We start from the raw sequence: 115,343 nt of genomic DNA, 5'->3' as shown, positions 1-115,343 counted from the left end.
CGCTTTGTACAAGATGATATCAGGTATATGGGGATAGAAATGGGTGAATATTCTCACAAACCAAATTCCCCGGATAAAGTGCTCACTCAGCGCTTCGGCGATTGTAAAGACAAAGCCCTGCTGCTTTGCACCATGTTAAGGCACTATGGTATTAACGCGAGAATAGCCTATGTAAACACCGAAGCAAAAGGAAAGGTAAAAGAAATGTTGCCCGGGCCCGGCGCTTTTAACCATGTTATTGTACAGGTGAATTTCCGGAACAAGGTATATTGGCTGGATGGCACTGTCAGTTTGCAGCGCGGGTCCCTGGACGATCTGTGTGAACCAGACTTCCAGGTGGCCCTGGTAGCTTCCGATACCACTACCCGGCTAACTCCTATTGTTATTACCAATCGCGGAAGTGTTAATATTAAAGAGACTTTCACGCTGCCTGATCAACAGTATAAAGAGGGCCACCTCGCTGTAGTTACAGATTTCAACAAACAAAACGCCGACGATCAACGCGCAGAACTGGCCGGCGTCAGTGTAGAAAGTAAAGACGAATCTTTCCTGAACTATTACCAGAAATTATACGGAGATGTGAAGATCAAGGATTCTCTTACTATCCAGGATACCGTAGGACAAAAGAATACGCTGCGCATCACCGAAAGCTATACTATCAACAACCCATGGAAGCGCGACAGTACAACAGGAAAACTACTGTTCACTGTTACCGCTCAATCGTTCTACGATATATTATCGAACATCTCCAGGGCAGACCGCCAGGTGCCGGTAACACTTCGCTTTCCGTACACCCTTAACTACAAGATAGTTGTAAATACGCCCATCGACTGGACGATCGATGAGTCGCCGGTTCATATCCAAACCGATTATTACGTCTTCGATTATACGATAGAAAAGAACAAACAGCAGTTCACGCTTAACTATCATTACGAAACATTAAGCGATCATATTCCCCTTGCATTTATTCCTACTTATTTTGGAGACCTGAAACGAATGAAGGAGCTCAGTTCTATGGATCTTTCCTGGAACCCGCTGCTGTCGGGAAGTACAGGCAACAGTGGAAAGCCGAACTGGTTGGCGATAGTACTTGCTTTGTTCTTCCTTGGCGCATTCACCTGTGGAGCTATGCTATACTACCAGCGTTCGGTTATGCCGGCGCATCAACCTGCAGAGCCGGTGCAGATTGGAGGCGGACTTGCGCTGCTGGCAATAGGGTTAGTATTTTCACCACTGATGGAGATCAGCCAGTTTTTCAAACTTCCGGCATTCAGCTACGACAGATGGGTAAATATCCAGGCTTTGAATACGGGTATCAATATCACGCTTCTGCAATTGTTCCTCATCCTGGAAATGATGGTGCATGCCTTTTTACTGGCAGGAAGCATACTGCTGGCAGTACTGTTCTTCAACCGCCGCGATACATTCCCTTTTACGCTGGCAACCTATTATTTTATCACCGCTATTTTCATTTTCGTGGATAACAAGCTGGCCGCATATCTTTTTAAACCAACGGAGGTCAATGCGCTTAGCACGTATTATATCCTTATCCCGCTGGTTAAAATGGCAATATGGATACCATATATCCGCTTGTCGGAAAGAGGCAGGTCTACCTTTGTTATACCCTACCGGCGACCGGATAACAACGGCTAGTTGTTTACATATTTCTTTACGGTGAGCCAGTTAACCAGGTATACCAGCAGCATGATCAGCACTATTGCCGCAAATACGCCAACTCCCGGCCAGGGGTCTACCAGCATCTGGTGCCTGGATAATGCGATGGAGGCTGCATACTGGCAGGCTGCTACCAACACCAATGATACTATACCTATTATTACATAAAGAGGAACGAATTGCTTCAGCAGGTAGCGTTGCAGTTGTTGGGGCGCCGCTCCCAGCGTTACCAGCAATTGTATCTCTTCTTTTGAACCAGCTATCACCAACTGTATAAACATGCTGAAAACCAGCAGGGCAAAGAAAAGCAGCACAAGTCCGAAAAATCCAACCACGGATACAATGGTTTGAACGATCACCCTGGTTTTGCTGAATTTCAGTTTATCCAGGTTTGTCGTATAGCCATTATCGTTTAAAAACTTAACCAGCTTAGGGTTAGATGGATCGGGGGTTTTCACGATCACCCTTGTGGTGCCGGCCGCCTGTCCTGCGCCATACTTCTGATTAGCCCAGTTCATAAAACTGGCCGGTACCAGGAAGGAAGATATGCGGTCAGAAAACCCGACGATACGGCCAATATAGGAATCGGAACGCCCGTTGCCTGAAATATTTACCTGCAGTGGCAGCGCTTTCACTGTTTCCTGTGAGATCTGCGGGAGGTCCTGGCTCAGGGAAAAGCCGAAGTTGTAGAGGTTAAGGAAGTCGTTAGGCAAGATGATCGGTATAGTATTGTTTCCCGGTTCCCATTTCCAGTCCTCGCTCTTCACATCCAAAAAACTATCCGGCACCGCTTCAAAGAACATATCGGTAGCAAAATGCAGGTCGCCGGGCGCCTGGGCCACTACTTTAAACTGGCTGGGAGTTACTACGCCAAAAGACTGAACAAACGGTTGTTTGCTGATCTGTTCAATCTCTTCTTTGGAAAAAGCGCTCTTATTGGCCTGCCCCATCATTGCGTTGGTGATCTGTTTATTGATCACCAGGAAATCGGCTGTTTCGTTCTGATTCTGTGCACCATACAACAGCTGGTTAAAATCTGTGTACGTCTGTATAGCTACCAGGATCAATACCATCGCGATTCCCAGCCCAATTGCAGCCATAACAAACCGGGACCTGGCAACGCCTGTTTTGATTATCTTTCTGAGTAAACGAAAAAACTCTCGCATGCTACAATTTCATTAAAGTTGAAGTTTTACATCATAGGCAAAATGCTGATCATCGTCCAGGTCGGTCAATATAAAACCGGCTTGCCGGGACTTGCATTCTTCGGCTATCAGTTCGGCAGCCAGGCGGGCGTTTTCTGCATCCAGGTGGCTGAACGGTTCGTCCATTAACAGCCATTTGAAAGGCTGTGACAGTGCGCGGATAATAGCGATCCTTTGTCTTTCCCCATACGAGAGGGTTTTGCCGGATTGCTGCAAAACATGCGTAACATTCAGCCTTGCCGCCATTTCCTTCACTTTATCGGCGGAGCAGTATGGCTGCGGTATCATAACCCTTTTCAGTTCTATATTCTCGCTGGCCGACAGTTGCCCGAATAACCTCAAATCCTGGAATATGATGCTGATGTGCTGCTGGCGGATACCGGCTATTTCATTCTTTGAATGATCCGGCCACGGTTTGTTATCAACACGTATCTGTCCTGTATAATCGAAGCGGATGTTATAGAGATAATGGATCAAAGTAGTTTTCCCGGAGCCGGATGGAGCTTTGATTTTCACAAATGTGCCGGGCCTGAAAGTAACTTCTTCATTCCAGATATCCGATTTCCTTTGCGATAATTTATCCCGCAGTGGAATTGGCATTAACTGACTGAGTTGGATCTCCATATGCACAAAAAAATTACGAATTACAGTGTTGTAAAGTAATCTTTTTCAACAACACTATAATTCGTAATTATTATTGGTAAGAAACTATGATTATTGAGCTGTCTGAACTGAGTCAGTAGGCTCAGCAGCTACGGCAGAATCAACCGCCTGGTTTGCTTTATCTTGTTTTGCTTTTATTACCTTGGCCGCTTCTGTGCTGAAATTAACTATCTGAACAAGGCTATTTTGCTCTTTATTCTTGAAGTTAACGATCAATTCACCATGCTGCCTGTCGTTGCCGCTCATTTTATTGCTGAAATAAGCATCCTGGAACAGTACTTTAATTTTAGCCAGCAGCGGTTTTGTATCGCTGTCCAGTTCCGAATCCGGAATGCTGCCGATGATTTTTTCCAGGTTTACGTACCCGCTCATCATGTTGCCTTTCAGTTTACCTTCTACGCCTTCCGGTAATTTAATGTTTCCGTTGCCGGCCAGGTAAGCTTGCAGCAGGGCGCTGTCTGAACCCAGGGTAATGTATTTGTCGGTGATGGATACCGGCGGAACGGTAGCAGCCATCATTGGATTAGTGATCACGTAGTGATCGCCTTCTTTGGTGAATGTCTGCTTCATCATAGGAGAAGCCATAATCTTCTCGAAGGCTTCTTTTTTACCTACTTTAATAGTGAAGATCCATTTAGCAGATGGCTTTTCGGAGAAGTTGCCCGGCATGTTCTGTGATTCCTGTTTAGTAACAGCGAAATCAGAAGCCACATAAGCCAATTGGCCTTCGAAAGCATCCAGGATATCGTCGAGGGTTACGCCGGATTGTGCAAGACCCATGTTTGCCATACCGTCAAGGCTCATCAGTTTAATGATGTCTCCCAGCATGTGGAAATCGAAAGCATAAGCTATAACGGCGGATACATTATCGCCAGGATATTTTTTCACCAGGCTGTAGTCGATCTCTTTGCTGCCGTATTTTTTGAAGATCTCTTTCAGCTCCTTACCCAGGTAACTGTCTCCTTCCATTACAACCTTACCGTTTTCGAAATTGATGGTAGCTACATAGTAGGTTCCTTCTATCAGTTTCTTTACGTTAACCGGTACCATGGCCATTGTCTGGCTGTTGTAGAACACTTCAGGATTTGCGTAGATGCCTGCATCGGCGTTTTCTTTCAGCAGTTTGTTGAATGGCTCAACAGAGGCGGCTGATTCTTCTTTTTTCAGGTGGAAGAGGCGATCCAGTTCAGCGACCCATGGCCCTTCAGCATCGGTTTGCGTTAAGGCAGCAGGGGTTGCAACAGCAGAATCAACTGCTTCTTCATCTGGCGCCGGAATGCCGGGTTGACCAGGGGCATATTTCTTTAATTTGTCGGTATCTATGCCTTTGATAAGGATCAGGGTGGATTTTGTCCAGCCGACGATGCATTGATCATCAGCTTTCCAGTAATATTTGAAATCATTTTTTGTCTGGATATTGGCAGCATTGTCTTCTTTTTTCACGAAGGCTTCAAATTTAGCTGCATCTTTCAGACTGGCGGTTACGCTTACGTATTGATCAAGACCTTGAGGGGCAACTACTGACAGGAAAAAGTGGCTTTGCATGTCCACACCTGAATTTTCGGCGTCTTTCCAGGCTTTAGCGACGTCGCTGGTATCTTTTGATTGTACAGCTTCAAACAACTTGTCCATGGTTATACCATTGGTAACCAGCTTGGTGGTCAGTTGTTTAGCATTGAGTTCAAGTACTATCCCTGCAGTTTTAGGGATAAATCTACTCTCTTCCGGGGCTTTAGAACAGGCAGATAAAATAACCGCTGCAGACAGAGCGGTTAACAAAACTTTGGAAATTGATTTCATCATACAGAATTAAATTATTGATTAGAATCGGTACTTCTACCCATTCGACACTCCCACTATCGTGGTATTTCAATCGTGCAAAAGTACGTATATTTTTGTAGCTTATATGTCCCGTATTTTTTTCCCGATGCCATAATACAATATTTCGGTACTATTTATGTTTATACCTTAAAGACTATTACTATCGCTATGAAACTAACAACTAAAACCATAGAAAAACCATTATGTTCCTGATCATGCTACAGTATATACGGCCAGTAGCGGCTGTAGAGCACTATATGGAGGCGCATACCGCCTTTTTGCAGAAGCACTTCGAGAGCGGCCGATTTATCTTATCAGGTCGAAGAAAGCCTAAATCCGGTTCTGTCATCCTTTGTAATGCTTCCAGCAGGAAAGAAGTAGAAGAGATTATGAGTGAAGATCCGTTGGAAAAATATCAATTGGCGATGTACGAGATCATTGAGTTTGAACCAACGAGGTACCCGGTCAAATCTGAAAAATAAGCACTCTACTGTATTTCCAGGCCAACTAACTATTTCTACCACTGTTTTTTCCCGCTGCTAATTCATAAAATAGATCACTTTAGTAAGCCATTTGCTGCTATCCTTTTCTTTTTGGGGGTCTGTCACATACATTTCTATTGCAGGAGGCACTATTTTTCTGTTTTTATCTTTGATGAAGTTGCGCACGGCTACATGTGCGTTCGCTATTTTCGTGTATGGACCGTAGTAATCGGCATATGCAGCCCTGGCTGAAGGGAGTGTAATTATTTCGAATCCTCCTGCCGCTTTGCTTCCTTCAGGCACAGGTATGGCCGAAGCCATATCCGTTTTCCTGCCGGCGGTATCCCACGAAAAAAACAGGCTGCAAGGCACGCCCGGTTGCAGTTTTGCCGCCTGAGCCCGCTGGCTTAAAGTTTCCATGCTCTTCCTGTAATAGTCGGTTATCCTACTTAAAGGGACTGTTTTTCTTATGGCAGCATAGGTAGTAGCAGGATAATCCATTTCTTTTACAGATACGTCTACTCCGTCTGGCGTCCCGGGCCCTTTCGCTTCTGCTTCCGCCATGCTTTTGAGGTTATTCAGCCCCTGGTCGAAATCCTTTTCCAGCGCTCCTTTCATAAAAAGGATCAGGATATTGTACGGGCGGTCGTAATGGGTTGTAAAAGCCCAGACAACTTTTGTTTTGCCTGCTGCTTCCGACAAACGAAAAGACACGTCAGATTCCGCAGCAACCGGCTTGATGAAAGTCAGTTTCTGTACAATTGATTGATATGGAATTAGTTCCAGGTGCTGAAGTTTTCCGTCTCCTATTTTTTTACCGTGCCAGTTATCAACTGCGCCTACAGTGCCATCATCCCCGTTAATGGTGAATTCCGCCGAGGGATCCATTTGCTTCCAGGTGTTCCATTTATTGAACTTCTCGAACTTAACGATATCATTCCATACAATGGTTGCGGGGGCATCGATCTCCGTGGTACGCTCCACATGCAGGTTGGTTGGCGCAGCTAAAATCAATACTATAACTATGAAGAGAACTATTCCTATTATCCAGGCAAGCGTTTTTAATACTTTCATGACTGTGGGGCATTATGATAATAAATTTACGCTTTTTATTGGTCAAACCCTCACAGTGTGTTGGCAATCAGTCGGCAAATCAGGTTGGCTATTGCATGTCCTTTTCTTGATTTTCGTTGTTTTTTTGCTGGTATTGCTGATCCTTGTCTTTGGCAGCTTCAAAGTCCATGATTACTGAGTTGATACAATACCGTAATCCTGTTGGCGGCGGTCCGTCATCAAATACGTGGCCCAAATGTGCATTACATCTTCCGCAAAGCACTTCTGTACGGTGCATTCCGTGGCTGTTGTCCGGGGCATAGATCACACTTGATTTGTGTAAAGGCTGAAAGAAGCTTGGCCAGCCGCAACTGCTCTCGAATTTAGTGTCTGACTCAAATAATGGATTCCCGCAAGCAGCGCAATAATAGGTTCCCTTTTCCTTGTTGTTCCAATATTTTCCTGTGAACGCCCATTCTGTACCTTTCTCTCTTGCAATGTGATAAACCTCTTTGGGAAGCAATTTTTTCCACTCCTCGTCCGACAACCTCACTTTGTTGGCATCTGTTCGGGAGTATATATCTCCCTTCTTTTTTTCATCTTCCATTGAATTTTGTTTTCACCGATTTTTCATGGTAATAAAGTTGGTATCTGTTTCTATATCTGTCATGACAGTCAAAATTATCGGATTCGGTTCCTACATATGGATAATTTTGATTCGTTAACTTCTAATTAACACTATCGTTGTATTATTTCGTTGGCCAGGTGTATCTTTTTTCACATATTTAAAATACGTATGAATATGCTTCACGGATTGTTATTTACTGCAAATCAGGGACGTAATTAACAAAACACGTTGATTTTTTGTTTAAAACTCCCTGATAATCATCAGCGAGCAACTGCATATAAATTGTTAACTTTACCGCAAAAGGCTAATAAGTGGCGGATATCATCAATTTATTACCAGATAACATAGCGAACCAGATAGCTGCAGGTGAAGTAATCCAAAGGCCTGCGTCGGCAGTGAAAGAATTACTGGAAAATGCGGTAGATGCCGGTGCAACCGAAATTCAACTGATTATTAAAGATGCCGGTAAAGAACTTGTACAGGTAATCGATAATGGGGGCGGAATGAGCGAAACAGATGCAAGAATGTGTTTTGAACGCCATGCTACCTCCAAAATAAAATCTATAGAAGATCTGTTCCAGATCACCACAATGGGTTTCAGAGGCGAAGCACTCGCCTCTATTGCTGCCGTTTCCCAGGTAGAACTGAAAACCCGCAAAAAAGGAACCGATATCGGCACCTACGTGGAAATCGACAACAGCTTCGTAAAAAAGCAGGAACCCTGCCAAACTGCCGAAGGCACCAGTATCGCCATGAAGAACCTGTTCTTCAACGTACCCGCCAGACGCAACTTCCTCAAAAGCAATACCGCCGAAATGAGGCATATCGTGGATGAATTCATCCGCGTGGCAATGGCATTCCCTCAACTCCAGTTTTCACTGACCAGCAACAACCAACAGATCTTCTACCTCGAAAAAGGTTCCCTCAAACAAAGGATCGTTGCCATCCTGGGCCAGCATTATAACGCCAAACTGGTAAGCGTAAAGGAAACTACCGACTACATGAACGTTTACGGATTCGTTGGTAAACCCGAAACAGCCAAAAAAACCAGGGGCGATCAATTCTTCTTCGTCAATAACCGTTTCATCAAGAGCTCCTATCTGAACCATGCTGTCATGAACGCATTCGCCGACATCATCCCAACAGATAGTTTCCCGCTCTATGTACTGTTTATCGACGTAAACCCGGAACATGTCGACATCAACGTTCATCCTACCAAACAAGAGATCAAGTTCGATGACGAAAAACTGATGTACGCCTTTATCCAATCTGCCGTTAAACACTCACTGGCTCAATTCAGCGTTACCGCAACCCTGGATTTTGACCTGGACCCCAACATCCAGGCCCTCGACGCCGTAAGCAAACCATTTACAGCCGAACAACAAAGAGAATCTACCAACAGCCCGCTATATAAATCGTTCACCCAGGCCAACCAGGCCCACATGATCGATAAAAGCAGCAGCAGCAGTAACCTGAAACACTGGAAAGACCTCTACGAGAGCGCCTCCTCCAACAACGAAAGTTATGTTACCATCTCTCCTGTCATCCCCGACGATGACGACGACGAAGACGATAACACCCAAACAACCCAGCCGCAGGCCACTGCCTCTGTAATTGATGAACGCTGGCAAGATACCGCCAACGATCAGAAAGTACCCGTACAGGTACATCAACAATATATTCTTTCCCAGATCAAATCAGGCTTCATCCTGATAGATCAACAGGCCGCTCACGAAAGGATCCTGTATGAACGCTATCAACGCGCCCTCCAGGAAATGCCTATTTCAACCCAGCAAAGCCTGTTCCCTCAAACCTTGCAGTTACCGCCCGCAGATGCAGCCATCATCAACGAAATGCTGCCAGACCTGCAAACGCTCGGGTACGACCTGGAACCTTTCGGCAACAACACGTTTGTTGTAAGAGGCACCCCGGCCGATATCCGCAACGGCAACGACCAGGCTACCATAGAAAACCTCCTGGAACAGTTCAAGCACTTCAGCGCTGAACTGAAAGTAAACCGCCGCGAACAACTGATAAGGTCAATGGCCCGCAACAACGCTATCCCCGCCGGCAAGATCCTCTCCGCCCGCGAGATGCAAAATATTATAGATGAACTCTTTGCCTGCAGCATGCCTAACGTAGCGCCAGGAGGTAAATTCACTTTTATCTCCTTCAAGCTGACAGACCTGGCAAGGATGTTTGAAAGAGGAAACTAATAACGCAAAGCCCTGGTTAATCAGGGCTTTGTTTTTATTAACTCATACAATTGCTTATATCTCCTGAAATTTTCCCGGTATAACTCCTTATGCTTCAGATCAGGATAATAAACTTTTAACGGTTCCTGTACCTCCCAATGTCCTGTCTCCCATCCTAATACCTTCGCCGCCAGCAATATAGCTCCTTCTGCAGATGCATCGCCCGATTGAAGACAATACATTTCCTGTTCAAATATATTCGCCAGCAGCTGGATCCAACCAGGCGTACTGGTAAATCCTCCGCTCACAGATACTTTATTAACCGGCCCAATGGTCTCTGTCAACGCTTCCCTGATGCTCAACAAAGCAAAGCAAATTCCTTCTATTGCCGCCCTTATAAAATGCCTGTTATCATGGTATTGACGGATGCCTATAAATGAGGCAGATGCACTGCTGTCCCAGATAGGCGCCCTTTCTCCAAATAAATAGGGCAGGCAGATAAGATGGTCCGGCTCCGTTTCCAGGGCCGCCTGCACCAATTCCCCCAGCTGCTGAACAGGCAGGCGGAATAACTGCTCAACCATCCATTGTATCACCACTCCTCCATTGTTTGTGGCTCCCCCACTGATGTACACATCATCTGTCAGCAGGTAAGTGAACAGTCTTTGCCGCTCATCTACCTTCGCCGAACTTCCTGCCATCCGCATAGCCCCGCTGGTGCCTATGGTCAGCGTAGCATGCCCCGGGTCCATCGCCCGGCTTCCCAGTTGAGCCAGGCAACCATCGCTTCCACCGATAATAATTGGAGTAGCAGCCGGGATACCCAGTTCCACGGCTCTTTCAGGCAAAATACCGGGGAACAGGTGATCTGCGCTTACAGGCCTGGGCAACTGCCCGGCCTTTACCCCGGCCATTTTCAAGGCCGTTTCGTTCCATTTAAGGGCATGAATGTCAAACATCCCCGTTGCCGAGGCAATAGAGTGATCAACATAGTATTCGCCTAAAAGATGGTACAGTATATATTCCTTAATCCCCGGGAACATGGCCGACCGGCTAAAAATACCCGGTTGTTCTTCCTTCAGCCAGCAAAGCTTAGGCAGTGGCGACATGGCATGGATCGGCGTACCTGTTTGCCGGTAGATCTGGCTGCCCTCCGGCGACGCTTTGATCCTGTCGGCACAGGACTCGCTCCTGTTGTCGGCCCAGATGATCAGGGGAGTTAAAGGCTTCCCACCGGCGTCTAAAGCCATAATGCTGTGCATTGCGCTGCTGAACGAAATAGCCGCTGGCGGCCCTTCCATCTCTTCAACCGCCCGGCTGATGCCCTGCTTTACCGCCGCCAGGATCAGGTCCGGGTCCTGCTCACTATACCCGGGCAATGGTTGTTCTATGGGATAAGATTGCTGAAATACCATTTTTGTAACACCGTCTGTTCGGCGCACAATCGATTTTGTACTGCTGGTCCCAATATCCAGACCAATAATATAGTCCTTATTTACACTCATATAAAAAACCTTCCCATTTTCACATTTAATTTATAGATTTAAAACTGGTGTTGTTACTAAATGTCAAAAAATTTCCACGCACATGGCTTTCGAAATCAAAAAACAGGGAAAGGCTTATGATGTTTGTATTGTTGGTTCCGGCGCCGGTGGCGGCATGGCCGCGAAAATACTTTCAGAAGCAGGCTTGAAAGTAGCTTTACTGGAGGCAGGACCAAAGTATGATCCGGCAGATCCTGAGCAGGCCACTCAACTGAAGTGGTCTTACGATTCGCCCAGAAGAGGCGCTAGCAGTACCCGTCCATTCGGCGACTTTGACGCCGCCTATGGTGGATGGCAGATAGATGGAGAGCCATATACAAAGAAAAATGGTACGCAATTCGACTGGTTCCGTTCCCGCATGCTGGGCGGCAGAACTAATCACTGGGGACGCATTTCTCTTCGTTTTGGCCCCAGGGACTTTAAACACAAAAGTTACGACGGACTCGGAGACGACTGGCCTATCAGCTATGAAGAAGTAGCGCCGTTCTACGATCGCGTGGACAAAATGATCGGCGTTTTCGGTACTAAAGAGAACCTGCCGAATGAACCGGACGGATTCTTTCTTCCTCCTCCGAAACCGAGAATGCATGAGTTGATGATCAAAAAGGCAGGCGATAAACTGAACATCCCTGTTATTCCTTCCCGTCTTTCTATCCTTACACGGAGTGTGAACAAAGACAGAAGCCCATGCTTTTATTGCAGCCAATGCAACCGCGGTTGTACCGTGTATGGCGACTTCTCTTCTTCCTCCGTACTGGTTAAACCTGCCATGAAAAGCGGGCATGTCGACCTTTACGACAATGCAATGGTAAGAGAAGTATTGACAGACGATACGGGTAAAGCAACAGGCGTCGCATATATAGACAAAACAGACCTTCAGGAATATTCGGTAAATGCCCGGGTAGTTGTGCTGGCAGCCAGCGCGTGTGAATCTGCCAGGTTGCTGCTCAATTCAAAATCAGCCAAACACCCGAATGGATTAGCTAATTCCAGCGGGGTTGTTGGTAAATACCTGCATGATTCTACAGGATCATCGAGAGGCGGGTTTCTGCCTATGCTCATGGACCGCAAACGCTATAATGAAGATGGCGTAGGCGGGATGCACGTTTACATCCCATGGTGGCTCGACAATAAAAAACTGGATTTTGCCCGCGGGTATCATATTGAACTGGGCGGCGGTATGCATATGCCAACCTATGGTTATGGTTTTGGCATTCATACCCTGAATGGCAGAATTCCCGGTAAAGATGGTAAAACCAAACCAGCCGGCGGATATGGCGCTTCCCTGAAAGACGATTACCGTCGTTTCTATGGCGCCTATATCGGGTTTGCAGGAAGAGGCGAATGCATAGCCAGGGAAGATAATTATTGCGAGATAGACCCTAACGTGGTAGACAAGTTCGGTATCCCGGTATTAAGATTCAATTATACCTGGAGCGAGCATGAGATCAAACAGGCAAAACACATGCAGGATACCTTCGAAGAACTGATCCATGCAATGGGCGGTATTCCTTTGGGTACAAAAGCAGGCCCTGAAACCAATTACGGCCTGGAAAACCCGGGACGTATCATCCACGAAGTAGGAACAACAAGAATGGGAGATGATCCTAAAACTTCTGTACTGAATAAATATAACCAGGCGCATGAAGTGAAGAATCTCTTTGTAGTGGATGGAGGAGCATTTGTTTCGCAGGCGGATAAAAATCCTACCTGGACCATTCTTGCCCTTTCAATGAGAGCATCTGAGTATATTATAGATCAGTTGAAAAAACAGAATATCTAAAATTATGGATAGAAGAGAATCCCTCAAAGCCCTGGCGCTGGGAACTTTATCTGTAGGCACTATTATCTCCGCCACAGGATGCGAAGATAAAAAAGGCGAAAGCGGCTCCAAAGACAAAGCCGGCGACATGCCCGGTTACGGGCGGACCGCTGATGAAGTAAAAAGAGACAAGGCGCTTATGGGCGAACCTTTTTTTACAGCTGCCGAAATGAAAACTATCACCGTGCTGGCAGATATGATCATCCCGAAAGATGAGCATTCAGGCAGCGCATCTGATGCCAAAGTGCCGGAGTTTATAGGATTTATTGTGAAAGACATTCCCGATCACCAGCTTCCGATGAGAGGAGGCTTGAAGTGGCTGGATACCCAATGTCTGAAAAGATATAATGCAGCATTCGTTGATTGCAGTGAACAACAACGTAAAGAAATGCTGGATCTTATCGCCTACCCTGAAACTGCCCTGCCTGAAAACAGCCAGGGTGTTGCTTTTTTCAACAGGATGCGCGATCTGACCGCTACCGGTTTCTTTACCAGTAAAATGGGAATTAAAGACCTGGGCTACGTAGGTAATACGCCAAACGAATGGGATGGAGTACCCGCCGATGTATTGCAACAGTATGGCTACTCTTACGACGAAAAAACATTGGCTACCTGCCTGAAAATCGAAGACAGGGGCAAGCTGATGACCTGGGATTAAAAACAACGAGCCAACATTTATTAACTATAATTAAATCCAGAAAACTTAACATCAATGATTCCAGAAAAAAAGAATGAGGGAGAAAACAGCGTTTCCCGCAGATCATTCCTGAGAAACAGTGCACTTGCTGCTGCAGGTTTCATGATAGTTCCACGTCATGTATTGGGAGGTAAAGGATATGTGGCACCTAGCGACCGCTTAAGAGTAGCAGGTATAGGTGTCGGTGGTAAAGGATTTAGCGATATCTCCGAATTTACTAAAGGACCTGCTGATATAGCATTCCTTTGCGACGTTGACAAACGCCGGGCTGCCGAAGCGGTTAAAAAATTCCCTAATGCAAAGTTTTATACAGACTTCAGGGAAATGTTCGACAAAGAACATAAGAACTTCGACGCAGTATCTGTATCTACACCGGATCATACTCACGCTGTAGCTGCAATGGGCGCTATGCAGCTGAACAAACATGTATACGTACAAAAACCCCTGACCCACGATATCTGGGAAGCGCGTATGCTCACCCAGGGCGCTCAAAGGTATAAAGTAGTAAGCCAGATGGGTAACCAGGGAGCATCAGGCGATGGCGTACGCCAGCTGATGGAATGGTACAATGCCGGTACGATCGGCGATGTACATACCGTATACTGCTGGACCGACAGACCGGTATGGCCTCAGGGTATCCAGTGGCCTACAACCCGCGCAGAAGTTCCCCAGGAACTGGATTGGGACCTGTGGTTAGGTACCGCTCCTAAAAAAGATTATGTAGATAACCTGGTTCCATTCAACTGGCGTGGTTGGTGGGATTATGGTACCGGCGCGATCGGCGATATGGGATGCCACATCATTGAACCTCCTTTCCGCGTATTGGGCCTTGGCTATCCGACTTCTGTTGAGTGTAGCGTAGGTAGCGTTTACGTTGGTGAATTCACCCGCGGATACTTCCCTGAAAGCTGCCCTCCTTCTTCTCACGTAATCATGAAATTCCCTGGTAAAAACGGTAAAGAAGTAACCTTGCACTGGATGGATGGCGGTATTCAGCCTGAGCGTCCGGACGAACTGGGACCAAACGAAACATTTGGCGACGGTGGTAACGGCGCCCTCTTTATTGGTACAAAAGGTAAAATGATGTGCGGTACTTACGGTATGAACCCGCAACTGCTGCCTACTTCACGCACCAAGGAAGTTAAAGTGCCAAAAACTATCGCCCGTGTACCGGAAGGACACTACGTTCAGTGGGTTAACGCTGCTATCGCCGGTTACGGAAGTGCAAAACAAAAAGCACTGAGTTCACCATTCGATATCGCTGGTCCGCTGACCGAATCTATCCTCATGGCTAACCTGGCTATCCGCAGCTACGATATCCGTAAGGAAAAAGCAAATGGCAAATTCGACTATCCCGGACGTTACATTAAACTCCTGTGGGATGGTAAAAACATGAAGATCACGAACTTCGATGAAGCCAACCAGTTTGTTAAACGTAAATACCGCGACGGCTGGTCATTGGGCGTTTAATCTCACTGTTTATTTAAATAATTGGGGGCTGGCAGCATGTATACTGTCAGCCCCCAAACTTTTTATTACAGCCTATTTGTAATAAGACTGTTGTGCGAGGTTACCGTTCTTACGGATCTCGTTGGCCGGTATCGGCAGGAAGTATTTGCCTGCAGGGAAGGCGCGGTCCTGGATACTGTACGGACGGTAGGTGAACGGATGGCCAGGAATAAATGATCCCAGTACCTCTATTCCCAAAGCATTCTGGTTGAAAGCCACATCTGCATCTTTCCACCTGCGTGCATCAAAGAAACGGTGTTCTTCAAACGCCAGCTCATAACGTCTTTCATACTTCAGCACATCCATGAGCGCCTGGCCTGTAGCCGTTGTTGCAGGCATACCGGCGCGGGTACGCACCATATTCAGCTTGGCACGGCCATCTGCTTCAAATGCGCCTCCCAGTTTGATGCATGCTTCTGCATAGTTGAGCAGTATTTCGGCATACCGGAAGAATATCCAGTTCTGGTCTCCCCTGAAAAACTGTGCATCCAGGTTCTTATCCATGAACTTACGCAGGTAATAGCCGGAGAATGAACCATTCCAGTTTTCGATAGGCCCGTTACGGGTATCCAGGCCCCAGATACTGTCTTTACCATTGGTTGCTTCATATTTACCTGTCTGAATAACGCCTTTAGGATCGATCAGCGCAGCATCGGAAGGACGTGGTTTCCATTGAGCGCCATCATAAAGTATGGTTGCATAAAACCGCGGATCACGATTGGTATAAGGAGCTTTCGCCTGGTCAGGATTGCTCCAGGAGAATGGGCTACCATCCTTCATCTGGTAACCGGAAACGAAGTTCTCGATAGGTACGTTTCCTCCCCAGTTGTGATAACCGTTAGGGCCATTATACAGGTCGTGCGATGTACCCAGCAGCGCTTTATCGTACTGTTTAACAAAGATCAGCTCCTTGTGGTCTTTATCCAGGAAGATGCGGCTGTAGTTGTCTACCGGCGAAGAAGTAGGCTGGTAAAGCTCATACTGGTTCAGATCTATTATTGCTTTTGCGGCATCTTTGGCTGCCATTAACCTGGCTGTCTGACCAGTTCCACCTGTGTAACCCTGCAGGTCGTTTACCGCGTTGTTATAGGCATCGCTGGCTGCAAATAGCAGGATCCTTGACTTCAGCGCCATGGCCGCTCCGCGGGTTACGCGACCTTTATTGGCAACTGCTTCGTAGCCGGCAGGCAAATGAGCGGCTGCACTGTCGCATTCGTCGGAAATGAATTTGACGCAGTCTGCAAATGACGCTCTTTTTACGTTTAATATTTCCTGCTCATCTCCTTTAATGTTAAAGGTTTTGGTGATCAGAGGCACACCTCCGTAATATCTCACCAACAGGTGATAATACCACGCCCTCATAAAGTGTACTTCTCCGATCAGCCTTTCCCGTTGGCTTTGATCGGTAAACGTCACCCCGCCTATCCGTTCAAAGAACATGTTACAGTTGCGGATCCTTTTGTAGTGATCGTCCCAGCGGGCAAACTCGTCTAACCTGCCGATATCGTCGGGTGTTATATTTCCCTGTACTACCCTGGAAGTATTATAGTCGTGGATAAACCGGCTTTCATCGGTCATTGACGACAGCATTACTTCCCAGTACCCGGGACGCATCTGTACATAGAGGTCATTTACAAATGCCTGTACAAGTCCGACATCTTTCCAGACATCAGATTCTTCATATTCGTTCAATGGCTTTCTTTCCAGGAAGTCCTTATTACATGCAGTAGTAGCTGCACAGAAAAGAAAAGCGCCTGCTATATATTTAAATAAGTTCTTTTTCATGGCTCATTAATTAGAAGGTGACGTTTAATCCTACGTTGTAGATCTTGGTTTGCGGATAATACTGCCCGCTGCCGCTTGGCGCTTCCGGATCAAAGATCTTAACCTTGTCTATTGTCAGCAGGTTTTGTCCGCTTACATATACCCGCAGGTTTTGCAAGCGTACACGTTTACACACCCTTTCAGGAATGTTATACCCGAAGTCCAGCGTCTTTAAACGTACATAGTTGGTATTCCAGAACCAGAAAGTGTTCTGGCGGTTCACCCAGTACTCACGGTCACGGTCATACGCTCTTGGCCAGCTTGCATCGGTATTTTGCTCTGTCCACCTGTCTTGTACAAATGCCATCGGGAAGTTACCTATCAGGCCAGATTCTGTGCGCAGGTACTGGCTGGCGCCAGTTGCGCCCTGCCACAACATGGTGAAATCGAAATTTTTGTACTTAGCCGTAACCGTTAGACCGAATATCCAGGTTGGGTTCTCTGTCCTGTCTATCCTTACACGGTCCAGGTCATTGATGATCTTATCATCGTTAACATCTTCGAAAATAATATCGCCAGGTCTGGCTCCATCCACATGCGGCGTATTTTTAACCTGCTCGGCATCCTTGTAAATACCGATTGCACGGTAATAAAGCGGAGCGCCGATCTGCATGCCGGTAGACTGCTGCCATGCGGGTACTCCCGGCGTTTCATCCCAGAACAGGATCTTGTTCTTCGCATGGGTCATTGTTCCTATCACTTCGTAATGGAACTTCTTGATATCGTTCTTATGACTTAATACCAGTTCAAATCCTTTGTTCTCAACCCGGCCTATATTTTCCTGGGGCAGCGTCATCCCGGTATAACCAGGCATGGACAGGCTGCGGCTAACAAGGATGTTGGAACGTTTTGTATAAAAATAGTCGCCTTCAAAAGCGAGTTTATCGCCCAGCAGTTTAGCTTCGATACCTATATCGTAGTTGTTCGCTACCTCCCAGGTGATAGCCTGGTTTGGAGAACGTAACTGGTAGATGCCTTTATTCAGATCACCGCCAAACATTACCCCGCCACTGCTGAATCCATAGGTGCTCAGGTATTGGAAAGGATCTATCTGGTCGTTACCCATTTGACCGTAAGCTGCCCTGATCTTGAAATAATCGAGCTTGTGGATATTGTTCTTCCAGAAGTTTTCATTAGAGATCACCCAACCTGCAGAGGCGCCTGGGAACAGCCCCATTCTCCTGCCTTTAGGGAAGTTCTGTGAACCATCGTAACGCATGTTGTAATCGAACAGATAAGTTTCCTTGTAGTTATAGGAAATACGTCCGAAATAGTTTCGGCGGGCAAACTCAGTAGCGCTGCCGCTGTTGCTTTTCTCTTTATCGGCGCCCAGGCTTAGCTGGTCTAACTTATCGCTGATAAAATAGCGGCGGTTAGCCCCAAACAGGTCGCCCCGCAGTTCTGATTGCTCAAATGCTGCGAAAGCGTTGATATTATGTTTGCCGAAAGAGCGAACGTAGTTTACTTTGAAGTTGAAAGTAGTCTGGCGATAGGTTTCAAAGTTTTCGTTCATTTCTGGAGCACTCACCCCCCTTGAACCGGCATTCAGTTTATGCGCGCTGGGGTCAGTATTATCAAGGGTATAAAGGGTCCATGGTTTGATAAAGTATTTATTAAAACGGAAACTCTGGTCGTAAGCGAAACTACCGTCTACAAACAAACCCTGTACCCAGGGAATATTCACCACTGCAGACATATTCGTATTGATCACATAGTTCTTATCGTTCTGGTAACCGATAGCGTTTGTTCCTGTTACCACAGGGTTATCGCCATATTCGATATCCGGGCCTGGCAATCCGTTAGGCCAGATAGCATTTTCTGTAGGACGTCCTCTCATGAGCGAGCGGAAGATAGAACCGGCGCTGCGTGGAGGGAAATTCCTGTTTTCCAGGCGGCCCGCCAGGTCGAAGCGCAAACGGATATTTTCGTTCACCGTCGCATCCAGGTTTGCTCTTACGTTCTGCTGTTTGTAGTTAGTGGCGCTGTTCTTATAAATACCATCCTGGAACAGGGAGCCGAGAGAAACGAAGTACGACATTTTATCAGTACCGCCGGTCAGTGAAAGATCGTGCCTGTTCTGTAAAGAGATCTTTTTAATGGCAGCATCATACCAGTTGGTGTTAGGGTACAGCCATGGATCAGATCCGTCGCCGAATTTCTTGATCTCGTCTTCTGTATATTTCGGCTTATCGCCTCCATACTTCAGGATCTCGTTAACTACCCTCGCATAAGTAGGCGCATCGGCCATTTCAGGCAACCTGGTCGGAGTAACGAAAGATTGGTTAAAACCATAGCTAAGTGTTGGCTTACCGCCTTTACCTCTCTTGGTAGTAACAAGTATAACGCCGTTCGCAGCCCTGGAACCATAGATAGCTGCGGCGGCATCTTTCAGGATAGATACGCTCTCTATATCATTCGGGTTCATACGCTCGAAGCCATCGCGGGGGAAACCGTCAATTACCACCAGCGGCGCACTGTTACCCAGGGTACTACGGCCACGGATAAACAGTCTTGATCCGTCGTATCCTGGTTCGCCGCTGTTGTTTACAGCGATAACGCCCGGAATACGGCCCACAAGCGAGTTAGAGATGTTAACGTTTGGAGATTGCTGCAATTCCGCACCTTTTACAGAAGATACTGCACCCGTTTTGGTTACTTTCTTTTGAGTACCATATCCCACTACTACATACTCGTCGAGTGATTTCTGGTTCTCTTTCATTACCACATTTACTGTTCCTTTTCCTTCGGGCTTCACTTCCTGCGGATCGAAACCGATATACTGGAACACCAGCACCACGTCTTTACTGACGTTTGCGATCGTATAGTTACCCTGTACATCGGTGGTTGTTCCTCTTTTGGTGTCTTTTACCAAAACAGTAACGCCAGGAAGCGGGTTGCCATTAATGTCTTTTACCTTTCCCTTAACGGTGAGATTTCCTTGCTGCCATACGCTTGGTAACGGCAGTCGGGCGCTGTACGCGCTCGTGTTGGTTGCAAACAGGCATAGCAATAGCATTGCCTTTGCATAACGTGGATTCATGCTACAAAGGATTTTGGATGATTAATGTTTTGTCTTCAGTTTAACTGTTCATTGTTGCTTGTTCATTGTTTCCGATAGTGAAATAGTAACATCATTGTTCACATCAATACATAACATGGCCATCCGGGCAGAAGCCCTGTTGTGATGATAGAATCAAGATGTTTTTCTTTCAAACTGTTCCCTGACTTTAATTTTGAAACGCAATGCCTACAGCATCAACAAGTGATTGATTCATACTAACAAGTGATTAGAGATCTTGATTTTATATTGTTAATTGATTTATGTTCTTATTCGACGTTTTTGTCAATAGTGGAATAGGTTTAGTTTAAATTGTAAAATAATAGCCCCATACCATTTTCATGGAGTGATATGAGACGGGTTTTCTACGATGTTTTTGTTGTATAACTATGGCGAAGCCGGGGCATTGCCTTTACACAACGTGGACTAATTGAACAAGTGATTTAATTCTTCATTGTTTTTGGTTGTCTATTGCTTACAGCCTGGTTATTTTTTAGTTTTTCAATCTCAATTTAGAACTACTATCGTCAGAAAAAATGGGCGTAACCAATTGAACGTAATTTATCTAGAATAGCTTTAATTATTTTCTAAAAATAATTGTTATTTCTACAATTGTTTTAAAATTTAATGGTCAAAAAACAAAAATTTAATATTTGGTCAACTCATCCGACTTAATTTTAAACGATTTTTACACTTTAAACAACATTATCCCGGTACCGGCGTTATACCCCTATCAACACCAATTTGTACTATGAAAAATTTTTACCTGTACATCGGTGCTTTTATACTGGCAATCATAATTTTTTCCTGCAGCAAGGAAAAAAGCCAGGAGGGTGACAGCATTGCAACACCCGATACCGGCTGCGATTACGCCCCCTATACAGCCGGCTCCACTTTCTCATATATCAACATCAGCAATAACGATACTTTAAACTATACGCTGACCGTAACCGGTGATACTACCATTAACGGCACAACGTATAAAAAGGTAGGCAACGACAGCGTATTCATTTGCTCCGGCTGTGAAGACGGCGTTTATACACAGGTCGCCAACCTTCTGACATTCCAGGGCTATAAGGCAAACGACCTGAAACTTACATATTTGAAAGACAATGTTCCTGCAGGCGCCAGCTGGCAGGATACTATTACCGTCAGCAACGGATCGATAAGCACAACCGGGGTGCTGGAATTTACCGTGACAGAAAAAGATGTCAGCAAAACGGTGAACGGAAAAGAATATGAAAATGTGATCGCAGTACGGATGGATGCTTTTGCCATTGTTTTGAACAATCCCGTTCCTGTAGGCACTATCTCCACCAGTTATTACAGCAAAGGCGTTGGCTTGATCGAAGCCGACCAGGAACAGGACACCACTAAAATTGTTTCCTATACGATCAATCCCTGATCATCAATATTGTTTATAGATCATTGTTAACAACTGTTCCACTGCTCTTCTTACCGCAGTGGCGGAGCCATGGTGATTATTCACCATTACACTGAAGATAAGCGTCTTTTTCTTTTGGGTAACCAGGTAGCCGCTCAAAGCTACGACACCATTCAGGGTGCCTGTTTTTGCATGTACGAACTGTTGCTGGTAATAGTTCTTCAACGTCCCCTTCCCTCCTGTCGGGAATATATTCCAGAGCTTTTCGTGGCCGAACTGAGTACGGAGCAACGACAGGACTTTTATATAGTCTCGCGGCGTGAACAAATTATAGCGTGAGAGGCCCGAACCATCTGTCCACTGCGGTTCATCCGGCAGGTCTTTCAATTTTGTTTCCAGCAACCAGTCGGTTATTTTGCTGGTGCTGATGGTATCCCACAACAGGGCTGAGGCCATTATCAGGGTTTGTTCTGCGAAGAAGTTGTCGCTTTGCTCCATCATTGGAACAAATAAAGTATCTACAGGTACGCTTTTCAATAGTTTCCAGCTGCCTGCGGGGAGTTGGCCTGCAAGGCCTATAGGTTTATGAAGCGTGTCTTCCAGCCGTTGCCTCAATTCCGTAGTTCCTCCGGTAATGAAAGGCACCTCTACATAGGGTTCGTTGCCAAGCGCCGGGTTGTATTGCACTGAAAAAAAGTTGCTGCGCTCATCGCGGGTAATACCATTTTCTTTCAGGCTTCTGTCTAATGTAATATCAAGATCGTACAAGGCCGGAACCATCCGGCTGGCTGCTCCCCTTGGGTATATTCTTACAACGTTGCCATACATGGGCCATTCGTTCAACTCCGGCTGATAGCTGTCGGCATAATCGTTCCAGGCCCAGCCTGAACCGAACCGCTTGTTCAGGTTCACCTGGGGCACCAGGTATATCGGCTTGGTTGTACGCTGTAATAACTCAAAGGCCGGTTGGTATTGAAAGGCAGGATGCAGAAAGGTAGGATCGCCCATGCCTTTTACAAACAACGCCGTATCATTTTCGAAATACCGCAAAGAAGGTAAAGAATCGCCCAGTAACGACAATCCTGCAAACAACGAGAATACCTTTACATTGGAGGCAGGGGTAAAATACTTATCGGCCTGGTATTGATACCAGTATTTGCCGGTGGCAGGTTCGTATATGCACACTCCGACATGCGCCTGGTCTAAGGGCTTTTCTTTCAGGAAATGCTGATTGGCCCATTTATCAATTGTCCCTTGAGCAAACAGGAGTTGGGAAAGTAATAAGCAGCAAATAGTGAACAGGCCTCTTTTCATCCGGATAAAATTATGACATCAGGGGCTAATTCAGAAAAAATCAGGTAGCCTGGAAAGAAGCATGCAGATGTTGAAGATGATCTGCCCTCCGCCAGGTACCCGAAAAAAGGAGGGCTGACCGTTGTTTGGCCAGCCCTTTACAATATTTAAAATACGCATCAGGAGAAGTACTTGGTAACCCCTGGTTTTGCATAAGCATAATTGCCGGAAGCATCAGGAACAACCGGAGGAGGCGCATCGAAAGCATATACCTTCGGTTGCAGGTCCAGGCCGGAGTTCAACGCTACGTCCCAGTTGATAACCTGGCCGGAATAAGTGGCCAGCCGGCCAATGATAGCGGTCAATGTTGCCTGGGCGCCTCTTGCCGCATCGTTGAATTTATATTCGCCTTTTGCGATAGCAGCAAAGAGCTCGTCGTGCTCGGTCTGGTAAGGATTTCTTTCTTTCTTCTTATCAAACTGGTAAAGGACTTTCCCTTTATGATCAACGATCTGGGCTTTATCGCAAAATATACGGCCCTTGGTACCTACGATCTCTTCGTCTACCTTGCTAGGCGCATCTTTCCAGTGACGGCACTGGGCGTTCATTACCACACCGTTATCATAGCGGTATTCTACAGAGTGGTGATCGAAGATCTCTCCGTATTCTTTACCGGTACGAACCGCACGGCCTCCAACACCAACGGCTGTAACAGGGGTTTTACCCATGAACCAGTTGCCTACGTCGATATTATGGATATGCTGCTCTACGATATGATCTCCGCATAACCAGTTAAAGTAATACCAGTTACGCATTTGGTATTCCATTTCGGTATATTCAGGTTTACGCGGTTTTACCCACAGCGCTCCCTGGTTCCACCAAACCTGCATGGAGAGCACGTCGCCAATGATACCATCATGGAATCTTTTCATCAGTTCGCGGTACGAATCCTGGTAATGACGTTGCAAGCCTACCACTACGTTCAGGCGTTTGCTTTTTGCAATTTCAGCAGCATCCAGTACGCGTTTGATACCTGCAGGATCGGTTGCTACAGGTTTTTCCATGAAGATGTGTTTGCCTTGTTTAACAGCTTCTTCGAAGTGGATAGGTCTGAAGCCGGGAGGAGTTGTTAATATTACAACATCAGCCAGAGCAATGGCTTGTTTGTAAGCATCAAATCCTACAAATTTATTTGATTCAGGTACGTTAACACGATTCGCCTTATCTCCTAACGCTTCTTTAATGTTATCGTAGCTATCTTTTAAGCGGTCAGGGAACGCATCTGCCATGGCTACCAGCTGCACATTTTCCTTGGTACTTAAAGCCTGGGTTGCAGCGCCTGTACCACGGCCCCCGCAGCCTATCAGGGCTATTTTGATCACATCTCCTGAAGCTTTGTTAGTTAGAAAACTGGCTTTGGATAAAATCGGCATTGCCAATAACCCGCCTGCCAGCAGAGAGGTTTGTTTAACAAAATCTCGGCGTCCTTCACCGTGGAATTTCTTTTCGTTTTCCATAAAATGAGTAAGATTTTAGTTTTAGGAGATTTACTATCGTGCACCTTTAAATTTAGTGATCATATCTTCGAAGAATTGCTCTGCTTCTGCAGGCGTTGGTTGTTTTACCGGTCTTACTATCCTGAATCCAACAAATGGAGCGTCGGCGTTCCACCATGAACTTTTCGGGATCTGCGGATCTCTGCGGTTCCATACCGGGTCAGATTTCACCCTGGCGGCAGAACGCAATAAAGGCGCATCGTCTTTGTAGCTTCCGCCTTTCAGTACCCTTGGCGTTTTTTCTGTCGGCACTCTCCACGGATCCGTTGCCGTAGCATTGGCTACGCCATTTTCATCGTATTGGTCCATTGTCCACTCCATTACGTTTCCTAACATATCGTATAATCCCCATGCGTTAGGTTTTAACTGGGCAACTTTATGATATTTGTCTTCACTGTTTGCGCTGTACCAGGCATATTCCTTCAACTGGGCCGGGTCGTTTCCAAAAGGATACGCGGTAGAAGAACCTGCGCGGCAGGCATACTCCCACTCAGCTGCCGTAGGAAGGCGGTAAAACACGCCTGTTTTGATATACAGCCATTTGCAATACATCAATGCGCCGTACTGGCTCATACTATTGGCAGGAAATCCGCCTGCTTTTCCCATTCCCAATGTCAGATCGATATATGGGGGGCTGGGACGGGTCATTCCATCTGGTGTGGGTGTTTTATCTTTTTCTGCATCAGCGTATACATCATATTCATCAAATGTCACTTCCGTTGCTCCCATCCAGAAATCGGATATCTGTACATTCTTAGCCGGACCTTCATCTTTATTTCTACCTTTCTCTGAGTTCGGACTTCCTAATTGAAAAGTTCCCCCTTTGATTGGCACCATCTTAAAGCTGATTGTGGTTCCCGGAATCTGTTGTGAATAAGTTTCAAAGCTTGTTGTCTGCGCTATAGCTAATACCTGGCTGAACATTCCGCCCAGCAATAAGGCCACAAATGGTTTTGTCATCTAAGGTGATTATATAATAATATGGAAAGGTGAATCTAAAAAAAACAAACGGGGAATGCAATATTTTTTTATGAATGCAATAAATGCGGGATGAACTGAATATTTTTCTGAAAAATTAGCATTTACTTGCAAAACCTTTTAAATTTATCGCCCTGTCAACTACTCTTTAATCTAAACGTTATGGAAAGACGAAAATTCCTGCAAAACGGCACGCTCGCCGGAATATCTGCACTGGCACTCGGTAGCCTGGGCCAGTCGGCACAAGCTGCAGGCCCGCACAGCGAACTCGATACAAAAGGAAAAACCTTCAACCTCAACTATGCCCCACACGATGGCATGTTTAGGAACAGTGGAGGCAGCACCTTCCTGGATCAGATCAAATACATGTATGATCAGGGGTTCCGTGCGATCGAAGATAACGGGATGCTGGGCCGTAGCCCGGAAGAACAATCCAAGATCGGCGACCTGCTCAGCAAGCTCGGCATGCAAATGGGCGTTTTTGTGGTAGATACCGGTAATAACTGGAAAACCTCTCTGACTACCGGCAAACAGGAGTTTGTTGATGCATTTCTTAATACCTGCAGAAAAAGCGTTGAGGTAGCGAAACGCGTCAACGCCAAATGGGCAACAGTAGTACCCGGCTATTTCGAACGCAACCTCCCGATAGGCATTCAAACCGCTAACGTGGTAGAAGCGCTGAGAAGAGGCGCCGAAATATTCGAGCCTCATGGCCTGGTAATGGTACTGGAACCATTGAGCGACAACCCGGACCTGTTCCTCAGAACAGCAGAACAAAGCTATGAAGTCTGCAAAGCGGTGAAAAGTCCATCCTGCAAAATCCTCTACGATATCTATCATATGCAGCGCAATACCGGCAACCTGATCCCTGTAATGGACTGGTGCTGGGACGAAATTGCGTATATCCAGATAGGTGATAACCCCGGAAGAAAAGAACCTGGTACAGGGGAGATCAACTATAAGAACATATTCAAACACCTGCATAGCAAAGGCTATAAAGGCGTAATGGGTATGGAACATGGCATTGCCGGAAAAGGCAAGGAAGGAGAAGATGCGCTGATCAAAGCCTACAGGGAAGCAGATAGTTTCCTTTAATAAATATTTCTAATCATAAGGGGCTGGTTTAAAAGTAGAACTTTTAAATCAGCCCCTTTATTGTGTGCTTTTTTCCTTAACTTAACTAACAAAACAATCTGCTATGGGTTTCCTCGTACGTATACTCATCAGCGCGCTTGCAGCAATGTTTACCGCCTACCTGCTTAAACCTGCAGTGAAAGTCGACAGCTTTGTTACCGCGTTAATCCTCGCTTTGGTATTGGCAGTACTGAATGCATTAGTAAAACCATTATTAGTAGTGCTTACATTGCCGATAACCTTTCTTACCCTCGGCCTTTTTCTCCTGGTTATCAACGCCCTTATCATCCTGCTGGCAGAAAAACTTGTTCCGGGTTTCAAGGTAGAAGGCTTCTGGTGGGCAATGTTATTCAGCATTATTATGGCCGTTGTCAACTATATACTTTCCGGTATCGCAGGCAGCAACTAAACTGTTTTTCCTATGCAGTTTGACAGAACAGGACTTAGCAACGAGCAATTGCTATCCTTCTATAACGCATTGATTTATCCCCGGCTGATAGAAGAAAAAATGTTACTGTTACTCCGGCAGGGAAAGATCAGTAAATGGTTTTCGGGCATCGGCCAGGAAGCGATCGCCGTAGGCGCAACGCTGGCACTGGAAGACGACGAATGGATATTGCCCTTACACAGGAACCTCGGCGTATTCACTACCCGGCGCATGCCGCTGCATAAGTTGCTGAAACAATGGCAGGGAAGCGATGAAGGGTACAGTAAAGGAAGGGAAAGATCATTCCATTTCGGGAACCGCGATCACCATATCTGTGGCATGATCAGCCACCTGGGCCCGCAGCTCTCGATTGCCGACGGCATTGCGCTCGCCCATCAATATAAACACGAACCTAAAGTTACACTGGCATTTACCGGCGAAGGCGGCACCAGCGAAGGCGAATTTCATGAAGCCCTGAACCTGGCCGCCGTCTGGGATCTGCCTGTTATATTCCTTATAGAGAACAACGGGTATGCTCTCAGTACCCCTACTCACGAACAGTACAGGTGTCATGACCTGGTTGACAAAGCTGCCGGGTATGGAATGGAAGGGGTACGCGTGGATGGCAACAACCTCCTTGAAGTATACCAGACCGTTAAAACAGCCAGGAATTATGCGGTGCAAACGCAAAAACCCGTACTGATAGAAGCAGTTACTTTCAGGATGCGGGGCCATGAAGAAGCCAGCGGGGTTAAATATGTACCGGCAGCCCTGTTCGAAATGTGGGAGAAAAAAGATCCCATTACTCAATACGCCAACTACCTGAAAGAAATCAACCTCCTGTCGGACGAGGAAATAACCCGGATCCAACAGCAACTCAAAACACAAATAGAAAACGAAGTAGCGCTGGGATTGCAAACCCCTCCTATCCGGGTAAATACAGCGCTTGAACTTTCAGATGTTTATGCTCCTGCTATTCCTGCAGTAAACCCTGGTCCTGCAGCCAAAGAACAACGGTTCATAGATGCGATTGCAGAAGGATTAAAGGAAGCAATGCATCAATTCCCTGAACTGATCCTCATGGGCCAGGACATCGCAGAGTATGGCGGCGCTTTTAAGATCACGGAAGGGTTGCTTAAGGAATTCGGCAACCGTGTGAGGAATACGCCTCTTTGTGAAAGCGCTGTTATAGGGGCTGCGCTGGGCCTTTCGATAGGTGGTTTCAAGAGTATGGTAGAGATGCAGTTTGGCGATTTTGTTACCTGTGGATTTAACCAGATCGTGAATAACCTGGCAAAGATCCATTACAGATGGGGCCAGGCGGCAGACGTTGTGATCAGGATGCCGGCTGGCGGCGGTGTAGGAGCCGGGCCATTTCACTCCCAGACCAATGAAGCCTGGTTTACACATGTTCCCGGCCTGAAAGTGGTGTATCCGTCTGCGCCGGCAGATGCAAAGGGGCTGTTGCTGGCTGCCCTGGCCGATCCAAACCCGGTGATGTTTTTTGAACATAAGGCGTTGTACCGGAGTATAACCGGGATGGTGCCTGAAGGATATTATACTATCGAATTCGGGAAAGCCCGGCTGGTACAGGCGGGAACAGATATCAGTATAATAACCTATGGCAGCGGCGTGCATTGGGCAGTAAATTATGCCATGCAACACCCCGGAATTTCCATTGGCATCCTAGACCTAAGGTCTTTACACCCATTGGATTATGATGCGATCAGGGAGATCACAGCCGCCACCGGGAAGGTACTGGTATTGCATGAAGACACCCTTACAGGAGGTTTCGGTGCGGAAATAAGCGCCTGGATCGCCGAACATTGTTTTGAATTGCTGGATGCCCCGGTCATGAGGTGCGCCAGCCTCGATACCCCGGTTCCGTTTGCCCAGGAGCTGGAAAAAAATTTTCTCGCCAAAGCAAGACTGGACGGGTATATACAACGGTTATTCCAATGGTAACAATAGGTTTGATTGGGAATCTGCCATGAAAGTTATAATTTGCAACCGGAATTAAACAAAATCATTATACTATGTTGATGAATCTCTTAACAGTAGTACATACTACCAACTTCTATAAAGTTGGCGATAGTATTGGTAGTGTTCTGGCTCCGGCAGCCATTTTGCTTTTTGCGGCTATGTTTGTTTATGCCTGGGTGAAATACGCAAAAAACTAATTAATCCGCTTTTTCACATCGCACTATAGAAAAAGAAAAAGGCTTCCATTTGAGGAAGCCTTTTTTGTTATGTAGAGTTTTAATCTTTAAAAACAAGAAGCAATATTTACCTCATTACCTTTTCACAACTCATCTCAATACAACAAATATTGCTCAACAACACAACAAACGGCGTCTAATCTAAACAAATAATGAAAATTATTTTTGAACCATTGGCAACACGTAGGCTGTTCATAAACTGCGTTTCTAAACGGATTGGCTGTAATAATCATTAGTAAGCCGGTAATTCTCTTCATCAAAACATACCAGCTTTACTTCCATAGCAGGATGGCTGGCGAGGAAATCCACGACGGTTTTAACGGCGATGCCGGCCGCAAGATCTTTAGGGAAATGATAGATCCCTGTACTGATATTAGGGAAAGAAACAGATACCAGGTTATTGGAGGCGGCGAGGAGCAAAGAATTGCGGTAGCAATTGGCGAGCAATGCAGGTTCGTTCCTGGTACCGCTGTTCCAAACCGGGCCAACAGTGTGTATAACATGTTTAGCCGGCAGGTTCCCTGCACGGGTAATTACTGCCTCCCCGGTTTTACAACCTCCCTGCCGCGCAACGATCGCCCGGCAGTCTTCCAGTATCTGCGGCCCTCCGGCCCGGTGAATTGCCCCATCTACTCCTCCCCCGCCCATTAAAGACGAGTTGGCAGCGTTTACAATTGCATCCACTGCAATTTTTGTTATGTCTCCCCGGATGATTTCAATATTTACTGATGGCATAGTTATACAGTTCTTACATATACGAGTTTGCCGGCTTTTCTGCCGCCGCTTTCGCGGATATCCACCTCAAAGTTCGGAAAGCTTTTGAGCAACTGCAGCAGCTTGGTATATCCATAGTTCCGGGCGTCGAAATCCGGCTTCTTCTTTAAAAGCAGGTTGCCTAACTCGCCCAGGTACGCCCATCCGTCTTCATCTGCAATGTCGTTGATGCTGGTAGACAAAAGTGTGAGCAACCGTTTATCCGCTTTGCTGATGCTTTTCTGTTTAACCTTCGAAGACCTGGGTTTATCCTCATCTGATCTTTTCTCTATTCCTTCCAGGATTTCCAGGTAGATGAATTTATCGCAGGCTGCCCGGAAGGCGCTGGGCGTTTTCTGTTCGCCCATGCCGTAAACGGTCATCCCGGCTTCCCGCAGACGTGTAGCCAGCCTGGTAAAATCGCTGTCGCTGGATACAAGGCAGAAACCATCTACCCTGCCGGTATATAGTATATCCATCGCGTCGATGATCATGGCCGAATCGGTAGCGTTCTTGCCACTGGTATAACTGTATTGCTGGATGGGGGTTATTGCATAATCCAGCAATACGCCTTTCCAGCCAACAACGGTTGGTTTCGTCCAATCGCCGTAAATTCTTTTAAAGGTTGGGTTGCCATACTTGGCTACTTCTTCCAGCAATCCGCCGATCTTATGATAAGGAATATTGTCGGCATCTATCAGTACTGCCAAACGCAGGTCTCTTGTATTATCCATTTGTAAGGGTTATTAAAACAAAACGTGTTGACCACAGGAAAACCGCTGCAATCAACACGTCAGTTTATATTGTTAAGATACTATTTCAGGTAAGAACGTATCATCCAGGCTTTCTTGAGGTGCTTTTGCAACATTTGGGTAGCAAAGTCCGCAGCTCCTTTATCGTTATACTTGGTATCGAATTCGTCTATCAGGCGGCGAAGGTTGCGGATAATCGTTTCATGGTCGTCCAGCAGGCCTTTCAGCTGCACTTTCTGATCGTTGGAATATTCTGATTCAAGCAGGTTGGTGAGGCTTAATACATCTGCATAACGGCCTTGCGCATAATGTCCGATTGAACGGATGTATTCAGCTACTTCATCAGCATATTCTTCCAGCTCTTCGTATTGCTCTTCATAAAATGCGTGTAATTCCATGAAGTTAGGGCCTTCGATGTTCCAGTGGCAGTTGCGGGTTTTAGCATACAGCACCAGTTCATCTGCCAATACTTTGTTCAACTCTAAGGCTATTTGTTTTAAGTGTTCGTCCAAAACACCGATGTTTGCTTTCATATCTTTGACTTTTTTAGTTAATATAAATTTACTGATAAAAAGAAAAGCAATAAATGACCAATGTCAGCATTTCATAATCAGATAATATAAAACAGGCTAGTTCCTTTTTTGTTCGGGCTCAGGCCGGCGACGGGATAACTTTGCGAAAATTGTACCATAGTTCCTAATTTTGCAGCCATGCATCAGTCGACGGACCGGATTTATAACCTTCACTTTATCCTGCTTTGCTTAAGCAACGCGCTTTTTTCTGCCAGCTTTAACATGATGATCCCTGAACTCCCGGCCTACCTGACACGAATGGGAGGAGAAGATTACAAGGGATATATTATTGGCTTATTTACTTTAATGGCGGGGCTGTCCCGTCCTTTTAGCGGAAAGCTAACCGATACGGTTGGCAGGGTACCTGTAATGATATTCGGTTCCCTGGTTTGTGTTGTGTGCAGCCTGATCTACCCGCTCATCAGTTCTGTGGGCGCTTTCCTGTTATTACGCTTCTTCCACGGGTTTTCTACAGGTTTTAAGCCAACGGGTACTTCCGCCTATGTGTCGGACATTGTTCCTGTAACCCGCCGTGGAGAAGCAATGGGCATGGTTGGTTTGTTCAGTACTATTGGCATGGCTATGGGACCGGCGCTTGGAGGTTATGTGGCAGTAAGATGGAATATTGATGTCATGTTCCAGCTTTCGGCGGCCTTTGCACTGCTTTCAGTAGTGATCCTGGTAGGCATGAAAGAGACTTTGCACAACAGACAGCGGTTCCGGGTTTCGTTACTGAAGATCTCCGGCAGCGAGATATTTGAACCTAAAGTATGGCCGCCCGTGCTGATCTGTTTCCTCACCTACTTCAGCTATGGCGCGGTATTGACGATCATCCCTGATTTCAGTACTTACCTGGGTATTGCCAATAAAGGATTATTCTTCACTTTCTTTACCGTCAGTTCTGTAGGTATCCGGTTTATAGCGGGTAAAGTATCTGATAAATACGGAAGAACGCCTATCCTGAAGATATCCGCTACTACTATGGCTATATCTATGGTGTTGATGGCAGTGGCTTCCAACAGCTTAATATTGCTGGCCGGCGCAGTGGTTTATGGTATTTCTGTGGGACTGAACTCTCCGGCGGTTACTGCATGGACTATAGACTTAAGCGATCCTCAACACAGGGGACGCGCCCTGGCAAGCATGTACATTGCCCTGGAAGCGGGGATTGGCCTGGGCGCCTATTTCTCGGCGCTTATCTACCATAACAAAGCGGAACGCTTCCCGCTCACTTTTTACTTATTTGCTGCGCTTACCTTCCTGGCAACCATTTACCTGAGCTTCATCTATAAACCTAAAAAAATAGCTCCCGGGTTGGAAACTGTTAATATCAGGAATTAGGCGGTAAAGGAGATCCGTAATATTGTCCCAAGCGTAATTTGGCCCGTAACCACAGGGAGTTAAGCGATACACAAGATCTTTTATACTACACAAACAATAATGGCTGGGTTGAGACCTATCAATCCAGGAACGACTGTAAAACAACCTGTGTCAAAAACCAAAAAGCCATCTTAACGGTCTTCTTTTCCAGGTTTTGACACGGTTTATTTTACGGCGCCCATCAGGAATCAGGCGTTGACGGCCTGCTGGCAAAAACGCCGGGAATATTTTCTTCTGCCGGTGGTTCTATTTCCAATGCCGGCTCGTCCTCTTCAGGCAACAAGGTTTGCTGCACCTGTTTAGGCAACTCCTTCTTATTGTTAAGTCCAAGTTTCCTCATCTTTTCGGCTCTTCCAACGAGGTTGCCGTGTCCTGCTGTCAGTTTATTCATGGCTTGTTCGTAGGCGCTGCTGCTGCGCTTAAGCTGCTCTCCTACGGTTGCCAGATCTTCTACAAACCCTACAAACTTGTCGTAAAGCGCGCTTCCTTGTTTCACAATTTCCTCTGCGTTTTTATTCTGCTTGTCGAGCCTCCACATATTCTCTATGATCCGAAGGGTGGCCAATAAAGACGGTACGCTTACCAGTATTATTTTACGCCTGAAAGCATAATCATAAAGATCTTCTTCCTGCATAACAGCGAGGGCGTAGGCCGGTTCAATAGGAATAAAGAGAAGTACAAAATCTGTAGTGTTCTGGTACAGCCGGTGATAGGCTTTCTGGCTTAATTCATTTACATGGTTCTTAACCGACTGGATGTGCATTTTAAGCGCATACTTCCTGTCATCTTCATTTTCGGCGCTGCAATACTCTTCATAGGCCTTCAATGAAACCTTGGAGTCGATGATGATCTGCCTTTCTTCAGGTAGTTGCAGGAGGAGATCCGGTTTCCTTAACTGCCCCGCATCATCTCTTTGTGCATCCTGGGTCTTGTAATGCACTCCTTTTTCCAGGCCCGATGCTTCCAGTACCCGTTCCAGTATCATTTCGCCCCAGTTGCCCTGTTTCTTGGTATCAGCTTTCAGGGCTTTTGTCAGGTTATTCGCTTCCTTGGAAAGTGTCTGGTTCAGCTCTAAAAGCCGCTCCAGTTCTGTTTTCAGCGCAGCTCTCTGGGAGGTTTCCGCAACCATCGACTGTTGTATACTGCTTCTGAAACTATCTATCTTTTCAGATAATGGCTTCAGCACATCGTCGATCTTGGTTTTATTCTGCTCCATGAAATTCCCCGAGATCCGGTGCAGCAGCTGCTGTGCAGTATTCTCGAACTGGATACTGAACTCTTTATGAACTTGTTGCAATCTCTCTTTCTCGCCATTCAACTGGATCTGCAGGTACTTATTCTGTTCCATCAGCCGGCCCTGCTCCGACATGATAGAGGCAAATTCTTCGTTTAACCTTTCCAGTTGATCCTGCTTTTCTTTCAGCAAGGCATTTTTATCATCCAGCATTTGCTGCTGGTATTCCTGCCTGGCTTCCATCCCCCGGTATTTTTCCTGCAGAGAGGTAAAATTCGCCTGCAAAAGCTCTATCTGCTGCTTGTCTGCAGCGCGCAGGGCTGTAAGCTGTTGCCGGGTTCTCAGCAACAAAACCAGCAGTATAACTGCCACTATTCCCGAAATGATTGTAAATATCAACATGCTAATCTGGCTCTGAAACAATAATAAATGTGCGCTACGCATCCTATCTGCGTGTTGCGGTGTACCGAAAACAAAAGCAGTAAACAAATCACTTAAACGTATTTGTTTACTGCTTTTTATATGGTCTAAACCCAAAAATTATAAACGCTCGTATAATTTACGCAAACGTTCGCGGGTCATGATCTCTTTCCAGTCTTTACCCAGCGCGTTTTCCCACAATGGCGCCATGCCCAGGGAAACATTGATCATAGTCTCGAACTGCTCATCTGTAAGGCCTTTGGTGATACCCTGCGGGATGTCGATATTATGCTTCTTCACCATTTCCTTGAATTTCTTTACGCCGTCAGGGTAGAACTCTTCCAGTTTATCGAACACGATACAGTTGCCGATACCATGTTTGGTTCCCAGCAGGTATGCCAGTCCGTAGCTTACAGCGTGTGCAACCCCTACCTGGGAGTAAGCGATACTCATACCGCCCGCATAAGAAGCCATCATCAGTTTCTCATCTGCATCATCGTCCCAGGTCTCTTTCTCCAGGAAGATCTCTTCACATAATTCCTGCGCCTTTTCACCGTACGATTTGCTGAATGCGTTCAGGTAAGTACCCTGCAGCGATTCAACACAGTGGATAAAGCAGTCCATAGCCGTGTAAAAACGTTGGTTAGGCTCAACTGTTCTCGTTAATGCCGGGTCCAGAACGATCTGGTCGAATGGCGTGAAATCTGAGTTCATTCCCAGTTTGCGGGTAGGGCCTGTTAATACGCAGGTGCGGCTTACTTCAGCCCCGGTACCGGAAATAGTAGGAATACCTACTTTGTAAACACCCGGCACTTTTACCAGGTCCCATCCCTGGTAATCGGCAGATGAGCCAGGGTTGGTCATCATCAGGGAAACAGCTTTCGCCATATCCATTACTGATCCGCCCCCGATGCCAATAATACCGGAAACTTTCCCGAATTCTGCGGTCAACTCATCGCGCAGTTTATCTACATAAGTGGTCTTAGGTTCATGGGTTACATCGATCACCACAATCTTGTCTTTCCCCTGCAACGGGATCCTCGACAAAAACTCTTTCTTATCCTGGAAATACTCATCCACTAAAAAGATCATGGGAGCATCCCCTATACGTTTTGGGGCCAGTATTTCGCCGAGCTGATCAAAACATCCGCTGCCGTAAATAACATAGTCCACCATTTTGAAATTCCTGAATTTCATATATCCGTCTTAGTTATTTTATAATAATTTCGCCGCTTTTTCCAGATCTTCCGGCGTGTCTATCTCCACTCCCATATACGAAGTAACAACCATCTTCATGGGTATTCCGTTTTCGAGATACCGGAGGCATTCAATTTTTTCTGCCGCTTCCAGCGGGGTAACTTCCAGCCGGGTAAACTCCAGCAGCGTTTCTTTGCGGAATGCGTAAATACCGATATGCTCGTAATATACCGACTTAATATCTTTGTTACGGGGATACGGGATTACAGACCTTGAAAAGAATAATGCGTTGAAGTTCTTGTCTACAGCTACTTTTACATAGTTAGGATCTTCTATTGACTGCTGATCCTTTAGCTCCTGCATCAAAGAGGCGACCCTTACTTTTTTTCCTTCTTCTCCTTCAAAAACCTTTAAAAGCTTCTCCAGGGGTTCTTTTTGTGTAAAAGGTTCATCTCCCTGTACATTCACTACTATATCAACATCCATATCCACAACCGCTTCCGCAATCCTGTCTGTTCCGCATTCATGCTCCTTCTTGCTCATCACCGCCTTACCGCCGTTGCTAACGATCTCGTTGTAAATAATATCGCTGTCCGTAACCACCATTACATCGTCAAACACTCCTGTTCTTACTGTTGATTCGTAAGTCCGTAAGATCACTGATTTGTCGCCAAGCTTTGCCATCATTTTACCCGGGAAACGGGTAGCTCCGTAGCGGGCTGGTATTAACGCAATTTTTTTCATGTGGATATTTTTACAAATAAAGTGAAGCGGGCGGCTTCACTTTATCGGATTATAATACGCTCTTTACAGCATTCACCAGTTTCTCTGCCCTTTCCTGGATTTCGGCGGCTGACCATCCCAGGTTTATAGGCGTAGAAATATTGCGGCCTATGATAGCGTCTGAAGCAGGGAATTCTTTGGTCTTATAGATTTCCATTGCCTGTTTCAAACCGGGAGCGAATGGCGTCAGTACTGCCCCCTGTTTAAAATGATCCCACTGGCGGATATAGTGCCAGTTGTTATTATAGTAATGGAAAGCTACCAGGCCCGCCGCTTTCATTGCTGCTGCTGCTTTCTCCGTTTGTTCCAGTGTTGGGAGGAAGAAAGAGAGGAAAGTAGCGCTATCGCCGGCTTCATCCGGCAACCTGCGGAAAGTCACTCCCGGCAACGTAGCCAGGGCGTCTTTAAAGATCTTCTTGGTACTGCGCTGGATTTCCAGGAACTTATCCAGTTTCCTGACCTGCGCCAGCCCTACAGCTGCATGCAGTTCAGAGATCCGGTAGTTGTAGCCGATGAACGGATGCAGATCTGCGCCCCTGTCTGCTCCCAGGTGATCGTGGCCATGATCTGTATAACCATCACATTTGATGTAAATGTCTTTATTGTTTGTAACGATAGCTCCGCCTTCTGCGCAGGTGATCGTTTTTACAAAGTCGAACGAAAAGGTTCCGGCATCGCCGATGGTACCCAGGGCTTTTCCTTTGTAAGTAGCGCCGAATGACTGGCAGGCGTCTTCCAGCAGGAAAAGGTTATGTTTTTTACAGATAGCCTGTAAAGCGTCCAGGTCGGCCATTGCGCCGCACATGTGTACAGGCATTACAGCTTTGGTTTTTGGAGTGATCGCCGCTTCCACTGCTTTAGGGTCTAAAGTCAGGGTATCGTCCACATCTACCAGCACCGGGGTTGCACCTACGGAGAACACCGACTCAAAACTTGCTACGAAAGTAAAAGTAGGCATGATGATCTCGTCGCCGGCTCCTATTCCCAGCGCCGCCATCGCGGTAGTCAGCGCCGCAGTTCCGCTGGATGCCAGCTGGGTGTATTGTACATTCAACTTGTCGCAAATCGCTTGCTCCAGTTCCTTGGCTTTCCAGATACCTTTACGCGGACCATCAAATCCATAACGCATAAAAATACCGGTTTCCAGTACGTCGTTTACCTCTTTTCTTTCCTCGGCTCCAAATAGTTCATATCCGGGCATAAGCTGTTGATTTAAAATATAAGTAAGTGATGTTTTTCAAATGGTGCTGCAAAGTTACTATAATCAGTGTTGCGTTACATCGGAAAAACTGTTTATCTTTTGCTAAAAATTTATCATGCGTTTTCTATTGCTCCTTATCGGGTTGGGTTTTTCAACTGCTGTGTTTGCCCAAAAGTCCTCCGCTCCTTCAACCGAAAAAGAACAAATAGAGGCCTTGCTGACCGTACAAAGCAATGCCTGGAATAAAGGCGATATTAACACCTTTATGGACACCTACTGGCAATCCGACTCCCTTCTTTTCATTGGAAAAAACGGAATTACATATGGATGGCAGGCCACGCTCGACCGCTATAAGAAAACCTATCCTGATGCGGCAGCCATGGGAAAGTTAGATTTTAAATTGCTAGAATTCAAACAATTGTCGAAGGATGTTTATTTCCTGGTAGGGCGCTGGCACCTTGCCCGCCAAATAGGCGACCTGCAGGGGCATTTCAGCCTGGTAGTGAAACGGTTCGGGAAAACCTGGAAGATCATAGCGGATCATAGCAGCTAAAAGAAAAAACCATCCCAAGACTAGGATGGCCGCTATACACCACAACATTAAAGAAGTCTGGTTCTTCTTTCTTGTTAAAGAAGTAAAAAGGGTTCTCAATAGATATGGATATTATCTACCTAATTCCTTAGTTTATTTTTTATTCTTTTCTTTATTCTTTTCTGTATGCCTGACTGCCCTGTTCTCCTCTTCGGGAGACTCAGACAATGAGCCATGTAAAGGGTTCGCATTTGTAGTACCCTTATCTGTATCCAGGATCTGTACTGGTCTTTGCTTTCTTGGATGATCTACACCCTCGTTCTTATCTTTCTTCTTCATAACCAATAATTTTAAATACCAATAAAAATATTCCCGGGGAGAAATCGACAAACATTATTCCAGCTCCAAAACCCTGTAAATAGTGCAATATTTTATCATCCAACGGGGCATCGCCTCCCCAAACCAGTAAGCTATGGGCAAATAACACCCCTGCTGCTATATGGCAGGGTTCATTAACATCCGGTTCACAAAAACGCCTATACGTTTTTGCTGACAACGTCTTATCTTAGTGCCCCAATAGGTTTTAACCTCATAACCCTTGAACAACCAAAGAGTAATTTTTTCCGTTTCCTGCCTAAAGCCTTCTTTATAGTTTTAACTGTTCCTGTTTAGAACCCGGTATCTATTCACTATATAACATATAACTGGTTATGTCCGGGAAGACGTTTTTTATTGCTATTCCGTTGTTTATGGCTGTTATCAGCAGCTGCTCCAAAAGATCAGACCTGGCTCCCGAGCTGCCAGATCCCATCGCCCCTGCTGTTTTAACTGATACGGTAAAAGAAAACCACATCGACCGCGCTATCCTTATTCAACTGGTTAATGGAGTGAGGAGTAAAGGTTGTACCTGCGGCGACCAGAAGATGCCTCCTGTTGGCCCCCTGACCTGGAATGGCCTTCTCGAAAAGGCGGCTTACAATCATAGCAAAGACATGACCGACAATAAATACTTCGATCATAACGGCTTAAATGGCTCAACACCCGGCTCCCGGCTGGATGCGGTTGGCTATAACTGGAAATACTACGGGGAAAATATCGCTAACGGGAATATGGACGAGATGGCTGTGGTACTGGGGTGGCTGCACAGCCCCGATCATTGCCGCAATATCATGAACGGTAACTTTTTGGAAATGGGTGTCGGAAAGTATGGTCAGAGCTGGACCATGGAACTGGGCGCCAGGATGGCCGCCCATTAAGGCGCCTTCATTTTCTTGTTCCACATCTTCCAGACCCAGTAAATATAAGCTGCCAGGGTAAGTAAAAACCAGGTGTAAAAGAAGAAAAGCCGCAGGGGCGTTGACTCTGAAGGAATACCTAATCCAAGGTAGATCCCTACAAACACGTTCACCATCATCCAGAACAAGCCTACAAAAATGGTACGGATGATCTTTATGAAATAGCCGAACAGCTCCCAATCGAACTGCGGCCCTTCCTGTTTTTCCGGAGCTTTATTTTGTTCTTCTTCCATAATACTAAGGTAAACATAGTTTTGCCAGGTCAGTGCTGTCGCCTTTAAATACGTTGAAATCTACCGTGGTTCGGATACCATTGACCCTGCCAATGTCGCTGTGTTGCCAGAACTTCCAGTTCCGAACCGACCTTGGCCGCTCCTTCTGGTAATAATGCGCGATCCATAAGGGATAACCGTCAAACTCATCTCCCAGGTATGTTTCGTAAAAATGGATATTGGTATAGATAATAGGTTTTACTTTATAGACCCGCTCCATTTCTTCCAGCCAGATTTTGGCGGTACTGCGTATCACCGAAGCCGGCAGGTTATTGGTCGTTTCTATATCCAGCACGGGGGGCAGGTCGCCCGATTGAAGGGTAACCACGTTGTTAAAATTAATGGCCTGCTTGATGGGGTTCCGGGTGGCATAGAAAAAATGATAGGCTCCCCTGATGATGCCGGCCTTCCCGGCTTTCTCCCAGTTGTCTTTAAACGAAGGGTCCTGGCGGGTGATCCCTTCCGTAGCCTTTATAAAGGCAAAGGATATACGAATTTTTTGTACCCTCATCTGTTTAACCGCCTGCCAGTTGATCTCTTTCTGGAATTTAGAGACATCGATACCATGTATCTTATAATTTACAGGTATATCGATACCAAACTCCTGGTACCTGACGAATTTATCCCGGTTGTTGATGTTAGTCCAAATAAAATAAGCCGTTAAGGCAAGGCAAAGGACAAAACCTAAGGCTATTAATCGGATCCAGACGCTTTTCACTTTGTTTCAGTTAGTTGCAGGGTTACGAGGTTTTCGCGTATATTTTTGATATACAACGGTAATTTTTCAGCAAGTATAGGTTATAATTTGTTTAAAGGCGCTACTTTTACAATGGTCAAGCGTTTTTTTATGCCCGATTTTAACCTGAAAGATACCCTGAACCTGCTCTCTAAATTCACGCTGCGTCGTGGTATCAATGCCGGAAAAGTATTGAGCAGCTATTTCGTAAGTAAATGGACTGGCAAGCCCGTACAATGGGGATACCCGGTTTCTATCTCTTTCGAGCCCACAACCTCCTGCAACCTGCGATGCCCTGAATGTCCCAGCGGCCTCAGAGCCTTTACCAGGCCTACTGGCATGCTGCAGCAGGATTTCTTCAGGAAAACGATTGACGAGATCCATAAGGAACTACTATACCTGATATTCTATTTCCAGGGAGAACCTTACCTGAATCCGGGTTTCCTTGAAATGGTGAAATATGCTTCTTCCAAAGGCATCTATACCGCTACTTCAACCAATGCACATTACCTGACAGACGAGAATGCCCGTAAAACAGTGGAAAGTGGGCTCGACAGGCTTATCATTTCCATTGATGGCACTACCCAGGATGTGTATACCCAATACCGGGTAGGCGGCAACCTGGAGAAAGTAATACAGGGCGCCAAAAACATTGTGAAGTGGAAAAAAGAACTGAAGTCGTCCAAACCTTTTGTATTCTTCCAGTTCCTGGTTGTAAAACCCAACGAACACCAGATAGAGGATATTAAACAACTGGCAAAAGAGATAGGCGTAGACCAGGTACGGTTTAAAACTGCACAGGTTTATGACTATGAAGAAGGCAACCGCCTCATCCCGACCATCGACAAATATTCCCGCTACCACAGGAATGAAGACGGCACCTACGCTATTAAAAATAAACTGGGCAACCATTGCTGGAGGCTCTGGCACTCGCCCGTTGTAACCTGGGATGGACTGGTAGTGCCCTGTTGCTTCGATAAGGATGCACAACATAAACTTGGCAACCTGAAAAAAGAAAGCTTCAAAGCCCTCTGGCATAATAAAGAATATATCCATTTCCGTAGCCAGATCCTGGAAACCCGTAAAAACATAGATATCTGCGCTAATTGCAGTGAAGGCACAAAAGTTTGGGGATAATTATTTAAATATCAATGTCTTATATTTTTCTTATAGAAAAACTACAAAAATAGTTTTTAAACTACAAAAATAGTTATACCTTGGTGATATGAAAAAACTATCACGCAAGGAAGAAGAACTCATGCAGGTAATGTGGTACCTGAAAAAAGCATTTGTGAAAGATGCTATTGACCAGCTTCCCGACCCTAAGCCTCATTATAACACTATTGCCACACTAATGAAACGCCTGGAAGAAAAGGGGTTTCTTGCACACCGCGAATATGGCGGCACTTTCGAGTATTACCCAATCGTGGAGAAAGAGAAGTATAAAGACACTTTTATGAAAAAAGTGGTAAGTACGTTCTTCGACAATTCCTATTTCAATATGCTGGCCTATTTCGCAAAGGAAGAAAAGCTAAACCAGGAGGAGATCGAAGAGTTGATGAAAATTATTGAAAAGAATAAAAAAAAGTAGCCCATGTACGTCGCAATGTACCTTATCCAGTCTGCAGTGATCCTGGCGTTGTTTTTCCTTGTTTACCAGGCAGGTTTGCGGAGAACAACTTTCTATAGGCATAACCGTTATTTCCTCCTTGGAGCGCTTATTCTCTCGGCTGTATTACCGTTGTTGCCCGTGCCGTCTATGCAGGCGGGAAATACAGTCGCCATCTTCAACTACCTGGAGGGGGGAAATAATGCAGGCGCGCCCGCCCTTCCCGGGCAGGTACACGGTACGGGGGCATCGACCGTGCTTTTTCTGGCCTGGCTCCCGCTGGCGATCGTTGTTTATTGCCTGGTAGCTTTGTTCCTGCTGGTACGCCAACTTGTACAGGTCCGGAGAATATTCAGCCTGGCGGGGCTGGGAACAGCCTTTTTCAGGGGCAGGTACAGGTACCTGCAGATAAAAGGGCTGCCGGCGCCGTTTTCGTTTGGGCGTACTGTTTATTACGATCCGGAAGCGCATGATGAAGCCACGCTTCAGCATATCCTGGATCATGAAACGGCGCATGTTGCACAGGGCCATACTTTCGACCTGCTGTTTGCGGCATTTTATTGCAGCATTTTCTGGATCAACCCATTCAGCTACCTGACCCGCAGGGCTATGCAGCTAAACCTGGAGTTCCTGGCCGATGAAGCTGCCCTGTCCCTGGCCGGATCTCCCACCGCTTATCAATACAGTTTATTAAAGCAAGCCGCTACCCGTAACCAGGCTTCCCTGATACATCATTTTAGTCAATCATTTATTAAAAACAGGATCGTTATGATGAACCAAAAACCTTCAGTAACAGCACAGCGCTTACGCTATGCGCTGGTATTACCAGCACTTGCACTGGGCATAGGCCTGATTTCCGCAACTAAAGCGCCGGAAACACGATATGCCGAAAACTCATTAAAAAGTTTGAATGATCACCGGAAAGACAGTTCCATCATTGAAAGGCGTTTCCCTGAGGGAAAATCAGGATATGCCAGGCAGATTTCGAGAAATTGTTTATATCCTGCCAACGCCCGCAACGAGAATAAATGGGGAGTTGTAGAAGTTGAGTACACTGTTCAGCCAGATGGAAGCATTACGGATGCAAAGACGGTGAAAAACGAAACCGGCGCCGAATCATTGGGTAATGAGCTGTTGCGCCAGGTGAAGTTACTGCCCGGATTTAAAGCGGATAACAACGCGAAAGCCGAAACGGTGAAGCTGAGCGCACTGTTCTTTCTTGATGGCGTAAGCAAAAAAGATAACTCCATTAAAACTGATGTGACAATAGTTGCCTACGCAAACTAACTATTCCGCTTCAGGTTCTTTCTTCTTCCGCCGGCGCTTAGTTACTTTATTAAAAAGATTGATACCCAACTGAACGCCTATAAATTCCAACGCCGTCATCAGCGCCCCGGTAGCAAAATTCTTGACTTTACCGCTTTGCCACGCAAACTTAGCCACATTCATGGCTACGTTCAGGGCACCGCTTTGTCTTGCGCTACTGGGGATCACGGCGTTTACAGCCATTTTCTTGTAGTTGTTCTTGAAGTAATCTACCCGCCCTCCGATCTCTTTTTCCAGTTGGCGGGACCGTTTTTTCAAACGCGCTACTTCCAGATCAAGGGCTTCATAACTATCGATTTTTACTTTACGCATAAAAAGTAAACTTTGATCATTCATTATCCTTTTGACGTAGATTCAGTAGCTTCTTCGTCTGGTACATAAGCCGGATCTTCCGGCCCGGCGGAGACTTTTGATTCATCGGCCAGGGTCTCTTCTTCTTCGTCCTGATCAATTGCTCCAGGATCTGCCATTTCGTCTAACAGCTCCGCCAGTAATAACTTTCCCAATGGACGCTGTATTAATGGTTTCCTGAAGATAAGGATCACAAGGAAGAGCAACACAAATAAGCCGGCGGCACAACCAAACCCAATGGTAAAGCTGCCTGTCATTTCTCCGATCCAGAAGCCTACGACCATTCCCAGGAAAACAATAACAAAAAAGAACAACAGGAAAGCCATCGTAAGGGAGAAAAACAATCCCAACGCTTTCGACAACTTTCCTGCTGCCTGGAGTTTGATAAGGTCTAACCGGGTTTCCAGGTATTCCTTAGCTACTTTTCCTGTTTGATTAAAATAATTGCTGAAATTATCTTCCATGCAGTATAATTATTTATTCAAATGGGGGATTATGCCAACTCATTTTCCAGTTCATCCTGGAACTGATCCTTTTTCTTCCTCCATTTGTCTTTCAGCTTGTCTGACTGGTCTTTCAGTTTTTCCAGCAATTCGTCTTTTTTGTCAGAATTCAGAAAATAACCAACCGCTACACCCACTGCTGCACCTACGATAAATGAAACCACGGCTTTTGAACTGTTACTCATGATTAGTTTTTTTTGAGATGAAGAAATTTTTTTAACGTATAACAGGTTTCACAAACATTATTCCATAAATGAATATTACCCATTTTTGTACTGTTAAATCCACGATTTAAGAACAAGCGCCGATTAAATTTGTTTAGTTTCCTGGTTGTAGCATCGTGGGATAGATCGGTCTGCTTTTTGAAATCATTACCTACCGTTAATACATTTTATGAGTTACCTCGACAATGATCGGATCAAACAAATCGGCTTTTTAATTTTTATTGTTTTCCTGACTGTACTGTTATTCCTGGAAACTTACACCTATTTTCCAGGTTTCCTTGGGGCGGTTACCTTCTATGTAATGTCCCGCAAATACATGTTCCGCCTTACAGAACAACGCAAATGGAAAAAAAGCCTGGCAGCTACTGTAATAATGATCATTTCCTTCCTGGTGATCCTTTTGCCGGTTGGGATGCTTGTTAACCTGCTGATGTCCAAAGTTTCCTATGCGGCTAACCATTCAACCGAACTGCTGAACGGGGCAAAAGAACTAAGCGCCAGGCTCGACAGCCAGTTAGGTTTCAATGTGCTTACACCCGAAAGGCTTAAAAATTTACAGGAAAAGATAACAGCCATCGTTCCCGGCTTCCTGGGTGCTACGTTTAACACGTTAACTACTGTAGCCCTCATGTATTTTATCCTCTATTTTATGCTGGTTAATGGCCGGAGGATGGAATCAACCCTCTACGAGTATATTCCCCTGAAAGATGAAAATGTGGATAGATTGGGTAGAGAGTTCAACACCCTGGTATTTGCCAACGCCGTAGGTATTCCATTAATTGCCATTATCCAGGGAATTGTTTCATTGATCGGCTACCTGATCTTTGGAATACCGCAACCTCTTTTCTGGTTCGTAGTTACCTGCTTCACGGCTATGCTGCCTGTGATCGGCGCCGCTGCTGTTTATGTTCCCCTGGGCGTGTACTTACTAGCCGCCGGCAATACCTGGCAGGGCATCGCTATCCTGGTATATGGTTTCGGGGTAGTTGGCACCTCAGATAATATTGCCCGTATGTTGCTGGCAAAAAAGATAGCTGATGTTCATCCTTTAATTACCATCATTGGGGTGATCATTGGTGTAAGCCTGTTTGGCTTTATAGGTCTTATATTTGGTCCTTTGCTGATCTCCATGTATATTTTATTACTGGATATTTATGGCAACGAATTCCTTGTTAAAAAACGCGAAAGCCCCAAAACCCTTTATAAGCGCACTACAGAGCCCAACAAAGAAAAGAAGGGCGAATAATGATCATTTGTAGTAATTATTCTCTGTAATGTAATTGATCACGCTATCGGGAACCATATACCGGACAGACTTTCCTTCTTTGATCCATTTTCGTATATCAGTTGCCGATATATCCAGCATGGGCGCATCCAATAGTTCAACCTTTGCACCCCAGGTGTCCTTTATTTCATGGCCTGGCCGGCGATACACATAAATGGGATAGTTCCTGATAATATGTTCGTAATTTTTCCAGCGGGGAAGGTTTTGGAAACTATCGCTTCCCATGATGATAGCAAATTCCTGTGTGGGAAACTTTTCACCTAAATAGGCCAGCGTATCCACGGTAAAGGAAGGGCGGGGCAATGAGAATTCTATATTACTTGCCCTTAACTTCGGCTCATCTTTAATGGCCATTTCTACCAGGTGAAAACGATCATGCTCATTTAACAACGCTGATTGCGGTTTCAATGGATTGTGCGGCGAAACCACTAACCATACTTTATCAAGATCTGTATTGTATGCAACGTAATTGGCAATTATCAAATGCCCTGTGTGTATAGGATTAAATGATCCGAAATACAAGCCTATTCTCATGTGTCGTCTTATAAATTGCCGTTATAGGCGCTAATAATGCGTAAAAATAGGTATTAATACGGGAAACAGTGTATTCCGTCTTAATCCAGGGGTTTAAATTGCTCGAACACCTGCCCGCAGGATTTGCAGTAATGCATAGCCCTGCACAAGGTCGCGCCAAACGGAGAACGCAAATAAGTTTCCCGGCTTCCGCAATGCGGGCAAGGCACCTGGCTGGCAATCGTTAACAATGGGTCGCTTTGCTGCTCCCGGGGCGGAGGCGCGATCCCGTAATTCTTTAACTTCTCTCTTCCGGCCTGGGTCATCCTGCTGCTGGCCCAGTTAACAGATTTATCGATCAACACGCTGACAGGCATCTTCAGTTTTTCTTCCAACACCTTTTTGATATTGGATTGCAGGTAACTGATAGCAGGGCAGGCTGCAAAAGTGGGAATCATTTTTACGACGATCTCGTCTCCCGTTTGCACATCGGTGATCATCCCCAGGTCAATTACGCTCAGTACAGGGATTTCCGGGTCCATCACCTCTTCCAATGCTTTATATATGGATTCTTTAGACGCCATGTTACCAACTGGCCTCCGTATCCAGTTTATAAACCTCGCTCATTTCATTTAAGAGTGGCAACAAATGAACGGTATGGTACCCTTTCCTTCCTCCATAGATTGGCTCCACTCTTCCCAGGTCGGGCAGCGAAAGGCCCGCCTGAGTTAATACCGGTAAAATCCGTTCCTCCCAGCGCTGACGCAATGCAACTTCGCCGGGATAAATCTGACCTGAGATCAATTCGTCTTCCCAGTGTTCCGACGGCTCAAATATCCCCAGGGCTAAACCGATTGCCTCGTTAAGCGCCTGCTGCATCCGGGCATGGCTTTCTTCACCAGCCTGGCTCAACTGCAATACCCAGGCATTTGCATGCAGGGTATGGTATTTCAATTCGCCCCTGATCTTCAACGCCAGTGTTTTTAGCGGTTCAAAAGCGCTGGCGGCAAGGCTTTCATATCTTACCGTTTCGGCATGATCAAAGAGGAAATGACGCATTAAACTGAAGTCGTAGCTTCCGTTGGGCATTTCCACGAACTGTGAACAACGGTATTCATTTTCTTTGCGCAAAAAGGCGAACCTGTCAGGGTCCGTTCCGTTCAACTGTTCGTGAAGGACCTGGTATAAGGCCCACGCATGGCCGATCTTATCCTGGGCCATAGACGAAAAGGCAATATCTTCTTCCATTACGGGGCCTAAACCCGTCCATTCGGAATTCCGATGACCGAGGATCAGTTCATCATCTGCCATTTTGATGACCAGGTCTTTTATAGCTTCAGGATTCATTTTTTCGATTGTTTGTACTTGTTAATTTTTTCCATCACCTTGAAGCCACTGGCGTCCCTGTAATTTTTCTCGGCGTTGTTGGCAAACATATCCTCGTCTTCCACATCAAAAGCCAATATGTCCGCACTTCTTACAACCCAGAGGTTGACGCATTTCTTTCTTCTGGCAAACTGCTCTTTGGCGAAGATCAGGGCCAGTTCCCTGTTTGGAGCATGTACGCATCCTACATGTTCGTGGTGCGCCCCTCTTTTTTCCTGGTGAAAAACTTCATAACTGTTCCAGTTCTCTCCTTCCTCTACCCTTACTGCCTCCCCGGCATTTCCCAGTTTCAGCCTGTTGACCCTGGGATCTAATGAATCGTTAGACATGAATGTGTTAAGAATTTTGTTGTGAGATAGCTAGGCTACGGGAAATGCTTTTTTATCACCTGGCTGCATCAGCGCTTTGCGAACCCATCGCCCGTTTTCTTCGGCCCATTTACGTACCTGCAGCCTTTCTTCGTTACATGGCCCTCCCCCGTTGATCACTTTAAAGAACTCGTTCCAATCCGGGTCTGTATATTCCCATTTCTTTGTTTCTTCATTCTTTTTCAGGGCCGGATCAGGAAGCGTAAGACCTAATTCCCAGATCTTAGGTACATACATATCCAGGAACTGGTTCCTCATATCATCGTTGCTGGCCATTTTTACCTTCCACTGCATAAGTTTTTCACTATGGCTGGACGCCTTATCCGGAGGTCCGAAAAAGTGCATGATTGGTTGCCACCAGCGATTTAAAGCATCCTGTAACATAGTCCGTTGCGCGGGGGTACCGGTAGCCAGTTCTATAAAGGCGTCGTGCCCTTGTTTCAGGTGAAAACTTTCTTCATAACAGATCCTTTCCAGCGCCCGGCAATAAGGGCCGTAAGAACCTTTGGAGTTAGCCACCTGGTTAACGATGGCCGCAGCGTCGATCAGGAAGCCTATAACGGCAACGTCGGCCCAGGTTTTAGCAGGATAGTTAAAGACATTCGAATACTTGGATTTCCCGCTTAGCAGGTCGTTGATCATAGTCTCCCGGCTTTTGCCAAGGGTTTCGGCCGCATTGTACAATAGTTGTCCGTGGCCGATCTCATCCTGGACCTTCGCGATCAGCGCCAGTTTGCGTTTAAACCCAGGCGCCCGGGTGATCCAGGTTCCTTCAGGAAGCGCGCCGATGATCTCGGAGTGTGCATGTTGTTCTATCAGGCGGATCAGCTGCCTCCTGTATTCAGCAGGCATCCAGTCGCCGGGTTCAATTTTTTCGCCCCTGGCGATCCTTGCCTCAAAAACAGCCAGTTTTTCAGGATCGTCCTGCTGTTCAGGCAACGGCTTCCTGTTGGGTTCATCGAAGATATATCCTGCCCCGTACATGTGCGATTGTTTTGGTCAATCGTAAATTACGGAAAAAAGCCCGTTTTAGAAGAAAATAGCTGCCTCAATAATGCCCTGAAATGTTATAGAATCGCAAAAGTTTTCAGGCCGGGAAATTGATTAATCTACATACCTTAATTTTATTCGGCTCTCTTTCCTGATGTTATCTTCTTTGTACATAGCGCTGCTCTGGTTGATATTGCCTTTTCATCAACACTTCCGTACTGATACGGCAGTCAAACCCGCAGTGATCATCCTGGAATTCAAAGACAAACAGGTAAAAGATTCCATCAATTCAGATACGCTATTTTACAACTCTGCCCGCCCCCTGCAATGGGATGATTTCAAGGGGCAGGTTCCCCCGAATCCCAAAAGCGCCGCCGTTTCCTACAGCAGCTTTGCTTATGAAGGAAATAGCCGCCTGCAGCACGATACGCTCAGGATCACTTTAAGCATCGAGGTTTTCCTGATAAAAAGCGCTTCATGGGTACTTCCAAGCTACAGGAACAGCTATGCCCTGGCCCATGAACAGATACATTTCGACATCACTAAACTGGTGACAGAGCGGTTTAAACAAAAATTACGACAGACTCCATTAAACCGCGGCGACTATGACAGCGTCATACAGTACCAGTACCTGGAGTCGTTCCGGGAAATGAATAAACTACAGTACCGGTTCGATGAAGAAACGGATCATGGCCTGAACAGAACCGAACAAATGAGATGGAGGGACCGTGTAAATGTTGGCCTTCGCAACAACGGCGTATTGCCGGAGGAACTGGGCATAGAAGGTTTTTATATCCGTTAGCAAATAATCAACCATTCCCGGCCGTTATTATAAATTATACCTTTATCATCTAAATTGGGAACATGCAAAGAAATCGACACTTCAAAACCATAATCAGCAGCCTGGTTGTCTTAACCCTGCTTTTCAGTTGTAAAAAGAAAACAAGTGACGAACCCATACCCAATCCGCCGGGTAACGGGTCTAATCCTGTAAGCCTTAACGACAGTATTTTTACCATCACGAAAGATATTTACCTGTGGACAGACGATCTGCCTGATTCGGCTGCATTTAAGCCTGATAGCTATAGTTCCCCTTATGATATGTTTGAGGCGCTTATCAAGAAAAAGCCGCTCGACAGGTATAGTTTTATTGATGATGGCAGTACCTCCCGGGCTTTACAGGAAGGTATTGTAGGAGATAAAGGTTTTGAAGTTGGCTGGCAGACAGACAGCACCCTGTTTGTCATTTATGTTTACGCCGGATCGCCGGCTGATAAAAAAGGGATTAAACGCGGCTGGCAGCTGACTAACGTGAATGGAACTACTAAGTTTGTTAATGGAAAGACCTCTAACGACCTGCTGACGGAAGCCATTTACTACAATAACAGCGCTACGTTTGGTTTTAAGAAACCCGACGGAACTATAGTACAACCCAGTACCCTCACTTCTGCTGAATATAAATTAAACCCTATTCTTTACTCAAAATTGTACGATTTCAACGGCACCAAGATCGGCTATTTTGTTTTTAACAACTTCGTTGCGTTGGCGGATGTTAAAACACAAGTGGATTCAATATTCGATTCATTTGCCGCCGCCGGCGCCAAACAACTGATAATAGACCTGCGCTACAACGGAGGCGGATTAGTTGAAACAGCTGAATACCTTGCCAACAGGCTTGTTCCTGCTTCCAAAAATAATACAGTGATGTATACGCAGACTTTTAACAGTAATGTCAGCAATAATAAATTCAGCCCGCTGTTTAAGAATATGAAAGCGCTTCCCTATTTCCCCAATTACTATTGGGCAGATATTTTTTATAGCGAAGCCACTACCTATAAAACTGCCAATTTCGCTAAACAGGGAGGCTGGGAACCTACTAAAGTATCTTTCCTGGTAACTTACAGCACTGTTTCTGCAAGCGAATTGCTTTATAATAACCTGAAACCGGTGATGAACACGAAACTGATAGGTACCACTACCTACGGAAAGCCGGTAGGGTTCATTGACATTCCACTGGGACAAAATGATCTTTTTGCCGTTTCTTTCCAAACGAAGAACAGCCAGGGACAGGGCGACTATTTCAATGGACTGACGCCGGAAATTAAAGCAGAGGATGACTACTCATACGACTGGGGTTCTTTTAATGATCCTTTGCTTAAAGCTGCATTGTTGGATAACGGAGTACCTGCCAGCAGCCTGGGCAGAATGGCCAGGCTAACAAATGAAACGAGGTTGGTTACTACTTCCAACAACAGGTTGCAATCCACCCGGTTTAAAGGAATGTTCCATGCAAGAAGATAAATTTCCTTATAAATAGCAAAGGAGGTGCTTTCATTTAGCACCTCCTTTTTTGTCTTCTTATTGATGTATCAGTTCATTATTCTTGCCCCGCTAAACCTGTTCTCCGGCAAATCGCTATCCATTTTCTTCACCACATCCAGTATGGTTTGCACCGCCTTATAATAGAATGACTTATTGATGGTCTGAAACTCGTCTGAGGCCTTGTGGTAGTCAGGATGGTCTTCTACACCGAAATACAGGAAGGGTACCTTTTGCTGGTAAAATTCGTAATGATCGCTTTGATTGATCCAGTTATCATGGCCCTGATCAGGATTATCGTGACCGGCGATCAATTTAATACTGCTTCCTGCCGCTATCTGGTCTATATACTTCTTAAGATCTGGAAACTGCCGGGTACCGCAAACATACAATTCGTTCTTATCGTTGTGGGAGATCATATCCATGTTGATATTCAGGCGCATCTGTCCGGCAGGTACAGGCGGCATTTTCATAAAAGCCTTAGCGCCCTGCAGCCCTGCTTCTTCAGCATCAAAGGCCACAAAAAGCAAGGTATAGCGGGGAGGGTGTTCTTTAAAATATTGCGCAAGTGCCAGCAGGCCACCAACTCCTGAGGCATTGTCGTCGGCGCCGTTAAAAACAGAGTCCTGTGATTCGCTGCTGCTTTTAATGCCCAGATGATCATAGTGTGCAGATACCACGATCACTGTTTTAAGCTGACCTGGAATATAGCCGTAAAGGTTAGTTCCCATGGTGCGCTTGCCGTCGCGGGGTTGAAAGAAGAAGGGATATTCGTAGGTATCATGAAAGGGCTTCAATCCTATTTTCTTAAACCTGTCGATAATATAGAACTGGGCCAATCTGCTGCCGCGCGTGCCTGCTTTACGGCCTTCGAACTGGTCGGACGATAGTTTCTGTACATCCTTCATTAAGGCGCTTGAGTCAACAACCTTCTGTGAAAACGCTGGTACTCCCAGCATCATGCCCAGGAAGAAACAATACCATTTCATGTCTTGTAATTTAGTTATCTAAATGTACAAGATATTATTTGAAGATATGATAAACGATAAAACTGCAGATATAGGCCAGTGTGGTCATGTAAGCCAGCTGGATCAAAGGATACTTCCATGATTTTGTTTCCCTGCGGACAATGGCCAGGGTGCTCATACATTGCATGGCAAACGCATAGAAGATCATGAGAGAAAAACCCGCTGCCTTTGTATATACCGGGCGCCCATCGGGCCATTTGGCGCTGGAGAGCTTCTCCCTCAATGTAGCGTTATTGTTTTCCGGATCTTCTCCTACGCTGTATAGGGTAGCCATAGTACCTACAAACACTTCGCGTGCCGCGAAGGAGGTGATAAGGGCAATACCGATCTTCCAGTCGAACCCTAAAGGACGGATCGCCGGTTCGATAGTATGGCCTAAAATACCTGCGTAAGAGTTGGCTAATTTTTCTGACTGGAATTCTTTGTTTAAAACCTGCGCCTCCGGTGACTCTTCCGGTACATCAGCCAATAATTTTTCGTATTTCTGGTGTACAGGTTCCATCCGGGAAGCGGGGCCATAAGAAGCCAGGAACCAGAGGATCACTGATATGACAACGATCACTTTACCGGCGTCTTTGATGAAGATCTTTGCTTTTTCGATCATGGTTGTGCCAACGTTGGCCCATCTTGGAGCCCTGTATACAGGCAGTTCCATGATGAAGTAGCTCTTTTCTCGGATCTTCACAAACATCTTCATTACCGCTGCGATCAGGATAGCCATAAAGAAGCCAAGGAGATAGAGTCCCATCATCGCTACACCCTGCAGGCTCAGGAAGCCGAACACGCGGATGTCTGGTACTACCAGGGCGATCATCATCGTATAAATAGGCAACCTGGCGGAGCAGCTCATCAATGGGGTAACCATGATGGTGATCAGCCTTTCTTTACGGTTTTCGATTGTGCGGGTAGCCATGATGGCAGGAACGGCGCAGGCTACGCCGCTGATGAGGGGCATCACCGATTTACCGTTCAGGCCAACCTGCCGCATCAACCTGTCGGTGAGGAAGCTGATTCGGGCCATGTAGCCGGTATCTTCAAGAATGGTGATCAGTCCGAACAGGATCATGATCTGTGGTACAAATACGGCAAAGCCGCTGATACCCGCCAGTATGCCATTTATGAAAAAGTCTGTTACTTTATTGTCGGGCAAAATTTGACTCAGCCAGCCACTCAATGCCCCAAAACCGCCCTCTATCCAGTCCATCGGGTAAGAGGCGAGCCAGAAGATGCTCTGGAACAACAGGAACATTACGAACAGGAGTATTACATATCCCCAGAACCGGTGCAGCAAGAGGTCGTCTATTTTTTCAGACTGCAATTGTTTCTGCAATGGGTCAGACTCCACTACCGCCGCTTTCATGATATGTTTGATGCGGGCATACCGCTGCATGATCTCTTCGGCCTGTACGGTAGTTTTATTGAAATGGTTCGTCTTTAAAGTTTGTTGAATGCCCTGCTTCTGGTTGGCAGTAAGGAAGTTCAGTTCAGGAGCGTTTACGGCAACGTGTAATGCAGCGTAATCGCTTTTCACAGGAACTATCTGTTTTACCCCGTCTATTACCTGCGGCGCCAGGGCATTGTTGTTGATAAAGTCGCGTGGCGGCACACTGTATTGAGAACGGAGCGCAAGATCTATCGTTTTCTTGATCTCCGTTATTCCTTTGCTTTTCCTGGGATTGATGGCTACAACCGGCACTCCTATCTCCCTTTCCAGTCCATCCAGGTCTATTTCCACGCCTTTCTTGCGGGCAATATCCATCATGGTGAGTGCAATGATCACGGGGATCTTCAGGTCAATGATCTGGGAGCAGAAAAGCAGGTTGCGTTTTAAATTGGAAGCATCAGCTACTATGATCACCAGCTTGGGAGTATCTGCGCTTTGCTGATTGATCAGCACGTCGTAAGTGACATACTCATCTGCGCTTTTTGGATACAGGCTATAGGTACCGGGAAGATCAATGATGTTAGCAGAAAGTCCGGGCACGATTTCGGCGACCCCGGTTTTTTTATCGACCGTTACACCTGGAAAATTGCCGACTTTCTGGTTCAAACCAGTAAGAGCATTGAAAAGGGAACTTTTACCACTATTCGGATTACCAACCAGCGCGATGTTTATAGAATCCTGCATCCTATCTATCCTTTTTTATTAGTGAAGCTGAAGCCGCAAAGGTACACATTAATCAGGCTGTTAAATAATCGGATCGGGAATTTCTGCGAATGATAACCAGAGGTCAAAACAAAAAAGCCAGGAGTACATCCTGGCCTTCATTCTTATTTATTATTAATATATTACAAATACTATCCGTTAATTATATTGGATAAACCCGGAGAGAGAAGCGAGATCAATCTATCTGCTCCAACTCTATTTTTAACACTTTTGTCAAGTTTCTGAGCGGAGGGTCCTTTATACCGGTAGCCTTTTTCTGAATTAGAAGAATCGGGAGCCGGCTGAACCGGCGCTGGTTCTTTTGCGGCCTTAGGTTCATCTTCTTCTTTAAACCCATCTTTGGTCATCCTCAGTTTAATATCTCCTCCCATGTCATAATCATTTCCCCAGTCATCATCCTCATAATTGTAGTTATACCGTTTAAAGGAATAGTGGCGAGTCACCTGCCTGTCGGCTTCAATCAGTTTACCGGCAGGAACCTGTATAACCAATGTTACAGCCTGGTTGCGAAAATTAGATTCTCTTGGCAGCGAATACCCTTCCGGCAAATAAAGAATAGAATCTTTCTGTTCTACTGAGAAAATAATGTCGTTTGCCAATTTCCTTGCCTGCTGGATATTGCGTCCTGCGCTGTATTTTTTCAATTCTACATGATAATTGGAATCGATGCTTTTCTCTACGCGGATGCGTACACGATTGATGATGATAGTATCATCGTCTATCAAGGCCTGGTTATCAAAAAAATTGATATGCCAGTCGTCATCCATATCGTTCAGCAAGCCATTCGGCGCTTTCTTCAGGATCAGTTTGCCGTTGGAAGGTTGTTGAATAGCGATGGCAGTGGTTTCAGTTGTTTCCCTCCTGTAGTCTTTAACTATGGAGATGGCAACAATGCCTGCCAGCATCAGTCCAACAATCCACAGGAAACTGAGGGTATAACCGATATACCTGCTGGTTTCCTTTGCACCTGTAAGTTTCCTGATCACGAAAATCAGCAGGGCAACGATTGGAATACCTATGAGTAAACCGATTGCCGGCCAGATAAACGTGTTCTGAACTGTACCTTGCAATAGAAGGTCTTTCATCGGGAGCAGGGCCGCAGAAGTAACCGCCATAGCGATTGCCGTTATGATAAGGCAGATCAGCATTACTACGGCGAAGAAGTAAAAGAACCCTTTGGTAACGAACACCAGCACTTTGCCCAGGCCGGAAGCCAGGTTAACAAAAAAGCTTTCCAGGTCGTTACCTATTTGCTTTCCGCGGCCCTGAGAAAAATTTCGGATATCATCTCCTACATTTTTAACCTGACCTTTCATTTGATTCAGTTCGTCCTGGATGGTATTTTTAATACTATTCAGGTCTACTCTTTCTCCTCTCATCTCCAGTTTTTCGGCAGCAGTATCTGCAACCGGGGTAGCTACCCACAGGATGAAGTATACCAATACGCCGGTACCAAAGCCGCCAACAGCCAGCAGGGCGAAAATGACGCGGAAAATAACAGGATCTATATTAAAGTAGGCGCCTAAACCGGCACATACGCCACTGAGTACTTTATTTTCAGGGTCCCGGTACAGGCGTTTGCGGGGGCGTGGCGCGTAAGCGTCTTCATTTGCAGCTTTCTTTTCTTCCGTGAAAGCAGATGATGAATTGGCGTCGTCAAACTGTTCAGGCGTACCCATAGAGGCTTTCACTGCATTGATATCATCATCAGTGATGCAGTGCGCTCCTTTCTTTAGTTTATCCTGGAACAGTTCGGCAATACGACTCTCAATATCAGCAACAATTTCATCCCCTCCTTCTTCTTTTGAGAAGTACTTTTTAAGGCTGCCAAGATACTGACTCAGTATCTCGTAGGCACTGTCCTCGATCGGTATCAGCCGCCCGGCCAGGTTTATATTGATGATCTTTTTCATTTTGCTCTTGATTTAGGTTTTAGGTTTAGGTCTTCTCCGGTTAAAGAGGTGTACTGTTTTGCGTTAATTGATGAACTGCGTTAGCCAATTCGTTCCATGTACTTTCCAGTTCTTTGTAAAAAACTTCTCCTTTCTCTGTCATCGAAAAATATTTCCTTGGCGGTCCGGAGCTGCTTTCTACCCATCGATAGGTTAATAGCTCGGCGTTTTTTAGACGGGTTAGAAGAGGATACAGAGTTCCTTCCAGGATATCGAGCTTCGCCTCTTTCATCTTTTCGATAATGTCTGAAGGATAAACTTCACCCTGTTTTATGATGGATAATATGCAAAACTCTAGCACCCCCTTCCTCATCTGCGATTGTGTGTTATCTATATTCATGGCTAGTGTGCTTTAAAAAATGGTGGTTTTTGATAGTTGTTGTTATAGCTATTTTATCAACTTTCTGAAACAAAGGTAGAGAATATTTACTACTATGCAATACACAATACCATACAAAGCAAAATAACTTGCTTAGAAAGTTACTATTAATTAGTAATAAGTCATTAATTTACAATTAATTGTGTGAAAATAAACGTAGCGACCGCAAGATGAAATATTGATAAACGGTAATTATCCAGGATAAGTGGAATTTTTCCAAACTTTATAGTTAATTTTAGTATGTTAAAATGCTTTAACATTATTTTAATTACACAATTTATCATTTTTGATGCGCCTCAACTATTTTTGTAGCAGGTTATAGTTGCATGAAGAGGATTATCGGCATATTTCTATTGACACTGATGGTGTCTCAATTACTTCCAATCAAGGAGGTAGGAAAGCTGCTGTATAAAAATCAGATTGTAGAAGAGCATCCTGTAGATTGTGGGGTTGATCTTGTCAAAATTGCGAAGGAATTAAAATTCTGCAAGCAATATGATGATAATCTCGATTTTAGCCTGGTTCTTCTGCACGGCACTAACTACATTCATTTAATGGAAGATATTCCAAGCAATCCTGCCCAGGAAATACACGCCCCGCCTCCCAACCAACATATTGGTTAATTACGTTCCTTCAGCTACCCTTGCGTAGCCTGAAAATCTCATTCTATTCATTTATTACATCATTTTTTAGCTATCGGACCGTCCGTATGTGCTAGCGCCATACGTGTAAATAGCTGGTTCCCATAGCATATTCGCTATCTGTACGATTCCAGGTTTCAGCAAATGCTGTTATCCGGAAGCTCGATCCCTTAAACATAAAGCTTCTTTTATGAACAAGCAGACATCTCTCTTTTCCAATATAAAAGGCGACTTTTCCGCCGGCCTTGTAGTCTTCCTCATTGCAGTACCACTCTGCCTGGGCATTGCCCTGGCTTCCGGCGCTCCCCTGTTTGCAGGGATGATCTCCGGAATCGTGGGTGGTCTGGTAATCGGTTTTCTCAGCGGCTCTAACCTGAGCGTTAGCGGTCCTGCTGCTGGCCTTACCGCTGTAGTACTGGTAGCTATTACCAAGCTCGGAGCATTTGAAGTGTTCCTTTTAAGTGTTGTTATTGCCGGCGTAATACAGTTTATCATGGGTTTACTGAAAGCGGGAACCGTAGCCAACTACTTCCCGTCTAACGTCATCACCGGCATGCTCACCGCGATCGGTATCATTATTATCTTAAAGCAAATACCACATGCTTTCGGATACGATGCCGACTCGGAAGGCGACTTCAATTTTATTCAGGTGAACGGTGATAATTCTTTCACCGCATTATTATCTACCCTGAATCATATTAATTTGGGAGCGACCCTGATAACCATTATATCCATTTTCATTATTCTGTACTGGAACAAGATCCCTAAACTCAATGTAGTGCCAGCACCGCTGGTAGCAGTATTAACAGGAATTTTGCTTAACAGCATCTTTTCTGGCAGCAGCGTGCTGGCATTGGGATCGAATCACCTGGTAACGCTTCCTATTCCTGAAAGCTTCGGGGATTTCATACACCAATTCACCTTACCCGACTTCAGCGCTATTGGCAACAAAGAGGTGTGGATAACCGCCGCAACTATTGCCATTGTCGCTTCCATAGAAACATTGCTGAACGTAGAGGCTACTGACAAACTAGATCCATTAAAACGCCATACACCTCCTAACAGGGAACTGAAAGCACAGGGTATCGGCAACATAGTGAGCGGTCTTATCGGAGGTTTGCCTATCACTTCAGTGATCGTTCGCTCAAGCGCCAACATCAACGCGGGCGGCAGAACAAAGCTCTCTACGATGGTACACGGTGCTTTGCTGCTGATCTGTACCGCCCTGATCCCCGGCTTACTGAACAAAATTCCCCTGGCAACACTGGCGGCAGTGTTACTGGTAACAGGTTACAAACTTTGCAAATTCTCCATCTTTAAAGAAATGTTCAAAAATGGAAAATATCAATGGGTGCCTTTCCTCGTAACGGTTGTTGCCATTGTGCTCACCGACCTGTTAGTGGGTATTGCCTTGGGCATGGCTGTTAGTGTCTTAGCTATCCTCAGAGGCAACATCAAAAGCTCTTACTATTTCAGTAAGGAGAAATATCACAGCGGCGATGGCATCCGGCTGGAGCTGGCGCAGGAAGTTTCGTTCCTGAACAAAGCGAGCATATTATTGACCCTGGATCATATTCCGGAAAATATTACGCTCATAATCGACGCTCATAAAACCGATTACATCGACTTTGATGTACTGCAAACCATCCGTGAGTTTAAAGACATTAAAGCGCCGCAGAAAAATATCAAGGTTATTTTAACGGGGTTTAAACCTGTATACCGTATACAGAACACTCCCGATCTGACAGCGGAAGAAAAATCAAGCCTTCAATCGGCTCCTATTCACACTATTTCTACCGGCAGCCATAAAGAGCTCCTGAAAGAATTGCAGTTGAATTAATTCCCTTTTTCACTTTCAAAAACAAGACAAAAATGAAAACACTTAATAAAGCATTACAGGCAAAGATCACTCCTAAACAGGCATTGGAATTATTGAAAGCAGGGAACACCCGGTTCGTGGATAACCTGCGCATCAACCGCAACCTGTTGCAAATGGTAAACGAAACTTCCGACGGCCAATGGCCTATGGCTGCAATTGTCAGCTGTATGGATTCCCGTACTTCTGCTGAACTGATATTTGACCAGGGCCTGGGCGATATCTTCAGTATTCGTTTAGCCGGCGCCGTTGTTTCGGATAATGTATTGGGAAGCCTGGAGTACGCATGTAAAGTTGCCGGTTCGAAATTCATCGTGGTGTTAGGTCATACCAAATGCGGGGCTATCAAAGGCGCCTGCGACGCGGTTGAACTAGGCAACTTAACCGCCCTGCTGAACAAGATCGCACCTGCCGTATTCGCAGAAAAAACTATTACAGGGAACAGGAATTCACATAACGGCGCTTTCGTAGAAGCGGTGAATAATATCCATGTAGAACGTTCTGTTCAGGCTATTGTAGAACAAAGCAACATTCTCCGCGATATGCTGCAAAAAGGAGAAATTGGCATTATAGGAGCAATATATGATGTGGAAACCGGTGTTGTGAGTTTCATGGACCACACGCTTATATTGGAAGAAAAGAAGGAAGCTGTTGAAGCTATCGCAGGTTAAGCGAATGCTTAACTAAGAGAAGATTGTCTGCTTGTTCGGAGAGGGCATTGGTAAGTGTATATCATATATTTTAAAGGCTACGATATAAATATTACTAAATGCCCTTTCCATTTTATATCCTGTTCAATCGTTCTGCTGCTGCGATCAGCGTTTCATCTTTCTTTGCAAAACAAAACCTGATAACCCTGTTATCCTCCCCTTCCTGGTAGAACGCAGAAACGGGGATAGCCGCCACCCCTGCTTCTTTAGTAAGCCGGATCACAAAATCCTTATCTGCCTCCGCTGAGATCTTATCGTATTTCATCAACTGGAAATAACTGCCTGCGCTGGGCAGCGGCGTAAATTTGCTGCCTTCCATCAACCGCAGGAACAAATCCCTTTTCCGCTGAAAGAATGCCGGCAACTCGAGGTAATGCTGCGGGTTTTCTAAAAACTTTGCCAGCCCATACTGCATTGGCGTATTTACAGAGAAACAGAGGTATTGGTGCACTTTCCTGTATTCGCTCATTAAATGGGCCGGCGCCACGCAATAGCCCATTTTCCAACCGGTAATATGGAATACTTTTCCAAAGGAAAAGGTTACAAAGCTGTTTTTAAAGATGCCGGGATAACGCAACATACTCTGGTGCGATGCTCCGTCATAAACCAGGTGTTCATATACTTCATCAGACAATACCAGCAGATCATATTTTTCCACCAGCTTCTCCAACTCCTGCATATCTGTTTCTTTCAGGATACTTCCCGTTGGATTATGCGGCGTATTCAGCATGATCATTTTGGTACGTGGAGTGATCTTGCTTCTTACAAGATCCCAATCGATATGATAATCGGGATATACCAGCGGGATGATCACAGGGGTACCGCCGTTCACCAGTATGTTGGGTATGTAGCTGTCGTAAGCCGGTTCAAAAACGATCACTTCATCGCCTGGCCTGATGCAGGTTGCGATGGCCGTAAATATAGCGTAAGTTCCGCCGGGTGTAATGGTGATCTCGGTAGCAGGATTCACCTCCTGCTGGTATAATAACCGGATCTTATCAGCAATCGCTGTTTGAAGAACCGGCAAGCCGGGCATGGGAGCATATTGGTTATGACCCTCTGTCATGGCCTGGTTAACCATGCTTTTCAGTTCATCGCTGCAATCGTAATCGGGGAAGCCCTGGGAGAGGTTGATGGCCTTGTGAGTAGCTGCGAGCGCAGACATCACTGTAAATATAGTAGTACCAACATTAGGTAGCTTGGAGATCATAGTTCGTTACTTTTGATGCGGCACTTTTTATATGCCGCATCAAAGAAACGAAATTATTTAAAGGAACTTTTCACCTTTGTTTCTCTTTATCTCGGCAACATATTCTTTGATCTGTTGCTCGTTTTCTTTTTTGCAGACAAGGAGTACGTCAGGGGTATCGATAACGATAAATTCGTCCAGTCCCTGTAAGAGCACCAGTTTATCGTTAGGCACTTTCACCATACACTTGGTTGCGTCGATAACCATTACGTTTTTGCCCTGAACAGCATTGCCCAGGTAATCTTTTTCCAGGTTTTCGTATGCAGAGGCCCAGGTTCCCAGGTCGCTCCATCCGAAGTTGGAAGGAATAACATAAACGTTATTTGCTTTCTCCATGATGCCGTAATCGATGGAGATATTGGTACACTGCGGATATACCTTTTCGATAGCGTCCTTTTCCTGCGGTGTGTTCAGCGTATCATTGATCTGCTCGAACAGCTCGTTCATTTCCGGCAGGTGCTGTTTAAGCGCCGAAAGTATGGTGTTCACATTCCAGACGAAAATGCCGGCGTTCCAGAGGAAATCGCCGCTTTGAAGGAATGTTTTGGCCAGCTCCAGGTTGGGTTTTTCGGTGAAGGTTTTCACCTGGTATACGTTATCGGCTACCTGTTGCGGTTCGAACTGGATATACCCGTAACCGGTATCGGGGCGGGTTGGTTTTATACCCAGCGTCAGCAACGCACTGTGTTTTTGAACAAACAGCAGGGCGTTCAGACAGGCATTGGTAAATGCCGGGCCGTCCATGATCAGGTGATCGGCTGGCGCACAGATAATGTTCGCCAGGGGGTCCTGTTTGTGTATTTTGTGAGAGATGTAGGCGATACATGGAGCCGTATTCTTCCTGGAAGGCTCATTCACTATGTTTTCTTCCGGAAGTTCAGGTAGTTGCTCATGTACTTTGCCCGTGTATTGTACATGGGTGACCACGTAAATATTTTCTTTGGGGATAAACTGCAGGAAACGTTCATAGGTCCATTGCAGCAGTGTTTTCCCCGTATTTAGAATATCCAGGAATTGTTTGGGATTATCTGTCCGGCTATGAGGCCAGAATCTGCTCCCGATTCCTCCCGCCATAATTGCCACGTAGAAGTGGCTATTGAGTTGTGTCATTTCTATATAATTCCTTCTCTGATTAAATCATGTAAATGTATAATCCCCTGGTAACGATTTCCATCCATTACCAATAACTGGGTTATATCATGCTGTCTCATCATATCTAAAGCATTAATGGCCAACTCATCTTGTTGGATAACCTTAGGATTCAGCGACATAATATCTTTTGCCTGAACATTCGCAGTCGGAACATTCTTTTCCAGCATTCTTCTCAGGTCTCCGTCTGTGATAATGCCCTGCAAGAGGCCTTCTTCGTTCAATACCGCAGTTACACCAAGCATTTTTGAAGAGATCTCCACTATTACTTCGCGTAAAGAACTTGTAAGCGTCACTTGCGGCGCCTGGTGCAGTTTGCTCAGGTCCGCTACTTTCAGGTACAGTTTCTTTCCCAGTGCGCCGCCCGGATGAAATTTGGCAAAATCTGCCGCTGTGAACCCGTGGTATTCGATCAGGCAAACAGCCAGTGCATCACCCATAGCCAGCTGAGCAGTAGTACTGGTCGTTGGGGCCAGGTTATTTGGGCAGGCTTCCTGACTTACCGTGGTATTCAGCACATAGTCTGCTTCCCTGGCCAGAAAGGAATCTGTATTCCCTACCATGGCTACCAGTTTGTTGCCAAAATTCTTAACTAATGGTACCAATACTTTTATTTCTGCAGAAGATCCGCTTTTCGATATGCACAGCACCACATCTTCTTCAGTAATCATACCTAAATCGCCGTGAATGGCTTCTGCGGCATGCATGAAAAGGGCGGGAGTGCCTGTAGAATTAAATGTAGCGACTATTTTTTGTGCAATTATTGCACTTTTGCCGATTCCCGTCACCACAACCCTACCCTTGCAATGTGCAATCAGTTCTACAACTTGTTCAAAATCGGCATTTATAAACTGCTGCAAATCACTAATCGCTGTGGCCTCCATCGCAATAGTGCGCCTGGCTATTTGTCCTATATTGATACTTTCGTTCCTTTTCATGTCGATTTACAAATTTATCATTTTTTAGTCAGCAGTGGCGCACTCTGGTAATTAATATTGATACTCCGGGCTTTTTTAGTTAACTTCGTGTCCCCTAAAAAACATATAAATATATTTCGTCATTTGTTAGTTCTTTAGAGTTTAAATTTGAATGCAATGGCTGTTGTTAAGGAACGTTTGATGGATGCATTACGCGAACATTTCGGGTTCGATTCCTTTAAAGGAAATCAGGAAAAAATTATTAATAGCATCCTGTCAGGCAAAGATACTTTTGTAATAATGCCAACAGGCGGAGGGAAATCCCTCTGCTACCAATTACCGGCGTTGATGAGTCCGGGATGTGCCTTGATCGTTTCTCCGCTTATTGCACTGATGAAAAACCAGGTTGACTTAGTACGTGGTTACAGCAGTAAGGATAATGTGGCACATTTTCTTAATTCGACCTTATCAAAGGCGCAGATCAAAAAAGTTAGAGCTGATCTGATGGCGGGAAAAACCAAACTACTATATGTAGCACCGGAAACACTCACCAAACAGGAAAACCTCGATTTTTTTAAAGAGCTGGAAATTTCATTTATCGCAGTAGACGAAGCGCACTGTATTTCTGAGTGGGGTCATGATTTCCGCCCGGAATACCGCCGTCTGAAAGAAATGATCGACCAGATCAATGATAAATTACCGATCATCGCTTTAACCGCCACGGCTACCCCGAAGGTGCAGAGTGATATTGTTAAGAACCTGGGACTGAATAAGGCCAATATCTTTATTTCTTCTTTTAACCGCCCTAACCTGTATTACGAGATCAGGCCAAAACGCAAGAAAGAGCAAACCATCAAGGATATTGTTAAGTTTATTCATCAACATAAAGGCAAAAGCGGGATTATTTACACTTTAAACCGCAAAACCACTGAAGAACTGGCAGATATGCTGGTTGCCAACGGCATTAAAGCCGTAGCTTATCATGCGGGGTTGGATAGCTCTACCCGCGCCCAACGCCAGGATATGTTCCTGCATGAAGACACAGAAGTGATCGTTGCTACCATCGCTTTTGGTATGGGTATCGATAAGCCCGACGTAAGGTTCGTGATTCACTACAATATCCCTAAAAGCCTGGAAAACTACTACCAGGAAACAGGAAGAGCGGGCAGAGATGGCCTCGATGGCCATTGCATCTGCTATTATTCCCATAAAGATGTTCAGAAGCTCGAACACCTGATGAGGGATAAATCGCTTAGTGAAAGGGAAATGGGCGCCCAGCTTATCAACGAAACGGTAGCATATGCAGAAAGCGCCGTATGCCGCCGTAAAGTGATCCTGCACTACTTTGGCGAACATTACGAAACCGAGAACTGCGGCCAGTGCGACAACTGCCGTAATCCTAAAGAAAAGATCGAGGTGAAGAACCGGGTAGTTATCATGTTGAAAGCTATCCAGGCCCTGGAAGAAAGGTTTGGCAGCGAATACGTGATTAACGTCATTACCGGTAAAACCAGTCCGCAGATCACTACTTACCGCCACGACCAGTTAGATGTATTTGGAGAAGGAAAAGAGTTTGACGCTCACTTCTGGAACTCCCTCATGCGCCAGATGATGCTGGAAGGCCTCATCGAAAAAGATATTGAAGAATATGGCCTGTTAAAGGTTACCGATAAGGGTAAAAAATTCCTGAAGAAACCATATTCCATCATGGTTGCATTGAACCATCAGTTCGATGAAGATGCAATGGATGATGAAGATGAAGCAGTAGGAGAAACACATGCAACTGCCGACCCGGTGTTGTTTGAAATGCTGAAAGAACTGAGGAAAAAAGTTTCAAAAGAAAAGAAATTACCTCCTTTTGTCATCTTCCTGGAAACTTCACTGGAAGATATGGCTACACAGTACCCAACCACTGTGCAGGAACTGGAAAAGATCCAGGGTGTCAGCAAAGGAAAGGCTTTGCGGTACGGCAAACAATTCCTGGATGTAATAACCCGCTACGTGGAAGAGAACAATATCACCCGCCCGGATGATTTTGTGATGAAAAGCGTCGTGAATAAGAGCGGTATGAAGGTGTTTATCATTCAGAACATCGATAAAAAGATACCTCTCGAAACAATTGCCAAGAACAAGGAGATCACTCTTTCGCAATTGCTCGACGAAATGGAAACAATTGTTGCCAGCGGCACCAAACTGAATATTGATTATTGCCTGGACGAAGAACTGGACGATTATGCCCAGGATGAGATCATGGAGTACTTTAAAGGCTGCGAAACTTCGAGTTTAGCGCTGGCCCGGGAAGAACTTATTGAAAATGATTACACGCTGGAACAGCTAAAACTCGTGCGTATCAAGTTCCTGGTAGAATACGGAAACTAATTTTATGAGCATCAGATTAATCCAGGAAGCCATTGCTCCCAACAGGGAGAAAGTAATCGCACATCCCTTATATGCCTCCCTGCAAACGCTGGAAGATGTACGTACATTCATGCAGTTTCATGTTTATGCAGTATGGGATTTTATGTCGTTGCTCAAAGCATTGCAACAACAACTCACCTGTGTGAGCCTGCCCTGGATACCTGTTGGCAACGCAGCTACCAGGTATCTTATCAATGAAATTGTAACGGGAGAAGAAAGTGATATAGATAAAGAAGGAAACCGTTGCAGCCATTTCGAATTATATGAAAGGGCCATGCTTCAGGCAGGCGCCGACTGCGGTCCTATCCGGTCAATTATTACCGAAGTACAAAAGGGTAAAAAGATACAGGACATTCTTGCCTCTTCTCCCCTTCCGGAAGCTGTAAAAGGCTTCTTAGGCTTTACTTTCGATGTAATTGCAACCGGTAAAGCCCATGTAATGGCAGCCGTGTTCACTTTTGGGAGGGAAGATCTTATTCCTGATATGTTCCTGGAGCTGGTAAAAGACCTGGATCAAAAGATTCCCGGCAAGCTAGATACATTTATTTATTACCTGGAAAGACATATAGAAGTAGATGGCGATCATCATAGTCAACTCGCTATGCAAATGGTAACTGAACTATGCGGAGATGACAGGGAAAAATGGGAAGAAGCCGCTGAATACGCCCGTCTGTCGCTGCATTGGAGGCACGAACTTTGGAGCGGTATTTTAGCGGAAGCGCCAATTTTCTAAAATTCTTGCAAAAAAATTTTGCAATTTAAAAGATTGTATTACTTTTGCAATCCCATCGAGAGAGATGGGGAATAAAAAACGGATGGTGCGGTAGCTCAGTTGGTAGAGCAAAGGACTGAAAATCCTTGTGTCGCCGGTTCGATCCCGGCTCACACCACAGAAACAGATAAGGGTTTGATGCGATCAGCGTCAAACCTTTTTTCATTTACTACAATAATCTTATACGCTTTTTCCGCTCCCCTTCGTTTACAACGTTGACGCCTATATCAAAAACTTTTTTTTAGGCCAAGGCGTATACTTTCCTGATTTTCCTATGGTTTATATAGTGTACCGGCACAACATACGTTCCTCATTCGTTTGCCCTCAAATGTCCAGTTTTTTATATAAAAAACTGGACATTTTACTATCTTTGGGTAAACCAGAGCATATGAAAGTGGCGGAATACATTGCGGAGAAAATAAAGGACCTGCCGAAAGGCTATGTTTTTTCCTATTCCGACATCATCAAACAGCCGGAAAACAAAGACGCTGCTATCAAAGCATTGAACAGGATGGTTTCCGCGAAAAAACTCGCTAAACTAGGCAAAGGCAAATATTATAAAGTTGAAGAAACCGTCTTCGGCAAATTAGAGCCGGATTTGTACCAGGTGGTAAAGGATTTGCTGGAAAGCAACGGAAACGTGACGGGCTACCTGACGGGGTACAGCATTTATAATAAATTGGGGCTTACGACCCAGGTTAGTAATACGATCCAAATTGGCAAAAACGATATTCGCTATCCCTTCAAACGAGGACGCTATACCATCGCCTTTGTCAAACAGAAAAACACAATTACCAAAGACAATATTCCCTTGCTGCAAATTTTGGACGCTATCCGCTACATAAAAAAGATACCGGATGCATCTCCGCGTTCTTCGTTCGAACGCTTGCTGTCGCTTGTCGCGGCTTTACCGCGTGCCGATCAAAAGAAAATGGCCGGGCTTCTGCTTAAATATCCGGCTTCGACGCGGGCGCTTGCGGGGGCAATGCTTGAAATATTGGGAAACATAGAACTTGCAGAGAACCTGCGGGACACACTCAACCCTGTAACCGTTTACAAAATACCTGGCATTGGGGATTCGATTGCCAATGCCAAAGACTGGAACATCCAATGAAATTGCACAAAAATGAAGACTTATTCCGGCAGGCCGTACAATTTACCGCCCAGCAATTGAATATCCCTGAGATATTTATTGAAAAAGATTACTGGGTGACCTTCGCCCTTTTTACGCTGTTCAACAGTGAAATCGGCGCAGAAACGGTTTTCAAAGGCGGCACGTCCCTTTTGAAATGCTATGGTGTCATCAACCGTTTTTCGGAGGATATCGATCTGGTAGTATTAAGACGGGAAGGTGAGTCAAACAACAAGCTGACCAACAAAATCCGAACGATCAGCGATGTGATTTCGAATGTATTGCCGGAGGTGGAATTACCAAAAGTAACCGTCAAAATGGGGATGAACAGAAAGACGGCGCATACCTATAAGAAACAATTCTCCGGCGAGTTCGGCCAAGTGCGCGACGCGGTTATTGTGGAGGCCACGTGGTTGGGGTATTTCGAACCTTATGCCGAAATGCCGATACGCTCTTTTATCTATGACATGATGATAACACAAGGGCAGCAACAATTGGCCGAAGAATACGGGCTAAAGCCCTTCAAGGCGAAAGTATTGTCGCCGGCGCGGACGATTTGCGAAAAAATTATGAGTTTGGTGCGTTTTTCTTATAGCGAAGCACCTATTGGCGATTTACGGCTTAAAATCCGCCATGCGTATGATTTGCACCAGTTGTTGCGGATAAAGGAGTTTTCCGATTTTTTTCATGCCGACGACTTTGCCGTCATGCTATTAAAAGTCGGCCAGGATGATGTTGCCAGTTACAAATCAAATAATCAATGGCTCAAGCATCATCCGAACGAAGCACTTCTATTCAAAGATCTTGAAAACACCTGGGACCAAATGACAAGCACCTATGACAACCAATTCAGGGCTATGGTATTCGGTGATGAATTCCCCACACCCGATCACATTTTACAAACGTTGCAACGCATAAAACAGCGTCTATCCGGTATCGAATGGACGGTCACGGTAGAATCATAAAACAGCAAAACGCTTTTTACTTTGGCTTCGGCTGGCTTTCTCTCACTTTATTATTAGTTACAGCATCCAAGGCATCGTCCCTGTTGGCGCCTTCCGGCTGTTTTTTACAGAACGGTTATTCATCTGCGCTGAATAGGAATGTTCCGGCCTTTGCATAATTGAACCCTTTCCTCTTTCATTAAAAATACCGGGTAATAAGCCGAACAGGCCCTTTTTCTCTTAACGAAGAAATCCTGTTCTACGACACCGGATAAGGTATTGGGGTCTATAGTCTTTTTTCAGACAATTATTGTAAGGTAAAAAGCGAATAAAGAACGTATGGCGCTCTGCCATTGAGCTATTCCGCAAGGTATTGTTGCTTTAAATGTTGCGGAAACAGGATTCGAACCTGCAACCTCCCGATTAGAGTCGAAGTATCTCTATTCTACGACACTTACAATCTGGTGTCTGTTACTTTAACAAGGCAAAATGCGAAACAAAAAACGGGGCTTCGTTTGCCGGAGTCGAACCGGATAGTTGTTACGCTATTCCTCCCCTTAAATGGTACGAAGTATTTCATTTCTACGGCACCTGTTCTTTAAAGAAGTAAACCGGGTAAAAGCTCGAAAAGGCACTTACTTTAAATGGTGTTTAAATTTAACTACCTGTTGTTACAGGGCAGGATTGGCCTGCATCCCCATTTCCCTATCGAAGAAATCCTGTTCTACGACACCGGTTCATATTTTCAGCTGAAGAAGCGGCACACTACCTTTTGCAATGTGCCTTCCCTCCTACAATTCAATTTGATTGATCTGGTCTACCACGGTTGATCCGTTTTCCACGTAATAGAGCATATCGAATATTTTCTCGCTCCATCCGCTTACCAGTATTGTATGCTTATCATGCATCCCGGTAAGACTGTTGCCATACCCTTTCAGGTCGACGCTGTAGATCTTAACCGTTGGATTGATCCTAAGATATTCTGTCAGCAATTTGTTGAAGTTATCCGCCCGGTTACCTTTCCGATCATACCAATTACATCCTTTACCTAACTGGCAATCGGAGAAAATAACAATACGATCCACTATTGACCTGGAGGCGATCAACTTTTGCATGTATTCGAAGATACCCGCCTCAGTTGATGGTCCGCATTTTTTAGCCGCCTGGCTGACCTGGTTAAAATTTTCAAACAGGTTGGTTTTACGGCTTAAAGATGGTTGTACTAACTGGTCGCCAAACAGTCCAATAGATGTATTTTCACTTTTGTTCCAATACAGTACAGCAAACAGGTTGGCTATATCTGCAGTAGTACGGTTGCTCATCGCAGAAACCAGCGATTTCCCTGCCCTATCTCCATACATGCTTCCTGAGTTATCGGAAAGGATAACTGTTTTGCCTTTATTAACAGGTATATTATCGCAGGCGATCAGCAATGCCATCTCCAGCGCTTTTTTGGCTTTCATTATCCTGTTCTTCTGATCTTCAAATGTTATTTCAGATTCTGCCAGTTTTTCTATTTCAAGGAAAGCCGACAAATACCTGAATGGCAATTGTTTCGCTTTTTTAATCCTGATCTCATCTGTAAGTATAGCCAGCGCTTCTTTAAAGGCAGTTGCCGAACCTTTGGTAAGGATATTACGCAGGTTACGCAATACGGCCATGTATCCAAGCTTTCCACTCAATACCAGTTCTTCCCACTGCAATGCTATTGCTTCTTGTTTTTCCTTTTCAGTCGCGAAGGCTTTCTGGCCCAGTTCAGACAAGGCTGTTTCCCAGGTGTAAGGTGTATCCAGGTTATCTTTGGCTATTTTATTAAACAGCTCCTGCTGCGCTTCGTCCTTGGCTACCGGGTGAACCAGGAACAAGGCGTCTTTCATTTTTACTTCCGCACTGATATTATATTTTGCGAACTGGTATTCGTCGAATTTATTGAACGACATCGCAAGGCCTTTTTGCACTTGTTTAGAAAGTTTGTTTAACTTCTTCACCCCTGTTCTCTTATTTGAGATCTGGTAGTAAGCCAATACTTCCTTTATTTCATCGGCTCTTTGTACAATACCATTTATTGTTCTGCTTACCAGGTTATTACCGGATGCAATTTTCGCCAATTCTATTGCCAATACAACAGGAACAGAACGAAGATTCATTTCTTTCCGGGTATAAATAGCCAGTTTTGCTACAAATTCGGGCGAACATGCTGCAACCAGGCGTTTGATACGATCAATCCGGTTCTCCTGCTTTTCATAGTAGGAGTCATCCACCATACAAGTTGCTACTGCAGTGTAAAGTTCCAGTTTAGGAGACATTTTGTAAGCTGTGGCTCCCATGTAGTTTACTGTTTCTTTTGCGGCTTTGTTTTGCAGATTGAATCTCATAACTGTTGTTTTTTGTTATTGACAACACAAAGATGGCCACACTACTGCGCAGCAGACCTGCGTAGATATTTTTTATCTCAAAATTTTTTCTATTTAATTAATAATCAATAAATTAATTTTAATATTTCATGTAAAAAGGTTTGCGAAAAATATAACTACGCAGATGTATTGCGTAGTTGTAAAAAAATATGTTTCTTTTTGGGCGTCGAATTTCCCTTTGTTGGTTAAAGCATCTTTAACAAAAAAGATTTACGACGCAGAAAAACTCTTGACTCTAACGTAACGTCAGGTCTTACTTTTGTTTTTATGGAAAAACATTACACTGTTCAACAGCTTTCCCGTCTTGCGGGCGTAAGTGTGCGTACCTTACACCATTACGATTCATTAGGGCTGCTGCAGCCGGAAAAACGAAGCGCTTCCGGTTACCGGCTGTATGGCGAAAGCGAGTTACTCCGGTTGCAACAGATCCTTTTTTACAGGGAATTACATTTCCCATTAACTGAAATTGCAGCAATACTCGACGACCCGGGATTCGATATGCTGCAAGCCCTGGAAAAACATCGTGTTGCCCTGGAAGAACAACGTAACCGTATTTCCGCTTTACTTAACACGATCGGTAAAACGATCAACAAACTTAAAGGAGGACCTATTATGTTAACACACGAGGAATTATATGAAGGCTTCCCTCAAGGCCTGGAGCATCGTAAAGAGGCTGTCAGCAAATGGGGAGAAAAAACGGTAGAAGACAGCGAAAATAGTCTTCGCCTGCTTAACAAAGCCGCTTTAAAGAAATTGACCCACGATTTTCAACAGGTCTTTACTGACCTCCGCACCGTTATGCATAGGCAACCAACTGACAGGCAGGTACAAACCCTCATCAGCAAACATTTTTCGCTGATCCAGCGGTTCTGGAATGTCGATTCCTGCGACGCTTCCATCCTGGAGCGATACAAAGGGCTGGCTAACCTTTACATAACAGACGACCGATACATACAATCGCCTGATGGCAAGCCGGATCCTGCTTTCGCCGATTTCATCAGCAAAGCCATGATATGGTTTGCCAATCATGCAGCAAACTAATATAGCCTTTCCTTAAGAGCTTCGATTAATAACGTTGATATCGTGACCCCACTTCCGGATATCCGCTTTTTAGATCGAAGCTCTTTCCCTTTAGCTGATTTTCATATAAACGGCTTGTTGCTGGCTGCATCGTTTTGTTGTTAAGCAAACTGCTTATCAACTGTATCACCTCATTCGTCCTTTCCTCAAACCGCAAAGGAGAATTCGTTACCAGCTTCTCAAACAGGTGAATAGTACCATTGTGTTGCAGCTCCCGGTATCTTTCCAGCACCTCATCTCCTATCACATTTTTATCAAACCAACTGGAACACAAGACCAGGTGATGCATTTCAATATCCAGGTAATTCAAATACACCAGGATATCCGAGATATCTCTTGGGCTGCCATCAAAACAAATACTCAACGGCGTTACAAATGATACCGGATCTCCGATACGAAGATTTACCACTGCCCTGATCTTTCCAAGGTGATCACTGCTCCTGAAATTAAAATCGGAGCTATTGATGACAACAAATTTCTTTGTATGTAACCATGGAACATTGATAGGCTGCTTAAAAGGAAAAAAGTTCTTCCTTTTAAAAATAGACTGGATGGTTTTTGTTTTGCCTGAGTGGGGGTTACCAACAATGACAAAAAACTTTTGCGGGTTACAATTCATATTGCAAAGCTCCAATAAAATGGAATATGAACTGTTAATAAAAATAAAACACCACTCGTTTTTTTAATTTTTTTGGTGTTAACAAAATTGATGACGGTTATTATGGGCAAAATGATAGATTATACAATAATATTTATTCTGCATATTAATAAGGATTCCTAATGATATTAGTGGTTAAAAGATCTATTCTTTCAATATAATATTACTGGCCAACCCCTAAATCGAAAGTATTTACCATATGTTTCGCCAGAAAGTATACAAAGTGATCTGATTTGCTAAAACTCCGCTAAAAAATTCATTTACTCAACATGTTTATTATCAATATTTTATATTCTATTTTATTGAAATTATTACAAAATTTGTTCACACCCGTATAAAATATATTGTATTTTGTACACTTAATTAAAACAGTTCCCATTTATGAAAAAACTCTGGGCCTTCGCCTTGTTATTATTCAGTTATTCCTCTTATGCCCAACAAATACGTATAGCCACATCCGATATCAGCCTTGTTTACCGCGTCAATCAACGTGGCCGGCTTGTTCAGCAATACCTTGGGGCACAGTTAACTCCTGCCGGCGCCGACACTCTCGTTCATAACAACCAGGAAGCTTACATCACCGCCGGTATGGAAAGCCTGTTAGACCCGGCAATCAGGATAGTGCACAACGATGGCAATCCATCTCTCGAATTGAAATTCGCGGGTACTGCTGTAACCAAGGAAGGAGATGCCACACATACTTCCATCACCTTAAAAGATCCCGTATACCCGGTAACGGTAGTGCTTCATTTTGAAGCATTCAATAAAGATAATATCATCAAGGCCTGGACAGAGGTAAAACATACAGAAAAAAAGCCGGTGAAACTTACTGCTTATGCTTCCGCTATGATTCACCTGAACGCCGGCAAGTACTGGCTAACCCAGTTCCACGGCGATTGGGCAAAAGAGGTTAACATGCAGGAGCAATACCTGACAACCGGAATGAAGATACTGGATAGCAAACTTGCCGTACGCGCCAATATGCAGCAATCGCCTTTCTTCCTGTTGTCGCTGGATCAGCAGGCCGATGAAAACACCGGTACCCTGCTTGCCGGAACGCTTGCCTGGACAGGGAACTTTAAATTCGGTTTCGAAGTAGACGAGTTGAATAAACTCCATATCAGCGCTGGTATCAATCCCTACGCCAGCGACTATGCTTTGGAGCCTAATGAAACATTTACCACTCCTGCTTTTATTTTCACGCTTACTACCAATGGTAAAGGCGCTGCCAGCAGGAACTTCCATCGTTGGGCCCTGAAACATGCAGTATTAGACGGTCATAGCCCCCGTCTTACCTTGCTGAATAACTGGGAAGCTACAGGTATGGATTTTAATGAAGAAAAACTCACAGGCCTGTTCCAGGAAACCAGGAAGCTGGGGGTTGATATGTTTTTGCTTGACGACGGATGGTTTGCCAATAAATATCCACGGAATGCGGATAACGCAGGCCTCGGCGACTGGGAACCCAATAGAACCAAATTGCCGCACGGCCTGGGTTATTTAGTCCAGGAAGCCGATAAGGCAGGCGTTAAATTTGGCATATGGCTGGAACCCGAAATGGTGAATCCAAAGAGCGAATTATATACACAACATCCTGATTGGGTACTGCGTTTGCCTAATCGTGAAGAACACTATTACAGGAACCAGATGGTGCTGGACCTTACCAATCCTGCAGTGCAGGATTTCGTATATGGCGTGGTTGATAAAACTTTATCTGCCAGTCCCGGTATCGCCTATATTAAGTGGGACTGCAACCGTATGATAACAAATGCCTACTCCCCTTACCTGAAAAACAAACAATCGCATTTATTCATTGATTATACACGCAGTCTTTATAAGGTGTTAGACAGGGTAAGAGCTAAATATCCTCATCTGCCAATTATGTTATGCTCAGGAGGAGGCGGCCGTACTGATTTCGGCGCATTAAAATATTTCACCGAGTTCTGGCCAAGCGATAATACTGATGGACTGGAAAGGATCTATATTCAATATGGTTATTCTCATTTCTTCCCTGCAAATACAATTGCAGCTCATGTTACCAATTGGGGAAAACAGTCGCTGAAATTCCGCACCGATGTAGCGATGATGGATAAACTTGGATATGATATCAAGGTGAGTGATTTTTCAGAGAAAGAATTGCAGTTTAGCCAGGAGGCGGTAAAAACGTATAGGCGTATCAGTGATATAGTATGGTATGGGGATCTTTATCGTTTAGTATCGCCTTACCAGGAAAACAGGGCAGTATTTCAATATGTCAATGAAGCTAAGAACCATGCGATTATTTTCAATTACCTGATGAACATCGGAAAAAATGATCAATTCCGGCTTGTAAAGCTACAGGGACTGGATCCTGACAAACAATACAGGATCAAAGAAATAAACCTCTTCCCCGGCACCAGTTCCAGGTATCATTTTAACCAGGTATACAGCGGAGATATGTTGATGAAAGAAGGCATTCAATTGTTGCCGGGATGGGCAAGTTCTCTGACCAGTAATATATTGGAGCTGACTGCAGAATAATTTTCAGAAAGCTGGTAACGAATGTCCCGGCCTTTACAGGAACCGGGGCATTCTTTTTTTCAGGCCTGAATTATGTAATTTCAACTTACCTTACTATATCAGTGTTAATTAATTAAACTTTTCAGGTGAGATTTATAATTGAATATCTGACGGGATCTAACTGGCATATTCTTATAAAAATATCCAGCCTGGTACTTATGACTTTAATATTCATAGGTATTGTTGCCACTATCCTGTTGGAGAACAGGAATCCTATTAAAGCTGTTGCTTACATACTGGTACTGGTTTTTATCCCCATTGTTGGCTTGATCGTTTACTATTACCTCGGCAGAGATCTTCGCAAACGACGACGGTTTACGCTAAAAGGAAGCAAGGATGAGGTCTTGTTCACGCGATACTGGCAGTCGCAGAAAGCCGAGATAGAGAAACGGCAGGTAAACCTGCGGCAGCTGGTAGGCAGCAAGCAGGAATTATCTTCTATGCTGTTGAATACGCGGCAATCGCTGCTTACAAGAAACAACCGGGTGCAGTTATTAATTAACGGCGATGAAAAGTTTCCTGCCGTATTTGCAGCATTGAGAGCCGCGAAACATCATATACATATTGAGTATTACATGGTGTCGGAAGATACTGTAGGAAACGAGTTAACAGAGATATTAATAGAGAAACTAAGCCAGGGCGTCCAGGTCCGGTTCCTCTACGACGATATGGGCAGCGACAGGATCGGGTCTATCCCTAAACGCCTGAAAGAACATGGAGCGTTGGTATATCCATTTTCCCCTGTGCTGGTAGATTTCTACCTGAATGCCAACTATCGCAATCACCGTAAGATCATAGTTATTGATGGTTCCGTAGGTTTTGTTGGCGGTATCAATATGGACGACCGGTACATTAACAACGGTAAACATGATTTATTTTGGAGAGATACGCATTTAAAAATTGAAGGAGATGCAGTAGGTATTTTACAACTGCAATTCTTAATGAGTTATCGCTATTGCAGTAAAGATGTATTTCCTTTTGAAGAGCCTTATTTTGTAAAACCTGAATTAACCGGTAATTGCTTTGTAGATATAGTGGCCAGTGGTCCGGATTCTGAATGGCCGGTTGCCATGCAGAGTATTTTAATGGCTATTAACCTGGCGAAACGAAGAGTACGGATTGCTAATCCATATTTCATTCCCACAGAAGAAATCCTTACTGCTATGCAAACGGCATCATTGGCAGGTAAAGAAATTGAATTAATGTTACCATTGAAGGGAGATTCCTATATCGTGCAGCATGCAGCGTTATCTAACATGAAACCATTGCTGGCGGCGGGTATAAAGGTCTTCTTTTATACCCGCGGATTTATTCATGCAAAAACGATGGTGATTGATGATAACCTGGCCTGGGTTAGCTCGGTAAATTTTGATAACAGGAGTTTTTACCTGAATTGTGAAATCGGTGCGTTGATCTATGATCCTGAAGTGGCGGCCAAGTTGAATAAAAGTTTCGAAGATGATCTGCTTTATTGCGTACCCGTCCAGGAAACCAGGTGGAATAAGCGAAATATAATGAAGCGGTTTATGGATGGTTTATGCCGCTTGCTTACTCCGTTATTGTGAGTCCCTTTCGTCGTCTTCGAAATCTAGGAATTCACCGTTGTCGTCTTCCAGGTCTTCATGCCTGTCGCCTCCCAGGCTGTAGATATTATTTTCTTCGTCTTCTTCTCCAATGTCTTCCAGGTCGTCGTCCAGCTCGGCGCCGGGCACATCGAGGTCGTCTCCTACTTTATCCTTTCTCCATGTTTCTTCCTGTTCATCACTTTCATCAAACGGGCGTTCTTCCCTTTCGGGCAATTCACTGTTACGCCTGAATGAACCGGTTACTTCATCGATGTCAATATTTGCTTCTTTATCATTATTCATGATATCCTCGCTGGCCGGGTAAGTAGGATAGCCTGGAAATTGTTCATCGCGTGATTCATTTTCTTCACCGGCTTTTTTCTGCGGCTTTTTATTTTTATCGTTCATAGCAGTAAGATTTAATGTAAAAAGATGTTCGAATGCCGTGCCATTTCATTGTTGGCAAACGGTTAAATTATAACACTGCTTGAGTATGTTTGTTTAATCCCGGCTATATGGAACTGGTATGGATGAGTTCTTTGGACTCCTATTTCTCCGGCTTTTCATGTGCTTCTTTCCTGCCACAGGTAGTAGAGTTTTTTTGCAGAAAGTTTTCGGCGGTTTTTCCTGTTGGCAAGCAATATACTTTCGTATAGTCGTTAGCGTTATTAAATAATTGGAGACGAAAAAATTGGCTTGATGATTAATTTTCTATGCTTCGGCGACTACTTAAGTGTATTTAACAGGAAAAGGAGTTCTTAAACATTTTTTAGACCTTTTTCGCCTTCTGTTATGAAATTACGCATTTTTAGCCTCATATTCGGCCTCATACCATTTTATAACATAAGTATTCAACTCCAGTGAGATCTTCAAAAATTGACCTATTTCTGAAGGTCGATTTTTTCAGGGAAACACTAATTTTTTTGAAAAAAGCGCAAAAAAAGACCTGGAAAAATATTTTCCAGGTCTTTTTTCTGTTTTAGGTAGATAGAGATTATCGACCCATATATACCATTAAGATTTGTACGTCGCTCGGATTTACCCCGCTTATCCTGCTGGCCTGACCAAGCGTATGTGGTCTGATCTTATTGAATTTTTGTTTTGCTTCGGCAGACAGGGAAACCAATTTGTTATAATCGAAGTTGGATGGAATGGCCAGGTCTTCGAGTTGACTCATTTTCTGAACCAGTTCCATTTCCTTTTCGATGTATACATCGTATTTAATTTGGATTTCGGCCTGCTCTAATGTTTCCCTATCGAAGTCTGCTAATGCCTGGTTAATTTTCTCCACCTGGTTTTTCATAGAGAAAATATCCAGGTTGGGACGTAACAGGATCTGATGTGCTTTTTGTTTTTGAGATAATGGAGCAGAAGATTTCTCTGCCAGCAAACCGCTGATCTCTTCTGGTTCTATTGAAAGTTCTTTCAGTATCTTTTTGACCTGTTCTACACCATTCCTTTTTGCCAGCATTTTCTGCATTCTCTCTTCACTTGCCAGTCCCATTTTGTAACTTCTTTCGGTTAAACGGAGGTCGGCATTGTCTTGTCGCAGCAACGTTCTGAACTCGGCGCGGGAGGTGAACATGCGATAAGGTTCTTCTGTTCCTTTATTGATCAGGTCATCTATGAGTACGCCAATATATGCTTCGCTTCTTTTCAGTACAAAAGGAGCTTCTTCCCTGCTTTTCAGGTGAGCGTTTATACCTGCCATAATACCCTGGCAGGCAGCTTCTTCATACCCGGTGGTACCGTTTATTTGTCCTGCGAAAAATAAGTTCTGAACATGTTTAGTCTCCAAAGAGAACTCCAGCTGTGTAGGCGGGAAGAAATCATATTCGATGGCATATCCGGGCCTGAACATCCGGCAGTTTTCGAAGCCGGGAACCAGGCGAAGCGCTTTCATTTGAACATCTTCCGGTAAGGAAGTAGAGAAACCATTGACGTATATCTCTACGGTATCCCATCCTTCAGGTTCAACAAACAGCTGGTGCCTTTCTCTTTCGGCGAAGCGATTTATTTTATCTTCGATGCTTGGGCAATAGCGAGGTCCTGTTCCCTGGATACGTCCCTGGAACATAGGCGACTTATCGAACCCCGTTTTCAACATATCATGTACTGCCTCGCTGGTATAGGTGATCCAACAACTTCTTTGCTGTGCCGGGGTGACCTTAGGAACATCCAGGTAAGAGAATCCTACGATTTCATCATCGCCCTTTTGCTCTTCCATTTTGGAATAATCCAGGCTTCGTCCGTCGATTCTGGGAGGTGTGCCGGTTTTAAGACGATCGCTTTCAAACCCCAAGGAAACCAACTGTTCGGTTAAGCCCGTTGCAGCTTTCTCTGCAACTCTTCCTCCGCCGAATTGTTTTTCGCCGATATGGATCACTCCATTCAAAAACGTTCCATTAGTTAATACTACAGCCTTTGCTTTAATCTCGTGGCCCAACCCTGTAATAACGCCATAACATCTGCCGTCTTTTACCAAAAGCCCCTTCACCATATCCTGGTAAAAGTCCACATTTGGCGTTTTCTCCAGGGCTTCTCTCCATTTGGCTGCAAACAACATCCTGTCGTTCTGGGTGCGCGGGCTCCACATAGCGGGTCCCTTGGAACGGTTAAGCATCCTAAACTGGATCATAGATTGATCGGTCACAATACCGGAATACCCTCCAAGGGCATCTATTTCACGAACAATCTGTCCTTTGGCAATTCCCCCCATAGCGGGATTGCAACTCATTTGGGCAATGGTTTGCATGTTCATGGTTACCAATAATACTTTGGAACCCATATTAGCAGCAGCAGCGGCAGCCTCACAACCAGCATGACCAGCGCCTACAACAATTACATCGTATGATGGAAACATAATTCGTTTTTGGAAAGTGCAAAATTACATAGAAGAAGGGAGATTCTCCCTATAAACTATAATGTTCCACGTGGAACATAGGAGCTTTAACAATTTACCTATGTTTCACGTGGAACATTAAGTGTTTGAATTCGGTTATGCGTATTTGACTAAAGACTTATAATGTTCCACGTGGAACATTACATTATGCACCGAAGTATTTACTCAAATATTCATTCTCTTTGCTTCTCATCAGCTCAGCTTCTTTTTTGCTTTTATCCTTAAAGCCGCAAAGATGTAAAGCACCGTGAAAAATAACCCTGTGAAGCTCCTGTTCGTACGGAACACCGAATTTCTCCGCATTCTCTTCCACCCTGTCGGTACTCACATAAATTTCACCTTCGGTAATACCAGGATCTTCCCCCATTTCAAACGTTACAATGTCGGTATAGGTATCGTGCTTTAAAAATTGCTGGTTTATCTCCAGTAGATAGGCATCATTACAGAAAATATAATGCAAGCTCTTCAGATCTTGTCCTTCAGCTGCAAAAAGATCTTTCAGGAAGCCCTTCAGTCTCCTTTTATCTTTCAAACGATCCTTAACCTCGTGAGATGTAAATTGTATAGCCATTTATTACTTTAAAAAAACGGATGTAAAAATAAAGTGAAATTTATGTTTAGCTCCACCTTTCTTTTTGGATATTGAGGATACAAAGGTAACTTTGTTAGATCATCCATCGAATTAATTCCCAAAGCATAAGGGAACAAAGATTTAAATCAGAATAATACGCAGGACATGAAAAAGGGCGCAATAAAATTGTCTTCCCTTAGCACAGGGAAAAGTGCAGTAATTATAGAGTTCGAGAAAGACGATCTTCACATCAAACTAATGGAAATGGGCTGCGTTCCCGGTGAAGAAGTAAAAATCGAAAAAATTGCTCCCCTAGGAGATCCAATTTCTATTTCAGTAGCAGGATATAATCTGTCTTTACGTAAAACTGAAGCCGATCATATTTGGGTAGAAGAAATCTAAATTTTTGATCAAAAAAATTTTTGAAAAATGGGTATTTCAGAGAGAATACCCATTTTTTATGGGCAAAAATGGTCCGAAAAAGCAAAAAATGGCCGAAAAATCGTGAAAAGTGGCCAAGCAAAAGGTCAAATTCAGCAAAAAAAGCTGACTGAACGAAAAAGGGAAGTGTTTCAGCGACGATTCTTCTAAAAAAATCCCAATCAATACTTTAAAATAACACTCAACCACTCCACTTTCCTAATATAAATAAATGTCAGCGCCGGTTAAATGAGATCCGGTTCAGATTTCTCTAAACCAGGACGAAAATTTAGTATAACGATCCAACCATCCACATCTATTTCTTCACGTAAAACTCCCTTATACAATATATATAGAGTGCATACCTATAAAAAATACAAACCACTCACATATTGTATTGAGATCCCCACCCCTTGCAGCAAACATCAGGCATAGCCTTATTCTGAAAGGGCATCGTTCTTTGGTAAAAAATCTTGATCTCTAATCCTCATTCAAAAATCAAATCCGAGTTCATTCTAACATTACTTCATCGGCACAAAACCACCCCGCCAGATTTCATCATATCTTTTTTCGCAAGGGTTTCCCCAGGACAAACATAACAACCAGATGCTCAGCAGACTCCTTAAGCCCTTACAATTGCGTAGCCATCTATTTCATTCCATACACCCACTCATTTATTCTGTGTCAATTTCTCAGGCCACATATGACCTTCCCAAAACGACACAAATTACCTGATCTCCTACCCACCAAGGAAAATCCAAGAATATAGCATTCTCAGCTCATTATATTGCCTTCCAGGATCGCATCAAAATTATAATCAAAGGGATACCACGTACAATAACAAAATATTTAAACCTCAGGGGCATCAAAAGGTAGAATGCCCTGCAGACTAACAAGCGTGTAACGCCTCCCTCCTATACCGTGGCCAAATAAAACAGTACACTGGATTCTTATTTTGTTGCCAGCGCTCTCACAGTTAAATACAATTCAGAATTGCAGCCAATACCGGAGTGAAGGAAAAATATTCAATTCTCAGCGCTTTCCTTAGGCCGTGAGAATTCAACAGATTTTGACCCGATCGCATGGGCTACGTCAGTAAATAATCTACACGCTGTTGGTAAAGCGCTGACAATCCAATAGAAATTATAACATCAAGGGTAACCACACGAAAAAAATGAATAGGTAAATCTCAGCGCCTTCATTTTTGTTGATGTTAATTGAGATAAGAGAAATAACGAAAATATTCTCGTGAGCAGTCCTACATTAAAAGATCTCCTCCCGCTTATAAGTAAATTAGTTTCTACACAATTCTCAGCGCTTAGGCAGTCTTATGAGAATCGCGTATTTAAACGTCGCTCGGCCTACCCCAACGGGTTATTTAAATACCAGAATCTCAGCGCACTTATTTTATGAATTTTGATTCGTAGTAGAAAAACGGGAACATTAAAATGAAGCTCTTTAAGGAGCGGGGCTATAATAAAATATCCCCGTCCATCCACCAGATAATTAACGTTTAAAGGATTCTCAGCGCATAGCCAACCATCTGACAATCGAGTATATAAAAGAACGCTGGGGTAACCCAACGGGAGGTTACAAATATCAAAATCTCAGGGCCTTCATTTTTTTCAATTCGATCAAATATGGGGATAAAATAACCGGTTATCCACAGCAAAAATCCACTTCCGCACAAGTTGATAATAAAATATTCCGATCTATCCACAAATGAATTCACATTTACGCTATTCTCAACCTTTATGCAGCCTCATGAGAATCGCATATTCAAAATAATCCCGTACCTACCCAATGGATAATTTAAATATCAAAATCTCAGCGCCTTCATTTTTACTTTTCAACGCATTATAAACAGGAAATTCACCGGATATCAACAAATAGGAAGGAGTAATTAAATCATTGAATCCGAATAAATTATGGGCAAAAAAAATCCTGGAGATATTTTTATCCCCAGGACCTTAATAAAGATATTAACAGAATGATGCCATTTCGTTGTTGATTTTCAACAACTTACACTAGAGGCCGGCTTTAGCACTGATTTCAAGCATCCGTTCGATTGGCTTCAAGGCAGCTAACCTCAGCGATTCATCCATCGTGATCTCCGGTTGTTCATATTCCATGCACAAATACAGTTTCTCAAGCGTATTCAGTTTCATATGTGGACAATCATTACAAGCACAAGCATTGTTGGGTGGCGCCGGGATAAATGTTTTGTCCGGATTCTCTTTCTCCATCTGGTGAAGGATACCGGTTTCAGTAACAACGATGAATTCTTTCGCACTGTCCTGTTTGCTGTATTTCAGCAACGCAGTTGTGGATCCGATGTAATCCGCCAGCGCCAGAACCGCCGGCTCGCACTCAGGATGTGCAATGATCTTCGCTTCGGGGTGACGTACTTTCAGTTTTGTGATCTTCTCCAGGGAAAATATTTCATGCACCATGCAGGCTCCGTTCCACAAAACCATGTCTCTACCCGTTTTTTTGATCAAATAAGCGCCTAAATTCCGATCGGGGGCAAAAATGATCGGCTGATCCTTGGGAACGCTTTCGATGATCTTTTCGGCGTTAGAACTGGTACAGATGATATCGCTGAGCGCCTTGATACCCGCAGAACAGTTGATGTAGGAAATCACGATATGATCCGGGTACTTATCCCTGAACTTCTTAAAGAGCTCCGGAGGCGCACTGTCGGCCAGCGAGCATCCCGCTTTCAGATCGGGGAGCAAAACCTTTTTCTGGGGACTCAAAATTTTGGCTGTCTCAGCCATAAAGTGCACGCCGGCAAAAACAATGATATCAGCATCTGTTTTCGCGGCCTGCTGGCTCAGTCCTAAACTGTCGCCAATGTAATCGGCAATATCCTGGATGTCTGGCTCCTGGTAGTAGTGAGCCAGCACAATGGCATTCTTTTTCTTTTTCAGATCTTCTATCACTGCAAAGAGGTCTAACGTTGGATCAACGGCTATATCTAAAAAACCTTTTCGCTGCAAATTTTTTTTCGCGTCAGCGATTTCCATAATCATAGCTATATACTTATTTATTTATTTAAAAGAAAAAGCCCACTACTATTAGGGCTGTGAATTTGTGGAAATCTAATTTCCGAGTTTGATACAAATGTAGTTGTTATTATTTTTTACTACGCTTTCCACATTAAATTAACATGCTGTTTCCGCGTCAATACTGGATTTTCCTATTTTCATCCACATACGTGGATATCGTTGTTCGTGTAAAAAATTAATGTTAACCCTATATTAGGAAAATGTTAAAAGACGAGCTTAACTATTCACAATTTCGCCTTGGAAAAAACTAGGGACAAAAAACGGAGAATAACAAAATTTTTTATTCCTGTGTATAAAGGCACCTTTTCCCACGTTATTTTACGTTTTACAGGGGTTTTTACACATCTATTGTGGAAAAAAACAGAGTTGGGACGTTTAACGTCCCAAATTTTGTTTTAGACGATTTTAGAGCCATTTACTCACATTTTTATGTGAATAGGCATTTTTACGTTTTCAACAATTGTGAATAAGCTAACGGGGAAGTATTGCCTCCAAATTTCATGAAACAGCAGCACAGTGAACCCTTTCAGAAACCTAAAATATTGAAAAATATAACGGTGAAAAACGTCCCAATGTGTGGAAAACCTGTTAATGCTTTTCGCTCCACTTTAGTGTTATAAACCGCTGGAACCCTTGCCTGTATTGGATTAGAAGGCAAAAAATACTCTTTTGCAGTTACAGTTATTTTATTCTATTTTTGCTAACCTTAAAAATGTAGACTATATAATATATGTCAGTAATTCAGAAAATCAGGGACAAATATGCCGTAACGATCATTGTGGTGATCTGCGTGGCAATAGCGAGTTTCCTATTGCAGGATGCCTTCTTCGGCAAAAATTCCTTTATGCGTAGAAATACTACAGCTGGTAAGGTAAATGGTGTAGAGCTTGATCAAGCGGAATACATGCGTCGTATTCAGATTGCAGAAAACAATATGCGTTCTCAGTATCCTAATATGGATGACCAGATGCGTGAAAGCATTCGTGAGAGAGTATGGGAAGAATTTCTGACTGAACAAATCATGGGCGAACAATATAAAAAGCTCGGAATTGAAGCTACCGACGCAGAAGTTGTAGACCAATTCTATGGTAAAACGGTAAACCCGATCGTTGCCCAGCAATTTTCCCGTAACGGAGTTGTAGACCGCGACGCTATCAGGAATGCATTAAGCCAGGGCAACTCTAACCCTAATTTGCGCGAAAGCATATATGAATTACAGGGAATGGTTGCTAAATACCAACAGCAACTGAAATATGTAACATTAATAAGACAAGGTATCTATTATCCTAAATGGTTGGCGAAGCAAGACCAGGCAGATAATAGCCAGATAGCTAATATATCTTATGTAAGCGTTCCTTATGCTACCATCTCCGATTCTGCTGTTAAAGTAACTACAGCTGAATTGCAAAGGTTCATAGACGAACATAAGAAACTGTTCGAAGTGGAAGAATCACGCAGAGTTGAATTTGTGTCGTTCGATGCAATCCCTTCCGGCGCAGATTCTACTGCCGCTATCCAACAGATCGTTGCTCTGAAACAGGAACTGGATACCACTAAAGAAATTGCCGGTTTCATTAACCGCAACTCTGATATTAAATATTACGATGGTTATGTTTCCAAAAACATGGTAAATGTTCCGCAGAAAGATTCTATCGTGAACCTGCCTGTAGGCAGCACTTTCGGTCCATATTATGATGGTAACCTGATCGTGTATGCTAAAATGGTAGACCGTAAAAACCTGCCGGATTCTGTAAAAGTTCGCCAGATCGTTATTGCTTCCGGTCCACAGGGTGGAATTCCTGATTCCATTGCTAAGAAAAGAGCCGACAGTATTGCTGTAGCTCTTCGTGGCGGCGCTAACTTCCAGGAATTGCTTGCTAAGTATTCTGACGATCCGGATAAAGAAAACAACCACGGCGAAGGATATATCACTCCTACCGCCCAGGCTTTCCCTGAGTTTAAGGAGTTTGCCCTGGAAGGCGCTAATGGCGAAATCAAAGCAGTTAAAACTGCTGTTGGGTATTTCGTAACCCAAATCCTGGAACAAAAGAACATTGGCCCTGCTATTAAAGTAGCTTACCTTGGTAAATCAGTGGATGCCAGCAAGGAAACCAATAACACTATGTTTGCTGCAGCCAGCGATTTCGCATCTAAAGCACACAGCTCAGCTAACGATTTCCAGAACACTATTCAGAAAGAGAAGCTGAACAAAAGAATTGCAGATGTAAGACCAATGGATTTCTCTGTTGCCGGTATTGGCCAGGCGCGTGAACTGGTTCGTTGGGCATATGAATCCAAAACTGGTAGCGTAAGCAACGTATTTACGTTCGACGATAAATATGTGGTAGCAGTTTTAACCAATGTTACTGAAGCAGGAACTGCCCCATTATCAGCAGTAAGACCTCAGGTAGAAGCTGAAGTGAAGAAACACAAGAAAGCAGAACAGATCATCGCTAAACTGAAATCTCCTGCTTCCCTGGAAGCTGCTGCTTCTTCAACCAATCAGCCAGTGCTGAAAGCTGAGAATGTGAACTTCGCTTCTCCGTTCGTGGCCTCTCTCAACTTTGAGCCACGTGTTGTGGGCGCTTCTTTCAATAAGAACTGGGGTACCGCTAAAGTATCTTCTCCTATTGAGGGTAATGCAGGCGTATTCGTTATCAAAGTGGATAACTTCCAGCCATCCGGCCAGCAGCCTCAGGACATTGCCACCGTGCAAGCTGCATATGAGCAAAACATGAGATTGATGCTGGATCAGCAATTAATGCCGGCGCTGAAGAAATTAAGCGACGTAAAAGATACCAGGAGTAAATTCTTCTAAGGTCAAAACATTTTTAACTGACATAGTAAAGGGAGGCTTTATAGTCTCCCTTTTTCTTTTGAATGATTCGTAAATTTGTTAGGTAAAAAGAGAAGAAATGGACGAAATAATAAATAAAGTAGCGCAGAGTGGACTGGAAACCATCGACTTAGAGGATTTTTACCCCCAAGGTGAGATTGTGACCTTCGATATGAAGGATTACCTTTTTATGGGTATGATACTGAAAGAAAAGGATTTCAGGGCCAGCATGCAGGCGCTGGACTGGGAACAATACCGGGGGAAAAACGTAGGGCTTGTTTGCACAGCAGATGCAGTGATCCCGCTGTGGGCATATATGCTGGTAATGACCAACCTGGAACCGGTAGCAAATTATGCGGCCTTCGGAGATGCAGATTTTATTTATAAGACATTATACCTGCAAAATCTTGCGAAAATTGATCTGGCCCCATTTCATGATAAAAGGATTGTAATAAAAGGGTGTGGAGATAAACGTGTTGGAGAGGTTGCCTATGCAGAGATCACCAGGCTGTTACGCCCGGTTGCCAAAAGCATTATGTATGGAGAGCCTTGTTCTACCGTTCCCGTATATAAAAAGAAGGTTTAGAACCATCCCCGCTTCCTGAAAACAAGGATCATCAGGAGGAGTAGAAGTCCCATCCCTCCAAGGGTGTAGTAGTACCCGTTTTTGCTATCCAATTCAGGCATATTATGGAAGTTCATGCCGTAGATGCCTGCTATCAAAGTAGGCGGCGCCATCAGCGTAGTAACTACGGCCAGCACTTTCATAATCTCGTTCATTTTGAGATTCAGCTGGGTATGATACATCTCCTGCAGGTTGAGTACCATATCGCGATAGTTATCTGCCAGGTCGTTACACTGAACTATATGGTCGTATACATCTTTAAAGTACTTCGTTACATGGTCTTCCAGGAGATCACTCTCGCTTTTAACGAAGCCATTCACTAATTCCCGTACCGGTGAAATAGCCCTTTTGAAAAGAAATATCTGCCTACGCAGATAATTGATCCTGGCCAGGGCCCTGGTATTAGGTTGGTGCTGTACAATGTCTTCCATCATCTCTATCCGCTCTCCCAACTTATCCATCACCATAAAATAATTATCCACGATCACATCCAGCAGCGCGTAACAGAGGTAATCTGCTCCCCCATTCCGGATCCTGGAACCCTTGATGGATAACTTGTTCCTTACAGGATCAAACACATCCCGGGTCGGATCTTCCTGGAAAGAGATCACGAAATTCTTGCCCATCACAATACTTACCTGCTCCTGGTCTACCGAGGCGCTTTCACTATTGAAATAGATCATCGGCAGCAAACAGAAAAGACGGTCATTGATCTCATCCATCTTCGCTCGTTGACCAATGCTCAGGATATCTTCTTCCAGCAAAGGATGTATTAAAAACTGCTGACAAATGGCATGCACCTCCTCCTTTCTCAAGCCATCGATATTGATCCAGGTTAAGGTTGGCGATTCCAGGTATTTAAATGTTTCTTCGACGCTGTTTAATACAATCTGGGAACAGGATTCTGCACTATAATCAAATACAGTGATCTGGATTTTTTCGGCTGGTTGCCGCACAGATATCCCCGCAGCCGGATTAAAGTTCATAATCCGCTGTTTTTTTACTTTAAAGGGATTTAAAACCTGAACTACATCCGTAATGGGTAAATTTTTGCGCCAAGCCATACTGCCAGAAAATTTTGCTATGAATTTAAACCAAAAAAAATCAATAGCTCCCCCCAGCCCTTAAAAAAGGAAATGTGAAAAACAGCAAAAATATCTGCGCCACTTTTGTCCTATAGGGTATATAGACAATAACTTAAAAAAAAAGACTGTATCAAAAACATTTTGCACCTGGGTCATTATGCAATTCCCAGGGGCAGATAGTTTTGATACAGTCTCTATACTTTTTTAGAACTTCGGAAGATCTATTGTTGGAGGTACGCCACCGGCGGGCCTTTCAAACACATCGCCATATTGTGCATTAGCGGGTTTAAATCCGCCGTTCCATAAATAGAACCAGCCATTTTCGCTGCCTCCTCCGTAATCTATCCTGTCTTTTGCTTTGGCTGTAGCATCGTTGGTGAATTTAGCCCGGGTAAGTTCTATCCATTCACCTTTGTCTGTTTTAATCCAATGATTGCCAAAATATCCTTTACGTTCCCATTGCCCGTTCTCAAATCCAAAGTTTTCGAGGAAAGAATAAAGATGCCCCATGTATTTCCCATCTTTAGGCGCCCTGAAGCTTGCAATCATTTTCCATTCTTTATGTTCCGGTACATAAAAGTATGCAGTATATGTTGTAGTGTTGCCTGCCGGAACACTGTGCATCAGGAAGCGATAGGTCTGATCTGCTTTCCAGTTATAGATCCAATGACTATGGCCGCCCGTTCCCTCATTGCCAAACCCGCTCGCATATACGCTGTCGCCTTTTGCCAGCAGAACTACCTGGTCTTCATACTTTACTTTACTGCGCTCTTCCGGCTCTCCGCCTGCATCCCAGACCGAAAAAATGATCCTGCGTTCGGTTGGCGAATTTACCTGCATGCCAAAATAGCCCCTGTGGAAACCGCATGACATGAAATATGTATCCAGCTTATCTTCTCCTGCAGGCACTTTTATTTCACCATAAAACCACTCGGCATTTTTATTTTCAGGAATCGTATAGCCTAAATGCACGGATGCGGCCCTGCGCCAGGGTTTGGGATTATATTGAATATTCCGGGCAAGCTCACCAGATAACTCTACTCCTTTGATATCAGGATACTGTGCCCCTTTTTTATTAAGCCCTTTCAGTGAGATACGATAAAAACCGGGTTGAGGAATTTTCACATCCATAACTGGTGTTGTCGTATAGTCTTTGCTGTTAGGAATGCTTACTTCTTTACTTTGTTCTGCGAGAGAAACGGATATCCTGCTGTCGGAAGCTGCTTTAGCCAGAACAGCGAGTTTCAGATCTCCGGCTGCGGGTGTGCAGAAATAAAAAGTGACAGTAGCCTTATTGCTTTTCCAACCTATGACGCCTTTTTGTTGGCTGATAGTTACATTTTGCTCGTCAGGTTCGGCGTATGCGGTAAAGCCGGGAAGCAGGATGGTTGATGTTTGGGCATAGGAGGCAATGGCAAAGCCAGCAGCCACCATCGTAGCCATTAGTTTTTTCATGATCATTGTTCTAAAAGTATGTCAGACAAATAAAAGCCGAACCGCCTACATATACAAGTGAGCCCTGGCAAAATTGACAATGCAATGAGAAATTTCAACGATCTGAGAAAGAAAATAGACAGGCCCTAAACACGCTGATCCTTGTTGATCCCCCCTGTCAAAGATGATTGATTGCAGGAATCGTTTTTGTGCCATAATCCGGATTATTCATCATTTAACACATAGGGTTATGGGAACACAATTAAAAGACAAGAAGGTTGCCATAGTAGTGACCGATGGCTTTGAAGAAGTAGAATTAACAAAGCCGCTGGACGCGCTGAAAGAAGCTGGCGCCACAGCTGAGATAATTTCGCCTAAAGACAAAACGGTTAAAGCCTGGGCAGAAACCGACTGGGGCAAGGAATACCAGGTAGATAAAAATATAGAGGATGTTGTAGTCAGTGATTATGATGCCCTTGTTTTGCCTGGCGGGGTAATGAACCCAGATCACCTGCGGGTTAACGATAAGGTGGTGGCATTTGTAACCGGCTTTTTCGATGAAGGAAAACCGATTGCCGCTATTTGCCACGGGCCATGGACGCTTATCGAAACCGGGGAGCTGGATGGCCGGAAAGTGACTTCTTACCGGTCGCTGAAAACGGATCTTGAAAATGCGGGCGCTTTGTGGCTCGACCAGGAAGTGGTTGTAGATAAAGGTCTCGTAACCAGCCGGACTCCCGACGACCTGCCTGCTTTCTGTAAAAAGATGGTCGAAGAGATTGCGGAAGGTCCTCACAACAGAGTGGCCGGAGCTAACAACGGAGGCGTTTCACAGCTAGGCTAAGAAACTGAGCAGGAGCGCGTTAGCCTCCTGCTTATTTTTTCTTCTTCTTATACTTTACTTCAACATTAGCCACTCCGGTATTGATCATACCTATTCTTCTTGCCGCCTTGGAAGAAAGATCAATGATCCGCCCCTGTACAAATGGCCCGCGATCGTTGATCGTTACCTTAACGCTTTTTCCGTTTGCTATATTGATCACCGTCACCTTGGTTCCGAAAGGCAATGTTTTATGGGCAGCTGTCAGTTTATTCTGGCGGAAGATTGCACCACTGGCTGTTTTCCTTCCATTGAAAGAGTCGGCGTAGTAAGACGCTTTCCCGGTTTCCGTGACTTTGCGGGCACAGGACGCCAGAGTAGCGGATATAAGCAGAAGTAGGCCGAAAACAGGTAGTCGGCAGGGCGCAGGGATAGGTAACATAGACGGTAATTTTTGCTGTCTAAAAATAAGGTAAAAATACAGGGTATTAATATTAAAATACCCCGTATGAACAATGTTTATTCAAAGCTGTTATCAGTTCAAAAAAATAATCTATGGCAAAATTAGTTGCAGATCAGATAGTAGAAATGTTGGCAAATGCAGGGGTTAAGCGCTTGTATGCAGTAACAGGAGACAGTTTGAACCATCTTAATGATGCTATTAGACGCGATGGAAGAATTCAGTGGATCCATGTGCGACACGAGGAAGTAGGCGCATATGCCGCCGGTGCTGAAGCCCAGTTGAACGGGCTGGGTTGTTGTGCCGGCAGCAGCGGGCCAGGGCATGTTCACCTGGTCAACGGGTTATATGACGCTCATCGTTCCGGCGCCCCGGTTATTGCTATTGCATCTACCTGCGCAACAGACGAATTCGGGATGGGATACTTCCAGGAAACCAATACCATTAAGTTGTTTGACGACTGCAGTTGTTACAACCAGGTAGCGGCTACCGCCGGCCAGGTACCGAAAATGTTGCAGGCAGCCTTGCAGCATGCAGTACATAAACGCGGCGTGGCGGTGTTTGGCTTGCCGGGGGATGTGGCCGCTGAAGACGCAAAAGAAACTACCACCGCTACGAAGATCTACCAACCTAACCCCATCGTCAGGCCGTCGGACAGCGAGATTACAGCGCTGGCTGAGTTGCTGAACAGCGAAAGCAAAATATGTATTTTCTGCGGCCTTGGCGCCGTTGAAGCACACGACGATGTCATAGCGTTGAGCCGGTTGCTGAAAGCTCCGGTAGCCTATTCTTTCCGTGCAAAAATGGGAATACAGCACAATAACCCGTACGAAGTTGGAATGACCGGCTTACTGGGTATCGCATCTGCCTATAAAAGCATGCATGAAGCAGACGTAGTACTGCTGTTGGGAACAGATTTTCCCTACACTCCTTTTCTGCCTGAAAATAATAAGGTTGTACAGATAGATATCCGGCCTGAACGCTTAGGTAGAAGAATTGCCCTGGAAATGGGGCTATGCGGCGACGTAGGCGACACGTTAAAGGCGCTGCTTCCTTTGCTGAAAGAAAAAACTGACCAGGGCTACCTGGATGCTATGGTAGAATTTTATAAAGAAGTGCAGGTGCGGATGCAGACATATGTGGAAGATAAAGGAAAAGAAGACGCGATCAGCCCTGAATTCGTTGCTGCCGTCTTGAATAAACTTGCTGCTGTTGATGCAATTTTTACTGTTGATACGGGGATGACAAACGTGTGGACAGCCAGGTACCTGGAGGGAACAGGGCAGAGAGTTTTGTTGGGTTCGTTCGTTCACGGATCTATGGCTAATGCAATGCCACAGGCAATTGGCGCTGCGCTGGCCCGCCCTGGCAGGGAAGTTATTGCGTTGTGCGGCGACGGAGGCCTGTCTATGCTGCTGGGCGACCTGGTTACCATAAAGCAATACCAACTCCCTGTAAAAGTGATTGTGTTTAATAACCGGTCATTAGGGATGGTAAAACTGGAAATGGAGGTAGCCGGCCTGCCCGACTGGCAAACAGATATGGTAAACCCCGATTTTGCAGCAGTAGCGGAAGCAATGGGGATAAAGGGCTTCAGCGTACGTAAGCCCGAAGACCTTGAGAATACCTTATCTATGGCTTTGCAAACACCGGGTCCTGTATTGGTAAATATATTCACCAATCCAACTTCCCTGGCAATGCCGCCTAAGATTGAATTTTCACAGATGAAAGGATTTGCTTTATGGATGAGCAAATTGATATTAGGCGGCAGGTACGACGAAGTTTTTGATGCAGTAAAATCGAACTACAAACATATCAGGGATATCAGCATTTAATTAGAATGGATAACCTATCGCGATATTCAGGATTAAATTCTTTTTCCTCCATTCAGGATCGCCGAAGTTGATCTTATTAAAGACCCAACGTTCTTTCTCTGGCAGATAGGGTATCCTGAATGGAGTTGCCAGGTCGAGCCTTACAACCACAATAGAAGCGTCTATACGCAACCCGATACCGCCGCCTACAGCGATCTCCTTATAGAATGAATCGAACTTGAATTTACTTCCAGGTTTATCTGGTACATCTTTCTGCAACCAGATATTACCGGCATCCACAAAAGCTGCAAAATTGAATACACTGGCAAGGTGGATGCGAACTTCCGAGTTAAACTCCAGTTTAATGTCTCCTGCTTCATTGGCCAGCAGGGCAGATGAGTCAACCGCCGGGTTGTGATAAGAACCCGGACCCAGTGTTCTGGCCCTGAATGCCCTTATACTGCTGCTACCACCGGTGAAGAACTGCTTCACGAAAGGCAGGGTTTGGGAATTGCCATATGGCAGCCCGTACCCGAGTAATAAACGATTGATCCACTGCTTGCCATTACCTATTTTCCAGTAATGCCGGCCTTCAAGCGTAAACCGTTCGTACTGGGCAAAAGAGTTGCCGATTATGGTTTTCTGGCCGGTATCATTTTTAGGGATGATCAATCCGGCTATGTTTCCGGAGATATCTATATTACCGCTTACGAAGAAGCTGTGGACCTTGTTAGGTTGCAGCGTATTGTAGGTAATGGTATAATTGCCCCCGAGAATGAACTGCTTTTCGATAGCTGAACGCTGGCTCGGATCGTTCTTCAGGATGCTGTCGTAAGCCGCAGTGGTTTTTGTTGGCAATACATATGTAACTGCTATAGGAGCCAGGCTATGATTCAGGTATTGTGATTTCTGCCATAAATACTGCAGCTGCAACGTATATGCGTTGAGGTTATACAGGTCTGATCTGCTGTACAGTTCATACCCGGCACTTATCCTCGTCCTTGGAACATAGGGAGTACGTATGTTCAGGTTTTTGAAAGGCGTGATAAACCTTGGGAAGGTAACGGCTACTTCGCCCCCCAGCATGTAGGAGTTGGACCCGCCGGCTGATTTATTACCTGTTTGCCATTCCATACCTCCTTTCAACCCGATTTCCAGTAAAGCTGCTCTGTGCAGCCAGTTGCGGTTTTTGGCGGTAAGGTTTACCTGTGATCCTATAAAACCGTTCGACTTGGATGTACCACGCAGTTCTGCCTGTAATGATCTGCGCTGGTAAGGGGTAAGGTAGAATTTAGCATCCAGCCAGCCGCTGTCAAGAGAAAAGCGGTTGTTCAGCATTGTAGCGTAGTTGATGCGCGACAACGTATCTCTCACGGCTGTTGAGTCCCTTCTTCTTCTCATGGAAGTATCTCTTGGGATCGCATTCGGGTTGCCCCCAACAATATTGTGTTTACTGGTATCGCGAACCGGCGAAAACTGTCCTTTTACAAATTTGAACACACCCAGGTTGATGAGGCGTTGCAGGGTAATATCGTGTGAACTGAGCCGGTATAGGCTATCCGGCCGGAGGAACACCGACCTGTCGAAGGCCGAAGATTTGAACCGGTGTGCAGAGTCTACAATATAAATGCCTTTATAATTCACCGGCGTACCCAGGGTTGATGTGGAATCGTTGTCCAGCGAATAATCCGGGAACAGGGTGATATCTCTTAGCTTGTACGGGCGAAGCGCCAGCGCTGGCGTGTTGTCTTTTACCTTTACATAGAGATTGACTTTTCCGTCCAGGGTACTATCAGCCTGCACGATCAGGTAATCGGGAGTGAAATAGTAATAGCCCTGTTCTTTCAGGTAAGCGTGTATGCGCTCCCGTTCGGCTTTGATGGAGTCCAGTGAATAGGGCGCTCCTGCGATCAGGGAACTTCCATCCCTGGATTTCAGGATAGTTCTGCCCAGCCAGTGAGTATCCATAATATACATTACCCGGTTGATGGTATAACGGTGATTAGGAGATACAGTGTAGTTGATACTGGCTTTCTTCTTACCGGAATATTTAATGGCATTTGTTACCTCAGCCTGGAAAAATCCATTGTCTACCAGGTAACTTTCCAATATGTCTGAAGTGTAGTCTGGTTTCGCTGAGCTGAGTAAAACAGGCGGCTCTCCCCATTTCTTTCTTAATAAATAATTCAGTCCCTTCCCTTTGGGTTCTTTGCCGAGATTGTATAACCAGAGCTTTATAGGCATACCTAAAAACTTCCTGTTAGGGTTAGGCCTTATTCTTTTTTCGAGTCCCGACATCAGCGAGCCATAATCCTTAGGTCTTTTCTTTGTAACAGTATCGTTCGTCCATGTAACCTTGCTGCCGGTATATAACCTATCCCCTTCCGGTACGGTACGGGTGGTGCTGCAGCCGCTGATAAGCAGTACAATGCAGCAGAACAGCATACAGGAAACGAATATATGGTTACTTCTTATTCGCATCAGTGGTTGGAGTATTTTTAGTGTCTTTGTTTTTGTTGTTCCGCAGGCGTTCTTTTCGTGCAGCTGCCTTTGAGCGCTGAAATATTTCCCTGAACTCGTCGTAATCCATTACCAGGGCAAATGCTACACCCGTTTCCACGATCTGGCCTTCTATCACGGTAGTATTGTCGTTGTGCTGGTAAACACGGATCCTGTACCGGCCATCGCGGGTCAATTTATACTCAACAGAAATATCGCCAATTAATGAGCTGGCGTTTTGCGTATTACCGGTGAGCATAATATTGGAACCAACGGAAACGGTTAAACGATCATTGAACAATCTCTTTGAAGCGCCAACATTTAACGTGGTTGTTTCCTGCGCCGAGCCTGTAGAATAATCTTCTTCACTCTTCAGGTCAAAATTCAGATCAACCCCTTTGATCAGGTTGCCGGCAAGGTTGTTCAGCTGTTGGGAAAGGATCTTGCTCACACTGTTCCTTGCCGCCTGCTGTACTCCGCCACCGGTACTTTCCAGTGTATTGGTGGGATCTTCCGGAATGAAGGTATTCAATACCAGCAAGCCCATCACCTGTTTATTCAGTTCAGACGGTACCTGGTTGATCTGTTTGATACGGTTATACGGACTGCCACCCAGCACGTTCCTGTCTTTTTCCAGCATATCGAGCTGGAAGCTGATATCAGGTTTCAACATGCTTCCCTTGATCATCAGGTAAACGATAAAAGGAAATTTCTGGCGATAAGTATTCCGTTGCTCGGCCGACATGCTTTGCAACTGGTCTGCCACCAGGTCGTAGGCTGCGGCGTTTACAGTGTATTTGGCTGTAATGTCGATATCCGCATTGGTAGGCTCGCCGCTAAAGGTAATGGAACTGCCTTTCTCAATGTTGAAAGACCTTTTGATCAGCTGGTTCAGCGACATTTCATACTTACCCTCATTGATCTCGTAGCGGCCCGTTAAACTTAACTTGCTGCTGGGGTCGAGAGTGGCGTTAAGACTGGCAGAACCCTTTGCCTGAACATAATCCCCGTTCTGTGAATCGATGATCACTTTAAGCAGCGATTCGGGAGTGATATCCAAAGTGCCTGAGAGGAACATGCCTTTAAGGCGGGTAGTATTATATCTTAAGCTGTCGTTTTTAGCCAGCATTGCGGAATCGATGGGGTTAGAGAGGTCAATGAACTCTACAACTCCCTCCCTGTTGGCAATACCCGGTTCTTCCTGCGGCAGCGTCATGGTAACGCTCGACTTATCCCGGAGCTTCACAGCAGCATCTATCCTTGGCAGATCCAGGGAACCCCGAACAGAGATCTTACTGTCTATGTATGCAGGACCGTAAACCAGTTGATCCGGCGTTTGCTGGCTGCCAAGCACCATAAAGTTTTCGGCATTCACATTCAGGTTCAGGAGGAATCGTGAGAAGTCCTCGGTATTGATCCGGCCATTCACTACCAACTCGTTGTTAGCGCTGTCGGCAATCACCAGGTTATTCATCTGGATGCCTTTTTCATCGATCAGGATATCTTCATTCGGTAAACGGAAGGTAGTACCTATCATGTTCACCATTCCGGACGCTTCATCGAAATGCAGGTTACCCAGGATATGCGGAGCTGAAGTAGTTCCGCTGAAAGTGAACTGACCATTGGCGCTACCCGACATCCTGGAAACGGTTCCCCCGGTAAAAGGCTCCAGCGACGCCATGTTCAGCTTATTGATGTTTAATTTGGCGTTGATAGTAGAATCATATGTTCCTTCAACCCTTACGTCGTTGTCGTTACCCTGCAGGTTGGCAGTAAGGCCGTATTGGTCAGGAGTATTGTTCTCTACTTTTGCATCCAGCGTACCCAGTGTTGAGTTTTTCACTTTCAGGCTGTCTACTTTTAATGTAGCCTGAACCAGTGGAGAAGCATTCCAGTTACGAACAACGGCGTCGGCATTCAACACTCCGCTTGCCAGTAATGTATCTGTTGCCAGCAAACCGGTAATGGTAGATAACTGGAAGTCGGTGATCTTTGCTGCCAAAGAAGGTACGGAACTGGTATCCGCCTGGGTGAACAGGTGAATAGCCTGGCCATCGTGAGATAGTTTAATGTTTGCGGTATCCGGCATTCCGTTTTTGAGCCGGAAGATATTATCCTTGTCTACGGTCCATTCTTCCTTATTAAGCAAAATGCCCGGTTTCAGGGATAATGCAATTGCGTTATCGTTAAGGAACGACAATAATCCCCCGAACTTATATTTAGGCCGCCTTTTAGCATCCGTCAGCAGGGTGTTGAAATCAACATTTCCTGAATTTGCCTTGGCGGCAACGTAAGTGTAATAAAGCGGGAAGGTGGGATGATCCATCTTCGAGATAGCCACATAGGTATTCAGCGTGGTATCTATTATCCGGGCATATAAGCGGAAGCTGTCAATCGCCAGCGAATCGTACCTTACTTTTGGCAATGCCGCATGTACATAGAGCAGGCTGCTGTCGCTGTTCAGGCGGCCTTCCATTGTAAGCGGCACATTCATTTTTAACGTAGGAAGCAGCGCCTGCAATGATTTAGGCCAGAGCAGGGACGCATTCCAGGCCAGTACCTGGTTAGAAGGCACTTGGATGACGTTAGCGGAGTCGATCGGCGTCAGCGGCTTATTTATAATGCCGGAGAAAGCAGCCCCGATCTTGCGATAGTCCATGTGTCCATATGCGTTAATAACACCCAGGGGGCTATGGAGGGTAACATATTGCTGATCGGTGTAAGTGGCAATTAACGCCGTGCTATCTACAGGAATTACCGTTTCATTGGTTGCAATCTGCCAGTTGGTAAGGAAAGCGCCACCTTCTACCCTTTCAGGGGCAATGCTCTTGAAGTTGGCATCGAGCTTTCCTTTCAGCATTAATGGCTCACTATACCAATGGGTGGCGTAAAGATCCGCTTTGGTCAGGTCGAGGAACAGATGCAGGTCGCTGGCCGTGGAATCTGTCAGTTGTCCCTTTACATCAAATTGTGCAATGATATTGGAATCGGCGCTCTCTCCCTGCGCATGGAAGTCGCCATGGCTTATCTCACCATTTACATTAATATCATGATAGGTATACCTGTTAAAGGTTGCTTCATTCAATTGGGCGTTTACATTGGCGGCCATCTTACTGATAGTATAGCCCTGGCCGTTAGCTTCCAGTCGACCCGTCATCCAGCCCATGGTAGTATCGTACATCAGGAAGCCGGGGTTCACCCTGAAATGCGGGATATTCACGGCATAGCTGCTCCTGATGCTGTCTGTGATATTTGTCAGGCGGGCATTGACTGTCGCGGTTGCATAATCGCTCTTTAACTGCAGGGCAGTTATCATGTTATTGATGCCGCCTTTGAACATCCCGGTAATGACCATATGAGCCGGGAGGCGCGGGGTATCCGGCAGCGTGCCGGCAGGCAGCCATGAACGGAGCTGTTTATTTCCTGATTCGATATATAGGTCGGGCAGGTAAGCAGAGAACTTGTTCATATCCGCTGCATGCATAACCTGGCTATTGCTGGCTTTAATGATATTGCCCTGGTTATCTGCCAGGTAAAGCTGCTTGATAGCCAGATCTGCCAGTTTCCCTTTTAAGATAGCCGAGAGGGAAATATTTTTATCCCACAGCGGTTGAAAAGATTTATTCTGGCGGGCATTGGGCACAAACGGGAGCCATTCTCCCAAAGCAACTTTAACAGAATCCAGGTCTGCGTCTATTCCCAACTGATCCAGGTGATCGGCCATTACAGACCAGCCCGGAGTGGTAACCTTAATAGATTTCCTGAATATACTCCTGTTGGTTTGTATCAGCAGGTTGCTGAGTGTAAGTGATTGCGGGGTAAATACTACATCCATATTGGCTTTACGTAGTGTGAACCCGGATTTGTCTTTAGCCGATAAAGCTTTTACAATGGCCGAAATGCTATCCGGCTGATACCTGATATTGTGAAGTTTGGCTGTAATGTTATGCAGTAAAAGGTGGTTGTAATCGGGGTTGGGGCCTGCGGCTTTAGGGGCCGGTCCGCCGTTGTCGTAACGGGTGACTACCCTATCGAGGTTCACGTTTGTGGCAAAGACCTTCCAGGTGTTCGGGGTAGTGTCTGCCGGCGTTGCCGGGGCAGGCGCTTTTCCTGGCGCCATCATTACATAACCTGCTGCGCCGTTTATAGCGAGATCGCCGATCTGGATGCGTGTCGAATCCTGGTCGAGGTTACTGTTTTTCAATTGAAGTTTAGTGATCTTCCAGTTAGTGGATATTCCAGAGCCTTCGTCTTCATATAAAAAATAGCTATTCGTGATAGCCAGTTTTTTAAGAAGCAGATGAAGGGAAGCTGCCGAAGTATCTTCTTTCGGCGGCGGTGGAGCGGCTGTTGTAACAGCCGTGGGGATATATTTCTGACGGAAGAAGCCTTTCAGCCCATCCAGGGTAATATTCCTGAAAGCGTAGATCCCGTCGTCGATCAACAGGTCGTCCGGATCTACATGGAGGCTATCGAAAGTTGCTACGGCGTGCATGCCTGTCAGGGCGTCCTGGAATTGCAGTTTAATAGTTCGCAGGTTCAGATCTTTTAACCTGAATTGTATGGTAGTGCCGGAAGCTTCGGCCAGGGTATCTGGTTCTTTTTTAGGACTAACGAATGCGTCGATCGCAAACTGGAAGTTGAATGTCGAATCACCGGGTTTCCGGTAGGCGTTAACGATAACAGTGTCCCAGTCTAACCTGTCGACCCTTAACTCGTTGCTGATCAACGCCAGGAGGTTGTAACGAAGTTTGAGGTCGGCCGTATAGAAAAGGGTTTGATTGGAGGTATCAGCTACATAAACATCCCTGAGTTCGAGGTATTGCCATCCTCTTGCGCGGAGATAGCCTATACGAACTTTGGTATTTAGTTTTTTCTGAAGGTAGTTTTCGCCTTCAATTCTCAAATAGTTTTGAACGCCTTCCAGTTGAAGCAATAAAACAGCCATTACGGGCAATAAAAGCACCGCAACAAAAATCCACAACAACCATCGCCACCAGCGACGGTGATGTTTTTCTCCGGTTTCTGTTGGTTCTGTCACTATGTGTTATTAGAGATAATTACTGAATATAAACGTAAAAGCACGCTTATGGTTTACTTTACCTATAGGATAGTATAACCGGAGCGTATAGACCGGGGGTACAACAAAATTTATACCCGGGGTCTTCTGCTTCTGTTCATTTTTGCAAGAATACACCAAAATACGGGAACGAACATACTATTTGAATGAACAATACCAGTTAATGAGTAGGAAAATGCTCAGATTGTTGCGGGGAAACGGGGTTTAAAGACAATTTCAGTCAGATCGCTGGTTTGTTGCGTTGGTTGAACCTAACGATATAATAATCAAGTGATGATCTTTTACTTCTGTCTGTTCGGAATTCTTCCAGTAAAGCTGAATCTTGCGGCAGGATGTATTTTTTAAGGTTATAGGCGGTCAGATCAAACTTCTCTCCTGTTACTATATTCAAGACCTTTTTTAGTGGAACAGGGGGATTGAACTGCGCCAGCGACATATCTGTGCTATTAAGATATCCCCTGGAGGGTTGTACGGTTTGCACTTCATAAATGCAGTAATAGCCTATTTCCAGGAGTTTATTAAGACCATAGTCGCGTATATAGAAGTTATTTCCATCGCAATATCCCCAATAGTTCTTCACTTTATGTTCTGCTCCGCTGGCATCCCGCAGGCGCAATTCATTCTTATTAGTCAGCAGGTAGATCTGTGCGGCGGTACTACGGGTTTTGATGACCAGGTCTCCCTGTTCAGAGGGAGTATTATTCCTGAATTCTTCAATCGTTCTATATATTCCTTTCTGTGGGTGCTGGGTATCAATAACAGGGACCTGTGCCTTGCTATTGACGGTAAAAAGAATCAGAATGCCCGATAGCCATTTCATAATGGTTAAAATTACCGGGAATGAGAGATGAGAAGTTAGGGAAATAGCTGAACCGGGGGATCATCACTATTGAAGCAGCAATTCTGTCTTTAAAAAATATAGGCCGGGTAAAAACCCGGCCCGGCTGAAGGTTACAACAAAATCTAAACCTGCTTATGAGAAAAGTTTAAAAAAAACGATGTTATAATGCCATTTCCTGAAGTGAATGGTCTTTGCTTTCAAGCTGGGAACTACCCATCAAGAATTCGTCCACTTTTCTCGCACACTCGCGACCCTCGCTGATCGCCCATACCACTAAAGACTGTCCACGACGCATATCGCCCGCGGTAAATACCTTAGGGATGGATGTCAGGTAATCTTTTTCGGAGGCTTTCACATTGCCGCGTTCATCCCTCTCCACTTCCAGTTGATCCAGCAAGCCATCATGTTGCGGATGTACGAAGCCCATTGCCAATAAGGCCAGTTCGCAAGCCACTTCTCTTTCGCTGCCAGCTTTTTCAGTGAATTTAGCAGGACGGCCATCGGCGCTTGCTGTCCATTCCAGGTCAACCAACAGCAAACCCTTCAGGTTTCCGTTTTCGTCGCCCAGGAACGCTTTGGTTGCAATAGCCCATTGCCTGTCTGCTCCTTCTTCGTGAGAGGTAGAAGTTTTCAATATCATCGGGTAAGTAGGCCAAGGCATATATGGAGTACGTTCTCCCGGTGGTTTTGGCAGCAGCTCTAACTGAGTGATGCTTTTAGCACCGTGGCGGTTGCTGGTACCCACGCAGTCAGACCCGGTGTCGCCACCTCCGATCACTACTACGTTTTTACCGCCAGCCAATATATCATTGCCTTCTACGGCGATATTGCTTACACGTTTATTCTGTTGTTTCAGGAAGTCCATAGCAAAGTGAACGCCTTTCAGCTCGCGGCCCGGAATGTTCAGGTCGCGCGGAATGGTAGAGCCACCGGCAAGTACAATTGCATTGAATTCCCTCAACAGGTCATTGGTCCGAACATTCACACCAACATTTGCATTGCACTGGAATATCACTCCCTCTTCTTCCATCAGTTTAATACGACGGTCGATCACCCATTTTTCCAGCTTGAAATCAGGGATGCCATATCTTAAAAGGCCTCCTGGTTTGTCGTCGCGCTCGAAAACGGTAACAGTATGACCAGCATAGTTCAGTTGGGCTGCCGCCGCCAGGCCCGCAGGGCCGGAACCGATCACGGCAACCTTCTTACCTGTACGTACGCGCGGCACTTTAGCCTGTACCAAACCTTTATCGAAAGCTATTTCGATGATGTGTTTTTCAATTTCTTCAATTGCAACCGGGGGTTGGTTAATGCCGAGTACGCAGGCGCTTTCGCAAGGTGCAGGGCAGATACGACCGGTGAATTCAGGGAAATTGTTGGTAGAAGTCAGGATATCGTATGCTTCCTGCCAGTCTTTATGATAAACTGCATCGTTAAACTCAGGGATCACATTACCCAGCGGGCATCCGCTATGGCAAAAAGGAACACCACAGTTCATACAACGGGCAGCCTGTTGATTTAATTTATTTTCCGGAAAGCGCTCTACAAATTCATTATAGTGCCCTATTCTTTCCCGTGGATCTGCTTTTGAAGGCAGCTCTCGTGTAAATTCCAGGAATCCTGTAGGTTTACCCATAATTTTCCTCCACAAGTCCCTTAACTGCAAGGGATATTTTGATGATAAATATTAAATTTTATTCTCCTTAGTGTCCGACTTTTTCGCCTTTTGCCTGACTTGCTTTCAACACGGCCTTGTATTCTTTCGGGAATACTTTCACAAAGTGGCGTAATTGGTTTTCCCAGTCTTTCAGGATAAACTTGGCCACTGTACTGTTAGTATAGGCGTGATGTTTAGTGATCAGGTCCTGCAGCCTGGCCACATCTTCCTGGTCCAGCGGATCAAGGTCGATCATGTCGCGGTTGCAGTGGTTGGCAAAATTGCCTTTTACATCGTACACATAAGCGATACCACCGCTCATACCGGCGCCGAAGTTGCGGCCTGTTTCGCCGAGGATCACCGCTTTACCGCCGGTCATGTATTCACAACCATGGTCGCCGATTCCTTCAACTACAACTGTAGCTCCGGAGTTACGAACGCAGAAGCGTTCGCCGGCTTTACCGCGGATATAAGCCTCACCGGAGGTAGCTCCATAGAAGCATACGTTACCGGCAATGATATTTTCTTCCGCTTTGAAACCGGATTCGTTATGCGGGTAGAGGATCAGTTTGGAACCGGACAATCCCTTACCGAAGTAGTCGTTCGCTTCACCTTCCAGTTCCAGTGTCAGGCCTTTGGTAGTAAATGCTCCAAAGCTTTGACCGGCAGAACCTGTGAATTTAAAGTGAAGGGTATCTTCCGGCAATCCTTCGCTCTTATAGCGTTTGGATATTTCGTTGGAAAGAATGGTACCAACAGTACGATCGGTGTTTTTAACAGGGAACTGCTGGTAAACCCTTGATTTCTTCTCCAGGGCCGGCGCAGCTGCTTTCAGTAACTGCCAGTCAAGTACTTCTGCAATACCATGATCCTGTTCTTCCTGTTTATATAAACCAACTTCTGGTCCTGCTTCTTCTTTGTACAGGATTGGAGAAAGATCCAGTTTGGATGTTTTCCAGTTGGTGATGTTATCTCTCATCTGGAGGCAATCTACCTGTCCAACCATTTCGTTGATGGTACGGAATCCGAGATCCGCCATGATCTCGCGTAGCTCTTCAACCAGGAAGGTAAATAAGTTTACAACATGCTGAGGGTCGCCGGTAAAGCGTTTGCGCAATTCCGGATCCTGGGTGGCAACACCTACGGGACAGGTATTTACATGGCATTTACGCATCATGATACAGCCTTCTACAACGAGTGCAGCGGTTGCTACGCCCCATTCTTCTGCGCCCAGTAATGTCGCAATAGCAATGTCCCTGCCTGTTTTCAACTGGCCATCGGCCTGCAATACAACGCGGCTACGGAGTTTGTTTTTAACAAGGGTCTGGTGGCTTTCAGCCAGACCAAGTTCCCAAGGCAAACCTGCGTGCCTGATAGAGCTTTCGGGAGATGCACCGGTACCGCCGTCGTGGCCTGCAATGAGGATCACATCGGCATGCGCTTTAGCCACACCGGCAGCGATCGTACCTACGCCGGCCTTGGATACCAGTTTCACGCTGATACGTGCAGCGCGGTTAGCGTTTTTCAGGTCGTAGATCAATTGTGCCAGGTCCTCGATAGAATAAATATCGTGGTGAGGCGGTGGAGAGATCAGACCTACGCCAGGAGTTGAGTGTCTTACTTTCGCAATCCAGTCATCAACTTTATGGCCTGGCAACTGGCCGCCTTCTCCAGGTTTTGCACCCTGGGCCATTTTGATCTGCAGTTCGTCAGCATTTGTAAGGTAATAGCTGGTTACGCCAAACCTTGCACTGGCAACCTGTTTGATGGCAGAGCGCATAGAATCGCCGTTTGGAAGCAATTCGTAGCGCAGCTCATCTTCTCCTCCTTCCCCGGTGTTGCTTTTAGCGCCTATGCGGTTCATGGCAATGGCCAGGGTAGAGTGAGCTTCGTGCGAAATAGAGCCAAAGCTCATAGCACCGGTAGCGAAACGCTTAAAGATGCTGGATGCCGGTTCTACTTCATCAATAGAGATCGGAGCACGGTTACGTTTAAACGAAAACAGGCTGCGGAGGGTAGCTGCTTTTTCGCTTTGATCGTTAACCGCTTTAGAATATTTCTTGAAAGTAGCGTAGTCGCCAGTCCTGGTCGACAGCTGCAGCAAGTGAATAGTTGTTGGGTTGAAAAGGTGGAACTCTCCTTTCCGTTTCCACTGGTATACGCCGCCTTCTGTCAGACGTTGAACAGGCGTTTCTTTCCTGCCAAATCCCATCCAGTGTTTAGCCAGTGTTTCACGTGCAATTTCGTCGAGGCCCAGACCCTCGATCCTGGAAACGGCGCCAGTGAAGTATTTATCCACAGTTGCCTGGTTGATACCGAGGATTTCAAAGATCTGCGCACCCTGGTAAGATTGCAGGGTAGAGATACCCATTTTAGAGAACACTTTCAGCAAACCGTCGCAAACGGATTTGATGTAGTTCTTTTTCAGTTTATCCACATCCTGGTTGGTTTCCAGTTTGCCGTTCAGCTTCATATCGCGGATGGTGCTGAGCGCCAGGTATGGGTTGATGGCGGTAACGCCGAAACCTAACAGGCAGGCAAAATGGTGAACTTCCCAAACGTCGCCGGCTTCAACGATCAGTCCTACCTGGCCACGGTATCCTTTGCGGATCAGGTGGTGGTGAACTGCAGAAGCAGCAAGGATAGACGGGATCGCAGCATGTTCTGAATCGATAGCGCGGTCAGAGAGGATGATCACTTCGAAGCCATCTTCTACGGCATCTACCGCGTAACGGCAGATACGGGCAAGGCCTTTTTCCAGGGAACCAGGCTTTCCATCAGCTTTGAAATAAGTGTGGAGCGTTTTGGCCTGGAATAAGCCGGTATCTATACTGCGTATTTTTTCTAACTCGTGGTTATTTAAGATCGGGTGACGTAAAGCAACGCCATGGCAGTGCAGCGGATCTTCATCCAGCAGGTTGCCGTTATTGCCTACGAAAGTAGCCAGCGACATTACCAACCGTTCCCGGATCGGATCAATTGGCGGGTTGGTTACCTGCGCGAACAGCTGCTTGAAGTAGTTGCACAGATGTTGCGGTTGGTTGCTGAGTACTGCCAGCGGCGTGTCTGTACCCATTGAGCCAACCGGTTCTTTACCGTCGATAGCCATTGGAGCGATGATGTGCTCCAGGTCTTCGGTGCTGTAACCAAAGGCGCGTTGGTATTTGAAGATCTGCTCATGCTCCAGGTGAGTAAAGGTTACTCTTGGTTCCGGCAGTTCTTCAAGACGAATTTTGTATTTGTTCAGCCATTCAGCGTACGGTTGTTGACTGCAGATCTGTTTTTTCAGTTCTTCGTCGCCAATGATACGGCCCTGGTCCATGTCTACGATGAACATTTTACCAGGTTGCAAACGGCCTTTTTCTTTAACATTTTTAGGATCTACAGGCAAAGCGCCGGCTTCAGATGCCATGATCACGCGGTCGTCTTTGGTTACAACAAAGCGGCTTGGGCGTAATCCGTTCCTGTCGAGGGTGGCGCCTACGATTTTACCATCGGTGAAGGAGATAGATGCAGGACCATCCCATGGTTCCATCAATGAAGCGTGGTACTCATAGAATGCTTTTTTATCTTCATCCATATCTTCATTACCATCCCAGGCTTCCGGTACCAGCATCATCATTACATGCGGAAGGGACCTGCCGGTCATGGTCAACAGTTCGATAACGTTATCGAGGCTGGCGGAGTCAGACTGGCCGTCTTCTGTGATCGGGAGCAGCATTTCCATTTCTTCGCTGGTGAAGTATTTGGAAACAAAGCCTCTTTCGCCGGAGCGGAGCCAGTTCAGGTTACCTTTCAGGGTGTTGATCTCACCATTGTGCGCAATATAGCGGTAAGGGTGAGCAAGTCTCCAGCTTGGGAAGGTATTGGTTGCAAAGCGGGAGTGGATCAGCGCGAAAGCGGATACCAGTTTCTCGTCGCTGAGGTCTGTATAGTAATGGCGTACCTGGTAAGTGGTCAATTGGCCTTTATATACAATAGTTTTAGAAGAAAGAGACGCTATATAGAACAGCGACTTTTCTTTGGGAACGGTGTTGCGAACCGTTTTGGTAATATAGTTACGGAGCACATATAATTTGCGCTCAAAAGCATCTTGGTCGTTAATATGGTAAGGGCAGGCGATAAATACCTGTTCGATTTCCGGTTCAACGGAAAGAGCGGTTTCGCCAATACCGTCTGGTCTTACAGGTACTTTACGATAACCGAGAATTTCGAGACCTAATTTTTCAGCACAGCGCTGGAAAATTTCACGGCATTCTTCACGCCAGCGTGGCTCTTTCGGAAAGAAGACCATGCCTACACCGTATTTGCCGAATTCAGGTAAGCGAATGCCCAGTTTCAGACACTCGTCGTAGAAGAATTCATGAGGAACCTGAAAGAGAATACCTGCACCATCACCCGTGTTCACCTCGCAACCGCATGCTCCGCGGTGTTCCATGTTTTCCAACATGGTTAAGGCGTCACGAATAATGCTGTGGGATTTCCGGCCTTTAATATGGGCCGTGAAACCGGTTCCGCAGGCATCATGTTCAAATTCCGGACGGTATAAACCTTGCGTTTGCTTCACTTCATCCATTTGGTTTAGATTTTTGCTTTTGCACACTCCCTCCCCAGACTTGCGCCGCGGGTGATGGTGTACGATATAATACGGGAACGGTTTAAAGATACTAAAGGAATGCTGTATTTTTTATATAAACTTCTGTTAGACGGTAAAAATTTAGAAAAACATAAAAATGGGCTGTTAATTGTTAGAAAATTACAAAAAATGACTCTGCCATCAGGATAATTTTACGAGAATTGCAGCAACCAGACATTTTCTTTAAAAAGTTATCTAGCAGCCCACCTGCAGCCTCTGGCTTTAAGGCTGAAATACTAACTTGAAGTTACCGCCAACATCTAAAACACTGTCATATGCACCTTAGAATCATTCCCTGTGCTATTATAGCCCTGCTGCTCTCTTCCTCTGTCTTGGCCCAATACCCCAGCGACCAGGAAGCGGGTAAAACAGAAAAACAAGTCGCCAAAAAGAAGATCTCCCTCAGTAAGGAAGCTGTTTTCTCTGACAAAGAAGCCAGCACAAAGAAAATTGCCGGGATAACGGTAGTAAACAAACTTTGGGATACAACCCGGCTTGGATTCCTGCAGGTAGGCATGTTCAACACCAAAGCCGAAGCAGTGCCCGATAAAGACTATAACGCCTGGTTCCAGGAATTTGTAAATGAAGCCTTTGCGAACCAGTTCCAGGCCAACGCTCCCTCCCTGCTATGGGTGATCGAAGATCTCAGGATCGGGGAACGGACAGGAGGAATGTCTGAAAAGGCTTTTACCCGCCTTAAAGCTACCGCCTATCTCGCAACCGGCGGCAACCAGTATAAACTGCTCGCCGCCTCGGATGAGGCCACCCAGAACGGGGGGATGGACGTCACACATAAACATAAAAACAACATTGCCAAGGCATTCAAACAATTTTACCTGCTCTCCCTTTGAAAAATAGACTCTGTATTGTCTGACCAACAGGGAGCTACATTCTCGTACGATGATGTCATCGCATCGTTTGACAGAAAACGGGCAATCCCTGTATTGACCCAACCGGTTAAAGATGGGATCTACCTTTCATTCCTGGATTTCCGCGAGAATAAACCGTCCGTCACCAATTTTGAAATAGAGCAAACAAAAGGAGCAGTGGTGACTGCAATAGAAGCGGATGGCAGCAAACGGCGGATTGCAGATTACTGGGGAGTGGTTAAGAACGGGGAGGTCTACAAATACTATAAAAAGAGGTTGTTGCCATTGGATAAAGACGGGTATGGCTTTACTATATCTTCTTACCTGGCGGATTACAGACGAAAAAATAATGCTGTAATGATTGGCGCCGTGGTAGGCGGAGTGGCCGGCGGATTGATCGGAGAGTCGTCGAGCCGGCTGGCAAAAGCAGACGCTTTTCCTCATCTTGCCGAGCCGGAAGCAACGGCCATAGACATGGAAACAGGCGATCTGATCTTTTAACCGCCTGTTCCCCTTCCCGTTATTCGAATGTAAAAGTGGTTTTACCGTTGACTGTTTGCAATTTGAGAGGTTCGCTTATGTGACTTTCATTTTGCAAACGGTCCAATGCCGTAACAATATAGGTATAGGTTTTACCCTTTACATATGTCAGGTCTTTAAATTCAGGATCTGAAGCTTGAGCCTGGATGCTGATTATTTTCGTAGGGTCGCTTACGTTAATAACTTCGTTGTTCTCGAAGCGATATAGCACATATTGTTTCGTGCGTCCGGTAGTGTCGCCGTCGGCCCAGTGGATAACCAGTCCGCCCGGTCTTTCAAAGGCGTCAACGAAGTAAGGCGCTTCCGGCATTTCGTTGGGCAGCCACGACATGGCAGGCCGCAGCGCCGGGTATTTATACAACTTGTTGCGCAATATATCTTCTATTCCCAGCGGGTTGCCCCTGAAAGAACTGGAGCTGTAAAAAATACTTCCCTGTACGGTGTTGATAGCGCGGGCTTCTTCTATCTGCATAGGAAGCTCGTTGGGGTTTTTCCAGGCGGCATTACTGTTGATACGGTAAACGCCATGTCCGATATACACATGCCGGCCATAGCCATGCTGGCTCCACCAGTTGAGCAGGATCTCGTAATCTACCAGCCTATGCCCTCTTTCCCAGTATAGTTGCGGCGCCACATAATCGATCCATTTATTTCTCAGCCATTTCAGGATATCAGCATATAGGTCGTCGTAATTTGTCAGCCCTCCTTTGGTGTAAGATCCTTCAGGGTCGCGGTCTTTATTTCTCCAGACGCCGAAAGGACTGATACCGAATTTCACCCAGGGTTTTTCGGCTTTGATCGCCTTACTGATCATCTGGATAATGGCGTCTACGTTGGCCCTGCGCCAGTCGTCGCGGGGCAGGTTGCCGCCATACTGGCGATAAGAGAAGTTATCGGGGAACTCTTTGCCGGGGACTTTGTAAGGGTAAAAATAGTCGTCGAAGTGAATGGCGTCCACATCATAACGTTTAACCACATCGGCTACTATGGAAGTCACGTAGGTTCTGACCTCAGGGATGCCGGGGTCGAAATATTTCTTACCGTCGTAGGTCAGGAACCACTGGGGTCTGAGCCGGGTGATATGATTAGCGGCAATGCTGCTTCTGCTGATATTGAAAACGGCCCGGTAGGGATTGAACCAGGCATGGAATTCCATTCCGCGTTTATGCGTTTCCGCTATCATGAATTCCAGGGGATCGTAATAAGGAAAGGGAGGCTGACCCTGGGTACCGGTGAGGTATTCGGACCATGGTTCGTAGGGAGAATTGTAGAAGGCGTCTGTTGCCGGGCGTATTTGTACGACCACTGCATTCATGCCATTGCGTTGATGCTGATCCAGCAGCGCAATGAACTCTGCTTTCTGTTGTTCTGTACTTAGTCCCCGGCGGGAAGGCCAGTCGATATTTTCGACTGTTGCGATCCATACAGCCCTTAATTCTCTTTTTGGAGGTAATTGTGCCAGGGCTTGCTGCATCATTAATATCCATAGAACAGCACCTGCTAAAAATTGCTTCAACATCAGCCAAACTTTTATCCTTGAGACGCGAAAATAGCAAAGACCCACTATAATTGGGTGATTATCATTCCTTTTCACCATAACACGCAATCGATATCGTAATTTTTTATAAAAGATAACCGGGGGTGGATTGCATGGCCTTGCCGAAACCTGTGATCAACGGGTTTCGGGATAGATCAAATTTCATTCCCGAAGGGGGATTGAATCCTGCTATATTTTTCTGCTTGTATACTGTGAGTAGTCTGGCAGGATGGCTTCATACTCCTGGTGCATGAGCGGGGAAGTAAGCAGGAAGTCGGCCGAGGCCCGGTTGCTGGCCATTGGGATATTCCATACTACGCCCAGGCGGAGCAGGGCTTTAATGTCCGGATCATGAGGGAGTGCTTCCATTGGGTCCCAGAAAAAGATGATGACATCCAGTCCGCCTGTTGCCACCAGGGCGCCAATTTGCTGATCGCCTCCCAGGGGGCCGCTGAGGAGCTTCCTTACAGATACATCCAGGGCCTGTTCTACCAGTTGCCCGGTTGTTCCGGTTGCATAGAGCTCATGACGGGCAAGAACGGCTTTGTTGTAGGTAGCCCATTCGATTAATTCGGCTTTTTTATGGTCGTGCGCGATGAGTGCGATCCTCTTGCGCGCCTGAAGTATCTTTTTTTGCTGCATACCCTGCAAAAGTAATAATAGCCAGAGAATAAATAAATGTAGATATTAATAATATCTGATTCAGTGGGATTGAATACGGCTTTAACAGGGGTATTGTAAAAAGATGTTATATGATGCTGTGAATACGCTTATATGGGTATTGTTAAATTCAATGAGCGGCAGGTGTTTGGGGAGGGGAAATCTGGCAATAAAATGTTACCTTTGTGCAAGTAAATCAATAATTGAAATGATTAAGACAGGCAACCCAATTATCAGCATATATACAGAAATGACGCCCAACCCGGAAACAATGAAGTTTGTGGCTAACAAACTGTTATATCCTGGTAAGAGCATTGATTTCCCTGATGAAGCAAGTGCTAAACCATCTCCATTAGCTGTGGAACTGTTTAGCTTCCCGTTTATTAAGGGTGTGTTCATCATGGCCAACTTTATCACTTTAACCAAAACAAGTGAAACTGACTGGAATGACATCATTCCAACCGTTAAAGCTTTCCTGAAAGAATACCTGGAAGACAATCGCCCTATCATCAATGAAGATGAGGTAGTAGTTACCAAAACCTCTGCCAGCAATGAAGTAAGTGCCGATGATACTGATGTTGTTAAACGTATTAAGGAATTACTGGAAAACTATGTAAAACCAGCCGTTGAAATGGATGGTGGTGCAATCCAGTTTAAAGACTACGATAGTGGTACTGTTACCTTAATGCTGCAGGGTTCATGTTCAGGTTGCCCTTCTTCCATGATCACGCTGAAAGCCGGTATTGAAGGTATGATGAAGCGTATGATCCCTGAAGTGAAAGAAGTTGTGGCAGAAGCTGAATAAGCCATAGTTGAGTGAATGATAGTGTTAAATGAAAGCGCAGTCTCCTGACTGTGCTTTTCTTTTGATATGTTCCTACCTTTGCAATTTTTACCATGAATGATTTCTTCCGGCAGCTTCAGAACGGGTTTCATCAAATGACCTTACTGGAGATCATAGCCGTAGTTTTTGCGGTAATATCTGTTATCTACCAGAAGAAGAACAGTATTCTCGTTTATCCTGCAGGGTTAGTCAGCACCGGTATCTATGTTTACCTGTTATCAAGAGATCATTTTAAATTGTATGCAGATGCCGCACTGAACGCCTACTACTTCGTCATGAGCGTTTATGGCTGGATATATTGGGCCCGGAAAAACCCGGCTGCTGCTGAAGTGCCTATTACCCGGAGCAGTTTGAAGGAACTGGGTATAGCAACATTGATCGCCGCATTCGGCTGGTTCGTCTTCCACTATCTTCTTACTCATTATTCTGATTCCAATGTGCCGGTAATGGACGCTTTTGTTTCGGCAACCGCATGCGCCGGTATGTGGCTTTTAGCCAAACGGAAGCTGGAAAACTGGATATATCTCAATATCTCTAACCTGGCGGCAATACCGCTTCTCTTCTCCAAAACCCTGTACTTTACAGCGTTATTAACCATCTTTTTGTTTATCATTGCGGTTTTTGGATATTTTAGCTGGAGAAAGGCTGTTCTGCAAAGAGAAACTTCCCAATAATGAAGAAAGTTGTTGTTATAGGTCCGGAATCTACCGGGAAAAGTACGTTAAGTGAGCGGCTCGCCGCTGATTTTGATACCGTGTGGACTCCCGAGTATGCCCGTGAATATATCGACAACCTGCCACGCCCGTACGAAAAACCGGACCTTCTGGAGATAGCCATGGGTCAACTGGCCCTGGAACGCCAGCAGGCGGCTAGAGCCAACAGGGTTCTCATCTGTGATACAGATCTATATGTTGTTAAAGTGTGGAGCGAACATAAGTATGGCGATTGCGACAGCCGGATACTCGACGCTATATCCAGGCAGCATTGCGACCTGTACCTGCTTACCTACATAGATCTTCCCTGGGAAGAAGACCCGCAGCGGGAATACCCCGATCCTGAGATGCGGCAATACTTTTACCGCGTATACAGGGATATTGTTATGCAATCCGGCGCTCCCTGGGTCGATATCCGGGGCGGTTACGAAGAGCGGGAAGCCACAGCAAAAGAAGCGGTGGCCGCATTATTAAAACAATGACTTATTTGCCGGTGACCAGTTCTGTAATATCCGGGTCTGGCGCGAGGTTGCGCATCTGGATAAGGATCTTGCGTTGCCTGTAAACAGTGATACGGGCGGGCGGAACTATCGTATACCTGATAGGGTTAGGCAAACAGGCTGCAATCATGGCTGCTTCCTCCCTGTTCAGACTGGCGGCGTTTTTATGAAAATAGTTCTGGGAAGCTGCTTCCACTCCGAAAATCCCCTCTCCCATTTCCGCAACATTCAGGTAAACTTCCAGGATACGTTGCTTTCCCCAGATCTTTTCTATCATAAAGGTGAAATAGACTTCCAGGCCTTTCCTGAACCAACTCCTACCCTGCCATAAGAAAACGTTCTTTGCAACCTGTTGGCTGATGGTGCTGGCGCCCTTTATCTTTTTGCTCTTCTGGTTATGTTTCATTGCCTTTTCGATGGATTTAAAATCGAAGCCATTATGGTCTGTGAACAACTGGTCTTCGCTGGCGATTACTGCTAGTTTGGCGTGTTGAGAGATCTGGTCATAATCGACCCAGGTTTTCTGTAATTTTTTATCAGTACCCCAAAGGCTAATCCAACTGCCTATCAGGGTAATAGTGATGGGGGGATTGATCCACTTCAGGATAAAGATATAGACAAATTGAGCGATAAACAGGATAAGTAAAATTCGCTTTAATCTTCTCCACGTTCTTGGTACAATGCCTTTTAATTCCATCGTGCAGGTTTAGAAAATCGGGCCGAAAGTAATTTAAAAAGATGAAACGTAGTCAGCAAATCCTTCAAAAAAAACAAATACGTAACTTTATGTATGTTGTTACAAGTACATCCGGATAATCCGAACGCGCGCAATATCAAAACCATTGTAGAATGTTTGCAGGATGGGGGAATCATCATATACCCAACCGATACCGTTTACGGTTTAGGGTGCGATATCACGCAGCCCAAAGCCATAGAGCGGATAGCGCGTATCAAGCACATAGATCCTAAAAAAGCGAATTTTTCGTTTATCTGCTATGACCTCAGTCATTTGTCAGATTACGCCAAAAGCGTTGATACGCCTGTTTTCAGGATGTTGAAAAAAGCGCTTCCGGGTCCTTACACTTTTATTTTGCCAGCCAGCCGGCAGGTACCCCGTTTGCTGAAAACAAAAAAAGATACCGTAGGTATACGCGTACCTAATAATAATATCTGCCGAACCATCGTAAAAGAACTTGGCAACCCGATTATGAGCACTACCCTGCCCATAGAGCATTACGTAGAAGAATACACGGACCCTGAGATCATTTACGAGAAATTCGGCAAGCAGGTAGACATTGTGGTAGACGGCGGCCCGGGAGGTATGGCATTTTCCACGGTGATCGACTGCACAGGCCCGGTACCTGAGCTGGTGAGGGAAGGAATTGGTAGTTTTGAAGCGATATCATGATGAAGGTAATTACAATATTGACTATAGCGCTGCTCTTAGGAGCCGGGGTATCCGCACAATCTTTTTCGTTGCGCCCCGTGTCCTTATTCCGGCCGCCGGATAAAAAGCCGGCGATGCAAAGTCCCGTTGCCAGGCCTTACACGCCTATTAATATCCTGGCGGGGAATACTTTTTATAAGAAAGATATGGGCTTCTTTTGCAAACAGGAGTGGAATTGGCAGAAGCATACCGGGGTGCCGGTTAAGATCAGGCTGGGCGATTACCAATATGCCCAGAAGCAGGAAGGAAAGCATTGACGGCGCTGCGATTTTATTAAAATAGTTGATCCTGTCAATAATTAATACTTGACGAAGTCAAGAATAATATAAAGACAAAAAAAGAGAGAAAATCAACCGTTTTCTCTCTTTTTTATGTGTGCCAGGCATGTGTTATATCTCTAGGGTGCAAGTCCCGAATGCGCTTTGTAGTAGGAAGCATTAGCCAATAGCAAGGGTGTCCACTGTAAAGTGGAATCTGAAGGAAGCTGGCGGCAAACATCCGGGCCGACGAACAGAAACTGTATACAAGGCGGGGTTACAAGGGTGATGTTGCATAAGAAACAAAAACCCGATACTACACAGATTGTAACAACGTAAATGCAGCGGCTACATGGATGGAAAGCGATAACACTTACCCTGGGAGGCCCTGTTTTTTTTACAGGGAGTCAGCCGAGGTCATAGTAGGCAGGGAAACGAGCCATCTCCC

96 protein-coding genes and 1 tRNA gene (1 of these 97 running past the window's edge) are annotated in these 115,343 nt (G+C 45.2%); 43 read left to right on the top strand and 54 right to left on the bottom strand.

All coding sequences use genetic code 11. The annotated features are described in order from the left end of the window. Positions 1-1,653, top strand: the 3' portion of a protein-coding gene (locus BLV62_RS18030) for a DUF3857 domain-containing protein (protein WP_089763364.1). Its footprint begins 912 nt before the window's first position; the window shows 1,653 of its 2,565 coding nt (coding positions 913-2,565); the start codon falls outside the window, past its left edge; it ends in the stop codon at positions 1,651-1,653. Here the strand turns inward: BLV62_RS18030 and BLV62_RS18025 are convergent. The 3 genes from BLV62_RS18025 to BLV62_RS18015 all read right to left on the bottom strand — a co-directional run bounded on the left by BLV62_RS18025 (position 1,650) and on the right by BLV62_RS18015 (position 5,345). Continuing rightward, the gene (locus BLV62_RS18025) at positions 1,650-2,840 is read right to left on the bottom strand and encodes an FtsX-like permease family protein (RefSeq protein ID WP_089763363.1); all 1,191 of its coding nucleotides are present in this window, start codon (positions 2,838-2,840) and stop codon (positions 1,650-1,652) included. The genes BLV62_RS18030 and BLV62_RS18025 overlap by 4 nt on opposite strands. A gap of 12 nt (positions 2,841-2,852) precedes the next feature. Continuing rightward, complete coding sequence (locus tag BLV62_RS18020) at positions 2,853-3,503, bottom strand: ATP-binding cassette domain-containing protein (RefSeq protein WP_089763362.1); 651 nt, start codon at positions 3,501-3,503, stop codon at positions 2,853-2,855. A 90-nt stretch (positions 3,504-3,593) separates the two neighbouring features. After that, positions 3,594-5,345: a DUF4836 family protein gene (locus BLV62_RS18015; protein ID WP_089763361.1), complete on the bottom strand. Its 1,752-nt coding sequence runs from the start codon at positions 5,343-5,345 to the stop codon at positions 3,594-3,596. Positions 5,346-5,578: 233 nt separating this feature from the next. Between BLV62_RS18015 and BLV62_RS18010 the strand changes: the two genes are divergently transcribed. Beyond that, on the top strand, positions 5,579-5,845 hold the full coding sequence (locus tag BLV62_RS18010) for a YciI family protein (protein WP_258522436.1): 267 nt from the start codon (positions 5,579-5,581) through the stop codon (positions 5,843-5,845). Positions 5,846-5,902: 57 nt separating this feature from the next. Here the strand turns inward: BLV62_RS18010 and BLV62_RS18005 are convergent, their stop codons facing one another. Further along, positions 5,903-6,919, bottom strand: coding sequence for an SRPBCC family protein (locus BLV62_RS18005; RefSeq protein ID WP_089763359.1), 1,017 nt, complete (start codon positions 6,917-6,919; stop codon positions 5,903-5,905). An 88-nt stretch (positions 6,920-7,007) separates the two neighbouring features. After that, the gene (msrB, locus tag BLV62_RS18000) at positions 7,008-7,505 is read right to left on the bottom strand and encodes a peptide-methionine (R)-S-oxide reductase MsrB (protein WP_089763358.1); all 498 of its coding nucleotides are present in this window, start codon (positions 7,503-7,505) and stop codon (positions 7,008-7,010) included. A gap of 332 nt (positions 7,506-7,837) precedes the next feature. Between msrB and mutL the strand changes: the two genes are divergently transcribed. Beyond that, positions 7,838-9,742 carry a DNA mismatch repair endonuclease MutL gene (gene mutL, locus BLV62_RS17995; protein WP_089763357.1) on the top strand — a complete coding sequence of 635 codons (1,905 nt, stop codon included), beginning with the start codon at positions 7,838-7,840 and terminating at the stop codon, positions 9,740-9,742. Between the two features lie 20 nt (positions 9,743-9,762). Here the strand turns inward: mutL and BLV62_RS17990 are convergent, their stop codons facing one another. Then, positions 9,763-11,226 carry a gluconokinase gene (locus tag BLV62_RS17990; RefSeq protein WP_089763356.1) on the bottom strand — a complete coding sequence of 488 codons (1,464 nt, stop codon included), beginning with the start codon at positions 11,224-11,226 and terminating at the stop codon, positions 9,763-9,765. Positions 11,227-11,308: 82 nt separating this feature from the next. Between BLV62_RS17990 and BLV62_RS17985 the strand changes: the two genes are divergently transcribed. Genes BLV62_RS17985 through BLV62_RS17975 form a run of 3 tightly spaced genes read left to right on the top strand, consistent with a single transcriptional unit; the run spans position 11,309 to position 15,254 of the window. After that, positions 11,309-13,048, top strand: a complete 1,740-nt coding sequence (locus BLV62_RS17985) for a GMC family oxidoreductase (protein WP_089763355.1) — start codon at positions 11,309-11,311, stop codon at positions 13,046-13,048. Positions 13,049-13,052: 4 nt separating this feature from the next. Then, positions 13,053-13,745 (top strand): gluconate 2-dehydrogenase subunit 3 family protein, encoded by a 693-nt coding sequence (locus BLV62_RS17980; protein ID WP_089763354.1) that lies wholly within the window; start codon positions 13,053-13,055, stop codon positions 13,743-13,745. Positions 13,746-13,799: 54 nt separating this feature from the next. Further along, positions 13,800-15,254 (top strand): Gfo/Idh/MocA family protein, encoded by a 1,455-nt coding sequence (locus BLV62_RS17975; RefSeq protein WP_089763353.1) that lies wholly within the window; start codon positions 13,800-13,802, stop codon positions 15,252-15,254. 72 nt (positions 15,255-15,326) lie between these two features. On the opposite strand, the gene BLV62_RS17970 is transcribed toward BLV62_RS17975, so the two are convergent. Then, on the bottom strand, positions 15,327-17,078 hold the full coding sequence (locus BLV62_RS17970; RefSeq protein WP_089763352.1) for a RagB/SusD family nutrient uptake outer membrane protein: 1,752 nt from the start codon (positions 17,076-17,078) through the stop codon (positions 15,327-15,329). A gap of 10 nt (positions 17,079-17,088) precedes the next feature. Next, positions 17,089-20,157, bottom strand: coding sequence for a SusC/RagA family TonB-linked outer membrane protein (locus BLV62_RS17965; protein WP_089763351.1), 3,069 nt, complete (start codon positions 20,155-20,157; stop codon positions 17,089-17,091). A gap of 769 nt (positions 20,158-20,926) precedes the next feature. Here BLV62_RS17965 and BLV62_RS17960 point away from each other — a divergent pair. Further along, positions 20,927-21,580, top strand: coding sequence for a hypothetical protein (locus BLV62_RS17960; protein WP_089763350.1), 654 nt, complete (start codon positions 20,927-20,929; stop codon positions 21,578-21,580). Between the two features lie 3 nt (positions 21,581-21,583). On the opposite strand, the gene BLV62_RS17955 is transcribed toward BLV62_RS17960, so the two are convergent. From BLV62_RS17955 to BLV62_RS17945, 3 genes are all read right to left on the bottom strand, one after another. Next, the gene (locus tag BLV62_RS17955) at positions 21,584-22,873 is read right to left on the bottom strand and encodes a D-alanyl-D-alanine carboxypeptidase/D-alanyl-D-alanine-endopeptidase (protein WP_089763349.1); all 1,290 of its coding nucleotides are present in this window, start codon (positions 22,871-22,873) and stop codon (positions 21,584-21,586) included. 158 nt (positions 22,874-23,031) lie between these two features. Next, positions 23,032-24,369, bottom strand: coding sequence for a Gfo/Idh/MocA family protein (locus tag BLV62_RS17950; RefSeq protein ID WP_089763348.1), 1,338 nt, complete (start codon positions 24,367-24,369; stop codon positions 23,032-23,034). A 33-nt stretch (positions 24,370-24,402) separates the two neighbouring features. Beyond that, positions 24,403-25,368, bottom strand: a complete 966-nt coding sequence (locus BLV62_RS17945) for a formylglycine-generating enzyme family protein (protein WP_089763347.1) — start codon at positions 25,366-25,368, stop codon at positions 24,403-24,405. A 180-nt stretch (positions 25,369-25,548) separates the two neighbouring features. Here BLV62_RS17945 and BLV62_RS17940 point away from each other — a divergent pair, with 180 nt between their 5' ends. From BLV62_RS17940 to BLV62_RS28370, 4 genes are all read left to right on the top strand, one after another. Further along, positions 25,549-26,481 (top strand): hydroxypyruvate isomerase family protein, encoded by a 933-nt coding sequence (locus BLV62_RS17940; protein ID WP_089763346.1) that lies wholly within the window; start codon positions 25,549-25,551, stop codon positions 26,479-26,481. A gap of 103 nt (positions 26,482-26,584) precedes the next feature. After that, on the top strand, positions 26,585-26,929 hold the full coding sequence (locus BLV62_RS17935) for a phage holin family protein (protein ID WP_089763345.1): 345 nt from the start codon (positions 26,585-26,587) through the stop codon (positions 26,927-26,929). A gap of 12 nt (positions 26,930-26,941) precedes the next feature. Then, on the top strand, positions 26,942-28,912 hold the full coding sequence (locus tag BLV62_RS17930) for an alpha-ketoacid dehydrogenase subunit alpha/beta (RefSeq protein WP_089763344.1): 1,971 nt from the start codon (positions 26,942-26,944) through the stop codon (positions 28,910-28,912). Between the two features lie 71 nt (positions 28,913-28,983). Beyond that, entirely contained in the window at positions 28,984-29,127 is a 144-nt protein-coding gene (locus tag BLV62_RS28370) for a hypothetical protein (RefSeq protein ID WP_168927895.1), read from the top strand. 246 nt (positions 29,128-29,373) lie between these two features. Here BLV62_RS28370 and BLV62_RS17925 read toward each other — a convergent pair whose 3' ends face one another. The 3 genes from BLV62_RS17925 to BLV62_RS17915 form a co-directional block, all read right to left on the bottom strand. Then, positions 29,374-29,901 (bottom strand): O-acetyl-ADP-ribose deacetylase, encoded by a 528-nt coding sequence (locus BLV62_RS17925; RefSeq protein WP_089763343.1) that lies wholly within the window; start codon positions 29,899-29,901, stop codon positions 29,374-29,376. A gap of 2 nt (positions 29,902-29,903) precedes the next feature. Next, positions 29,904-30,653 (bottom strand): NYN domain-containing protein, encoded by a 750-nt coding sequence (locus BLV62_RS17920; protein WP_089763342.1) that lies wholly within the window; start codon positions 30,651-30,653, stop codon positions 29,904-29,906. 80 nt (positions 30,654-30,733) lie between these two features. Beyond that, positions 30,734-31,204, bottom strand: coding sequence for a Dps family protein (locus tag BLV62_RS17915; protein WP_089763341.1), 471 nt, complete (start codon positions 31,202-31,204; stop codon positions 30,734-30,736). A 177-nt stretch (positions 31,205-31,381) separates the two neighbouring features. On the opposite strand from BLV62_RS17915, the gene BLV62_RS17910 reads away from it, so the two are divergent. Next, positions 31,382-32,584 carry an MFS transporter gene (locus BLV62_RS17910; RefSeq protein WP_089763340.1) on the top strand — a complete coding sequence of 401 codons (1,203 nt, stop codon included), beginning with the start codon at positions 31,382-31,384 and terminating at the stop codon, positions 32,582-32,584. 220 nt (positions 32,585-32,804) lie between these two features. Here BLV62_RS17910 and rmuC read toward each other — a convergent pair whose 3' ends face one another. The 4 genes from rmuC to BLV62_RS17890 form a co-directional block, all read right to left on the bottom strand. Beyond that, a complete protein-coding gene (gene rmuC, locus BLV62_RS17905) occupies positions 32,805-34,259 on the bottom strand; it encodes a DNA recombination protein RmuC (protein ID WP_168927894.1) in 1,455 nt (484 codons plus the stop codon). A gap of 138 nt (positions 34,260-34,397) precedes the next feature. After that, on the bottom strand, positions 34,398-35,474 hold the full coding sequence (locus tag BLV62_RS17900; protein WP_089763338.1) for an iron-containing alcohol dehydrogenase family protein: 1,077 nt from the start codon (positions 35,472-35,474) through the stop codon (positions 34,398-34,400). Between the two features lie 18 nt (positions 35,475-35,492). Further along, the gene (gene kdsB, locus BLV62_RS17895; protein WP_089763337.1) at positions 35,493-36,218 is read right to left on the bottom strand and encodes a 3-deoxy-manno-octulosonate cytidylyltransferase; all 726 of its coding nucleotides are present in this window, start codon (positions 36,216-36,218) and stop codon (positions 35,493-35,495) included. Positions 36,219-36,267: 49 nt separating this feature from the next. Beyond that, the gene (locus BLV62_RS17890) at positions 36,268-37,458 is read right to left on the bottom strand and encodes a DegT/DnrJ/EryC1/StrS family aminotransferase (RefSeq protein WP_089763336.1); all 1,191 of its coding nucleotides are present in this window, start codon (positions 37,456-37,458) and stop codon (positions 36,268-36,270) included. 115 nt (positions 37,459-37,573) lie between these two features. Here BLV62_RS17890 and BLV62_RS17885 point away from each other — a divergent pair, with 115 nt between their 5' ends. Next, on the top strand, positions 37,574-38,011 hold the full coding sequence (locus BLV62_RS17885) for a YybH family protein (RefSeq protein WP_089763335.1): 438 nt from the start codon (positions 37,574-37,576) through the stop codon (positions 38,009-38,011). Between the two features lie 132 nt (positions 38,012-38,143). Here BLV62_RS17885 and BLV62_RS17880 read toward each other — a convergent pair whose 3' ends face one another. Further along, entirely contained in the window at positions 38,144-38,329 is a 186-nt protein-coding gene (locus BLV62_RS17880; protein ID WP_089763334.1) for a hypothetical protein, read from the bottom strand. Continuing rightward, positions 38,313-38,546: a hypothetical protein gene (locus BLV62_RS28365; RefSeq protein WP_146817834.1), complete on the bottom strand. Its 234-nt coding sequence runs from the start codon at positions 38,544-38,546 to the stop codon at positions 38,313-38,315. Before BLV62_RS28365 ends, BLV62_RS17880 begins: the two co-directional genes overlap by 17 nt. Before the next feature lie 193 nt (positions 38,547-38,739). Between BLV62_RS28365 and BLV62_RS17875 the strand changes: the two genes are divergently transcribed. Continuing rightward, a complete protein-coding gene (locus tag BLV62_RS17875) occupies positions 38,740-39,246 on the top strand; it encodes a CAP domain-containing protein (protein ID WP_168927893.1) in 507 nt (168 codons plus the stop codon). Here the strand turns inward: BLV62_RS17875 and BLV62_RS17870 are convergent. Both BLV62_RS17870 and BLV62_RS17865 read right to left on the bottom strand, forming a co-directional pair. Further along, positions 39,243-39,518 (bottom strand): hypothetical protein, encoded by a 276-nt coding sequence (locus BLV62_RS17870; protein WP_089763332.1) that lies wholly within the window; start codon positions 39,516-39,518, stop codon positions 39,243-39,245. The genes BLV62_RS17875 and BLV62_RS17870 overlap by 4 nt on opposite strands. A 4-nt stretch (positions 39,519-39,522) precedes the next feature. Continuing rightward, on the bottom strand, positions 39,523-40,275 hold the full coding sequence (locus tag BLV62_RS17865; RefSeq protein ID WP_089763331.1) for a glycoside hydrolase family 25 protein: 753 nt from the start codon (positions 40,273-40,275) through the stop codon (positions 39,523-39,525). A 129-nt stretch (positions 40,276-40,404) separates the two neighbouring features. On the opposite strand from BLV62_RS17865, the gene BLV62_RS17860 reads away from it, so the two are divergent. The 3 genes from BLV62_RS17860 to BLV62_RS17850 all read left to right on the top strand — a co-directional run bounded on the left by BLV62_RS17860 (position 40,405) and on the right by BLV62_RS17850 (position 43,189). Further along, entirely contained in the window at positions 40,405-41,430 is a 1,026-nt protein-coding gene (locus tag BLV62_RS17860) for an SPASM domain-containing protein (protein WP_089763388.1), read from the top strand. Between the two features lie 88 nt (positions 41,431-41,518). Next, entirely contained in the window at positions 41,519-41,884 is a 366-nt protein-coding gene (locus BLV62_RS17855) for a BlaI/MecI/CopY family transcriptional regulator (RefSeq protein ID WP_089763330.1), read from the top strand. Between the two features lie 3 nt (positions 41,885-41,887). Continuing rightward, complete coding sequence (locus tag BLV62_RS17850) at positions 41,888-43,189, top strand: M56 family metallopeptidase (RefSeq protein ID WP_089763329.1); 1,302 nt, start codon at positions 41,888-41,890, stop codon at positions 43,187-43,189. Here BLV62_RS17850 and BLV62_RS17845 read toward each other — a convergent pair whose 3' ends face one another. Genes BLV62_RS17845 through BLV62_RS17835 form a run of 3 tightly spaced genes read right to left on the bottom strand, consistent with a single transcriptional unit; the run spans position 43,190 to position 44,267 of the window. After that, positions 43,190-43,540: a hypothetical protein gene (locus BLV62_RS17845; protein ID WP_089763328.1), complete on the bottom strand. Its 351-nt coding sequence runs from the start codon at positions 43,538-43,540 to the stop codon at positions 43,190-43,192. A gap of 23 nt (positions 43,541-43,563) precedes the next feature. Then, positions 43,564-44,043, bottom strand: coding sequence for a hypothetical protein (locus tag BLV62_RS17840; RefSeq protein ID WP_089763327.1), 480 nt, complete (start codon positions 44,041-44,043; stop codon positions 43,564-43,566). Between the two features lie 29 nt (positions 44,044-44,072). After that, positions 44,073-44,267, bottom strand: coding sequence for a YtxH domain-containing protein (locus tag BLV62_RS17835; protein ID WP_089763326.1), 195 nt, complete (start codon positions 44,265-44,267; stop codon positions 44,073-44,075). A 208-nt stretch (positions 44,268-44,475) separates the two neighbouring features. On the opposite strand from BLV62_RS17835, the gene BLV62_RS17830 reads away from it, so the two are divergent. Continuing rightward, on the top strand, positions 44,476-45,552 hold the full coding sequence (locus BLV62_RS17830; protein ID WP_089763325.1) for an AI-2E family transporter: 1,077 nt from the start codon (positions 44,476-44,478) through the stop codon (positions 45,550-45,552). Positions 45,553-45,555: 3 nt separating this feature from the next. On the opposite strand, the gene nadD is transcribed toward BLV62_RS17830, so the two are convergent. The 5 genes from nadD to paaA all read right to left on the bottom strand — a co-directional run bounded on the left by nadD (position 45,556) and on the right by paaA (position 48,842). Further along, a complete protein-coding gene (gene nadD / locus BLV62_RS17825) occupies positions 45,556-46,125 on the bottom strand; it encodes a nicotinate (nicotinamide) nucleotide adenylyltransferase (RefSeq protein ID WP_089763324.1) in 570 nt (189 codons plus the stop codon). Positions 46,126-46,205: 80 nt separating this feature from the next. Continuing rightward, positions 46,206-46,688 carry a 1,2-phenylacetyl-CoA epoxidase subunit PaaD gene (paaD, locus tag BLV62_RS17820; protein WP_089763323.1) on the bottom strand — a complete coding sequence of 161 codons (483 nt, stop codon included), beginning with the start codon at positions 46,686-46,688 and terminating at the stop codon, positions 46,206-46,208. 1 nt (position 46,689) lies between these two features. Next, positions 46,690-47,451: a 1,2-phenylacetyl-CoA epoxidase subunit PaaC gene (gene paaC, locus BLV62_RS17815; RefSeq protein WP_089763322.1), complete on the bottom strand. Its 762-nt coding sequence runs from the start codon at positions 47,449-47,451 to the stop codon at positions 46,690-46,692. After that, positions 47,448-47,819, bottom strand: coding sequence for a 1,2-phenylacetyl-CoA epoxidase subunit B (locus BLV62_RS17810; RefSeq protein ID WP_089763321.1), 372 nt, complete (start codon positions 47,817-47,819; stop codon positions 47,448-47,450). The genes paaC and BLV62_RS17810 overlap by 4 nt, the downstream gene beginning before the upstream one ends. A 30-nt stretch (positions 47,820-47,849) precedes the next feature. Further along, on the bottom strand, positions 47,850-48,842 hold the full coding sequence (paaA, locus tag BLV62_RS17805) for a 1,2-phenylacetyl-CoA epoxidase subunit PaaA (protein WP_089763320.1): 993 nt from the start codon (positions 48,840-48,842) through the stop codon (positions 47,850-47,852). A 160-nt stretch (positions 48,843-49,002) separates the two neighbouring features. Here paaA and BLV62_RS17800 point away from each other — a divergent pair, with 160 nt between their 5' ends. Together BLV62_RS17800 and BLV62_RS17795 are read left to right on the top strand one after the other, a co-directional pair. After that, positions 49,003-49,650 carry a hypothetical protein gene (locus BLV62_RS17800; RefSeq protein WP_089763319.1) on the top strand — a complete coding sequence of 216 codons (648 nt, stop codon included), beginning with the start codon at positions 49,003-49,005 and terminating at the stop codon, positions 49,648-49,650. A 62-nt stretch (positions 49,651-49,712) separates the two neighbouring features. Further along, complete coding sequence (locus BLV62_RS17795) at positions 49,713-51,149, top strand: S41 family peptidase (protein WP_089763318.1); 1,437 nt, start codon at positions 49,713-49,715, stop codon at positions 51,147-51,149. Between the two features lie 68 nt (positions 51,150-51,217). On the opposite strand, the gene BLV62_RS17790 is transcribed toward BLV62_RS17795, so the two are convergent. From BLV62_RS17790 to BLV62_RS17775, 4 genes are all read right to left on the bottom strand, one after another. Further along, on the bottom strand, positions 51,218-52,156 hold the full coding sequence (locus BLV62_RS17790) for a M28 family peptidase (RefSeq protein WP_089763317.1): 939 nt from the start codon (positions 52,154-52,156) through the stop codon (positions 51,218-51,220). A 34-nt stretch (positions 52,157-52,190) separates the two neighbouring features. Further along, positions 52,191-54,323, bottom strand: coding sequence for a ferrous iron transport protein B (gene feoB, locus BLV62_RS17785; RefSeq protein WP_089763316.1), 2,133 nt, complete (start codon positions 54,321-54,323; stop codon positions 52,191-52,193). 170 nt (positions 54,324-54,493) lie between these two features. Next, entirely contained in the window at positions 54,494-56,275 is a 1,782-nt protein-coding gene (locus BLV62_RS17780) for a PspC domain-containing protein (RefSeq protein WP_089763315.1), read from the bottom strand. 40 nt (positions 56,276-56,315) lie between these two features. Beyond that, positions 56,316-56,654: a PadR family transcriptional regulator gene (locus BLV62_RS17775; RefSeq protein WP_089763314.1), complete on the bottom strand. Its 339-nt coding sequence runs from the start codon at positions 56,652-56,654 to the stop codon at positions 56,316-56,318. Positions 56,655-57,019: 365 nt separating this feature from the next. On the opposite strand from BLV62_RS17775, the gene BLV62_RS17770 reads away from it, so the two are divergent. From BLV62_RS17770 to BLV62_RS17760, 3 genes are all read left to right on the top strand, one after another. Then, positions 57,020-57,316 (top strand): hypothetical protein, encoded by a 297-nt coding sequence (locus BLV62_RS17770; protein ID WP_089763313.1) that lies wholly within the window; start codon positions 57,020-57,022, stop codon positions 57,314-57,316. Between the two features lie 208 nt (positions 57,317-57,524). Beyond that, positions 57,525-59,174 (top strand): SulP family inorganic anion transporter, encoded by a 1,650-nt coding sequence (locus BLV62_RS17765; RefSeq protein ID WP_089763312.1) that lies wholly within the window; start codon positions 57,525-57,527, stop codon positions 59,172-59,174. 32 nt (positions 59,175-59,206) lie between these two features. Then, complete coding sequence (locus tag BLV62_RS17760; protein ID WP_089763311.1) at positions 59,207-59,881, top strand: carbonic anhydrase family protein; 675 nt, start codon at positions 59,207-59,209, stop codon at positions 59,879-59,881. Between the two features lie 112 nt (positions 59,882-59,993). On the opposite strand, the gene BLV62_RS17755 is transcribed toward BLV62_RS17760, so the two are convergent. The 3 genes from BLV62_RS17755 to BLV62_RS17745 are packed head-to-tail and all read right to left on the bottom strand — an operon-like array spanning position 59,994 to position 63,256. Continuing rightward, a complete protein-coding gene (locus tag BLV62_RS17755) occupies positions 59,994-61,130 on the bottom strand; it encodes a methionine aminotransferase (protein WP_089763310.1) in 1,137 nt (378 codons plus the stop codon). 57 nt (positions 61,131-61,187) lie between these two features. Next, positions 61,188-62,279 carry a mannose-1-phosphate guanylyltransferase gene (locus BLV62_RS17750; RefSeq protein WP_089763309.1) on the bottom strand — a complete coding sequence of 364 codons (1,092 nt, stop codon included), beginning with the start codon at positions 62,277-62,279 and terminating at the stop codon, positions 61,188-61,190. A gap of 2 nt (positions 62,280-62,281) precedes the next feature. Beyond that, entirely contained in the window at positions 62,282-63,256 is a 975-nt protein-coding gene (locus BLV62_RS17745) for a KpsF/GutQ family sugar-phosphate isomerase (protein ID WP_211117842.1), read from the bottom strand. Positions 63,257-63,412: 156 nt separating this feature from the next. Here BLV62_RS17745 and recQ point away from each other — a divergent pair, with 156 nt between their 5' ends. The 5 genes from recQ (at position 63,413) to BLV62_RS17720 (ending at position 68,522) form a co-directional block, all read left to right on the top strand. Further along, a complete protein-coding gene (recQ, locus tag BLV62_RS17740; protein WP_089763308.1) occupies positions 63,413-65,614 on the top strand; it encodes a DNA helicase RecQ in 2,202 nt (733 codons plus the stop codon). 4 nt (positions 65,615-65,618) lie between these two features. After that, positions 65,619-66,386, top strand: a complete 768-nt coding sequence (locus BLV62_RS17735; RefSeq protein ID WP_089763307.1) for a DUF3050 domain-containing protein — start codon at positions 65,619-65,621, stop codon at positions 66,384-66,386. 84 nt (positions 66,387-66,470) lie between these two features. After that, a tRNA-Phe gene (locus BLV62_RS17730) sits at positions 66,471-66,543 on the top strand. Positions 66,544-66,813: 270 nt separating this feature from the next. Next, positions 66,814-67,539: a DUF6088 family protein gene (locus BLV62_RS17725; RefSeq protein ID WP_089763386.1), complete on the top strand. Its 726-nt coding sequence runs from the start codon at positions 66,814-66,816 to the stop codon at positions 67,537-67,539. Beyond that, positions 67,536-68,522 carry a nucleotidyl transferase AbiEii/AbiGii toxin family protein gene (locus BLV62_RS17720; RefSeq protein ID WP_089763306.1) on the top strand — a complete coding sequence of 329 codons (987 nt, stop codon included), beginning with the start codon at positions 67,536-67,538 and terminating at the stop codon, positions 68,520-68,522. Before BLV62_RS17725 ends, BLV62_RS17720 begins: the two co-directional genes overlap by 4 nt. A gap of 770 nt (positions 68,523-69,292) precedes the next feature. On the opposite strand, the gene BLV62_RS17715 is transcribed toward BLV62_RS17720, so the two are convergent. Beyond that, complete coding sequence (locus BLV62_RS17715; RefSeq protein WP_089763305.1) at positions 69,293-70,876, bottom strand: TROVE domain-containing protein; 1,584 nt, start codon at positions 70,874-70,876, stop codon at positions 69,293-69,295. 306 nt (positions 70,877-71,182) lie between these two features. Here BLV62_RS17715 and BLV62_RS17710 point away from each other — a divergent pair, with 306 nt between their 5' ends. Continuing rightward, complete coding sequence (locus BLV62_RS17710; RefSeq protein WP_089763304.1) at positions 71,183-71,956, top strand: MerR family transcriptional regulator; 774 nt, start codon at positions 71,183-71,185, stop codon at positions 71,954-71,956. Between the two features lie 25 nt (positions 71,957-71,981). On the opposite strand, the gene BLV62_RS17705 is transcribed toward BLV62_RS17710, so the two are convergent. Continuing rightward, positions 71,982-72,614, bottom strand: a complete 633-nt coding sequence (locus BLV62_RS17705; RefSeq protein WP_089763303.1) for a hypothetical protein — start codon at positions 72,612-72,614, stop codon at positions 71,982-71,984. Between the two features lie 420 nt (positions 72,615-73,034). Between BLV62_RS17705 and BLV62_RS17700 the strand changes: the two genes are divergently transcribed. Both BLV62_RS17700 and cls read left to right on the top strand, forming a co-directional pair. Further along, positions 73,035-75,173, top strand: coding sequence for an alpha-galactosidase (locus tag BLV62_RS17700; protein ID WP_089763302.1), 2,139 nt, complete (start codon positions 73,035-73,037; stop codon positions 75,171-75,173). A 197-nt stretch (positions 75,174-75,370) separates the two neighbouring features. After that, on the top strand, positions 75,371-76,777 hold the full coding sequence (cls, locus tag BLV62_RS17695; protein ID WP_089763301.1) for a cardiolipin synthase: 1,407 nt from the start codon (positions 75,371-75,373) through the stop codon (positions 76,775-76,777). Here cls and BLV62_RS17690 read toward each other — a convergent pair. The 3 genes from BLV62_RS17690 to ybeY form a co-directional block, all read right to left on the bottom strand. Beyond that, the gene (locus BLV62_RS17690; protein ID WP_089763300.1) at positions 76,769-77,185 is read right to left on the bottom strand and encodes a hypothetical protein; all 417 of its coding nucleotides are present in this window, start codon (positions 77,183-77,185) and stop codon (positions 76,769-76,771) included. The genes cls and BLV62_RS17690 overlap by 9 nt on opposite strands. 586 nt (positions 77,186-77,771) lie before the next feature. Continuing rightward, a complete protein-coding gene (gene mnmG, locus BLV62_RS17685; protein ID WP_089763299.1) occupies positions 77,772-79,640 on the bottom strand; it encodes a tRNA uridine-5-carboxymethylaminomethyl(34) synthesis enzyme MnmG in 1,869 nt (622 codons plus the stop codon). A 184-nt stretch (positions 79,641-79,824) separates the two neighbouring features. After that, positions 79,825-80,250 carry an rRNA maturation RNase YbeY gene (gene ybeY / locus BLV62_RS17680; protein WP_089763298.1) on the bottom strand — a complete coding sequence of 142 codons (426 nt, stop codon included), beginning with the start codon at positions 80,248-80,250 and terminating at the stop codon, positions 79,825-79,827. Positions 80,251-80,415: 165 nt separating this feature from the next. Between ybeY and BLV62_RS17675 the strand changes: the two genes are divergently transcribed. After that, entirely contained in the window at positions 80,416-80,652 is a 237-nt protein-coding gene (locus BLV62_RS17675) for a FeoA family protein (RefSeq protein ID WP_089763297.1), read from the top strand. A gap of 2,045 nt (positions 80,653-82,697) precedes the next feature. On the opposite strand, the gene nadA is transcribed toward BLV62_RS17675, so the two are convergent. Further along, positions 82,698-83,699: a quinolinate synthase NadA gene (nadA, locus tag BLV62_RS17670; protein ID WP_089763385.1), complete on the bottom strand. Its 1,002-nt coding sequence runs from the start codon at positions 83,697-83,699 to the stop codon at positions 82,698-82,700. Between the two features lie 772 nt (positions 83,700-84,471). Here nadA and BLV62_RS17665 point away from each other — a divergent pair. Next, positions 84,472-86,559 carry a peptidylprolyl isomerase gene (locus tag BLV62_RS17665; protein ID WP_089763296.1) on the top strand — a complete coding sequence of 696 codons (2,088 nt, stop codon included), beginning with the start codon at positions 84,472-84,474 and terminating at the stop codon, positions 86,557-86,559. A 97-nt stretch (positions 86,560-86,656) separates the two neighbouring features. After that, positions 86,657-87,163: a DUF2480 family protein gene (locus BLV62_RS17660; RefSeq protein ID WP_089763295.1), complete on the top strand. Its 507-nt coding sequence runs from the start codon at positions 86,657-86,659 to the stop codon at positions 87,161-87,163. On the opposite strand, the gene corA is transcribed toward BLV62_RS17660, so the two are convergent. Together corA and BLV62_RS17650 are read right to left on the bottom strand one after the other, a co-directional pair. Then, entirely contained in the window at positions 87,160-88,188 is a 1,029-nt protein-coding gene (corA, locus tag BLV62_RS17655) for a magnesium/cobalt transporter CorA (protein WP_225889628.1), read from the bottom strand. The genes BLV62_RS17660 and corA overlap by 4 nt on opposite strands. A gap of 303 nt (positions 88,189-88,491) precedes the next feature. Further along, positions 88,492-89,742, bottom strand: coding sequence for a DUF3472 domain-containing protein (locus tag BLV62_RS17650; RefSeq protein ID WP_168927892.1), 1,251 nt, complete (start codon positions 89,740-89,742; stop codon positions 88,492-88,494). 229 nt (positions 89,743-89,971) lie between these two features. On the opposite strand from BLV62_RS17650, the gene BLV62_RS17645 reads away from it, so the two are divergent. Then, complete coding sequence (locus BLV62_RS17645) at positions 89,972-90,565, top strand: type 1 glutamine amidotransferase domain-containing protein (RefSeq protein ID WP_089763292.1); 594 nt, start codon at positions 89,972-89,974, stop codon at positions 90,563-90,565. A gap of 31 nt (positions 90,566-90,596) precedes the next feature. On the opposite strand, the gene BLV62_RS17640 is transcribed toward BLV62_RS17645, so the two are convergent. Then, complete coding sequence (locus BLV62_RS17640; RefSeq protein WP_089763291.1) at positions 90,597-90,983, bottom strand: septal ring lytic transglycosylase RlpA family protein; 387 nt, start codon at positions 90,981-90,983, stop codon at positions 90,597-90,599. Between the two features lie 113 nt (positions 90,984-91,096). On the opposite strand from BLV62_RS17640, the gene BLV62_RS17635 reads away from it, so the two are divergent. Continuing rightward, on the top strand, positions 91,097-92,836 hold the full coding sequence (locus BLV62_RS17635) for a thiamine pyrophosphate-dependent enzyme (protein WP_089763290.1): 1,740 nt from the start codon (positions 91,097-91,099) through the stop codon (positions 92,834-92,836). Here the strand turns inward: BLV62_RS17635 and tamL are convergent, their stop codons facing one another. The 5 genes from tamL to gltB form a co-directional block, all read right to left on the bottom strand. After that, the gene (gene tamL, locus BLV62_RS17630) at positions 92,837-95,296 is read right to left on the bottom strand and encodes a translocation and assembly module lipoprotein TamL (RefSeq protein WP_089763289.1); all 2,460 of its coding nucleotides are present in this window, start codon (positions 95,294-95,296) and stop codon (positions 92,837-92,839) included. It abuts the gene before it with no gap. Further along, positions 95,280-100,355 (bottom strand): translocation/assembly module TamB domain-containing protein, encoded by a 5,076-nt coding sequence (locus tag BLV62_RS17625; RefSeq protein WP_139170256.1) that lies wholly within the window; start codon positions 100,353-100,355, stop codon positions 95,280-95,282. The genes tamL and BLV62_RS17625 overlap by 17 nt, the downstream gene beginning before the upstream one ends. 259 nt (positions 100,356-100,614) lie before the next feature. Next, the gene (locus BLV62_RS17620; protein ID WP_089763287.1) at positions 100,615-101,214 is read right to left on the bottom strand and encodes a hypothetical protein; all 600 of its coding nucleotides are present in this window, start codon (positions 101,212-101,214) and stop codon (positions 100,615-100,617) included. 181 nt (positions 101,215-101,395) lie between these two features. After that, the gene (locus BLV62_RS17615; RefSeq protein WP_089763286.1) at positions 101,396-102,871 is read right to left on the bottom strand and encodes a glutamate synthase subunit beta; all 1,476 of its coding nucleotides are present in this window, start codon (positions 102,869-102,871) and stop codon (positions 101,396-101,398) included. A gap of 67 nt (positions 102,872-102,938) precedes the next feature. Continuing rightward, positions 102,939-107,468 (bottom strand): glutamate synthase large subunit, encoded by a 4,530-nt coding sequence (gene gltB, locus BLV62_RS17610; RefSeq protein ID WP_089763285.1) that lies wholly within the window; start codon positions 107,466-107,468, stop codon positions 102,939-102,941. Positions 107,469-107,803: 335 nt separating this feature from the next. On the opposite strand from gltB, the gene BLV62_RS17605 reads away from it, so the two are divergent. Both BLV62_RS17605 and BLV62_RS17600 read left to right on the top strand, forming a co-directional pair. Next, on the top strand, positions 107,804-108,379 hold the full coding sequence (locus BLV62_RS17605) for a hypothetical protein (RefSeq protein ID WP_139170254.1): 576 nt from the start codon (positions 107,804-107,806) through the stop codon (positions 108,377-108,379). A 15-nt stretch (positions 108,380-108,394) separates the two neighbouring features. Beyond that, positions 108,395-108,898, top strand: a complete 504-nt coding sequence (locus tag BLV62_RS17600) for a hypothetical protein (protein ID WP_089763283.1) — start codon at positions 108,395-108,397, stop codon at positions 108,896-108,898. A 19-nt stretch (positions 108,899-108,917) separates the two neighbouring features. Here the strand turns inward: BLV62_RS17600 and BLV62_RS17595 are convergent, their stop codons facing one another. Continuing rightward, a complete protein-coding gene (locus tag BLV62_RS17595; RefSeq protein WP_089763282.1) occupies positions 108,918-110,456 on the bottom strand; it encodes a glycoside hydrolase family 10 protein in 1,539 nt (512 codons plus the stop codon). 207 nt (positions 110,457-110,663) lie between these two features. Further along, positions 110,664-111,116, bottom strand: coding sequence for a methylglyoxal synthase (locus BLV62_RS17590; RefSeq protein ID WP_089763281.1), 453 nt, complete (start codon positions 111,114-111,116; stop codon positions 110,664-110,666). 226 nt (positions 111,117-111,342) lie between these two features. Between BLV62_RS17590 and BLV62_RS17585 the strand changes: the two genes are divergently transcribed. The 3 genes from BLV62_RS17585 (at position 111,343) to BLV62_RS17575 (ending at position 113,173) form a co-directional block, all read left to right on the top strand. After that, positions 111,343-111,939 carry a NifU family protein gene (locus BLV62_RS17585; protein ID WP_089763280.1) on the top strand — a complete coding sequence of 199 codons (597 nt, stop codon included), beginning with the start codon at positions 111,343-111,345 and terminating at the stop codon, positions 111,937-111,939. 92 nt (positions 111,940-112,031) lie between these two features. Next, positions 112,032-112,652 carry a nicotinamide riboside transporter PnuC gene (gene pnuC, locus BLV62_RS17580; protein WP_089763279.1) on the top strand — a complete coding sequence of 207 codons (621 nt, stop codon included), beginning with the start codon at positions 112,032-112,034 and terminating at the stop codon, positions 112,650-112,652. Beyond that, positions 112,652-113,173, top strand: coding sequence for an AAA family ATPase (locus BLV62_RS17575; RefSeq protein WP_089763278.1), 522 nt, complete (start codon positions 112,652-112,654; stop codon positions 113,171-113,173). Before pnuC ends, BLV62_RS17575 begins: the two co-directional genes overlap by 1 nt. A gap of 1 nt (position 113,174) precedes the next feature. Here the strand turns inward: BLV62_RS17575 and mtgA are convergent, their stop codons facing one another. Further along, the gene (mtgA, locus tag BLV62_RS17570) at positions 113,175-113,888 is read right to left on the bottom strand and encodes a monofunctional biosynthetic peptidoglycan transglycosylase (protein WP_089763277.1); all 714 of its coding nucleotides are present in this window, start codon (positions 113,886-113,888) and stop codon (positions 113,175-113,177) included. Positions 113,889-113,981: 93 nt separating this feature from the next. On the opposite strand from mtgA, the gene BLV62_RS17565 reads away from it, so the two are divergent. Continuing rightward, positions 113,982-114,599, top strand: coding sequence for an L-threonylcarbamoyladenylate synthase (locus BLV62_RS17565; RefSeq protein WP_089763276.1), 618 nt, complete (start codon positions 113,982-113,984; stop codon positions 114,597-114,599). Then, entirely contained in the window at positions 114,596-114,895 is a 300-nt protein-coding gene (locus BLV62_RS17560; RefSeq protein ID WP_139170252.1) for a hypothetical protein, read from the top strand. The genes BLV62_RS17565 and BLV62_RS17560 overlap by 4 nt, the downstream gene beginning before the upstream one ends. Positions 114,896-115,343: the final 448 nt, after the last annotated feature.

The sequence above is a fragment of the Chitinophaga terrae (ex Kim and Jung 2007) genome, from assembly GCF_900107795.1.
Taxonomy (GTDB): Bacteria; Bacteroidota; Bacteroidia; order Chitinophagales; family Chitinophagaceae; genus Chitinophaga; species Chitinophaga terrae.
Note: the sequence above shows the minus strand (reverse complement) of the source record. Positions and strands in the feature narration are given on the sequence as shown.

Bases quoted from the DNA above. Each gene is read 5' to 3' on its own strand.
- BLV62_RS17620 (WP_089763287.1), bottom strand. From the start codon at position 101,214: ATGAAATGGCTATCGGGCATTCTGATTCTTTTTACCGTCAATAGCAAG.
- BLV62_RS17645 (WP_089763292.1), top strand. From the start codon at position 89,972: ATGGGAACACAATTAAAAGACAAGAAGGTTGCCATAGTAGTGACCGAT.
- BLV62_RS17750 (WP_089763309.1), bottom strand. From the start codon at position 62,279: ATGACACAACTCAATAGCCACTTCTACGTGGCAATTATGGCGGGAGGA.
- BLV62_RS17980 (WP_089763354.1), top strand. From the start codon at position 13,053: ATGGATAGAAGAGAATCCCTCAAAGCCCTGGCGCTGGGAACTTTATCT.
- BLV62_RS17760 (WP_089763311.1), top strand. From the start codon at position 59,207: ATGAAAACACTTAATAAAGCATTACAGGCAAAGATCACTCCTAAACAG.
- BLV62_RS17830 (WP_089763325.1), top strand. From the start codon at position 44,476: ATGAGTTACCTCGACAATGATCGGATCAAACAAATCGGCTTTTTAATT.
- BLV62_RS17870 (WP_089763332.1), bottom strand. From the start codon at position 39,518: ATGGAAGAAGAACAAAATAAAGCTCCGGAAAAACAGGAAGGGCCGCAG.
- mnmG (WP_089763299.1), bottom strand. From the start codon at position 79,640: ATGTTTCCATCATACGATGTAATTGTTGTAGGCGCTGGTCATGCTGGT.
- BLV62_RS17650 (WP_168927892.1), bottom strand. From the start codon at position 89,742: ATGAAAAAACTAATGGCTACGATGGTGGCTGCTGGCTTTGCCATTGCC.
- BLV62_RS17560 (WP_139170252.1), top strand. From the start codon at position 114,596: ATGATGAAGGTAATTACAATATTGACTATAGCGCTGCTCTTAGGAGCC.
- BLV62_RS18005 (WP_089763359.1), bottom strand. From the start codon at position 6,919: ATGAAAGTATTAAAAACGCTTGCCTGGATAATAGGAATAGTTCTCTTC.
- BLV62_RS17635 (WP_089763290.1), top strand. From the start codon at position 91,097: ATGGCAAAATTAGTTGCAGATCAGATAGTAGAAATGTTGGCAAATGCA.
- BLV62_RS17735 (WP_089763307.1), top strand. From the start codon at position 65,619: ATGAGCATCAGATTAATCCAGGAAGCCATTGCTCCCAACAGGGAGAAA.
- BLV62_RS17965 (WP_089763351.1), bottom strand. From the start codon at position 20,157: ATGAATCCACGTTATGCAAAGGCAATGCTATTGCTATGCCTGTTTGCA.
- BLV62_RS17955 (WP_089763349.1), bottom strand. From the start codon at position 22,873: ATGAAAAGAGGCCTGTTCACTATTTGCTGCTTATTACTTTCCCAACTC.
- BLV62_RS17565 (WP_089763276.1), top strand. From the start codon at position 113,982: ATGTTGTTACAAGTACATCCGGATAATCCGAACGCGCGCAATATCAAA.
- nadA (WP_089763385.1), bottom strand. From the start codon at position 83,699: ATGGAAATCGCTGACGCGAAAAAAAATTTGCAGCGAAAAGGTTTTTTA.
- BLV62_RS17885 (WP_089763335.1), top strand. From the start codon at position 37,574: ATGCGTTTTCTATTGCTCCTTATCGGGTTGGGTTTTTCAACTGCTGTG.
- BLV62_RS17970 (WP_089763352.1), bottom strand. From the start codon at position 17,078: ATGAAAAAGAACTTATTTAAATATATAGCAGGCGCTTTTCTTTTCTGT.
- BLV62_RS17915 (WP_089763341.1), bottom strand. From the start codon at position 31,204: ATGAAAGCAAACATCGGTGTTTTGGACGAACACTTAAAACAAATAGCC.
- BLV62_RS17960 (WP_089763350.1), top strand. From the start codon at position 20,927: ATGAAAAATTTTTACCTGTACATCGGTGCTTTTATACTGGCAATCATA.
- BLV62_RS17770 (WP_089763313.1), top strand. From the start codon at position 57,020: ATGAAGAGGATTATCGGCATATTTCTATTGACACTGATGGTGTCTCAA.
- BLV62_RS17935 (WP_089763345.1), top strand. From the start codon at position 26,585: ATGGGTTTCCTCGTACGTATACTCATCAGCGCGCTTGCAGCAATGTTT.
- BLV62_RS17780 (WP_089763315.1), bottom strand. From the start codon at position 56,275: ATGAAAAAGATCATCAATATAAACCTGGCCGGGCGGCTGATACCGATC.
- BLV62_RS17690 (WP_089763300.1), bottom strand. From the start codon at position 77,185: ATGAACGATAAAAATAAAAAGCCGCAGAAAAAAGCCGGTGAAGAAAAT.
- BLV62_RS17940 (WP_089763346.1), top strand. From the start codon at position 25,549: ATGGAAAGACGAAAATTCCTGCAAAACGGCACGCTCGCCGGAATATCT.
- BLV62_RS17900 (WP_089763338.1), bottom strand. From the start codon at position 35,474: ATGAAATTCAGGAATTTCAAAATGGTGGACTATGTTATTTACGGCAGC.
- BLV62_RS17725 (WP_089763386.1), top strand. From the start codon at position 66,814: ATGAAAGTGGCGGAATACATTGCGGAGAAAATAAAGGACCTGCCGAAA.
- BLV62_RS17665 (WP_089763296.1), top strand. From the start codon at position 84,472: ATGTCAGTAATTCAGAAAATCAGGGACAAATATGCCGTAACGATCATT.
- cls (WP_089763301.1), top strand. From the start codon at position 75,371: ATGACTTTAATATTCATAGGTATTGTTGCCACTATCCTGTTGGAGAAC.
- BLV62_RS17875 (WP_168927893.1), top strand. From the start codon at position 38,740: ATGGCTGTTATCAGCAGCTGCTCCAAAAGATCAGACCTGGCTCCCGAG.
- kdsB (WP_089763337.1), bottom strand. From the start codon at position 36,218: ATGAAAAAAATTGCGTTAATACCAGCCCGCTACGGAGCTACCCGTTTC.
- BLV62_RS17605 (WP_139170254.1), top strand. From the start codon at position 107,804: ATGCACCTTAGAATCATTCCCTGTGCTATTATAGCCCTGCTGCTCTCT.
- BLV62_RS17715 (WP_089763305.1), bottom strand. From the start codon at position 70,876: ATGAGATTCAATCTGCAAAACAAAGCCGCAAAAGAAACAGTAAACTAC.
- recQ (WP_089763308.1), top strand. From the start codon at position 63,413: ATGGCTGTTGTTAAGGAACGTTTGATGGATGCATTACGCGAACATTTC.
- BLV62_RS17585 (WP_089763280.1), top strand. From the start codon at position 111,343: ATGATTAAGACAGGCAACCCAATTATCAGCATATATACAGAAATGACG.
- BLV62_RS17855 (WP_089763330.1), top strand. From the start codon at position 41,519: ATGAAAAAACTATCACGCAAGGAAGAAGAACTCATGCAGGTAATGTGG.
- BLV62_RS18020 (WP_089763362.1), bottom strand. From the start codon at position 3,503: ATGGAGATCCAACTCAGTCAGTTAATGCCAATTCCACTGCGGGATAAA.
- BLV62_RS17640 (WP_089763291.1), bottom strand. From the start codon at position 90,983: ATGTTACCTATCCCTGCGCCCTGCCGACTACCTGTTTTCGGCCTACTT.
- msrB (WP_089763358.1), bottom strand. From the start codon at position 7,505: ATGGAAGATGAAAAAAAGAAGGGAGATATATACTCCCGAACAGATGCC.
- BLV62_RS17615 (WP_089763286.1), bottom strand. From the start codon at position 102,871: ATGGGTAAACCTACAGGATTCCTGGAATTTACACGAGAGCTGCCTTCA.
- BLV62_RS17775 (WP_089763314.1), bottom strand. From the start codon at position 56,654: ATGAATATAGATAACACACAATCGCAGATGAGGAAGGGGGTGCTAGAG.
- BLV62_RS17985 (WP_089763355.1), top strand. From the start codon at position 11,309: ATGGCTTTCGAAATCAAAAAACAGGGAAAGGCTTATGATGTTTGTATT.
- gltB (WP_089763285.1), bottom strand. From the start codon at position 107,468: ATGGATGAAGTGAAGCAAACGCAAGGTTTATACCGTCCGGAATTTGAA.
- paaA (WP_089763320.1), bottom strand. From the start codon at position 48,842: ATGTACGGGGCAGGATATATCTTCGATGAACCCAACAGGAAGCCGTTG.
- BLV62_RS17845 (WP_089763328.1), bottom strand. From the start codon at position 43,540: ATGCGTAAAGTAAAAATCGATAGTTATGAAGCCCTTGATCTGGAAGTA.
- BLV62_RS17660 (WP_089763295.1), top strand. From the start codon at position 86,657: ATGGACGAAATAATAAATAAAGTAGCGCAGAGTGGACTGGAAACCATC.
- BLV62_RS17595 (WP_089763282.1), bottom strand. From the start codon at position 110,456: ATGTTGAAGCAATTTTTAGCAGGTGCTGTTCTATGGATATTAATGATG.
- BLV62_RS18025 (WP_089763363.1), bottom strand. From the start codon at position 2,840: ATGCGAGAGTTTTTTCGTTTACTCAGAAAGATAATCAAAACAGGCGTT.
- nadD (WP_089763324.1), bottom strand. From the start codon at position 46,125: ATGAGAATAGGCTTGTATTTCGGATCATTTAATCCTATACACACAGGG.
- corA (WP_225889628.1), bottom strand. From the start codon at position 88,188: ATGAACTTTAATCCGGCTGCGGGGATATCTGTGCGGCAACCAGCCGAA.
- BLV62_RS17795 (WP_089763318.1), top strand. From the start codon at position 49,713: ATGCAAAGAAATCGACACTTCAAAACCATAATCAGCAGCCTGGTTGTC.
- BLV62_RS18010 (WP_258522436.1), top strand. From the start codon at position 5,579: ATGCTACAGTATATACGGCCAGTAGCGGCTGTAGAGCACTATATGGAG.
- paaC (WP_089763322.1), bottom strand. From the start codon at position 47,451: ATGAATCCTGAAGCTATAAAAGACCTGGTCATCAAAATGGCAGATGAT.
- BLV62_RS17800 (WP_089763319.1), top strand. From the start codon at position 49,003: ATGTTATCTTCTTTGTACATAGCGCTGCTCTGGTTGATATTGCCTTTT.
- BLV62_RS17945 (WP_089763347.1), bottom strand. From the start codon at position 25,368: ATGACAAAACCATTTGTGGCCTTATTGCTGGGCGGAATGTTCAGCCAG.
- BLV62_RS17755 (WP_089763310.1), bottom strand. From the start codon at position 61,130: ATGATCTCCAAGCTACCTAATGTTGGTACTACTATATTTACAGTGATG.
- feoB (WP_089763316.1), bottom strand. From the start codon at position 54,323: ATGCAGGATTCTATAAACATCGCGCTGGTTGGTAATCCGAATAGTGGT.
- BLV62_RS17990 (WP_089763356.1), bottom strand. From the start codon at position 11,226: ATGAGTGTAAATAAGGACTATATTATTGGTCTGGATATTGGGACCAGC.
- BLV62_RS17810 (WP_089763321.1), bottom strand. From the start codon at position 47,819: ATGTCTAACGATTCATTAGATCCCAGGGTCAACAGGCTGAAACTGGGA.
- BLV62_RS17700 (WP_089763302.1), top strand. From the start codon at position 73,035: ATGAAAAAACTCTGGGCCTTCGCCTTGTTATTATTCAGTTATTCCTCT.
- BLV62_RS17575 (WP_089763278.1), top strand. From the start codon at position 112,652: ATGAAGAAAGTTGTTGTTATAGGTCCGGAATCTACCGGGAAAAGTACG.
- BLV62_RS17705 (WP_089763303.1), bottom strand. From the start codon at position 72,614: ATGAATTGTAACCCGCAAAAGTTTTTTGTCATTGTTGGTAACCCCCAC.
- pnuC (WP_089763279.1), top strand. From the start codon at position 112,032: ATGAATGATTTCTTCCGGCAGCTTCAGAACGGGTTTCATCAAATGACC.
- BLV62_RS17975 (WP_089763353.1), top strand. From the start codon at position 13,800: ATGATTCCAGAAAAAAAGAATGAGGGAGAAAACAGCGTTTCCCGCAGA.
- BLV62_RS17880 (WP_089763334.1), bottom strand. From the start codon at position 38,329: ATGAAGAAGAAAGATAAGAACGAGGGTGTAGATCATCCAAGAAAGCAA.
- paaD (WP_089763323.1), bottom strand. From the start codon at position 46,688: ATGGCGTCTAAAGAATCCATATATAAAGCATTGGAAGAGGTGATGGAC.
- BLV62_RS17765 (WP_089763312.1), top strand. From the start codon at position 57,525: ATGAACAAGCAGACATCTCTCTTTTCCAATATAAAAGGCGACTTTTCC.
- BLV62_RS17590 (WP_089763281.1), bottom strand. From the start codon at position 111,116: ATGCAGCAAAAAAAGATACTTCAGGCGCGCAAGAGGATCGCACTCATC.
- BLV62_RS17840 (WP_089763327.1), bottom strand. From the start codon at position 44,043: ATGGAAGATAATTTCAGCAATTATTTTAATCAAACAGGAAAAGTAGCT.
- BLV62_RS17920 (WP_089763342.1), bottom strand. From the start codon at position 30,653: ATGGATAATACAAGAGACCTGCGTTTGGCAGTACTGATAGATGCCGAC.
- ybeY (WP_089763298.1), bottom strand. From the start codon at position 80,250: ATGGCTATACAATTTACATCTCACGAGGTTAAGGATCGTTTGAAAGAT.
- BLV62_RS17720 (WP_089763306.1), top strand. From the start codon at position 67,536: ATGAAATTGCACAAAAATGAAGACTTATTCCGGCAGGCCGTACAATTT.
- BLV62_RS17675 (WP_089763297.1), top strand. From the start codon at position 80,416: ATGAAAAAGGGCGCAATAAAATTGTCTTCCCTTAGCACAGGGAAAAGT.
- rmuC (WP_168927894.1), bottom strand. From the start codon at position 34,259: ATGTTGATATTTACAATCATTTCGGGAATAGTGGCAGTTATACTGCTG.
- BLV62_RS17890 (WP_089763336.1), bottom strand. From the start codon at position 37,458: ATGCCCGGATATGAACTATTTGGAGCCGAGGAAAGAAAAGAGGTAAAC.
- BLV62_RS18015 (WP_089763361.1), bottom strand. From the start codon at position 5,345: ATGATGAAATCAATTTCCAAAGTTTTGTTAACCGCTCTGTCTGCAGCG.
- BLV62_RS17835 (WP_089763326.1), bottom strand. From the start codon at position 44,267: ATGAGTAACAGTTCAAAAGCCGTGGTTTCATTTATCGTAGGTGCAGCA.
- BLV62_RS17930 (WP_089763344.1), top strand. From the start codon at position 26,942: ATGCAGTTTGACAGAACAGGACTTAGCAACGAGCAATTGCTATCCTTC.
- BLV62_RS17860 (WP_089763388.1), top strand. From the start codon at position 40,405: ATGCCCGATTTTAACCTGAAAGATACCCTGAACCTGCTCTCTAAATTC.
- BLV62_RS17850 (WP_089763329.1), top strand. From the start codon at position 41,888: ATGTACGTCGCAATGTACCTTATCCAGTCTGCAGTGATCCTGGCGTTG.
- BLV62_RS28370 (WP_168927895.1), top strand. From the start codon at position 28,984: ATGTTGATGAATCTCTTAACAGTAGTACATACTACCAACTTCTATAAA.
- BLV62_RS17790 (WP_089763317.1), bottom strand. From the start codon at position 52,156: ATGAAATGGTATTGTTTCTTCCTGGGCATGATGCTGGGAGTACCAGCG.
- BLV62_RS17745 (WP_211117842.1), bottom strand. From the start codon at position 63,256: ATGAAAAGGAACGAAAGTATCAATATAGGACAAATAGCCAGGCGCACT.
- mtgA (WP_089763277.1), bottom strand. From the start codon at position 113,888: ATGGAATTAAAAGGCATTGTACCAAGAACGTGGAGAAGATTAAAGCGA.
- BLV62_RS17925 (WP_089763343.1), bottom strand. From the start codon at position 29,901: ATGCCATCAGTAAATATTGAAATCATCCGGGGAGACATAACAAAAATT.
- tamL (WP_089763289.1), bottom strand. From the start codon at position 95,296: ATGCGAATAAGAAGTAACCATATATTCGTTTCCTGTATGCTGTTCTGC.
- BLV62_RS17950 (WP_089763348.1), bottom strand. From the start codon at position 24,369: ATGGAAAACGAAAAGAAATTCCACGGTGAAGGACGCCGAGATTTTGTT.
- BLV62_RS17710 (WP_089763304.1), top strand. From the start codon at position 71,183: ATGGAAAAACATTACACTGTTCAACAGCTTTCCCGTCTTGCGGGCGTA.
- BLV62_RS17910 (WP_089763340.1), top strand. From the start codon at position 31,382: ATGCATCAGTCGACGGACCGGATTTATAACCTTCACTTTATCCTGCTT.